The following is a 99,607-nucleotide window of genomic DNA, read 5'->3' on the forward strand; positions in this document are numbered from 1 at the left end:
AACTTCCAGTGAGTCGAAACCGGCCGAATCCAAAGACGCCACGAAATCCAGCGAACCTGCTTCCAGTGCCTCAACCACCTCGTCCGCCCCGTCTGCTCCCGCCTCGACTCCCAAGCCGTCCACTGACAGCTAAGCCATTTTCCAATCGCCCGCAGTGTCAGCTGGGTGCCCCATGTCTCAAGTTTGAGACATGGGATGGATGCTCACCCGCCTAACCCGCCCCGCTAAACTGAATGCATCCCGTGCCTCTGCTCGATCCCATCCCGTCCCCCGTCGAAAACGCCGACACCGCCGCCCTCGAATGGGAGCCGCTACTCGCGTTCCTCTCCGGATATGCCGCATCCCCTGTAGGCCGCCAAGCCATCCTCGCTCTCCAACCCTCCACGGACGAAGCCTGGATCATACGCCAGCACCAACTCACCGGCGAACTCCGCCTGCTTCTTAGTGAGCAAGTCTCCATCCCTCTCGGCGGCCTCTTCGACCCCACGCAACTCGCCGCCAAAGCGCAGATCTCTGGCGCTGCCCTCGAAGCCGCAGAATTCCAATCGATCGCCCGCATCGCCAACGATGTTGCTGCCTGGCAAGCCCTGCTGCGCGAGCCCCCCGCCCGCGTTGCCGGAAAACTGCCTCAACTCTCCGAGCTTTCCTCCGCCCTCGCCGGCTCGTCATTAAAGCCGCTAGCCGAATCCATTGAGCGCAAGATCCAACCCGACGGCACTCTCGCCGACGATGCATCGCCCGAGCTCAATCGCATCCGCCGCGAGCAGGAACGTCAACAGCGCGCCATTGAAGAGTCCCTCCGCGCCGCTTTGCGTCGTCTCTCGGGCGAAGGTTCCACGCAGGAAGATCTCATCACCATCCGCGGCGACCGCTTTGTCATTCCCGTGCGGAGTGAACTCAAGCGTCGCGTATCCGGCGTCGTTCACGGCACCAGCTCATCAGGTCAAACCGTTTACGTCGAGCCGCTCGAAACCATCGAGCAGAACAACGAGCTAGTCCGCCTCATTGAAGAGGAGCAAGCCGAAATCCATCGCATCTTCGTCGCGCTCACCCGTCAAGTCGGCGGCTACGCGCATGCATTAGTCGAAGGCGCCCGTGTTCTCGCTCTAGTCGACACGCTGCTCGCCCGCGCCCGCTTTGCCCGCGACTACGACTGTATCGCTCCCGTAATTACGCCCCACCTGCTGTCGCTCAGCAATGCACGCCACCCGCTCCTCGAGCGGCATCTCCGTGCAACCGGCGGTCATATTGTTCCACTCACTCTGGAGCTAACCACCGACGCCCGCCAGCTCATCATTAGCGGCCCCAACACCGGCGGCAAAACCGTCACCCTCAAAACCACCGCGTTGCTGGCCATGATGGCCCAGGCTGGACTTCCCATTCCCGCTGTTGCCGCCAGCTTCCCCATCTTCACCGCGTTCCTAGCCGACATAGGCGACGCCCAATCCATCGAGGCCGAGCTCTCCACTTTCTCTGCGCACATCGTTAATCTCAATCGTCTCTCGCGTCTCGCCGATGCAAGCTCTCTCGTCCTTCTCGACGAACTCGGTTCGGCCACCGACCCCGAAGAAGGTGCCGCGCTCGCGGTGGCAGTTGCTGCGCACTTCCTCGCATGCCGCGCGTGGACGCTCATCTCTACGCATCACACCTCGCTCAAGGTCTACGCCGCCAACACCCCGGGCGTGCTCAACGCTGCCGCCGGCGTCGATGAAGCTAATCTCATTCCCAACTACCAGCTCCGCCTCGGCGTCCCCGGTGCCTCCGCCGGCATTCAGACCGCTGAGCGCCTCGGACTCAACCGCACCATCGTTGCCTCCGCCCGTGAGCGCCTCGGCTCGCAACAAGTCGACATCGCCCGCTTCCTCGATAAGCTGCACGACGATCTCTCCGCTCTTGAAGCCGAAAAAAGAGCCGCGCGCGAACAGCAGTACGCCTTGAACCAGGAACGCGCCAAACTCGCCCGCGAAGGTGACGTAGAACTCCGCAACCGCACCCGCGAACTCGAAACCAAGCTCGCATCACTGATGAAGGAATTCGAATTCCAGATGCGCGAGAACGTCCGCGCCATTGAGGATCGCGCCGCACAACAAAAGCTGTCCAAGGAAGCCGAGCGCCGCATTAACCGCCTCCGCCGCGAATTTCAGGAGAGCTTCAACCAGACCGTCGTCGCCCACCGCACCGGCGCCGATGCCGGCGACGCCAACGCGCAGCCGCATCTTCTGCGTCATATCGCCCCCGGCGATCAGGTTCGCATCAAGTCCATGAACAAGATCGCCATCGTCCAGCGCGAAATCGAGAAGGACCTCTTCGAAGTAGCCCTCGGCCCCATCAAGATGCGCGTCAAACGCGACGACTGCTCCGCAGTTTCACTCTCTGGTGGAGATACCAGCCAGACAAAAGCCGACCCCCTGGCCGCAGCCCGCAAACAGAAAGGAGTCCACATCTCCGTAACCAGCGCCAACACCGACGATATGCGCATGGAGATCAATCTAATCGGCCGCACCGTCGACGAGGCCACCGAAGAGTTGGAGAAGTATCTCGACCGCGCCTTCCTCGCCGGCCTCCCGCGCGTCCGCATCATCCACGGCCACGGCGCCGGCATCCTGCGCCGCGGCGTCCGCGACTTCCTAAAGTCGCACCCCCACGTGGCCACCATCGCCGAAGCCCCCCAAAACGAAGGCGGCCAAGGCGCCACGTTAGTCGAACTCCGCCAATAGCCGCTATATCCGCAAGACGAAAGCACTGCATACGCAAGACAAAAGCTCTGTATCCGCGAGAAAGAAAGCTCTGTCATTCCGACCGAGCAGAGCGAGCGGAGGAACCGGCAGCTGCTTTCATGCGCCGTCATCACCACACATTGTCATTCCGACCGACCAAAGGGAGTGGAGGAACCTGCAGTTGCTTTCATGCGCCGTCATCACCACACGTTGTCATTCCAACCGACCAAAGGGAGTGGAGGAACCTGCGGTTGCTTTCGTGCGCTACCCGAATCCGCAAACTCACCCCAAGCCAGCTGAATGAAAAAAGTCCGCACCGGAAATATCGTACGAGAGCGCGGCCCTTAATCCGCCCCCGCTGCCTCAACTGCCGGTTCCTTTTCCAGCCAACTCTGCCCCTCGCCCAGCGCCGTCACGCGATCAGAAACCCAAGCGCATTCCGCCGCCCGCATCAACCGCGGCAACGGTTCCTCCATTGGCTCGCGCCCCAGCCGAAACGTCCCGTAATGCATCGGAATCATGACCTCGCTCTTGAGATCCAGAAAACCCTGCAGCGCCTCCTCCGGGCTCGTATGCACCGCGCGATAGCTGTCCGGAAAATACGCGCCAATCGGCAGCAGTGCAATCTCGGGCTGCAAGCGACGCCCGATCTCTGCAAACCCGCCGAAATACGCCGTGTCCCCCGAGTGATAGATCGTCGGCCCGCTCGCCGATTCGATCACGTACCCTCCGAATCCGCGATGCGTGTCCTTGAACATCCGTGCTCCCCAGTGCCGCGCAGGCGTCGCCGTGATAGTGATGCCATCCTGCCCCACCAGCTGCTTCGGGCTCTCGCCCAGTTCAATCGGAATCAGGCGCCCTCTCTCACCCTCCGCGCGCGGAGTATTTTCGAACTGCGTCGATTGCCACCACGTCAGCGATTCGACGCGCGCAAATCCGAGATCCGCCACCAGGTCTTCAACGCCCCCTGGCACGATCGCCACCGGAGCAGCCAGTCCGCGCCTCCGCATCTCCCGCGTAATCGCTCTCAGTGAAGGGCGATTCAGGTGATCCATGTGCGCATGCGTTAGCAGCACCGCATCGATCGGCGGCAGATCCGCAACCCGCAATCCAGCCCGCCGCTGGCGGCGCAAAACAATCAGCCGCGTTGCAAACACAGGATCGATCAGCAGGGCGCGGCCCGCTGTTTGAATAAGAAAAGAGGAGTGCCCGATAAACGTGATTGCCGTCTCGCCCGATCGAACCTCAGGTGGCTTCGCCGCTTCTCCGGCGAGGGGTTTTGCGTGGCTCTCACGCACCAGCCGCCAGAGTTGCCCAAGCTTCTTCATCCAGAACGGAATCTCCATCTTCATGCGCACCCGATAGATAGATGCCCGGCGAACGCTGAACGACCCGCGAATATTGTCAAGCGCGCCGCCTCTCAACCCCGTCATTCCATTCAGCGTGCTACGCATGCAAGAAAGACGCTCCAACCCAAAACGCTGAACTCCGACCACTGCGCCTGCTATCGTGCCAACATGCGCAGCTTCCTGCTCCTTCTCGTGATCGCTTTGCCCGCAATTGCCAAGAGCAGTTCAGGCCCATCCCTGCGCGCTCAAATGGATCGCGACCTGATGGAGGTCACGGTCGATCGCCTGCACCAGCTCTACCGCGAACACCGCTATACGGTCACGCAAGTTGTGCAGTGGCACCTCGATCGCATCGCCCGCTACAACGGCATCTATCGCGCCGTACAAACGGCGAACACAGCAGCAGCACTCACTGAAGCTGCACGCGAAGACGCCGAATCCAAGCAGCCGGGCTTCAAACCAGGCCTTCTATGGGGCGTACCCATCGTGACCAAAGCCAACACCAGCATCAAGGGCCTCGTTACAACCGACGGCTATCGCGGCTACATGATTCCCGGCCACGAACTAGTCGCCCCGCGCGATGCGACGATCGTCACAAAGCTGCAGGCAGCGGGCGCCATCATCATCGGCGTTACCAACATGCCCGACTTTGCCGCCAGCGATACCAACCGATCCACTGCGTTCGGCAGAACGGGCAACGCCTACGACGTGCGCTTCTCGCCCGGTGGTTCATCGGGAGGCACCGTCACTTCGGTCACGTCGAACTTCGCAGTGCTCGGCAACGGAACCGATACCGGCAACTCCATCCGCATGCCCGTCGCCACCAGCAATCTCGTCGGTATCTTTCCCACGCGCGGCCTGGTCAGCATAGCCGGCATTGCTCCGCTTGATTGGCAGCTCGACAACACCGGACCCATCGCGCGCGACGTAGCCGACGCGGCCATCGCACTTACCGTGATGGTCGGCGCAGACCCGCTCGATCCCGTGACCACCGACTCGCAAGCAAAAGCCCAACCCGGCCCCTACACGCAATACCTCAAGCCCGGCGCTCTCAACGGAAAACGCTTCGCAGTTCCGGCCTTCATTCTCGACGGCGATTCGCCGGCATTCCAGGGAGTCTGCCCAAACGCCACGCCCGATCAACTCGCTCAATCCCAAAAAGATTCTTTCCTGCCGCCGAAACCTGAAACCCGCGCCATGTTCATGAAGGCGGTCGAAGAATTGCGCGCCGCAGGCGCCACCGTACTCGTCGATCCCAACATCCTGCCTGACAGCTTCGCCGACGAGGCCACTCACATCTGCACGTTGCCCTACATCCGCGAAGGCACTAACAAATTTCTCACTCTCTTCGGACCCGCGCAATATCACTCTGCGGACGAGTACGAGAAGTCCACCGGTAAGCCGCTCCCCGCAACCATCATCGGCGGAGGCCAGACCGGCATGTCCAGTCTGCCAAACATCCAGCAGGCGACCCTTGAAAGCGATTCCGATGCTGAGGCTACGCTGCTGGGCCCACGACGCCGAGTGCTGGAGATGTACGAGAAAGAGCTCGACCGCCTGCATCTCGATGGCTTTGTCTATCCCGCCGCACAAATGCCGCCGCCCGATGAAACCATGCCGCAGGACGGCCAACTGAGTGGTGGCCCGCACTCCGCCACCGGCTGGGTCAACATGCTTGGCGTCCCCGCCATCAGCATCCCGGCCGGTTTCTACGACACCGGCCTCCCCTTCGGCATTGAGATCAGCACCCGAAAGTGGCACGACGGCGACCTGATCAGCTGGGCCTACGACTACGAACTCAAGACGCATCACCGTCGCCCACCCGTGCTCGTCGATCGTGGCCTGTTGCCGCACGCAGCACGGCCGCCAGAGCCATAGCGTTTTCCATTGACATTCTGTTGACAATCAACCGGGGCCGGCCCCTTATCATCGACTTCAGCCCCGGCTTTAAGGAGGATTTCCGTGCGCAAACCTATATTGGCTTTGATGGTGTTTCTGGCTACAACCGCAATGTTCGCAGCAACTGCAGGTAGCATCTACGACTTCACGATCAACTCAATCGATGGCAGGCCAGTCAGCCTCAACAGCTACAAGGGCAAAGTTGTTTTGCTCGTGAACGTGGCCAGCAAATGCGGATTCACGCCGCAATATGCAGGCCTCGAGGCGCTCTACGAAAAATACAAAGATCGCGGCCTGGTGATCGTGGGTGTGCCCGCGAACAACTTCGCCCAGCAGGAGCCCGGAACCAACGAGGAGATCAAGACCTTCTGCTCACGCAAGTACAACGTGACCTTCCCCATGATGGCCAAGGTCTCGGTGCTCGGTGACGATAAAGCTCCGCTTTACCGCTATCTCACCGACAAGTCCGCCGATCCGAAGTTCGGCGGCGACATTAAGTGGAATTTCACCAAGTTCCTCTTCGACCGCAACGGCAATCCAGTGGCCCGGTTTGAGCCTGCAGTCACTCCCGATTCCCAAGAAGTTCAGTCCGCCATCGAATCCGCTCTAGGCAAATAGCAAGACGACGAATTCGAATCTACAGAGATCGCCGCAAACAAATCGGGCTCTGCTTTCGCAGAGCCCGATCGCTTGTTCACTGACCACTTTTCACTGCCTTAGGCCATCGCCTCGCGCCCCATCGGCTCAAAGTGCAGCTCGTTCGATTTCCGATTCACGTCAATCCGCACGTGCGCCCCATGCAGAATTTCGCCATTCAGAATTTTGATGGCCAGCGGATCCTGCACCATCCGCTGAAGTGCGCGCTTCAACGGCCGTGCACCATAAGCGACATCGGATCCGGATGCGAGAACCAACTCACGTGCTGACGGCGTCAGCTCCAGCGAAATCTGCCGGTCTTCCAGCAACTTTCCAACTTCGGCCAACCGCAGTTCGAGAATGGCCTCAAGTTGCGCATGACCGAGCGGACGGAAGATCACCATGTCGTCCACGCGATTCAGAAACTCCGGCCTGAAATGCTCGCGTAGCACACGCATCACGCTCTCACGCGCCATGTCAAAGTCGTGTTCGGTCTTCAGTGCCTCCGTTGCGAGGAAGCCAGCGCCGAGGTTCGATGTCATGATCAATACCGTGTTCTTGAAGTTCACCGTGCGCCCCTTCGCGTCCGTCAATCGCCCATCATCCATGATCTGCAGTAACACGTTGAACACATCCGGATGCGCTTTCTCGATTTCGTCGAACAAGATGACAGCATATGGTCTGCGCCGTACTGCCTCAGTCAACTGGCCGCCCTCGTCGTAGCCCACATATCCTGGAGGAGCTCCGATCAACCGCGCCACCGCATGCTTCTCCATGTACTCGCTCATATCGATGCGGACCATCGACTGCTCATCGTCAAAGAGAAACTCCGCCAAAGCGCGCGCCGTCTCCGTCTTTCCCACACCTGTAGGCCCAAGGAAAATGAACGAACCGATCGGCCGCTTAGGATCGCTCAACCCTGCACGAGAACGCCGAATCGCGTTCGCCACTACGCTTAGCGCCAGATCCTGTCCGATGACGCGCTCGCGAAGCCGCTCTTCCATGTGGATGAGCTTGTTTACTTCGCCCTCAAGCATCTTCGAAACGGGGATCCCGGTCCACTTGCTCACAATCTTGGCGATGTCCTCTTCGTCGACTTCTTCCTTCAGCATCCGTGCAACGCTTGAGGTGCCATCCTGCAGCGCATTCAGCTGCTTCAATTCAGCTTCCAACTTGGGCAGCTCACCATACTGGATTTGCGCTGCCCGATCGAGCTGACCTTTGCGCGTCTGCTCCTCTGCTTCGAAGCGCAGCGCCTCAATCTTCTTCTTCAAATCACTGATCCGGCTGATGGCATCCCGCTCCATTGTCCAGCGAGCACGCAGAGCGGTCGTCTGCTCCTTCAGTGTTGCCAGTTCGCGCTCAACCTCTTCACGCCGGCCGCGGCTGTTCGCGTCGGTCTCACGCTTCAACGCAGCCTTCTCGATTTCAAGCGAAGTCGCCTGCCGCTCGAGCTGATCAATCTCCGTTGGCACCGAGCCGATCTGGATCGCCAGAGAAGCCGCGGCCTCGTCCACGAGATCGATGGCCTTGTCCGGCAGAAAGCGGTCGCTGATGTAGCGATGCGACAGCGTAGCTGCTGCCACAATTGCCGAGTCCTTGATGCGCACGTTATGGTGCGCCTCATACCGGTCCTTCAATCCGCGCAGAATCGCGATCGTGTCTTCGACGTTCGGCTCGCCGACATACACGATCTGAAAACGCCGCTCCAGCGCCGCATCCTTCTCGATGTATTTGCGGTACTCATTCAGCGTGGTTGCGCCAATAGCCCGCAGTTCGCCGCGCGCCAGCGCCGGCTTCAGCATATTGCTCGCATCAATTGCGCCTTCAGCTGCGCCAGCACCCACCAGTGTATGCAACTCGTCGATGAACAGCACAATCTGTCCGTTCGACTCTTCGATTTCCTTCAGCACTGCCTTCAGCCGGTCTTCAAATTCGCCGCGATACTTCGCGCCTGCCAGCATCGATCCCAGGTCGAGGGAAATAACGCGCTTGTCGCGCAAGCTCTCGGGAACATCGCCGGAGACAATGCGCCGCGCAAGCCCTTCGACGATGGCGGTTTTGCCCACGCCTGGCTCGCCGATCAGCACTGGATTATTCTTTGTGCGCCGGCTCAATACCTGGATCACCCGGCGGATTTCCTCGTCACGACCGATCACCGGATCGAGCTTGCCGCGCCTCGCCAGCTCCGTCAGGTCCTTGGCATATTTTTCAAGTGCCTGGAACTTGCCCTCGGGACTTTGATCAGTCACGCGCTGCGATCCGCGTACGGCCGTAAGTGCCTGCAAAATAGCCTCGTGCGTGGCGCCAACTGCGATCAGCGCATCGCGTGCGGCATCGCCCTTCTGATGCGCTACTCCCAGCAGCAGGTGTTCGGTCGAGATGTACTCGTCCTTGAAGTTCGCGGCTTCACGGAATGCCTGGTCAAGCACCTTGGTCAGCGCGGTGCCCGGTCCGGGCTGTGCGGAACTACCCTGCACCCGGGGAAGTTTCTCCTCAATCTGATGCAGACTGCTTTCCAGCCGCTCCGTAGGGACACCGATCTTCTCGAGCACCGCCGGGATCACACCCTCACGGTCCTCAATGAGCGCCAGCAGCAGATGTACCGGTTGGATCTCGGGGTTCCCGAACTCCGTCGCACGCCCCTGCGCCTGCTGCATCGCTTCTTGCGACTTTACGGTCAATTTTTCCCAACGAATAGCCATGATGTAGTCCTCAGTTTTCAGTTTGCCTTGCTATCAGCTCGATCCGTGTCCTGGTTTTGGAGATACAAAGAAAGTTGTCAGCCGCCGAGTCTCCAGTTCAACCAATGAATTGATCATCGGCCCGGAGACTGACAACTGACAACTGATCACCGATAACTGGCTTGTTCCTGCCGTGCGCCCACCAGTTCGCGCTCTTCCTTCTTGCTCTCGACCCTGCTCTGGCCGCCCACATTCACCTTGATCTGCTTCGGCTGGGCCTCGGGCTTCTTGCTCAGTTCCAGCTTCAGAACGCCAGAGTTGTAGCTGGCCTGCACGTTCGCTGTATCCACCGTAGAGGGAAGGGTAAAGGCGCGATAGAAGCTGCCGTAACGGCGCTCAATCCGATGAAAGTTCTCTTCCTTCTCGTCCTTTTCGAACTTGCGCTCGCCTTTCACGGTCAGCGTGTTGTTCTCCACACGGACGTCCAGGTCTTTCTCTTCCATCCCCGGAACTTCGAGTTTCAAAACAACCTTGCTGGCGTCTTCATAGATATCGACGGCTGGCACAAAGCTGGCAGTTGTTAAGGGGTCACCGCCTTCGTTCATTTCGCGGAAAAGCGAGTTCACGCGATTCTGCAGCGCAACAACTTCACGAAAGGGATCCCAACGGATGATTGCCATGATTGTGTATCCTCCAACTTTTTTTTGAGATTGAGGGTGGGCAATTGCGGGCCCAACCATCCACCTCAATCTGATGAAACTGTAGCACAAGAGATTCATAAAATATGAGTGTATTATGCTAATATATATCGAAAGCACTAAGCGTATGTAAATAAACAATATAGGATCGAAATCAGCCCCAACATCCGCCGGATTTGCTCCGGAAAGGCCACCAGAGTCCCCGTCTGACCGGGCCCGCCTGGTCGGCCTTCCAGTCCCAGGGATGAGAGGATCTCCGAAAGTGTCGTCTGGATATTTCGCATTTTTCCGATCCCAAACCCACTGGAAATCCACCCTCCCAGCTTGCGGAAATCAAGCCTAATCCTTTAGGCAAAACGGCCTTCTAAAATCGAACGTAGATGATTGTCATCTCCGCACTGCCCCCGTACATGGATTGGCATTGGCTTTGGCTCACCGTGGCGGCCTTTCTGGCCGGTGTGTTGAATGCCGTGGCCGGAGGGGGATCGTTTCTCTTATTTCCGGCGATGCTGAGCATGAAGATGCTGCCGGTTCAGGCCAACGCCACCAACACGGTTGCGCTCTGGCCCGGTCAGCTCACATCCGTTGCAGCCTACCGCGACGACATTCGCAAGAATTTCAGAGTCGCCATTCCCATGGCGATTGCCGGCCTGATCGGAGGAACTGTCGGTGCGATCGTTCTTCTCAATACTCCGCAGACGACCTTCCTCCACTTGGTGCCGTGGCTGCTGCTTATTGCGGCCGTAATCTTTGCCCTCAGCGGACCGGTCTCGCGCTGGCTCGAGCATCGCAAGTCCCGTCGCAGCCAGGCTCCGCAGAGCGAAGTGCACCAGCCCCATATGGTTGCTGTCTTCCTCGGCACGATTGCAGTCTGCTTCTACATCGGCTACTTCGGGGCAGGCGCCGGATTTCTGATCATCACGCTGCTTTCGCTCTTCGGCTATCAGGACCTGAATGTAATCAACGCACTCAAAGTTGTTTCGACCACGATGGCGAACGGCGTCGCCTTTGTGCTGTTCGTGATCGACGGCCAGGTCGTCTGGCGCTACTGCCTGCTTGCCATGGTCACCTGCGCAATAGGTGGATACACGTCGGCGAGTCTGGCGCGAAGGATTCCTCAACCCATCCTGCGCGGAACTGTCGTAATGATCGGGCTGGGCATGGCGGCGTACTTCTTCTGGAGGGGATGAGAGCCAAAGCCAGAGGTCGTCGTTGTAGAGTTGTCCCATGCCCAGGCGGCAAACATTTTGCCTTCTCTTTTTATCGATTTGCGCCGGAGCGGCGCTCTCTGCTCAAATTGAGCCGCCCGAAGCGGCGAAGCGCTACACCGCTGCCCATCAACCCGAACTGGTTCGTCAATACAGCGAGTTTCTTTCCATCCCCAACGTCGCCGTTGACCCCGCGAATCTCGAAAAGAACGCGAATTTTCTGCTCGACGCGCTCCGAAGCCGTGGAGTCGATGCCCGTCTGCTCAAAGTGCCCGGGTCTCCGCCGGTGGTCTTCGGCCAGATCATGACGCCGGGAGCTGAACACACCATCGTTTTCTACGCGCATTACGACGGCCAGCCCGTCACGCCTTCCGAGTGGACGATTCCGCCCTTTGAACCAGCCATCCGCACGATCGACGGCGAGCCCCGCATCTTTGCGCGTTCCGCGGGCGATGACAAAGCGGCGATCTTTGCACAACTCACCGCTCTCGACGCTTTGAAGGCTTCCGGTATCACCTTCCGAGCCAACATCCGTTTTGTCTGGGAGGGAGAAGAGGAGGCCGGATCGCCTCATCTCGAACAGATCCTCGAAGCCAATCGCGACCTCGTGCATGGAGATATCTGGCTAGTCTGCGACGGTCCGGTCGATCAGAGCGGGCAACAGACCGTAGTCTTCGGCGCACGCGGCGATGCGCATCTCGAGATCACGCTCTACGGCCCCCATCACGGCCTGCACAGCGGCCACTACGGCAACTGGGCTCCGAATCCGGCCATGATGCTGGCGCAGTTGCTCGCCGGGATGAAAGACGAAGGCGGCCGCGTCCTCATTCCGCATTTTTACGATGGCATCGCTCCGCTCTCCGCGACGGAGAAGGAAGCCCTCGCTCACGCTCCAGTCAACGACAAGATGCTCATGGACGCATTCTGGCTCGGGCATACCGATGGAAACGGGGCACATCTGCTCGAACTTATCAATCAGCCGTCGCTCAACATCAACGGACTCTCGGCAGCGCAAACCGGTCCGCACGCAGCCAACGTCATTCCGCCCACAGCCGTCGCGGATCTCGATCTTCGGCTCGTTGTCGGTAACGACTGGAAAGTTCAGCAGATGCGCGTCATCGACTACGTTCGTGCGCGTGGATACTTCGTGATCGACCACGATCCCTCGAAGCAGGAACTGACCTCGCACCCTCGCGTGGCAAAGATCGTCTGCGATCCTGCCAGCTACAACGCGGTGCGCACTCCCATGGAATTACCTATCGCCAGGGAAGTGACTGCGTCCGTATCCAGCGCCCGCGGAGAAGTCGTGCTTCTGCCCACGATGGGAGGCAGCGTTCCACTCGGCGCCATGGAGCGCGCTGCGCAAACCCGCACGGTCACTGTCCCGATTGCCAACTACGACGACAACCAGCACGCGGCCAACGAAAATCTGCGTCTCCAGAACCTGTGGAATGGCATTGAGACAATGGCGGCATTGATGGACATGCGCTAAGGCGCTTCGGGTCTGGCACCGAAGTCTTCATCTCACCAACCCAAGCGAATTCAGCCACTTCTCCTAGGCAGCCAACTGCGAACCAGAACCAAGAACTACGAACTTAGAACTACGAACTAGAATAGAACCATGAGTCACGAAGGCATTCGCTTCCTCAACAAGGAAGAGCAGGCGCGGGAGAATCTGTCAGATCGGCCCCTTTCCCGCGTGGCCGTTACCCCCGCGAAGGTGCGCGTAAAAATCACTGAGGGAACCGGTCTGGAGATCGACTGGCAGGATGGCCACAGGAGTTCGTGGAACTTTGCATGGCTGCGCGATGCCTGCCCTTGCGCCACGTGTGTTGACGAGCGGCATGCCCAGGGCCGGAAGGCCGGCCAGCCCAAACCCAAGCCGGGAGCCCTGCTGCCGATGTATACGCCGCCCGCCAAGCCTGCCGGTGCGCATGGCGTCGGCCACTATGCACTTCAATTCAATTGGTCTGACGGCCACTCCGGCGGCATTTATTCGTGGGACTATCTGCGTCGCCACTGCCAGTGCCCGGAGTGCAGGTTCGTGGCGACTGATACCGCCGGCACCCCCAACTAATCGCAGCTTGCGATACCGCAATCTGCAGATATTGCAGGAAGTTATAGATTACGGCGGGTATTGAAGATTCGCATCTTTTTCTCCAATTCTGAATAAACCGCGTGGTAGAGTTGCTTTCCAAGAACACCCGGAGGCGCACGTGAGTCTCAAGCAATTCCTTGCCAAGCAGTTCATCGACGTCATTCAGTGGAACGAGCCCGAAGATGGTATGCTCGCCTACCGCTATCCCATGCAGGACATGGAGATTCAAAATGGCGGCCAGCTTACTGTTCGCGAGTCTCAGCTGGCGCTCTTCGTCGATGAAGGCAAAGTTGCCGACGTCTTTGGACCGGGCCTGCATACGCTTACCACGCGAAACCTTCCAGTGCTCACCGATCTAATGAACTGGGACAAGGAGTTCGAGTCACCGTTCAAGTCGGATGTTTACTTCTTTTCTACCCGGCTGCAGCTCGATCAGAAATGGGGCACGGCCACACCCATCACTATTCGCGACAAGGAATTTGGCGCTGTGCGTCTGCGCGGCTATGGGATTTATTCCTATCGCATCTCTGACCCGCGTGTCTTTTTCACTCAAATCAGCGGTACTCGAGATACTTTTTATGCCAGCCAGCTTGATGGTCAACTGCACAACACCATCGTCGCTCGCATGACCGACATCTTTGCCAACAGCGACGTTGCATATCTTGATATGGCGGCCAAGCAGGCGACTCTGGGGGCCAAAATCGCGGAAGAGATGAAGCCGACCTTTGCGGCTCTTGGGCTCGAGTTAACTCAATTCGTCGTCGAAAGCATTTCGATGCCCGATGACCTGCAGGAAATCATTGATCAACGGATTGGAGTGGGTATGGCTGGAGACATCGGACGCTACACACAATTTGAGGCGGCTCAGGCATTGGAACTCGCCGCAGCCAATACGGGCGGAACCGCGGGTATGGGGGTGGGGATAGGTGCGGGTGCAGCAATGGCCCAGGCCGTGATGACTCCGATTAAGCCGATCGCGAGTGCTCCTGCTCCCGCATCGGCTGGCACTGTCCGATACTGTATGGATTGCGGAAAGGCCATACCCGAGGGTGCGAAATTCTGCCCGGGGTGCGGAAGGTCTCAATGAATTGTCCGTCCTGCGGCGCACCGATGCACCTCGCAGCGGGCAGCGATTACATGCAATGCGAGTTCTGCAAGAACATTCATATTGCAGATCCCGACGATGAAGGTGTTCGCCTCACCGAAGAACAATCGGCGCTTTCGTGCCCTATTTGTGGCGATCTGCTTTGGAACGCAACGCTTACCGGGGTCAGGCTGCAGACCTGCCGGAAGTGCAGAGGCATGCTCATCCCGATGGAAGTTTTCGTCGATCTGATTGAGCAGTTGCGAGCCAAGCAGGGCGATGCCGTAGCGACTCCGACCAGAGCGGCTCCCGAAGAATTGCGGCGGAAGATCAACTGTCCGAAGTGCCATCGGCCGATGGAGGCACACTTCTATCTCGGCGGTGGCAGCGTGGTTATCGACGGGTGCGACGCGTGTTGTCTCAACTGGCTGGACCATGGCGAGTTGATGCGCATCGTCCGAGCGCCGGACTAAACAAACGGCGTTGAATGCAGACGGCCCACCTGCTGTGCCCATCAAACCAAACACCGGAAGAACAACATCCCCGGCTAGTCCGAGGGGCGTTCTGGTTTCTCGATTTCCTCGATGAGCTGCAGCAGTTGCTCTCGCTTGCGATCGCTCACGTCAAGAAAGCGAATACCAATGTTGATCGGGTCATAGAGAGCTTGCGTGACCCCTCCAAGGCGAAATGGCAGGCTTTCAATACGAAATTCAATCTCCACACGGCGAAAAATGCCAACCGGAAACCGTCGATCCGTGCGAATGTGACATCCGCCAAGGCTGATGTCGACGATTCGGCCCTGAACATCGGCAGCCAGGTCTATTAAGTGAACGACAACACTGGTATCGACTCTGAGTCTTCGCTCAAAACGACGCGTATTGCTGGCAGCCGGCAGTGGCCGTTCAGACGGAATCACCCTTGGCAACAATGAGCGCTGGTGGTTATCGCTTTCTTGATGATCATCTGCCACGCCAGCAACTCTCCTCGCCCGCCCGCGAGGCAAGTTCTAATGGCCGTTTGCCAACTCCCACGGCCGCTTCGGCGCTGGAGCCTCATCTTCGCGGCCGCGCAAACGGTCGTACTCATACAGGTCACTCGTAGTGCCGAGCGACTGGTTGTAGAGGCTCTCCCCGCCGATCAACTTCGTCAGTTCCTCGCTGAACGTGTGGATGGCTTGCAACTGGCTGGCCGTCGCCGGCAATTCATATTGGTGAGTCTTAATGAACTTCTGGTAGCCCCGGTCAAGCAGTCGCGCCACTTCACCCCGCACTAGAATTCCCGGCCGCTCGAAGAAGCTGATCGGTCCCCCCTGCTCATCGCGCGACGGAACCAATATGGCCGCGGCTCCTGACTTGCTGACCAACTGACCACTCGGCGCCCCCTGGAAAGGGGAAACCGTGAAGCCATGCGTGCGAAGCGATTGTAGGGCCTGGTCAAAGGTGAGGCGGGCGGGCTTTTTCGACATAACTAATCTCGATCTGCTTATCAGCGCGGGTTCTACCCTTACTTTCAAGTCTCGCACCGGGGTAGGCTGTTCGGCAATCGAGCCGTCAGCGTCGTGCGATTCACTCATCGCGAAAAGCCCACAGACGGAGGTTCGCCGGGGAATTTCCCTATCGATTGCGAAGGCGTGAGGCAGACGGTATCCTGCTTCTCTAGCTGGTTCGAATTCTCCCAATGTTCCGGTGCAACATCTCCTTGGAGGAATCTCATGAAGCGTGCGTTCCTGAAGATGTATCAATCAGCGTTGGTGGCCCTTTTGTTCGCCATGCTCCCGGTGTTTCTCTTGGCTCAAGAGCACGATGAAAACAGCGCGCCGGTTCGCTACTCGACAGCCAGTCTTTGCGGAAACTACGGCGCTGTCGCTGTCTACGGCGCGAACGTAGCGCGAGCCCTTGGTTTCGAAGTGATGGACGGGCACGGGAAAATTACCGGCGCTGCCTTCGTCAATCAACCCGGGCCCAACAACACTAGAACAGTGGCCAACATCGGCATCTCTGGAACATACTCCATCGACGCTGAAGGCATGGGCACTATGAGCCTGACCATCGCGCTTCCCGGCGGGGGTACGGCAAACGTGACAGAGGATTTCGTGATCACAAAGTCAAAGGCAGTGGACGGAGTCGAAATTGCCACGGAGATCCAGGATGCGCAGGAGGTGCCAAGCGCCGTGATCGACGATTCCAGCCTGGTGATCCACACGTACACTTTGCGCGGAAACCCTCGGGGCTGCTCCGCTCACGGAGGAGACCATTGAGTCGGCGAGAGGATCGATAAAGGGCTCCCGCATCTTCTGCCGGACAGGAACTCCCCTCAGCCAACACGGTGCTTTACAAAGCTCTCATCGCCGGACTAGGATGCGCCCACGTCCCAGAGCACCCGCGTTCCGTCCCATTTCTTCCCCCGTCGCAAGTGATCTCTGAGCAAGTCGAGGAGGTTCACATGAAATTCACTCCAGTTCTACTGGGGCTGTCTCTTGCGGCTGTCGGTGCTTCGCTGGCCCCAGCGCAAGACGCAGCATCCACATCCGTTCCGAGAGTCCTTCAGATCACCCGCGAATACTCCAAGCCCTACAAAGGTGGCGCGGCCCACGACAAAACCGAAAGCGCATTCATCACCGCGATGAATCGAGCAAAATTCCCTGCTTACTACGTCGGCATGAATTCTATGTCCGGCAAAGCGCGCTCGTTGTACATGACGCGTTATACGTCTTTTGCGGAGTGGGAGAAGGACAACGATATTGAGGCCAAGGGCGCCCTTGCCGCAGACGTTGAGCGCGCAAGCCTCGCCGATGGCGAACTTCTCGAGGAAGTTGATTCGGGAGTCTACACCTACGAGGAAGAGCTCAGCTTCCACCCTCACAACGACATCCAAACCCACCACTTCTATCAGATCTTCGCCTTCCATGTTCGTCCCGGACACGAGAGGGAATGGCACGAGCTTGTGAAGATGGTCAAGGATGCGCACGAAAAGGCTGGCGACAGCGCTCATTGGGGCATGTATAGCCTCATGTTCGGAGGCGAAGCCGGCACCTACGTTGCTCTCACCGGCGATCCCACCATGTCGTCGATTGACGACGCATTCACGGGGAGAAAGAAGTACCTTGAAGCTCTCGGGGGCGAAGAAGGGATGGCCAAAGCCGACGCGCTCTTTGGTGCTGCGGTCGACACTTCCCACTCCGAACTGTTTGCAGTCAACCCAAAACAAAGCTACGTGAGCGCGGACTGGATCAAGCAGGACGCTACCTTCTGGAAGCCGAAGACCGAAGCAGCTCCCAAGGCCGCTACCGCTGCGGTGGCAAAGCCCGTACCTGCAGCGGCTGCAAAGCCTGCATCGCGCTGAAACTGCGTGGTCTACACTAGCTGATGCGGCTCCGGTTACGCCGGGGCCGCTTCTCCTTTGGTACCCTGTAAGGGGACGCGGCGCTCCTCCACCGCATGCGCAGCTTTGTCAGGCATTTCGAATCGAAACTGCGTTCCAAATCCTCAAACGACTGAGAACCGAAATACCATGGCTACCGCTACCGATCCGACCCTTCTTCCTGAGTTGACGACAGACGACCTCTCCCGCTATTCGCGCCACCTGATCCTTCCCGAGGTTGGCATGGAAGGCCAGCGCAAGTTGAAAGCCGCGCGCGTCCTCTGCGTGGGCACCGGCGGACTCGGTTCGCCCCTGGCGTTATATCTGGCCGCTGCTGGCATCGGTACGCTGGGGCTGGTTGACTTTGATGTGGTGGACGCGAGCAATCTCCAGCGGCAGATTATCCATTCCACGAAAGATATCGGTCGCAAGAAGCTCGACTCTGCGGCAGAGAAGCTCATTGCGCTCAATCCTGCGCTCAACGTAGTCAAGCACGACACAATGCTGTCGAGCGCCAACGCGTTGGATATCCTGAAGGATTACGACATCGTTGCGGACGGCACCGACAATTTCCCGACCCGCTACCTCGTTAACGATGCCTGCGTTCTGCTGGGCAAGCCGAACGCCTATGGATCGATCTTCCGCTTTGAAGGCCAAGCCAGCGTGTTTGCAACCAAGGATGGGCCTTGCTATCGCTGCCTCTATCCTGAGCCGCCACCCCCCGGATTGGTGCCGAGTTGTGCGGAAGGCGGAGTGCTCGGTATTTTGCCCGGACTGGTTGGCGTGATCCAAGCCACCGAAGTCATCAAACTGATTCTCGGCAAGGGCAGCCCGCTCATCGGTCGCTTGCTTCTGGTCGACGCGCTTAGCATGCGTTTCCGCGAACTCAAGCTACGTAAGAATCCCGAATGCCCGGTCTGCGGCGAAAACCCGACGGTCAAAGAGCTGATCGACTACGATCACTTCTGCGGCATCGTCCCAGAGTCGAAAGAAGAGAAGGCAGTGAAGAATGGCGTTCCGCAATTAAGCGTGAAGGAACTCAAGCATCGCATCGATGGCGGCGAAGACGTATTCCTCCTCGACGTGCGCGAACCCTACGAGTACCAGATCGCGCAGATCGGCGGAAAGCTCATTCCGCAGAACGACATTCCTCAACGGCTTTCCGAAATACCTCGCGATCGCGAAATTGTCGTGCAATGCCGGTCCGGTGCACGTTCACAAAAGATCGCGGAATTTCTCAAGCAGTCTGGCTACACCCAGGTCGTGAACTTGGCCGGCGGCATCCTCGCGTGGAGCGACGAAATTGACCCGAAGGTGCAGAAGTACTGATCACCTTCGACCTTGCAGCAATACGAGAGGACAATGATTAAAGTAAGTGTTCTCTACCCCAGCAAGCCGGGCAGCCGGTTCGACGTTGACTACTACCTGACTGTGCATATGCCGATGTCCGCGAGGCTGCTCGGCACGGCTGTCAAGGAAATCTCCATCGAGATCGGCATAGCCGGAAGCGCCCCGAACCAGCCTGCGCCGTATGCTGCCATTGTAGGATTTACTTGTGATTCGGTGGACGCATTCACGGCGGCGTTCACACCGGTTGCGGGCCAGCTCCAGGGAGACATCCCCAACTACACCGACATCGAGCCGGTGATCCAGATCAGCGAGATCCGCCAGATTTCATGAGCCGCAATGGGAAACGCCGGCACACGGCCGGCGCTTCGTCTTCAACAGCGGAGAATCTCTACCGAGCCAACTCCACCGGTCCAGCCTTGCTGGACTCGGCAGGCTTGCCGTTCTCGTCCATCTTGCCAAAGATCATTTTGCCGCTGGCAGTTTGCAGCACGCTGGTGACGGAGATCTCCACTGCACGGCCGATCATCTTGCGTGCGTGATCCACCACCACCATGGTGCCGTCGTCCAGGTAGCCAACCCCCTGGTTATATTCCTTGCCCTCTTTGAGGATCAGCACATTCATCTTCTCGCCCGGCAGGACAACCGGCTTGAGCGCGTTGGCTAGGTCATTGATGTTCAAAACCTCGACGCGATGCAGATGCGCCACTTTGTTCAAGTTGAAGTCGTTGGTCACGACCTTCGCTTCCCATTTCTTCGCGAGTTCCAGCAGTTTCAGATCGACTTCGCGGATTGACGGAAAGTCATCGGGAACAATCTGCACCTGGATGTTGGTGTTCGACTGCATCCGCTGCAGCATGTCGAGCCCGCGGCGGCCCCGCTGGCGCTTCGAACCATCGGTGGAGTCGGCCACAATCTGCAACTCGCGCAAAACAAACTCCGGCACCACCATCATCCCATCGATAAATCCGGCTTCAGCAATATCTGCGATGCGGCCGTCGATGATCACGCTGGTATCCAGTACCTTTGCGCTCTTCCGTGTTGGGCGATCGTGGGCAAACAGCGTGCCCAGCGCTGCCGGGTTCAGCAGATCCCCCTTGTTGGCTCCGACCAGCAGGCCCACGTAGGTCATCAGCAGCAGAACAAAGATCTGCAGCACCGCCGACGTCGACGAGTTCAGCGGAGCGGATCGCAGCACCAGGCAGAACAGCGCTGCGCCAAAGATACCCAGCACGCTCCCGGCCACCGCGCCGATAAGGCGCCGCAGGCTGAGCGCGCGCACTCTGAGTTCAAAAACGATGACGGCGACCGCCGCCAGCGCGCCGCCAGCCGCTCCCGGCCAACCTGTTACGCCGAAGGGATGAAGGAAATAACAGACGACGGAGAGTAAGGCAACAAAAAGAAAACGTACAAGAATGAGGTCCATATAAGCCTGCTTCTGCTGGTGGGGAAGAACATACACCAGTCTGGGCACCGTTGGCGAGTATGCCCATCGGCCCATTAAATCGTCAAGAGGCGGGGAAGCGCCGCAACCACACCAACGAGATTGCGCGGCGGTTACTATCCGGCAGAGGTAACCATGTCCAGGGCCCGCCCCTTGTTGATTTGCGGGTCAGGAGGCGACGGCCAGTTCAGCGCCGACCAGGCGCGAAACCCCTTTGCGCGGCCCCCGTTTGCGCGCGCTCATGATCTTCACCCGCTCCAGCAATTCCTGCGGAGAGCAGGTCTTCTTGGCCAGAAGGGCATCGGCCCCGTGAATCTGGCCGTTCATCTTCTGGGGATCGCCAAGAATCACCATCGGGACGTGGGAGGCGATCTGTTTCAGTTTCAGGACAAGCTGGTCTCCGCTCATCTGCGGCATGGCGTGGTCCGAGAGAACGAGGTCTACCTGGTTGTCAGCGAAGAGAGCGATCGCTTCCTGGCCGTTGGTGGCCGCGAGTACACGGTAGCCGTTTGTTACCAGCATGAACTTCAGGACGGAGAGGTCCTGTTCGTTATCGTCAACGCAAAGTATTACTTTCTTAGGGCGCATGTTCTGAATTCCTGTTCCTGTTCGTTAATTTTCTTTCGAGCCAATTCCGATTCCGAGGCGCACAACAGCGTCGCCCGTTCGTTGTTCGGGCAGGCTCGTTTGGGTCCGGGGCCGTCGGCCGCGGCTTGGGTTCCGGTTGGGAATGGGCACACACGACGCCGCCTGAGCGACGCACCGTCGATCAGACAGCGCGACCCCGTCAGACGACTTCGCGAGCAACCGATCCGTAAGGCGAGAACCTCACTGCGGTCAGATTGTCGTTTGAAGCCGTTATAGAAACCGGAAGACTTCCGGTTGAAACTGCGTTCAATGCTTGGGCAAGAGTACGGAGAGCGGCATCCCGTGAAAAGAGGGAATAGGAAGCGAAACTACGCATGTAAACCATCTTGTAACAAAGGAAAAACGGGCAGAATGAACATAGAAAGTAACTTGCCCTGATTAAATTCTGTTGAAAGCGTGTGTATTACGGCAGGAAAAGCTCCCCCTTTGCAACGCGAACTGTGCTGCCCCCGACGCGCACATTGCCGACCTTGCCGGAAACAGCGTCCGCAGCCAGAAATAAATCGCTTGCGCGGCCGATTTCAACTCCTTGCCGAACGTGAATTTCTCTGCCCGGCGCGACCATGCCATGACGCACAAGATAGCTGATCGCACATCCCGCGGCCGAGCCCGTTGCAGGATCTTCGCCGCCGCAGAACTGCATGCGCGCTCTCCACGCTGGCGTGTCGCCGCCCGTTGGCCCGAGAACGTAGAACCAGCGTCCACCGTGTTCGCGCAAATACTTCGTAGCTTCCTCCTGCTCGACCCTGAGACGGGCCAGTGATTCGTGCGAACGCAGAGCGACGATGGCGAAGGCTGTTCCCGTCGAAACGACTTGAGGCGCAGCGGACACGTGAAGCTCATCGATCGTCAGCCCGATAAGGCGCGCGACCGTTGCGGGCTCGAGCTCAGCGCCAAACTCCGGGTCGCGTTGGGTCATCTCTCCGAAAAGGCCGTCGGCCTTGAAGCGCACGGGAACAGGGCCGACGTTGAGAGCCAGCTTGATCGTGTCAGCTGACAAAGTCTCCGGGGCAGAAAGCTTCAGCACGCTTGCTGTTCCCAGCGTGGGATGGCCGGCAAACGGAAGCTCTTCCTGCGTTGTGAAGATGCGCACCCGCACACCCTCACGTGCTTCCGTCTCAGGATCGCGACGCTGAATAAATGTGGTCTCCGACAGATTGAATTCCCGCGCGATGGACTGCATCCGCTCAGTGCTCAACCCAACGGTGTCGAACACCACGGCAAGCCCATTACCTTCGAGGGCGGTCTCGGTGAATACATCCACGATCTGGTAGTCGAGTGTTTGTCTGGGAGTGCTGACTGTAACCATGCTCCATTATGAATCTACCTGGAGATGCGTTGTTCACAGGGCAGCTTCAAAGCGACATCATCGGTGGCGGGACGCGCGTTCCGGAGTTCTCGATGAAGCTGCGCATGCGCCGGGCTTCCGAGCGCTGAACCGCTATCAATCGCATATGGCGCCGGATGTGATCGCCGTTACGCAGAACTGCGAGCTGGGCTTCGTCGCTATCTGCATCCTTCTCCAAACGTTCGATGCGTTCCTCAATCAGGCGCCGGAACCGGGAGCTGATTTCGAATCCTTCGCGACCTTCTAACTCACCATCTTCGACAGCCATTGCGAACTCCATTGCGCGATCGCTTGAAATTACTTGCCAAACCAGTTCAAGCTTTCTCTGCCACCGCCGATGCTATCGATGAGGGCGCCCTCTCGCCAGATTACGAAGTCGCGAAACTTGCGTAATCTCATTGCCCCAAAATACGACGAGACCGGAGAGTTACCTCCGGCCTCGTCAGTGCGCGTCTTGTCGTGGTTGCGATTAACGGCTCATCCCGCCGCCCGCGCCTTGGGGAGCCGCTGCGATCGCTACTACCATCTGCGTGCCACCGTCCAGGTGGATGTCGCGCCGCGCCCCCAGCAGCATGCCCGAGGCATTCGTGAAGGGCAAGCCGTTGATGTCATTTGCAAGCAGAACTCCTGGGACAGCCGTTGTGCGAATGGCAACGTTCCCGCTCCGGGCCACAATACTTCCCGGTGCCGGCATGCCAGTATTCGTTGTTTGGTCGGTGGCGCCGGGCTGAGCCGTCGTGTTGGATGCAATTCCAGGGCGATTATTGGCCGTGTTCGAGCTCGCTGTGTTCGAACTCATTGAGCTGCTTGATCCGCTCATGCCGGGGGAGGAAGATGTGGCGCCAGGAGCCCCCTGCGGACTCGGACTCCCGCTGTATGATCCCGGAACTGAATTGTCCATTGCACCACCCGCCCCTGCAGCCGGTGAAACCGACTGGATGACGGACTCGATCGCCAGGTTCTGCCCGCCTTTTAGTTCCGCGTGGTCAAACTGGATGGCGATTTGCGAGTTCTCTTTGCCATCGGAACGAGCCTGCACATTCGTGATATGGCCGACCAGTTTCGATCCCTTGGGAATATCGGCTCCTCCCTCGAACTTCAAGTCTTCCTTGGTCTTCACCACAACGCTGTCGCCTTGTTTGGCAGACTTGGAGTCGAGTTTGTCCACCAGTTCGCCCGTGACTGGCTTCAACTGGGCCGATCCGGCGCTCGGTTGGCTAGCAGGCGCGTTTTGTTGACCAGGGGCGGTTGCCGACTGGGATTGCTGCGGTTGCTGCTCTGGTTGTTGCTGCGCAGGAGAAGGAAAGCTTGAAAAAGCGGCAAGGGCCACCGCAATGACAGTGGCTGCTTTCATATAGAGATCATCCATGATTTCACCATCCGGAGTCGGCCGTGGATTACGCAGCGCGAAAATTGCTTCCGCACAGCTTCATGGCACGATGGATGCCAAAGGTTAGCCCTCATCACTAATTCAACATCGCGTGAGATCGATCTCAATCAAAACAGGACGCTTGAAGAATCGAGCTTTTTCTTGGGAGAGGTTAGGCAAACACGAACAACCGGCAGTTAATGCGCGGCAGTGTAATTTTTCGCATGTATATATTTCTGCGGGGGAGCTCTACCGAGCTTCCGGCAAAGGTGCGTAATAACCCTTGCGCACCTGCACCTTCATGTCGTCGCCCTTGCACTGCACTGCGATCCGCCGGAAGCTGCCGTCCTGCTTGGCGTTGGTCGGTACATAGCTCGCGAGATACTCGGTGCGGAGTTCTTCCTCGATCTGCTGGAACGCGGCATCAAGTTTTTTGCCGTTGCTGCCAACGTTGATGAGGCGCCCTCCGGTCTCTTCAGAAATCTTCTTCGCGGCCGAGTACCCGGAGTAGCCAAAACCCCCATAGAAGCCTGGATCGGCGATCAGAATGATGTAAACAATCGTATTCGACTTCTGCGCAGCGGCAATCGCTTCCTGGATCTTGTGGTCGCTGCCCTGGTCATCTCCATCGGTCAGGATGATCATCGCCTTGCGGCCGTTCTGTTCCACCATCTTGTCATTTGAGCCAAGATAAATGGCGTCATAGAGCAGCGTGCCCTTCGGCGTTCCGTGGATCGGGATCGTGCCTCCGCCGAGCCCCGGAATACCAGAGCCGCCGTTTCCTCCCGCCGTGTTGATTTGCGCCTTGTCCATCGCATGGCTAAGCATCCGCGCGCTGTTCGTGAAGTCCTGCAACAGGTCCACATTGACGTCGAACGAAAGCAGGAACGCCTGGTCCTTTGATTTCAGGACTCGCTCAAGAAACTGGCTGCCTGCTTGCTGTTCCAGCGGTAGCACGTCAATCTGGCTGCCAGACGTGTCGAGCAGGATTCCCAGCGTCAGCGGCAGATGTGTTTCCGCGCTAAAGTTCTTGAGGGTTTGTGGAGTTTTATCTTCCGCAACCGAACAATCATCCTTCGTGAGGTGGGGAACCAGTTCCCCGGATTTGTTCTTGACCGTGAAGAAGAGGTCCACCAGATTCACGTTAAGTTTGAGTGTGCCCATTGAATCTTCTTCCGGCGGCGGAGGCGGCGCAGTACTCACCGGCGGAGCGTCGGGAGAAGGAACAAGCTGTCCCCAGGCCGCTGCGCTTAGGAGGGGCAGGGCGAAGAACAAAACGAAAAGGATTCGGGGGACACGCATGCTGTTGAGTTTGACGCGAAAACAGCGCCGAAAGAGAGCATAGCTTAACTCTTTCAGCTTGATTGGGGCAAACCTGCAAGGCTGCCGCGCGTCTGATACTCTGACGGGTGCAGCCTCTCCATTGCGAATTCCTGTGGGAGGGTGCATCTGCGGGCCAAGAAACCGGCTGGCGCAGCGTCGCATCGGGAGGAAAGAATACCTGTGGACCTTGGTCTTAAAACACTGGCGCTTACCGCACTGCTGAGTTCGTCATTGAGCCTCAGTCCGGCGGCATTTGCCCAGGCTCAACCGCCGCAGACTCCGGCCGATCAGCAGGCTGTACCGGATGCCCCGGCCCCCCAGGCTCCATCCTCTCTGCAGGGGTTTGGCCCCTTGAAACCCGGCATTGGCGCTCCATCTTCTACTTCCACTTCAAGCACTTCCACTGACGTCCCCCAGCAGGCCCCTGCCACCCAGCCCCCGCCAACCCAGACCAACGAGTTGCAGAAGACAGCGCCGGACAGCATGACTCCGGAAGACATCGGCCAAAAGATCATCACCTATACAACCTACGTCGAAGTTCCCGTTACGGTGAAGGACCCCAAAGGCAAGCCGATTGCGGGGCTTACGTGGCGCGACTTCCGCGTCTATGAGAACAACACCTGGGAACCTCTCAAGATCTTCACCGTTGATCCCGCTGCGCTTTCGATTGCATTTGTGATTGACCAGAGCCTGACTTCGGACGTAATGGCCAAGGTGAACGACTCTCTGAGCGCATTTCAGGGTTCATTGTCGCCCTACGACGAGGTCGCGATCTTCACCTACAATAACGGCCCGCATGAGTGGACCGGCTTCACAGGTGCGCAGGGCAATCGCGTGCCGGCGGTGCTTGCACTTGCCAAGTCAATCGGACGTGATGATCTGGTTCCCATCGGTTCGGGAGCGTTTGGTCCCTGCGCGATTACGAAGAACGGCGGCTGCATTGACCCCAACGTCACGCAAGGTGGCTCGACGGGCAACGCCTCCTTCATCACGATTCCCAAAGAAATCCACACCCTCAACGATGCCATTCTGGCAGCCGCCAAAGAACTCTCAACGCGGCCCCCCGGGCGCCGCCGCATGATCTACGTTGTTTCCGACGGCAAAGAGTACGGCAGCAAAGCCACCTACAAAGACGTCCTCCACTATCTTCAGGCCAACAAGATTGCGGTCTTTGGTACGCTGGTTGGCGATTCCGCTCGCTGGGGTGAGGGCCGCATTAGCCGGCTGCACCTGCCCTTCCAGATGTACGACAATCGCCTCGCTGGCTATGTGCTCGCCACTGGCGGTGACCTCGCATCGGAAGGCAACCTGAACGGCATCGAAAAGAGTTATGCCCAACTCGCCGAGGAGAGCCGCAACCAGTACACGCTGGTTTACGCCAGCCACGAACCTCTGATTGACAGCAAATACCGCAAGATCGAGGTCCGCGTAGATCGGCCAGGCGTCGAAGTGATCGCCAAAAAAGGTTATTACCCCTCCGGTCAGGATAACCAGCACTAATCATGGCTTCTCCGGGAGCAACGGCAGGCCTTAGCCTGCTTGCGGCCGCCACGTGGGGCGGTTCCGACTTTGCAGGTGGATGGGGTGCGCGCCGCGCCTCCACTCTGCTTGTCACCGCATCGGGCCAGATCGTGTCGCTGGCCGCGCTCCTGCTCATATGCTTCTTCCTCCGGCTCACTCTGCCGGGAACGAGCTATCTGGTCTATGCAGCCATCGGCGGATTTGAAGGCGCGATCGCGCTGGCCGTCTTTTATCGATCGCTGTCGATGGGAGCGATGGGCCTGACCGCGGCACTCACTGGTCTCATGACTGCGCTCATCCCGGTGCTCTTCGAGTTGATCCACTCCGGCTGGCCCAGCACGGTCACCGTCGTCGGCCTGACTATCGGCCTGGCGGCGATCTGGCTGATCTCCCATGCCCCGGCAACCGAAGGCGCGGGCACCTCTCGCCGCGCGCTGCTGCTGGGTGCGAGCGCGGGCATCGGATTCGGCGCCCAGTTGATTCTGTTCAAAGCCGCCGCAGCCGGTGGAGTGCTATGGGCGCTGACAGCGGGCAGAATTGCCGGGGTCGCCGCAATCCTTCTCGTCATTGTCATTGCGCCCCCGAAAGGGCCTTGGCGGGGTTTTTGGGTAGCAGGGGTCGTCTCTGGATCGCTGGATGCGATCGGCAACCTGTTCTACATGATGGCTTCGCAACTGGGAAGGCTCGACGTTGCGGCCGTAATCTGCTCCCTGTATCCGGCGGGAACGATCCTGCTGGCCGGGATCCTGCTGCGTGAGCGGCCAACCAGGCGACAGGTGGCGGGAATGGGATTGGCGCTGGCCGCTGTTGCACTCCTGAGTATTTAGGGCCGCTATCCGATACAAACACAAAGGCCCATGCCATCGGCACAGGCCCTTCTACTTCCTCAAAAGTCTGAACACCCCGTCACAGAAGCCCTAACCGGCTTCGGGCGCTGATCTACCCCTGCTTGGGGGGGTCGGTGCTTGCGGGGGGAGGGGGAGGGGGGGTCTGCGTGCTCTGCTGGGTTGTTGGAGGCGCTGGGTCGGTTACGCCCTTGATGCCTTCCCTAAACCCTTTCAGTCCTTCGCCTAATCCCTTGCCCAGCTCCGGCAGCCGCTTGGCGCCAAAGAGCAGAAACGCCACAATTGCGATCAAAATCAGATGCCATGGCTGTAGTAAATCGCCCATCGTGTATCCTTCCGCGCGCCCGGCATGGACACGCTTCCCACCCTGTATTGTCGCACAAAGCCAACTGCACGGTGTGACCAATGCCACACTTGCGTCTTCCCCGGTTGGCGGTTCCCTCGGTGTACGTTCAATTCACCTGCGCCGGATTGCCCAGTCGCTCCGTCACGAGCGCGTAAAAGCTGTGCAGATCTTCCTCTTCCCCGAGGGTGAGTCGCCGATAGACCTTCATTAGCGGAAACAGCCGTGATCCCCGCACATCCACGGCAGGCGCCGCATGCTCGGCCCCCGGATATTGCGTCATTTCCCAGGAGCCGGCGTAGCGCTGGCGAAGCACCTCCCCCAGGTAACTGCCCCAAAGGCGCGATTCATAGTCGAGGTCAATCTCGGGGCTTTCGCTCAGCAAAACCAGAATCTCGTCCAGCGCATTGATCGAATCCGCCGTGAAATCAAGATTCTGATGAAACTCGCTCCGTGCCGCCTCGACGGCCGCCTGCGCATAGCCTTCCATCATGGCTCCCAAATCCGGGAACGCTTCTGATTCGAGCTTCTGCCGCAGTTTTTTCATACCCATAAAGATAAAGACTAATCCTCCCCCCGGAAGGTAGCGCGCGGATTTCTAGCCGTATGGCCGGCGATTGCATACCTATGGCAAACTTGTTTTAGTCACTGGAGGATTCCCCATCCATGAAACCGACGAAGATTCTGAGCCTGATCGCCGTTCTGGCGATGACGGTCTTGCCCGCGATGTCCGCCAGTCGCGAAATCTACCCCGATCCCGCGCAGGCCAAGGCCGACGTTGCCGCCGCGCTCAAGGCGGCTGCCGCAACCCACAAGCGCGTGATCATCGATTTCGGAGGAAACTGGTGCGGCGACTGCCGGGTGCTCGACATCTACTTCCACAATCCTGAGAATCGCCCCATTCTCGAATCGAATTACGTTCTCGTGCATGTCAACATCGGCCACATGGATGAGAACGTCGATATCGCTGAGCACTATGGCGTTCCCCTCAACCGCGGTGTTCCAGCGCTGGCTGTGTTGAGCGATAAGGGCAAAGTGCTCTATAGCCAGAAGAGCGGCGAATTCGAAAAGATGCGCAGCATGCAGGCCAATTCCGTCACCAGTTTCCTGGTCCAGTGGAAGCCAACCAAGCCCGGCTGCAGCGTAACCATGGTGACCTGCTGAGCGCCTGATCGGGAATAAGGCTCCCGTGTGCGAGATTCTTTTCATAAGTTTCGAGTGGGGCTGCGATCCAACCGCAGTTCGCTCTTCTCGGTTCGGCTGGTTTTGGACTCTTGTAGATTTCTGTGCTTTTGTGTGCAGTTTTGAACAGCGCGGGAAAAAGCAAATGGCCTACAGTTCAGGAATACACACAGAGATCTCAGAACGAGGTGCCAAAACACCATGAACGACTTAGGCGTTGCACCCAAAAATCAGACGCAGATTGATTGTCGCGCGAACCTGTTCTTCCTTCTCCAAACTCTATCCAGAGAGATGCATGCTGCAGGACGTGAGGCGCTTTCTAAGTCGCCCATTCTGAACCCGCAGATTGAGACGCACATCAGTCAAAACGGTCCTGTGTTGTAGCGAGATCTCTTGACGGGCTTGCCTGAAGGCAAGCCCAAGCATTCCCCCGGCCCCAGCCCCTTACCGCAGAGAGCTAAAGAGGACAGACTGAGGCGTTGTTTCTTGAAACGATTGTGAAACACGAGTTTGTGTGAAGCGGGAGCAAATGCTCCCGATCCTGAACTCCGGAGAGCAAGGTTTGCCGGCCAGAGGTGAACCGTGGAAAACAAACAGGCCAGGTCCGTTCTCCTGATCGAACATCAAACCGAACAAACTAGCCAGATTCGTGTACTGCTGGACCATGCGGCTTCCGGCGTCTTTCAGCTGGCTCATGTTGAATCTATCTGTGATGCCGAGAAGCATCTGGTCATGAACCCGGTGGAAGTTGTTCTACTGGATCTGGAAATGCCGGAATCGAACCTATTAGAGGCTGTCAGGCGGGTCCAAAAAACAGCACCTCATGCCGCAATCGTGTTGCTATGCGATTCTGACGACGAGCCAATCGCTGTTCATGCGATTCAACAAGGCGCACAAGACTATCTCGTTAAAGGACAGATCGAGCCTCGCGCATTGAAGCGAGCTCTCTTCAATGCGGTCGAACGTAAAACCCTCGAAGACATCCAGCTTGTTGAGAAGGAACGCGCACAGGTCACGCTCGACTGTATTGGCGATGCGGTGATTAGCACTGACGCTCGTGGCAACATCACCTTCATGAATCCTGTTGCGGAGAGAATGACCGGGTGGCAACTCAAGGATGCCGCCGGACGGATGATGGCCGATTGCGTCCGGATTGTGGATGCAGGTACTCGAAGAGCAATCCTGGATCCGATGGCAAAAGCAGCCAATCAGAACCGGACGGGCACCCTTCCGCTGAACTCCACTCTTATTGGACGCGATGGACGCGAGGTCAATATCGAAGATTCGGTGGCTCCCATCCACGATCATGAGGGGCAAGTGACCGGAGCGGTCATTGTGTTTCGCGACGTGAGCGCGACTCGGGCATTGGAGAAGGAGTTGACTAACTCCGCCCATCATGACTTCCTGACTGGGTTGCCCAATCGAATGCTGCTGAACGACCGCATTGGCCAGGCGATTGCCCTTGCGCATCGGCAAGGAGTCCATGCCGCCGTACTTTTTCTGGATTTAGACGGGTTCAAACAGGTCAACGATTCCCTCGGACATCCCATCGGCGACAAGCTGCTGCAATCCGTCGCAAACCGAATGCTCGAGTGCGTGCGCTCTCCCGACACAGTAGTTCGCCAGGGAGGCGATGAATTTATTGTGCTGCTACAGGAATTGAAACATCCGCAGGATGCGGTCTTTACGGTGGCCCGATTGTTGAAGACGGTAGCGTCGATGCATTCCGTCGACTCGCACGAGATATGCATTACGGCAAGCATCGGTGTGAGCATCTATCCCAGCGACGGACAGGATGGTGAGACGTTGATCCGCAATGCAGATATTGCGATGTATTACGCAAAGAAGAATGGAAGTCAGAGTTACAGATTTTTCAGGCCCGAAATGGTTCGCGAAGGGGTTGCGGGTCGGCCCGACGGGCAAGACATTTGGTACGGTTTGGACTCTGGTACGAGTTCAAGTCCGCACCGCCGGAATCGAAACTCCTTGACGCCAAGAACACAGTAAATTGATTCAAGGAGTCTTGTGAAAAGGTTCCAACCACAATAGCGCCAACGCCATCTCGCCCCGCAATTTCGAATGGTCTGTGCTCACGTGTATAGAACAGACCAGACTGCGGTCCATGCAAATGAGAAAGTTGGAGTGGAACAGTGTGTGCAGACGATGGGATAGGATCTCCTTCATCTCAATGCGCACCCCATCCAGGATCGTGAGCGATTTCGTCGTTGTGTCGCTGTCTGGCTCAAGAAAGCCATCGAGCTGTTGAAATATTCCGGACACCAAGACCCAGGAGGGTTTTCACCCATGAAAAAGATTGCACTGGCAGTATTGTTCGCTCTCGCAATGTTGCCTGCGGCTTCGTTCGCGCAGGTTGTGGTTCGCATCGGCCCGCCGGCTCCGGTTCACGAGCGCAGAGGTGCGCCCCCGGGGCAGGGTTATGTGTGGATCTCCGGGTACCACCGCTATGAAGGCGACCACTACGTTTGGACCTCTGGCCGCTGGGACCGTCCACCCCGTGAACACTCGGTTTGGGTTGCGCACAGGTGGGTCCACCATCGCGACCATTGGGAGCTGCGAGAAGGGCATTGGCGTTAACCGGAAGGTTGGCAATACCCAGCCAGTAGCCACGAAGAGAACTCAACAGGACAGCAGAATCGCAGGCTTGAATTCGTAGTCTCCGGCGACATCATCGGCGCCTCATTCAACGAAACAACAGGCAGCCTCCGCTAAGTCCAAATAGTCGTAAACAATGATGCGCGGGCTCATGGATTGAGTCCGCGCATCATTGCTTCGGATGCGAAGGGAACCGCAGATACCTCCGCACATCGCCGCGGTGACTCGGTCGGGATGGCGATGGCTTACGCGGTTTTGGGCTTCTACTGGCTCAGGGGCGCCAGATGCTTGGTGTTCTGGTAGGTGTACTGGATCCGGTGAATCACTGTAATGGTCGAGAGCACCGCCAATACCCACAGCACCGGCGCCATCACTCCGAATTGCTCGAACAACGCGCCCAGCAGGATGAGCACAATGCGCTCCGGACGCTCCATGAAGCCCACCTTGCATGAGCCAATCAGAGCCTCGGCACGCGCTCGCGTGTAGCTCACCATCAGCGACGTCACCATGACAAACGCAACCAGCACTACGTAGCGGAAACGGTTGATGCGTCCGTAATACACCAGCAATCCGAAAAAAAGCACCACGTCGGAGTAACGGTCGATCACCGAATCAAAGAAGGATCCAAAGACCGTAACCTGGTTGTTCTTGCGTGCGACGCGCCCGTCGACCATGTCGAAGAGTCCCGCGCCGAAAATAACCATGCCGGCGTAGAAGAACATGCGACCCGCATTCGTAGCGTTCGCATGTCCAAAGAGAAACGCCGCCACGATGTTGATCACCAGTCCGATAAAGGTGAGCGCGTTAGGCGAGATGCGGGTCAGTGCAAGGCCATGCACGATTCGATCAAGAAGCCAGCCGCAGGCGCGGCCAAATGCACTGGTCCAGGTCATTCTTACTTCCTTACTTCTCTGTGCCGGTACCGGCCTCTTCTTCGTCTTCGCCCACTTCATCGTGGACGGTGGTCAACTTCAGAATTTCGAGTTCGCGTTTGCCGTTCGGCGTGACGATTGTGGCAACGTCACCAACCTTTTTGCCTACGATCCCGCGGCCGATGGGTGAGGTAGTCGATATAAGACCCTTGGCCACGTCTGATTCCTCGCTGGTGACCAGGCGATAGACGATCTCTTCTTCTTTGGTGGAGTCGTAGACCACAACGGTGGAGCCAAACCCCGCCTTATCGTGCGGGATATTCGCCAGGTTCACGAGCGAAAGCTCGGCCATCCGCCGCTTCAACTGACCCAGCCGCGCATTCACGAATTCCTGGCGCTGCTTCGCCATGTGGTACTCGGCGTTTTCCGACAGATCTCCCATGGCGACGGCCTTCTTGATCTCCGCCGGCAACTCGTGGGCAAGCTCATGCTCCATTGCTGCGATTTCTTTGAGCAACTGCTTTTTGATGTGATCGGGCATCCGTATTCCGTTGCGGCGAGCGGGGCTGCTCAACCGCGAGAAATGAAACGTCTAGACCTTTCATTATACGCGGCTGATCCGGTCAAAGACGCGCAGCCGGTTCCGTTCGCCCTCGATAAACGCACTTGTGCGAAAGGAGATACGAGCCCGCGCCTGGCCACTCGGCTTGCGCAAACGATCTTTGAGTCAGAATTTCTTTCATATTGGTTGGAATAAACCGGCCTCCGCTCAGTTCTCTGCATTGACAGAGCAAATGTGCTCGAGGAGAAGACATGAGCGGATCAATCGAGAAGCAGATTCAAAACGAAGCAACACAAACCGAAGCTGTGGGCTCCGACGGCATCGACCGCCGCGGATTTCTGAAGTGCATGGCCTGGGCCGGCACCGGGCTCGTCTGGACCTTTGCCGGCGGTGTGCCGACCTCGCGCGTATTCGGCGAGCCGGTGAAGCCCTCCGCGCAGTCCGACTTCACTTTCGTGCAGATCAGCGATAGCCATATCGGCTTCAACAAGCCTGCGAACACCGACGTCACGGCCACGCTGCAGGCTGCCCTCAGGCGGATCGATGCCGCTCCTGGGACTCCGGATTTCCTTATCCACACCGGCGACCTTACGCATTCTTCCAAGCCCGCGGAGTTCGACACGCTCGATCAGATACTTGCGCCGCGTCGGCAGGTTTTTTATGTACCCGGCGAACACGATACCTCGGTTGACGACGGAAAGATGTATCTCGATCGATATGGAAAGGGCGCGAAGGGAAACGGCTGGTACAGCTTCGATCACAAGGGCGTGCACTTCATCGGACTCGTGAACGTGGTGCAGTTAGAAGGCATGGGCAAGCTCGGTCAGACCCAGCTCGACTGGCTGAAGCAGGATTTGCATGGCGTGAAGAGTAGTGTGCCCATTGTTCTCTTCGCGCATATTCCGCTGTGGGCGGTTTATCCCGAGTGGGGATGGGGCACATCGGACAGCGAACAGGCATTCGCAATGCTGAAACGCTTCGGCTCCGTTACCGTGCTGAACGGCCACATCCACCAGGTGATGCAAAAGGTGGAGGGCAACGTGATGTTTCACACGGCGATGTCCACGGCGTTTCCCCAGCCCGCGCCCGGATCGGCGCCATCGCCAGGGCCCATGAAAGTCCCGGCCGATCGTCTGCAGAGCGTGCTCGGCATTACGGATGTGAGCTTCGTCGCTCAGCGGCGCGAACTGGCTATCGTAGACGCGACGTTATCAGGAATGACCGGCGAACATCGTGAGTCCGGCCTGTGATGCTCTTGAGACCAATTGGCTTCGGAGCCCTGTTTCTCGCCCTGACCAGCGTGGCGCTTTCGTTTGTGCATCCGTGGGGCGACGTTCGTAGAGGTGCAACTCCCGGACAGATGCTTGAAGGAAGTGCCGTGCCGCAGGATGTTCGCGGAATCGTCGAAAGGAAATGCGCCGATTGCCACTCGAACCAGACCCATTGGCCCGTCTACAGCAGACTGGCGCCAGTTTCGTGGCTCATGGAACACGACGTCTACGCCGGACGCTCAGCAATGAACCTCTCGCTTTGGGCGGGGATGGATGTGGAAGACCGAATCGCGCTATTGGCTCGAATTTCAGCCGAGGTAAGAAGTGGAGACATGCCGCCGAAGCCCTACGCGATGATGCATGCGGCGGCCCTCTCTGATACAGAAAAGCAGGAAATCGCTGCGTGGGCGCGCGCCGAGAGAAAGCGTATCCGGACCGAAACCTCCGGACAAAAGGAGAAGAAGTGAAGAAAAGAAACGAAAGTAAAATTCTGATCATTGTCGCAATGATGTGGTCCGCCGTCGCAATCTCTTCTTTTCCGCACGTGAGTAGTGCCGCAGTTACGAGCAACGGAAATGCTGAAACCGGAAAACAGCTCTTCGAAAAAAGATGCACGGGTTGCCACTCGCTCGACAACAACAAGGAGGGCCCGCGCTTGCGCAGCGTCTATGGCAGACATGCGGGGAGTGTTTCCGACTTCAGCTACTCGAACGAACTGAAAGCCGCCCACATCGTTTGGGATGAGCAGTCACTCGATCAGTGGCTGACCAATCCGGATGCGGTCGTTCCCGACAACGACATGGCATTCCATGTTCCAAACCCCCAGGAGCGAGCGGACATAATCCAGTTTCTTCGACTATCCTCGGGCAAATAGAATTGGGGGCTGGGATCGGACGCAGGAGACAGGATGGATCGGGCGTTCTTCGAACAGCTTGCTATGCCGCTGTTCGACCAACTTTATAACCATGCCCGCTGGATCACCGGCGATCGTATCGACGCCGAAGACCTGGTACAGGAAACCTATGCCAAGGCCCTGAAAGGATTCGCAGCTTTCGCAGAGGGTACGAATATTCGCGCATGGATGTTTCGCATCCTTCGCAATACGTTCCTGACCTCGCGAAGCGGCCTGGCTGCCCAGAGAACGGAATATCTTGAAGACGAGGTCGGAAACGCAGAGGAAGCGGTGGCACATGCGGTGACGCCCGAATTGATCTTGATGCGCAGCCAGAATGAACAGGCGCTCTTTGCCGCGTTGGAATCGCTTCCGGTGAATTACCGGCAGATCATCCTGTTGTGCGAGGTTGAGGAGATGTCATACCGCGAGATCGCGCAAGTGCTCGACGTGCCTTTGGGAACAGTGATGTCGCGGCTCTCGCGGGCCCGGGCTGGCCTGCGAGAGGCACTCGGTGCAGATGTTCCTGAGGAGGTGCGATGATGCCTTGCGGCCAGGATCACGAAATTCTCGCGGCCTATCTCGACGGCGAAGTGCAAGCCGAGCAGGGAAACGCGCTTGAGCAGCACCTTCGCACCTGCACCGAGTGTGCTGCTGAAGTCGCAAGCGCGCTGAGCGTGCGCCGCGCCATGAGGGCGGCGAAGACCCGTTTCACGCCCAGTGCTCAATTCCGGCAGAAGATTCAATCCCAAATTGCACCAAAGCGTCGTAGTTTTCGATCTTTCGGCTTTTTGCCGATAGCAATGGCAGCCGTGGCCATCCTGGTGGTCGCGCTTGTCTTGACACGTCAGAACACCCTGCAAGGCGATGCATTCCGAGAGGTCGCCGATTTGCATACAGGAGATCTGGCGAGCGCGAATCCGTACGATGTGGTCTCCTCAGACCGGCACACGGTTAAGCCCTGGTTCCAGGGCCATATTCCGTTCGCATTCAACCTTCCCGAGTTTGCCGGGACCGAATTCACATTGCTTGGCGGCCGCCTGGTGTATCTGCACCAGCAACCAACCGCGCAGGTGGTCGTCGGAATGCGCCAGCACAAAATCTCTATACTGATCGCTCAGGACTCCCCCGCATTGGCAACAGCGTTTCCGCTCTCGACCGGCGTCGATGTGCGAGATTCCTTCAACGTTGAGACATGGAGCAACCACGGTCTTCGCTTTTTCGTAATCGGAGACGCAGACGAGACTGGAATTCAACACCTTGCCCAGGCACTCCAAAGTGCCAATCCGTGATCCCGCCCGTTCCCGGGTATCTGCGACGCGCGATTAGCTTTGCTCGCTGGGTTGATCAGCCAGTCCATCAAGGAACGATTGCAGGATCAGCGTTGCTGCAACCTGGTCAACCACCCGCTGGTGATCCTGCCGGGCATGGCCAGCCTCGTAAAGCATCTGGTGCGCCTCATGCGTGGTCAGCCGTTCGTCCCAAAGATGGATCGGCAGCCCAGTCAGTTCGCCTAACCCCGCAGCAAACACCTGTACTTTTTCAGCCTGTGAGCTCATTGCACCGTCGAGTTTTACTGGGTTGCCGACCACGATGCCCGCGACCGCATAGCGGCGGCATAGGCGCGCAATCGATCGGAGGTCTTCGCGGGTATTCCGGCGCCGTTCGAGGGTCAAAACGGGCTGGGCCGTGAGCCCAAGCTCGTCTGAAACAGCGATACCGATGCGCTTCGAACCCACATCCAGCGCCAGATACCGCGAAATTGTCTTGTCGGACACCCTTTGACCCTCCGAAATCCCCGGAACTCCTGGAACCCAGCTTATCGTGCTTCGGATCTGTCGGCGCCATCCATCCACATGACGACCGGTACAATCAAATAAGAAGCAGAATCCGCGGTAGGCTAAACCGCGTCCTATCTTAGGGAAGGGTGTTTTAGCGTACATGGCGTCACGCCGCACTCGGGGGAATCGGAAGAAAAGAGGGCTCGGCGCGGCGGGATTCCTTCTGGCGCTGTTCCTGCTTGCACTTCTGGCCGCGGCTGCGGTCGGATGGATGATTTTCATACCGTTCGGACCGTCGACCGAGACCTTTGTAGAAATTGAACCGGGTTCCTCGACGACACGTATCGCCCAACAGCTTGAGTCCGCCGGAGTGGTTCGCAGTCAATTCGCGTTTGACCTGTGGCGCTGGGTGCGCAAGGGCAAATTGAAGGCAGGGGAGTACCGTTTTGACCATCCCGCGCCGCTCACTGAGACGTACGACCGTATCGCACGCGGTGACGTCTACACGGTTGCCGTAACGGTACCGGAGGGAGCGACCATTTTTGACGTTGCCGCGCGTCTCGAACAGGCGGGGATCGGAACGCGCGAAGAGTTTCTGGCTAGGCAGGCGAGGTTGACCGATCTGGTGGCCGACATCGACCCGAAGGCGAAGACTTTGGAAGGCTATCTGTTTCCGGATACATACCGGTTCCCGCGCCGGGCAACAGCGGGACAGGTTGCCGCTGCCATGGTCCGGCAATTCAGGTTGGAGGCGGCTCAGATTGGTCTCAAGGAGAATGTGCACGAGGTGGTAACGCTGGCTTCACTTGTCGAACGGGAAACGGCCCTGGATTCCGAGAGACCGCTGGTCGCCAGCGTCTTCCAGAACCGTCTAGCAAAGCACATGCCGCTGATGACCGATCCCTCGGTGATCTACGGGCTCGAAGTCGAGAAAGAGTGGCGCGGCGCAATTCATGCCAGCGATCTCAAACGCGATACACCGTACAACACCTACCTCCACGCAGGGTTACCGCCCGGACCAGTCGCGAATCCAGGGCTCCATTCGCTCCGAGCGGCAGTCAACCCGGCACATTCAAATTACCTCTATTTCGTTGCAGCAGGCGCAAATCCGCAGGGAAAATCATTGTTCGAAGCTACGCTTGACGAGCATGCCCGCGATGTCTCGGGTTATCGCCGGGCGATGAAGAAGGCGGGTCAACGATGACCCTCCGGAGGAATTTCAGTATCGCGGCGCTTGCGCTGCCCCTTTGTTTAGCCGGATGTTCACTCTTCCCCAATAAACGTCATTTGCCCGTGCCCATAGCGCCGGCAAATGTACAGATGGCCACTCCTGAAGAACTGGTTGATCAAGTGAATCGCCGCTGGGATGACTTCCAGAACCTGACCGCGACGGTGGAGATTCAGGCAACGTTGGTGAAACAGCAGCAGGGATCGGCGACGGACTACCCGAAATGCCGCGGGTTTATCGTGATGGAGAAGCCCAATCACCTGCGCGTTGTAGGCCTGTATCTGGGCGTGCGCGTCTTCAACATGGCGAGCGACGGAAAGACTTTCACCCTGTTGATTCCGCCCAAGAATAAGGCGATTGAGGGCGCCAATTCAGTTACCAAGAAATCGGATAATCAGTTTGAAAACCTGCGGCCGGGATTCTTCTTTGACGCAATGATTGTGCGCGGCGTGGATCCGGAAGATTACTTTACGGAGACTTCAGATACGGAAACCATTGAGGATGTGGCTAAGAAGCACCTCTTTACGATGCCGGAGTACATTCTGAACATTACTCGCCATGCGCCCAATGGCAGCCGGAGAGACAAGCCTGTCCGCGTGATTACCTTCCATCGCGACGACCTCTTGCCGTCCAACCAGGATTTGTATGATGACAAGGGAAATCTGGAGAGTCAGGTCACGTATTCCAATTACGTTAGCCTCGGAGATAGCAAATACCCAACAAGGGTCGTGATCAAACGGCCGCTCGAGGGAATCCAGATCGTGCTGACCGTTGAGAAGGTGGTCAACAATCAGAAGGTTTTGCCTGCTGACGAGTTCACGTTGTCGATACCGCCCGGTACGCAGATTCAGCACCTTCAATAAAACGCTCGAGAGCCAAACACGACCGCTCGGAAAAGTTCAAATCAAACCGATCCTCCACGCGCGCGACCAGTCTGGCCGAGTTCCTTGTAGAAGCCCAGGTCCCGGCCTTCCTGCATCTTCGTGATGTAGACGATCTGCCCGTAATGCAGACCGAAATGCTCCACTGCCTGGTAAACCGCTGCCAACCCACTGACTGTGTAGCCCTGGATCTGCCAGATCGCTAGCAATTCTTCTGGTGTCAACCGGGCCAGCACCTTCGCCGCTTCGTCAAGCGTTTGGTTGAGGCGGGCCAGCAAGTCGGCAGCCGAGAGGTCCCCGGTTGCATTGAATTCGGCAGGACGATCGCGTTGGTCTTCCAGCCTGTTGAACGATGCCACCAGCCACTGCCAGACGTTCCCGTTCAAATGCAGGATAAGGTTGCCAATGCTGTTGCTGGCTTCGTTGGGGCGCCACCAAATTTGCTCGTCGCTAAGTGACACAACTGCTTTGCGCAGACGCGGCCAATATTGCTCAAGCAGCTTGCGGCGGGAAAACTCAAGAAAAAGTTCGCATGCGGGATCGGCAGGCATGACAGAGATCGTCCTCCTTTTGACAGTCTCAGATTCTATCGAACCGGCCTCAACGCACCGCCGCCGAAGTCGTCTCTGCACAAACAGTGACGGACTTCGGCGGGATGCTGCCTGGGATTTTGTAATCTATGAAGCCCTAATATATGAAGCCCTGAGGAAGTGTGGTCCGGATGCGAGCTTTGCTGTTTCGCATCCGGATCGGTTTGCTTTCTGATTGTTTTCTGTTTGGTCGGCTTGGTGCTAGGACGCGAGCGCTTGGATGCTATCGACGTGAATCATCTTCGATTGCGAATCGAGACGACCGGTCACCTTGACGGTCTTTCCTTCGAAAGCCTGCGCTCGCGAAGAGTCGTCCAGTTTGTAAACGCTGCCCGATGAATCACGGAGCACATATTGTTCCCCGTCCTTCACGACCGTGCCGGTAAAGGTTGTGGTCTTTGACGCATCCGGGTTTGGCATCTGGTCAGGCGAAGTCTGGGCAGGCGGATTTTGAGGCTCCTGGATCACCGGCATCGGAGTAGCGGATTTCGGATTGGTCGCTCCCCATGCCTGCGCGCTTGCCAGCATTAAAGCGCAAGAGGAGATGCCGAGAAGAGTCTGGATTTTGGTAGGTTTCATATGTAACCTCCGGGGGTTGAAACGCTCCTACCTGGACACCGTCTTGCACATCCTGATTGGGCGAAGAGAAGGTAGGAGTTTCCTCTTCGTACGTCCCTTTAGTTAGCAAGCCTTGGGCCACTATCCTTGCGCTTTCTTTGGAAGAGCTTGCGACACAGGTGTCCGTTCCGATGCCGGGTAAGAAGTACAGGGTTGGAAAAAAGTGCTGCATTTCTTCAGTTGTTTGGTCAAATACCGGCATGGGATGACATCTATTGCTGCCTCATGTGTGCTAGCATCCCCGCAAGTATCTGCCCCCCATTTTTGAAGGAATCCAGGCATGGAAACGACGCTGCGCCCGCTCACCCTTGGCGAAATTCTTGACCGCACGGCCGAACTCTACCGCTCACATTTTCTGTTATTTGCGGGCATCTCGTCGATCTACGCCGGCATCCTTCTTGTGCTGAGCCTGGTGCAGATCGGGGCGCAGCAGGGCGCGCTGTCTCTGCACATGAATACCGGCCTGATCGTGGTGTCGGTCATTGGCATCGTCGTACTCGGGTTGGCCATCTTCGTAGCGGGCGGCCTGGCTGTAGCAGCCAACACCCGGGCCGTGGGGTGGGTGCATCTGGGAGAACCCGCCAGCATCGGCGCGGCTTATCGCACCATTCTGCCTCGAACCGGGCGCTACCTGTGGCTCATGACGATTACGTACTTTCTTGCGTGGTTCCCTTGCGTCCTCATCTATGGCGCTTATGCCACCCTGCTCTTTGTTTATGTGCTTCGCAAGGGATTGTTTGCCCCCCACGCTGCTCCTCCAGACCCGCATTTGATGGTCGTTTTCCTGGCCTCGAGCGTTGCATTTCTGTTCCTGATCCTCTTGGCGCTGGTGTATGGCATCATCATGAGCCTGCGCTACTCGCTCGCCATCCCTGCCTGCACGGTTGAGAATCTGACGGCTCGCGCCGCAATTCGCCGCAGCATTCAACTCAGTAAAGGCTCGCGCGGCCGCATCTTCATGTTGGCACTGCTTGCTCTCATTATCCAATTGGGTCTCACCGGCATCACCCAGACGTTTTTTATCGTTGTCGGCCTGAAACATCAGGGAGTCCTGCCCGTCTGGATGAGTGTGACGCAGCAGTTCCTTGCATTCCTCACCAATACGTTTGTCGGGCCGATCTACGCAACCGGATTCACTCTCTTCTACTATGACCAGCGCGTGCGCAAAGAGGGCTACGACATTGAGCGCATGATGCACCACGCCGGAATGACGCCCTCCTTGCCGCTCGTCGAATCTACTTCCATGCTAGAAGACGCAATTCCAATCGACCGGGGGAGCGGGCATGAATGAGCCGCTCCATCCGCTGACCCTGTCGGAGATCCTTGACCGCACGGCGCAGCTTTACCGCGCGCGGTTCCTCGTCTTCCTGGGCATCGGAACCATTCCCGCCGGGACCGTCTTCGTTTTTGCCGCCGGAGTCTTTGCCTTCTTCCTGTGGATGGGCGTGCACCAAAAAAATGGCGGTACCGTAGCGGACTCGTTCGTGTGGACATTCCTTATCCTCCTCGTTGCGCTGGCAATTCCAGCCAGCCTGGCAGCAAGCGCCGTTGGAGAAGCCGCGATGAGCGATGCCGCGGCGCGCCTGTTTCTCGGCGAGATGATCACCATCCGCAGCGCCTACAAGGCAACCTGGAGACGTGGCTGGCGCTATGTCGGCCTCTATCTCCTGCAGGAACTGGTAATCGTCGGCGCGCCCAGTGTTATCTTTTTCGCCGCTCTGTTCGCGATGATTGCCGGCAAGGTCAGAGGCGTTGCGACAAATGACAACAGTCCTCTCTTCGCGGGCCTCCTCTTTTCGCTCCTGTTTATTCTGGCGGTATTTGCTGTCTGGATGCTTCTGCGTCTCTGCCTTGCGTTTCCAGCCAGCGTCGTCGAACAGGCTTCCGCGTGGAGTGCGCTGAAGCGCGGCGTCATGCTCAGTAACGGATCGCGCGCACGCATCTTTCTGCTCTATGTTCTCGGAGCCTTCCTGAGCCAGATCCTTGTCTGGTGCGTCACGTTTCCGATCCTTGTTGCAGTCGCCTTGATCCCCGGGCTGCAGGGGCAGGCGCATGCTCAAACCGTCGGCGTGGTTGTCTCCTTCATGACATATTCTTCGTACTTCGCGGTCAAAGCCCTCACCAAGCCGATCTATGGAATTGCGCTCACCGTCTTCTATTTCGATCAGCGCATCCGCAAAGAAGGCTTCGATATCGAGTGGATGATGCAGCAGGCAGGGATGCTGCCTTCTCCGCCGGTTCCACAGCCCGCACCTGAATCCGCATCCCCGTCTCCGGCGCAGGAAACGCCGGTAGTTTCTGAGCCGTTCGCGACCCCAAACCTGGTCGCTCAAAGCCCTGACACCATCTCCACGAATCCGGCTGTCCTTGAACCGAAAAACAAAGAAGGCAACGTATGAGCGAGGCGCCATCCTATCCGGTCTACATTCCGAAGACCTTCGGTCAAATCCTCGATCGAGTCTTTCGATTGATGCGGGCAAACTTCAAACTCTTTGTGGGGATGGCGGCGTTGCCTCCCGCAGGGTTCTACGCCCTCTTTGCTCTCATATCCGTTGCGATCCTCTGGCCGGTTCTGCAAGCACTGCCGAAGACTCCCTCGCCCGATGAGGTAATCCACCTCTTGGTGGTCGGCGTTCCTCTGATGGTCGTATTGACTGTTGCATATTTGCTCGTCTTTGCCGTATATCTGGGGGCCGCTTCATTTGCAGGCGTGCAGGCTGACTGTGGCGCGAAGATCACCATTCGACAGTCCTACGCTGTCGCACGGAGCCATGCAGGCCGTTATGCTCTCCTGCTCTTTCTTATTTATGTCTTCTGCTTCTTTCCGGCACTTATTATCCAACTGGCAATGTTTGCCGGGATTGGATTGACAACCTTGCATAAGGCTCAACCGAACCCGGCTATGGTTGTGTTGTTTCCTCTCCTGTCTGTCCTGCAGATGGCGGCCCTGATAGTCGGACTGATCATAGGTCTGCGGTTTGCGCTCGCATTCCCAGCCTCAGTCTCAGAAAATCTGACCGCCTGGCAGGCGATCAAGCGCAGCGGTGTTCTTTGCCGCGGCGCCAAGGGAAGAATCCTCCTGGTCCTCCTGGTGATCTACGCGGCAACCTACCTGGCCATGTTGGTTCTCATGGGTGGCGCGGCAATGATGGGCGCGCTCGGTTTTCTCGTATTCTCAGGGATGCACCTCCAACCCTCGACACCCACGATCTGGGGGCTGGGCATTCTCGGCGGCGTGGGCTTTCTCGCTGTCATGGTGCTCTTCATGGCCGCAAGCTGGGCGGGATACGTAACCGCGTTCGCAGTGATCTACAACGACCAGCGGCTGCGTATCGATGGAGCGTCCGCAAACGCACCAGGCTTGGGAACATCGGCATGATGGTAACTGATGGTTCCCTGGAGCGGGGGCGAAACCATCCCCCTTTTCAACTATCATCAGCGCATGCGTCATGAGGGAACCAACATCGCGTGAATGACGGATGCCGCCGGTATCAACTCGATTCATCCTGGACGGATCCAGGAACTCCCGCTTGCGTCTATCCCTCCAGAGGAAACGCAGAGATGAGATCCGTGTGTAAAGCCTCTGCAGCTACTGTCATCCTGGCCTCATTGCTCGCTTGCATTGCGGCCGGCGCGCAGACAATCAAGGTGCCATCCTCCCCGACCGCGCGCGCACGCGACGTATCGATGGACGATTACCGCCAGCACCTTGCCGCACTCTCGGTACTCGTCGATGCATGCGCAAAAAATCGCAACACTAAGAGCTGCGATCCCGCCCTGATCGGTCCCGACGATCGCGTGCCCATTGTGAACGGCTCTCGAACCGAGCAGCGCCTGGTGCGGTTCGGCTGGCTGCGCGTGCTGTTCTCAAAAGCCCAGGACCCCGATCTGCCGGTCGCGAAAACCACTCCGAAGAAGTTGGGCGATGCCCGCGCCGAAAACACAATTCAGGATCAACCACCCACCTCGCAACTGCTGAAGGAAGCAAAGCTGCGCCTCGATGCCGACCTCGCGCAATCGCATGCGCCGGTTGCGCCTCACCCACAGGAGCGAGACGTGTTGCAGCACGTCCTCTCCGAAAGAGAATTTCGCGGTCTACAGCAGACATCCGTTCGCCAGTCGGTGCTTGAAAAGTTTGGAAATTGGCTCAACCGGCTTTTCGAGAGTGCCGCGAATCTCAAAGCACGCTCCGCCTGGGTCGGCCGTGCTCTGGTGTGGGGATTCATCCTCGCGGTTTGCGTGGCTCTTGTCTACTCCCTGCTTCGCCTTGAGCGCCGCTGGCGCGTCCAACTCACGCAGGAACACGACCGGCCAGCACCCGGCGCTCCGTCGGCACGCGACTGGCAACTGTGGCTCGAAGATGCTCGCAAAGCAGCGGCGTCTGGTCTATGGCGTGAAGCAATCCACTTTGTGTATTGGGCCGCGATTTCACGCCTCGAAGCGCGCCGGCTTTGGCCAGCCGATCGTGCACGCACTCCGCGCGAGTACCTTGCGCTGGTCGCTCACGAAGATCCGCGTAAGCCAGGTCTCTCGCAATTGACCGGCACCTTCGAGCGGTTCTGGTATGGCGGTCGCCCGGCTGGCGAAAGCGACTATAAAAACGCCGAGATCCTCGCGTCCGCACTAATCGCGGGAAGCGCACCCGCCGGCCCCCGCGAATTCTCGGCCGCGCCGGAAGGCGGTGCACGATGAAGTTCATGTCGTCGCTCGATCCCAAAGATCGCCGCCTGCTGCTGTGGAGCATTTCGATCGCAATCTCGCTCGCCGTCATCATCGGCCTCGTGTTGCCGAATGAGAACAACAACGACAACCCCATGCCGTCGACCTATCTTTCAGGGCAGCACGGTGCCCGCGCAGCGTACGAATCGCTTGTGCGTTCGGGCTACAACATTGAACGCTGGGAACGGCCGCTGAACGAACTTGCGGCAAACGCAGGCCCCGGCACGGTCGTCATTTTTGCGGAACCCTTCACCCGCGAGGCCGAAGACTTCAAAGCTGTTGAGCGGATTGTCGCGCACGGCGGTCGCGTGTTGGCCACAGGCTTCTGGGGCGGATACCTGGTACCGGACGGAGAGCCGGGTACGCCGTCGGATTTCACCTACGCTGCCTGCCAGCTTGAACCCGAGGGTCTTGACCCTCTCGCCAGCAGCGGCGAGGTGTGGATGGTACCCAATGCCACGTGGGAACTCGGCAATCCAAAGCAGCGCGTCCAGTATGGTTGCGCCGGGCAACCGGCCGTCGTGGAATACGACTACGGCAGCGGCCACGTCGTGTGGTGGGCCAACTCCACACCGCTTGAAAATGGATCGCTGGCGCGCGCCGCCAATTTCGATCTCTTGCTCAATTCGCTGGGACCACGCGAGGGCCGCCACTTTTATTGGGACGAATCGCTGCACGGCGATGTGCGTTCGAGTTTGAGCTACGTTCCGGGACCGACGGTGGCGCTCATGTTTACGGGCCTGATTCTGATATCGATCCTGATCGTCTTCAGCTTCAGCCGGCGCAGCGGGCCAATTCGCGAAATGCCTCCTCCTGCGCGGGCCACGCCCATCGAATTCCTTGAAGCTTTGGGGTCGCTCTATCGCAGCGCTGGGGCTTCATCAACCGCCGTCACGGTCGCGTGGGAGCGCTTCCGCCGCCACGCGCTGCGCCTCTGTGGATTGCGCCAGGCGCCCGTCAGCGCCGAGGAACTGGCAGCCGCAATCCGGCGGCGTTACCCCAACGCCGATCCCAGCCTCGAAGCAGATCTGTTGGCCTGCGAAGAAGCGAGACTGAATGAAAGAATTGAACCGCGCGCTGCGCTGAAGGTCATTCAGGTGCTCTTCCATCACCGCCAGATGCTCGCCGCGGCCTCAAAGCTCGGCGACGTCTCCAATCCACCTGCAAGCATTCAATCCACCAGAAACGAAAGGCCCTCATGAGCGAGGAACTGAGAGAAAACATCAATATCGGGCAACAGCCTGGACTTCAGGCAACGGGTAAGCTCATCGATCACGCGCGCACTGAATTGGGCCGCGTGATCTCCGGACAGGCGCAGGCCATCGAAGAGGTGCTGATCGCGGTCCTGTGCCAGGGCCACGCATTGCTTGAGGGAGTTCCAGGCATCGCCAAAACGCTGATGGTGAAAACCCTCGGCCGATTGCTTGGGCTCGGCTTTCAGCGCGTGCAGGCCACTCCTGACCTGATGCCCGCCGACATCCTCGGCACCACGATTCTCCGGCCCGGTACTGACACGTTTACTTTCCACGCCGGACCCGTTTTCACTGACTTGCTTCTCGTCGACGAAATCAACCGCATGCCTCCGCGCACCCAGGCCGCGCTGCTCGAGTGCATGGAAGAGCGCCAGGTCACCAGTGACGGCACACGGCGCCCGCTGCCCAGTTGGTTCACCGTGTTTGCCACGCAGAACCCCGTCGACTTCGAAGGTACCTATCCGTTGCCCGAGGCACAGCTCGATCGCTTCCTGATGAAGATTCGCGTAGCGTATCCCACCGAAGCCGAGGAACTGCAAATCCTTGAACGGCACCATGCCGGGACAGGCGCAAATCTGCTTGAGGATGCAGCCATCGCGCCCATCGCAGCGGGAATGTTGGAGGCCGCTCGCGCTGAGGTTCGCGCCATTCGCATCGAGCCGGAACTCTACGGCTACATTCTGACATTGGCGAGGCGCACACGCGAGTGGCCGACACTTCTACTTGGCGCCAGTCCCCGCGCAGCCCTCAGCATCATGCGCGTGGCGCAGGCTGCGGCAGCATTCGATGGCCGCGACTATCTTGTTCCCGATGACGTAAAGCGCGCGATTCCGCCGGTGCTGCGCCATCGCGTAATGCTCAAGCCCGAGGCTGAACTCGAAGGGTTCGATGCCGATCGCGTCCTTACCGACGTCATCGCCGCTGTCCCGGTTCCGCGTCAATGATTGCTCCCTCTTTTCATCCCGCGACGATCCGCGCGACATGCGAACCGCGAAGCCGCGCGAGCTTCGGGCTCACGACGCGCTCGATTGCGCTGCTAATCGTCGGCTTTGCCTTCCTTGTTCCCGGCTTCTGGGATCCGCGTCTGGGTTACGCAATGCTGGCGTGGGATATCCTCGTACTTCTCGCCGCCCTGCTTGACGGAATGCGCCTGCCTCGAGCTGCCGAGTTAACGGCCTCGCGAACCTGGTCGAATGCGCCCTCGCTCGACAGCCAGACTGAAATTGAACTCACCCTCCAAAACCAGGGATCAGTCATCATCGAATGCCGCATGATCGACGACCTGCCGGCTGCGCTCGGTGATCCCTCGGCGCGACAGGATCCGATTCGCGTTACCGCCTTCCCGCGCGTTCCCGCGTCAATCCGATATCGCGTAGAGCCGCAGGAACGCGGAGATTGCACAGCGGGCCAACTGTACATTCGCTACCGTTCGCCGCTGCGTCTCGCGGAACGCTGGGCGAAAGCTCCGCTGGAGCAGACCGTCCGCGTTTATCCCGCCCTGCGCACTGGCGAAGAACAGCAAATATTTCTCGCGCGCAGCCGCCAGATCGACCTCCAATTACGGCAGACACGGCAGCGCGGCCTGGGTCGCGACTTCGAAAGCCTGCGCGATTACCGCGAAGGCGACGACATGCGCGACATCTGCTGGACCGCAAGCGCGCGCCGCGGAAACCTGATCACGCGCCAATACCAGACCGAGCGCAGCCAGCCCGTGTGGATCGTGCTCGACTGCGGCCGCCTGATGCGTTCGCGCGTGGTCGCAGCGCCTGGAACCAGGGCGGCAATGCCCCTTGCGGCAGGCAGTTTGCGCGAACACTCCAAACTCGACCACGCCTGCACCACCGCGGTAGCGTTGGCACAACTCGCGCTCTTCTCCGGCGATCGCGTCGGCCTGCTCGCCTACGGCCAGACGATCCAGCAACGCCTGCTTCCCGGCAGGGGCGCCGCACACTTGCGCCAGATGATCGAACTGCTCGCCCAGCTTCGCGCCGAATCGAGCGAGGCCGATCACCTGCGCGCCACCACGCTGCTTGGACGCCTTCAGCCCCGCCGAGCACTCATTCTCTGGATTACCGATCTCGCCGAGACCGCCATGCGCCCCGAGGTGATCGACGGCGCAATGCACTTGCTGCGGCGTCACGTGCTGCTCTTCGTCGCTATGGCACAACCAGAGGTCGATGTCATCGCGCAGCAGCGCCCCAAAAACGTGGACCAAATGTTCCGCGCCGCCGCCGCGCAAGAGATGGCCGGCCGTCGCGAGCTGCTGCTGGCGCGCCTCCACGAGCAAGGCGCACTTACCCTCGATCTCAATCCCGAAGCAGTAACCTCATCCGTGCTGAACCAGTACCTGATGGTGAAAGAGCGCGCAATGGTGTAGCTCAGCAAGTGTCATTCTGAACGAGCTGAGCCCCCAAACGTTGTTCAGTTTTGCTTATTGACGATGTCATTCTGAGAGAAAGGGGCCCCAAACGCATTTCAGTTTGGGGGTGGTGAGCGAGGAATCTGCTTTTGCTTTAGTCGCCGTTCAAGGACTTCAGACCCGCCACACTACGTAGCAACCGCCACCGGCAGCACCCGCTTCGCCAGCGCCCACTTCAACTCATCGATTCCCTGTCCCGTGACCGCCGAAACGGCGTGAAACTCCAGCTTGCGCCGCTTCGCATAGGCCGTCAGCTTCTTCAGCTTCTCGGGATTCGCCGCATCAATCTTCGTCGCCACAAGGATCATCGGCTTGTCGGCGAGCGGATGCGCCTGCCCGGATTCGTCGCCGGCCTTGGGTGTAAAACTCGCCAGCTCTTTGTTGATTACGTTGAAGTCCTCCACCACATCGGGCCGCCCTGAGGCATCGGAGACATCCACCAGGTGCGCCAGCACCCGCGTGCGCTCGATGTGGCGCAGAAACTGCGTGCCGAGACCCGATCCAAGATGGGCGCCTTCGATCAGACCCGGCATATCCGCGACCACAAAGGACTGCTGGTTCGGTTCCTCGCCCACCGTCACCACGCCCAGGTTCGGCTCGAGCGTAGTGAATGGATAATCCGCAATCTTCGGCTTCGCAGCCGAGATGCGCGAAATCAGCGTCGACTTTCCGGCATTCGGATATCCAACCAGCCCCACATCGGCCAGCAGTTTCAATTCCAGCCGATACAGCCGTTCCTCGCCGGCCCGTCCCAGTTCATGCTCGCGCGGAGCCTGGTGGGTGCTGGTGGCGAAATGCTGATTCCCACGCCCGCCACGGCCGCCTTTAGCAACAACCAGTCGCTCATCCGGCTCTGAAAAGTCGTGCACCAGCTCGCCGGTCTCCTGATCGTAAAGTGCTGTTCCCACAGGGACTTGCAGAATGGTTGACTTCCCGTCGAGCCCGGTGCAGTTCGACCCCATACCGTGCTCTCCGCGCTGTGCCTTGTGCTCCGGGTTATAGCGGAAGTGGATCAGCGTATTGTGTCGCTGCGACGACTCCATGATCACGTCGCCCCCGCGTCCGCCGTCCCCGCCGGACGGTCCTCCGCGGGGAACGAATTTCTCCCGACGAAAGGCCATGCAGCCATTTCCGCCGTCGCCGGCCTTGACCCGGATTTTCGCTTCATCAATGAACATTAATACCTTAAAATCCGCAACTTAGGTCGGCGGAAAACTACCGCCTGTCAGTACGTCAAGAACCGGATACCCGTTCCCTTAGTCTACCGAATCAGGCCTCTATCTCCCAGAGACATGCGCACTTGTCTCTCATTTCCGGACCACGAACTGTGCGCGGAGTCACCTTGAGTTTTCCCCAATCTTCCGTAAAATCGCAGGCGAATTCACTGCAAGGAAAAAATGATCTGTCCATTGCACAGGATTCCCGGCGAGGGATCGGGAATATCTCATTCCGCTTCTGGGAGAAACGACAGGCAGTGAACGCAAAGAGACTTGACCGCAAGCTGGTCATCGGATGCTAGCGCAAAACTGGACGAAGCCGCTCGTGTATTTAGCGCTGCTGATGATTGCCGGCGCGGTCGCAGTCCGCTGCGCGTGTGCCCAGCAGGGGCTTTCTAACGGCGCCCTCGCCGGCACACTTACCGACATCCGCTCGGCTCCTCTCGAAAACATGACCGTCACCCTCCGCAATGCGGTCACCGGCGCCGCGGTGCAAACCACAACAACACGAGCGGGGCGGTATCGTTTCACCGGATTGATCCAGGGAGAATACGTTCTGACCGCATCCGGCCCGAGCGGCACCGGCAAAGTCGACGGGATCTTTATCGCCGCCGGCCATGAAGCACACGTACAGACCGCGATTGCTCTTGCGCCGTCTGCAGCCCGCTTCATGGACGGCAACATGGCCGCGTCCTCACATCTGAAGATCCAAAAACAAGATAGCGTCCAAGTCTCGAGCAAGTTGATCACCTCTGTTGATGAAGCGGGGTCCAGCCTCAGACCACCAATCTCGAAAAGCGCAACCTCGGTTCCCGCTCCAGCTACTCCGAAGCCTTCGCCCGCTGCGTTTCCGCACCCCGTATCCCATCCTTTGCCAACCTCGGCTTCTTCCATCTCCGAGTCTCCCGCCCCGAAGCCGCCATTTCACGCCAGCGTTGCCATCGCGGCGAAGCCGATCCCCGCCGAGGCGCTTTCAGCAGGCACACTCGCCCGCGCGGTCCAGGCGGTTAGACTCGGCGCAACCCATGCCTGCTTACTCCAGGCTCGAACCGGCCCCGCCGCACAGGTGGCTGCACTTCAAACCGCGTCCGTCCCACAAACCTCACAGACATTGGATTCAGCGCAACTGCAGGCGCTCCCGTTGTCCGGTCGCGACTGGCAAAGCTTTGTTCTCGACGTTCCCGCCCAGGTCGAAGCCGGCGAGCGTCGCGGGCCCTCCGCTGCCTCTGCGATCGCACCACAGCTCACAGTTGACGGCGTTCGCCTGCAGTCGGCGTTCGGAAGCACAAGTGCCGGCCGAACCCGCGATAGCGCAGCAAGCCTTCTTGGTCCCGGCTCCTCCGAGTCCGCACTGCGCGACGTGCAGTCCGGCGATCTTGCAGGAAAAGCCTCGGCATACGCGGGTCCCAGCCACACCATCGTCGAGACGCAACGCGGGAGTGATCATCTCCACGGACAGGCCTTTGTCTTCGATCGTCAGAATGTCTGGAACGCCCGCAATCCCTTCACCGAGTGGGTTCACGAAACGGCGCCGGCAACAAACACGACGGTTCCTGTGTTTACCGCCGAGTCCTACAGTCCAGGCGATCACGAGGCGCTATGGGGTGCAGGCATCGGCGGGGTCGTTCACAAACTGCATCTGTTCTGGTTTGCGGCGCTGGACGGATATGAGCGCAACGATCCCGGCGTGGCGACCGTAAAGCATCCTGACAATTTCTTCGCCCAGCCCTCAAACGATCGGATGCAACTTCTGAGCGCCCAACTTGGTCTCAACAGCGCAGACCCGGTTTCGGCGGGGCTGGGCGCGTATTCCAAACTCCTTGAAACGCTCAATGGCCTTCTCGGACCAGCACCACGAAATTCATCTCAATGGATCGGTTTCGGTCGCATCGATGGCAGCGTCGCCGAGCGTCATCACTTCACTTTCGAGGCGACTGGTGCACAACTCAACTCTCCCGGAGGCGGCTTCACCCGCGCTTCAGAGACATCCGGAACGCACAGTTTCGGCAATGTACAAGCGACCAAGCAGTGGGTACTTGGCCGATGGGAAGCCTTTCTCACGCCGAACCTTCTCGCCGTAACGCAAGGTTCCTACGGACTTGATGTACAAACTGCTCAACCGGAAACCCCCTCTGCCTTTGAACAATCCCTAAACATCAATGCATGGGGTCAGCTTCCCCAAGTCGTGGTGGATTCGCGCTACGGTTTCACGATCGGCAATCCGGCGCGATTCGGACCAGGAAGCTACCCCGACGAGCACCTCACCATGGCTCAGGAGCAACTCAACTGGGTTCGTGGCAATCTGCTTGTGAAAGCTGGCATCGAAATCAATCACAATCGAGATGCAACGAGCCGGTTGCGCAATCAGACAGGTACCTACTACTACTCCAGCGTTGAAGATTTTGCCTCCGATGCACTCGCCTTTTCTGCCTACGGCCTGAAGGGCCAGCTCGACCCGATGAACCAGCACAATTGCGATCAGACCGGAAAAGCCTGGCGCGACGGATCCGGTGTGCTCCACGGTCTCGGCTATCTGCCGTGCTACTCCTTTTACTCGCAGACTATGGGCCCTTCAGACTGGTGGCTCAGTACCAACGACTGGGCCGGATACGCAACCTCCCAATGGCAGCCGTCCCGGCAAACGGTCCTCACGCTCGCCATGCGATGGGAACTCGAACAGCTCCCGCCCGCAATCTCGAATCTCGAAAACCCTGACCTTCCGCTCACCGCACGTATGCCGAATCTCGGGAGCCAATGGGGTCCACGCGCCGGGTTTGCGTGGGGCACCGGCGAAGGCGGCTCGCCGGTCATTCGCCTTGGCTACGGAGTCTATTTCAGTCGAACACGCAATTCCGTGGTCGAAAACGCGCTCACGCAAACCGGCTCGCTCAAAGGCGATCTCAATTTCTTCATGCGGCCGACTGACAATCTCAACGCCGGCGGCGCTCCGCCGTTTCCTTACGTCTTCGCAGGTGAGCCGGCCAGCATCGTCAAGCCCGCAGCCGTGGAGTTTGCCCCCAACTTCCGCAATGGCGAAATTCAACAGGCCGAGGCCGCAGTCGAAGAGATGCTCCCCGGGCGAATCCATCTGGAAGCGAGCGCCGTTGCAAGTCTCGGCCGCCGCCTTCCCATCACCGTCGATGCGAATGTCGATCCAGCCCAGGATGCAAAGACCATCACCTATGCCGTGATCGATGGCAACGCTTCAGGCCCCATCAAGTCACCGTTGATTACCGTTCCGTTCTTCGCCGCCTGGCCCTCCATCACTTCGCCAACTGGATTCGCAGGCCGCCTCAATCCGAAATACCAGCAGGTAAGCGAAATGTTCAGCCGGGCAAACTCCACCTACGAAGCAGCCATGCTGCGCGTCTCTCGGAATGCACGTGGGCTCACCCTGCGCGCCCGCTACACCTACGCGCACGCGATGGACTGGAATCCCGACGAAACATCACAGGTCGGCGGGCCCAGCGTTCTCGATCCCATCGACTTTCGTCAGGAATACGGAACCAGCGCGCTCGACGTGCGCCATTCCGCAACCGCCGCCCTCATCGTGCAGTCACCGTGGAAGCTTAAAAATCTCGCCGGACATATCGCCAACGGATGGTCATTGAGCGGAACAGCCTACTTCCGCAGCGGCCTGCCTTACACGATGCACACCGCTGGATCGATGGCAAAGGAATTCAACTCGACAGGCGCAGCCATCGTCGCCCTCAGCACCGGCATGAATGGCTATGGCGGTGACAACCGCGTATACGGCGTTGGCCGCAACACCTATCGCTACCCGACCACATGGAAAGCAGATCTACGCCTGGGCAAGCGATTCAACCTTGGACAGATGCGTCAGTTAGAGTTGATGGCCGAAAGCTTCAACCTTTTCAATCACCAGAACGTGACCGAGCTTGAAACAACCGGCTATTCGATCGAGTCGGGAACCGTAACCGGGGGCCTGCCCCGCCTGAACTTCCTTACCGGCCTCAAGACCGGCCAGACAGAATTCGGAAAACCGCTAAACATCAACGCCACCAATTTCTATCGCGAGCGACAGGTTCAGTTTGGAGCGAGATTGCGGTTCTGATCGGAGTTCGACCACAGAGCCGGTGTGCGCTATCTTTCCTGCATGCCACAGAGCGCACTCGCTCTCACACTTTTCCCGTCGAGTTCAAAACAGGTTGCACCGTTGATATCCGTCGAAAAAGTGCGAACATGCGACGCCTGCAACTCCGCAAGAACTTCTTCCCGCGGATGTCCGTAGCGATTGCGCAGTCCGCACGAAATCACAGCCCACTGCGGCGCGACGCGTGCCAGAAACGCAGGCTGGGTTGAAGTAACGCTGCCATGGTGGCCCACCTTCAGCAGGGTGCTCTCAAGCCCCTCTTCCGCAAGCATCGCTTGCTCGATCGGAGACTCCGCATCGCCCTCGAGCAATACCGAGGCGCCGCGATACGAAACATGAAGGACAAGCGAGTCGTTATTGTTCGGCTCCGCGCCCGGCTCGTAATTCGCGAGCGGGGCAAGCACGCGGATCTGAGTGCTGCCTAGCGCCGCGCTGTCGCCCGCGCGCATAGTATGCACTTTTGCGCGGAGCACGGCCGCTTCATCCAGCAGTGCCTTATACGTATCAATCGGCGGATTGTTGCCGACCCACAATTCGTCGGGTCTGAAATTGCGCAGCAGGCTCGGCAGACCGCCCATGTGGTCGGAGTGCGCATGACTTAGCGCAACAACGTCGAGGTGCCGGATCCCGCGTGACCACAGCACAGGCGAAACTACCTCTTCCCCAATGTCGAAGTCTTGAGGAACTTGTCGTGGGCCGCCGCCGAATCCGCCGCCATCCACCAGCATGGTCTTGCCATCCGGCGTGACAAGCAGAAGCGAATCTCCCTGGCCCACGTCGATGGCCTCGACGAGCAATGCATCGTGGGGGTGCTCGATAGGGCGAGGCATCACCACGATGACCGCCGCGCCCAGAATCGCCACCCATGCGAACCGACGTTGCCAGAACGCGCCTGCCTGATTCCCTCGCCGCGCAAGCAAAACGGCCAGCCCAATCAGAACGCAAAACATTCCAACCTGCAACGGAAGCGGAGCGGGAACACGAAAATCACCCGCAGCCACCGATCCAAATGTATGCACCAGTCTCACGCCCAGGTGCAACAGAAATGCTGCCGTGGCCGCGGGAATCGTCGCGACAGTCGTTGACACAAACGACGCGATCATCGTGAGCAGCGCAGCCGGCAGCAGTACCACCAGCAGCGGAAGAATCAGTATGTTCACCGGCAATGCGAATACGGTAATGCGATGGAAATAGACCGCCATCGGCAGCGCCATTGCCAGTTCCACAATGCACGACACCACCAGCGCTTCCACGGATCGCAACAAAAACCGAATCGTCCACGGGAACAAGCCCCACCCGACCCATCTCTGCGATGCCCGCGCCAGTGCCGACGCAAACATCCGCAGCATCACGCGGAATTGCGCATGCCGCGGCGGAAGCTTCACATCGAGCGCAATCAGCGAAAGTCCGCGCGTGGCCGACAAGTAAGGATGCACGGTTTTCGCCAGCAGCGGCGCCGCAACTCCCCCAATGGAGACGACCGCGAGCAGCGTCATCTGCAGGCTTGAGTCAAACAGACTCCGCGGGCTGGCCGCGAGCAAGCATAGCGACGCAAATCCAATCGTGTTCAGTACGTTTCGCTCGCGATAGACGAGCCGGCCCAGAAGATACAGCGTCACCATCCAGAGCGAGCGCTGCACCGGCATCGCAAATCCCGTGAACAGCGCATAGGCAAACGACGCCGCAATTGTCATCAGCGTCGCAGGCAGTTGCGGCACGCGCAGTCTCCGTGCGATCCACAAAATCAGCGCAGCCACGATTGCCAGATGCAAACCCGAAACCACAAGCATGTGGAACGAACCGGTCCGCTCGAATCCCACGCGCAGCGAGTGCGTCAGGTAAGTGCGATCGCCCGTAACCATCGCCGCCAGCATGATCGCATCGTCTTCGCTGAGCCGCAATGAAGGCGGCAGCCCGCTCATCGCCGCAGGCAACGCCAGAATCCTCGCGCTCGCCGCTTGTTGCCATCCCGCAACGCGACAGCCGAAACTGCGCTCCTTCGCAGGCTCGATCACTGCTAGCCGATCCGAGTTCACGGTGGCTGTTGCCGTAATCCCCTGGTCGAGCAAATAATCCCTGCGATTCCACGCACCCGGATCGCGATAGACCTCCGGCTCCATCAATCGCGCATCGGCGCGAAGTCTGTCGCCACAGTGAAACCCTGTTGCTGCTGCTTCGACTTCCGGCCAGCGCACCGTGAGCCGCACCCCACCCGGCATCGCTCTCTGCGTGTCTTCTTCGTCCGTTACGACCTCAACGCTCGAGATAGCGAGGTCCAGGCGCTGCATTTGTGCCGTGTCGTTTCCTTCGTTCACGTCCTCCTCAAGCTCTCCATGTATCGGTCCGGCGCTTACGATCGTGCCCTCGACCGTACGCATCAGTCCATCAGACAGAACAGCAAGCGCCGGCGATGGCGCCGGCTGCGGCTGCATTTCTGCGCACCATGCGCCAAGTAAGCACCACAGAAACGCGAGAGGCAGCCATGCCGCGCGTTGGGCCCGCACCCCCGCAATCGCGCATAAGAACGCGACCGGAGCTAGGGCAATCAAAAGATATGCGGGGCGGAGCCAGACGAAATGACAGAGCACGATTCCGAGCGCAAACAACCACGCCGCATGAAATAGCGGTACGCCCACACCGGCCCGCACAGGACCAGGCGCAGAACCGGAGTTACTCGGTGCAGCTTCCATTGAGCCCTAATCTAGAAATTATCTATAGCCGCAAGGTTATCAGGATCGACGCAGTTCGACCACTGACTCAAGATGAAACGTCTGCGGAAACAGATCGGCGAGCGTCACGGAGCTTATTTCATATCCGGAACTGAGAAGCGCGCGCAGGTCCCGCGCCAGTGTCGCCGGATCGCAGGAAACATACACGATCGCAGGCGCTCCGACCTCGGCGAGAAGGGAGGTCGTCTCCGCGCCAAGCCCCGCGCGTGGCGGGTCTACGACAACGAGATCGGGCCTAGACATCTTGTCCTGCGCTCGCAGAAATGCCGCCGTCTCCGCGATCACACAATGGGCCGAGCCGCCTTCCAGGTTGTGCTTCAAAGCTTCGCTGGCCATTGGTGCCGATTCGACAGCGACGACGCGTTCAAAATTCTCCGCCAGCTTTTTCGCAAAGAGGCCGACGCCTGCGAAAAGGTCCCACGCCAGCCCTCCCCTCCGATCCGCCGCAACCTGGCCACAGAGACCGTCAATCAGCCACCGATTCACCTGGAAAAATGCGCCGTGATCCACACGAAAATCAAATCCACTTGCACGGTAGGTCAGCGAAAACTCGCCCAATTGCGCGAGAATTTGCGGAGCCTTGTCCGTGCCAGCATCCTCAATCAACTCCGCGCCGACAAGTGCCGGGATGTGTTTCTTCCATTCATCGAATACGCGGTCAAATCCGCGAGTGCCCGATTCGGGCACCATCATGCTCGCCAGCATTTCCGTTTCGTCCGCATTTGAAAAGAGCGAAATCTCCCTCGCGCGAAATCCCGGCTTCGCCACTTTCAGAATCTCCTCGGCGTGCAAAGCGGCTTTCACCAGCAGTGGCGCAGCAATCGGACACTCGGCAATTGGAACCAGATCGTGGGAGCGTCGCGCGCGGTATCCAACGCGGCCTGCCGCGTCCATCGCAAGACGAATGCGATTCCGATACTGCCACGGATTGCCGGCCAGCACCTCGATCGTCTCTGGCGCGCGAACGCCGCCACGCTCCAGAGTCTCGCGCAAAATCGCCTGCTTGAATTTGAGTTGCGCTTCGTAGTTCGCGTGCTGATAATGGCATCCTCCGCACGCGCCAAAGTGGCGGCAGTGCGGCACAACGCGTTCCGGCGCAACCCTCACAATCTCTTCCGGCTCCGCAGTGGCGAAACTTCTCTTCTCTTCCACGATGCGCACACGAGCCTCTTCGCCCGGCATCGTCAGCGGCACAAACGTCGCCTTGCCCTCCATGCGCGCCAGAAATGCCCCACCGTAAATCGGCTTCTCGATCTCGACGAGAGCGCTCCGCGCGGGCTTCGCATTGCTTGGTTTCGGAGGTCTGCGCTTCATTGTTGGCTCATGTAGAACAAGCTCAGGCGCGGCAGGCTGTAGTGCACGAGCAGTTGCTTCTGTTCGAATTGACGCTTTACCTGGCGCAATTGGTCTACGCTCATACGGCCGCGATAAGGTGCCAGTTCGCGCTCGGCATGTTCTCGCAGGCCAACGATGAGATCCTCCGGCGCTGCGGCCTGAAGTGCTGTGAAGAGCCGCTCCTCGAGCACCGTGAGAACCCGTTCGAAAGCCTCCATCTCGTGCGCCACCGTGGTTGCGTTCTGAGCGGCCCGAGCTTCCGCCGCAAGTTCCCGCAGACGCTTCGCCGTTGCGGCGCAGGCATCGCGCGCGATCGTTGAAGCTTCAAGAGCCGTCGCGGCGCCCTCAAGGTGCATCGCCACCCGCTCATGTTCAAATCCGGTTTCTTCCGTTGCTGTCGATGTTGTCGCCGTTCCCGCGCTCGCCTCGCGCAACTCCTCGGCTGCTTCCATTACCGCCTGCGAACACCACGCCAACCCATTCACGCGCCGCATCCGTCCGCGTTTCTGCCGCGACTCGTACTTGTCAAACGCCGCATCAATCCCGCGCAGCACGGCCTCGAGCGGAATCCCCGCGTCGCGCCACGTCTCGATCAACGCCCAGTCAAGTGTGGATAGCAACAAGATCGCCCCGCGCCGCTGCTGGAAGCGCTCCTCGATCTCCGTAAAATAATTAAAGTAGTTTTGCACGCGAATCAGTGAACAGTGGACAGTGATCAGCTCGAACGGCGTGCCATCGTTGAATCCGCCGAGATAAGGATCTCGGCGAAGGAGCCTGTCTCAGAAGGGCAATTCTGCCTACCATCGTCTGTCCACTGTTCACTGATCCCTGTCCACTTTCTCAGTGTGCTCTGCCCCGCGGCCGCACATTGCGATTTCGCTCAAACAGAATGCGCAGCCCGTCCAGCGTCAGCAGGTCGTCGATCTCCGAGATGTAGTGCGAGTCCGCCGCAACCATGTGCGCCAGCCCTCCGGTAGCAATCACGCGCGGCTTCTGTCCAAGCTCTGCAAAGATCCGTTCCAGAATCCCATCCACAAGCCCGATGTAGCCGTAGTACAACCCGCTCTGCAGATGCCCCACCGTGTTGGTGCCGATCACCTTTGCGGGCCGCTTGATCTCCACGGGGCTCAGACGCGCCGCACGCGAAAACAGTGCCTCCGCGCTCAATCCGAGTCCTGGTGCGATCGCCCCACCCAGGTACTCGCCCTTATCTGAGATAACTTCAAACTTCGTTGCCGTTCCGAAATCCACCACGATGCACGGTCCACCATATCGTTCGATCGCCGCAATGCAATCGGCCAGCCGATCCGCGCCAAGCTCCGTTGGATTGTCCACAAGCACCGGCATTCCTGTCTTGATGCCAGGCTCCACGAACAGTGGCTCTAGATGGAAATACGTCTCGCAAACTTGCCGCAGCGTCGAGTCCAGCGGCGGCACCACCGACGAGATAATGATGTGAGTCACCTGGCTCGGCGACAGGCCATGCATCTCAAACAACTTCACAAAAAACACGCCGTACTCGTCCACCGTCTGCGTGCGATGGGTAGTGAGGCGCCAGTGCGCGGTCAGGTCAAATCTGTCCTTCGCGGCAACGGCTGTGCCCTTCGGCGGAAGTCCAGCCTCCGCGTCGAGCCTGTAGAGCCCCAGCACCGTATTCGTGTTTCCCACATCGACCGCAAGCAGCATCGTCGTTCTTATTCCGTCTCCGCGGCGCGAATGCCGCCTGTCTGCACCGTCACAATTCCACGATTGGTTCTTACCAGCAAAAAACCGTTCGCGTCTAAGCCTGCAGTGATGCCGACGCACGATTGTGGTCCGTGAACCTCAACACGTCGGTTCCAGATCCACGTAGACATCTGCGCAACACGCGCGGGAATCGCCGCTATCACTGCGGCATCGTACAGCCCCCAGGTTTCTCGCTGCAGCGATTCTAGCAGGGCAATCAGCAGTACCTGACGGCTGATCCGACGGCCGGACTCGATGTCCAGCGAGGTTGCAGGCGTGGACAAGCCGGCATCGAATCTTCGCTGGTGGACGTTGATTCCGACGCCGATTACGACGAGTGCGCCGGCGCTCGCATCGGTCTTCGACTCCACCAGAATGCCACCCGTTTTGCGATCACCAATGAGCAGATCATTGGGCCAGCGAATGTCGACATTCAGTCCGGCTACCGAGATTGCCCACGCTGCGGCCAGACCCGTGACCAACGGAATCATCGGCAGATAAGCCGGCAGAATATCCGGACGCAAAAGGACACTCACGTACAGGCCTTCTCCAGCATTCGAGCGCCAGGAGTGATCACCGCGCCCGCGTCCCGCCGTCTGCTCATCGGTAAAAAAGACGGACCCATGAGGCGCCCCATCGCGTGCAGCCGCCAGCGCGTCGGTGTTTGTCGATCCGGTTACGGCAGAAAAATGCAGCTTGCCCGCGAAGATCGTTCCCGCGAGATCCGCATCTATGGTCGCAAGGTTATACACCTCTAGGCAGGCTCCGCAACAATGCTCATCGAGATATCGGCAGCCTTGGCGGAGTGCGTAAGCGCGCCCACGCTGATGAAGTCCGCACCCGCTTCGGCGTAGGCGCGAATGTTCTCGAGCACAATGCCGCCCGACGCCTCGATCGGAATCCAGCGGTCTTCCTTGCGAATGCGTTCTACCGACGTCTGCACCTGCGCGGGAGTCATATTGTCCAGCAGGATGGCTTCTCCGCCGTACTCGAGCGCTTCTTCCAGTTCCTTCGCCGTGCGCACTTCCACCTCGATGCGATTGCCCGGCTTGCGCTTTTCCAGAGCGTTGGTGAGCGCCGTACGCAATCCGCCCCCAAGTGAAATGTGATTGTTCTTGATCAGAATTCCCGACGACAGATCGAGTCGATGATTTGTGCCGCCGCCGCAAAGCACCGCGTATTTCTCCAGCGCGCGCATTCCCGGCACGGTCTTGCGTGTATCGAGCACGCGGGCTTTCGTTCCCTGGATCGCATCCACGTACTGGCGCGTCAGTGTCGCGATCCCGCTCAGGTGCTGCATCAGGTTCAGGATCACGCGTTCGCAACTCAGCAGCACCCGCGCATTGTGGCGAATCACCGCAATCACCTGGCCCTTGCGCACCCGCACGCCATCAAAGATCTCCGGGTGGCTCACCACGTCGAATCGCGTGTGCGCCGCCGGTCGCGGATCGAGCCGAGCGAAGATCTCGAGGAACCGCGGCACCGCACCCAACCCGGCCACCACCAGTTCCTGCTTCGCGATGATCGAGGCGGAAGCGCGCAGGTTAGCGTCGATGGTCACGTTGGTCGTGGCATCGCTCACAGCCTTGTCTTCCAGCAGGGCCTGCTCCAGCAATGCATCTACGCGGTGGCTCTTCCAGTCCATTCGTTCTTCTTTCGATGTTCAAGACTGCCAATTCGATTTCATTTGTCGTAGAAAGTTATAAACAACTTTCTTGACGCTGTCATCCGGACGGTTAGTGAGCGTGTGAAACCGGCTTAGATCCAGTCGATCAATTTGGAGCGAACACGTCTGCTGCTTCCCCGCAATCGTATCCGCAATTCTTTGCCACGCGCCCTGCTTCTCGCCTTTGCGATCGACGAGCCTGATGCTTCCCAGGTCTGAATACCAGACCACCGAGAGCAGTCCCTTGGAGTCGCGGACGTACAAGCGGTGCCCCGTCAAGAGGATAAATTGCGAATTGCTCGGTGTTCCGGGTGACAATTCGATAAATGCCACCGGAGGGTCCGAGGCCTCAACACGCGCCCCCGCAATGACCGCGCGAATCCGCTCAGGAAAGTTTGGCGCTACAAAACAACCGGGCTCGTCTCCGAAAACAATCTTGGGCGTTGGAATTTTGCGGATCGGAGAAACAAAATCCGCCTCAGGCAGCTCTCTCGTCGGATTCTCGAAGTGTACGCAAAGCGCCTGGTAGGCCGCATGAATGCGCTTGAACCGCTCTTCCGCCTCAGAGCGCTTCTTCAGGTTGCCTTCAAATTTATCCGGATGCCAGAGCTTGGCCGCAGTCCGATACGCCCTGTGAATCGCCGCCTTCGACTTCGGCGGCTGCACAATTCCAAGGATTCTGGAATGCTGAAGGCAATCTCTGCATACACACGCCATTCGCTAGGATTCACTCACGCGGGCGGTAGGGAATCGAGATCCCTCCGCAGCTTGTCGAGCAGTTGTTGTGCGTCGTCGCGTTGCTTCTTCAAGCCCTCAACAATGTGCGCCGGAGCCTTCGCCGTGAAGCCGGGATTATTGAGTTGGCGGTCGGAGTTGGCAATGATCTTTTCCTGCCTTGCGATTTCCTTGTTCAGCTTCTCGCGCTCCGCGTCGGTGTCAATTTCCTTTTCATATTCGACAAAAACATCGAAGCTAACAAACGCTTGCCAAGCCAAGTCGGTATGTTTTTTCTTGGCGTTACGGTCTTGGACGGAAACGAACTCCAGATCCTTCACCCTTGCCAATCTCTGAATGATGTCTGCGTTCGTGTGAAAGATCGAACGAATCTGCTCCTCAGCAGCGACCTTTATTGATACGAGTGCCTTTTCCTCGATCCTGATCTCTTTCCTCCGCGCACGAATCGCGTTAATCACCAGCTGGAGCTCGTCCATTTCATTCTTGCCCGCTCCTGCAATCGCAGATTGGGGGTCACGGTTGCCGAAGGGGGCAAACCAATCGGTCGACGGATATTTCGATAGCGCAATCGACTTATGGGGCGGCTTCCCGTCATAGAGGGCATGCCATATTTCCTCGGTGATGAAGGGCATTATGGGTGACAGCAAGCGAAGCGACGATTCAAAGACATACAAGAGCACCGTTAACGCTTCTTCGGCGGACGCGTTCATATTGAAGTCGAGACGAAGCTTAACGATTTCCAGATACCAATCGCAGAATTGGCCCCAAAAGAACTTGTATATGGCGTTCGCAGCATCATCGAATCGATATTCTTTGAGCGCTAGATCGACTCGATGCGCCGTCAGGTTGAATTGGAAAATGATCCAACGAGATTCGACCGATGAATCGCTCGTCAGATTTGGCGCCGAAGCGAAAGATATCGGTTCAATTGTTATTCCTGCTTCTTTGGCCCGATCCACGTTCATAAAAATGAACCGCGCCGCATTCCAAATCTTGTTAGCAAACGCCCGGTACCCCTCCGTCCGCGCCACGTTAAACGCAATATCCGTTCCCGGCGAAGCCATCGAAGCCAGCGTGAACCGGACCGCATCGGTCCCGTACTGCTTCACAATCTCGATCGGGTCGACAACGTTCCCCTTGGTCTTCGACATCTTCTCGCGATTCGCATCCCGCACCAGCGCGTGAATGTACACCTCGCGGAAGGGAACTGAATCCTTCAACGTCCGCGCCGATCCGTCCGGCATCTTCACGTCATCCGAGAACCAGCAGCCCAGCATGATCATCCGGGCCACCCAGAAGAAAAGAATGTCAAAACCTGTAACCAGCAAACTCGTCGGATAAAACGCGTCAAAATCTGCGCGATTCACTTCCGTAATATTCGGCCATCCAAACACCGATACCGGCAGCAGCCCCGAAGAAAACCACGTATCCAGCACATCCGTCGATTGCGTGATCTGGTCTGACCCGCAATGCGCGCACTTCGTCGGATCATCGCGCCCCACCGTGATCTTGTGGCACACCGCGCAGTGCCACGCCGGTATCCGATGTCCCCACCAAAGCTGCCGCGAGATGCACCAGTCGTGGATGTTCTCCATCCAGTTCAGGTACGTCTTCCCATACATCTCCGGCGTGAACTTGATGTGTCCTTCCTTCACCGCTGCAATCGCCTTGTCCGCGAGCGGCTGAATTTTGACAAACCACTGCAGCGAAAGTCGTGGTTCCACCATCGTCTTGCATCGGTCGCAGTGGCCCACATTGTTGACGTGGTCCTTCACGCCCGCCAGCAGGCTCATCTCTTCGAGATCCGCCACAATCTTCTTGCGCGCGACAAACCGGTCCAGCCCCGCGTACACGCCGCCCTCGGCATTGATGTGCGCCGTATCGTCCATGACGTTGATCGAAGGCAGATCGTGCCGCTGCCCCAGCGCAAAGTCATTGGGATCGTGCGCCGGCGTCACCTTCACCGCGCCCGTGCCAAATTCCGGACTCACCCACTCGTCCGTGATCACCGGAATCTCGCGTCCCACCAGCGGCAGGCGCAGCTTCTTCCCATGCAGATGCTTGTAGCGCTCGTCCGCGGGATGAACGGCAACCGCCACATCGCCCAGCATCGTTTCCGGACGAGTCGTAGCAACGGTTAGAAACTCGCCCGTATCCTTGCCGTCGTCCCCGATGACCGGATACCGAATCTCCCACAGATGTCCCTTGTGCTCGTCGTACACCACTTCCAGATCGCTGATCGCCGTCTGGCAGCGCGGACACCAGTTCACGATGTAGGCGCCGCGATAAATCAGCCCCTGCTCGTAGAGCCGGACAAACGCCTCGCGCACAGCCACTGAAAGCCGCTCGTCCATCGTGAAATATTCGCGGTCCCAATCGACGGAGGTGCCCAGTCGCTTCATCTGGCCGAGAATCGCGCCGCCATAGTGCCGCCGCCATTCCCACACGCGCTCGACAAACTTATCGCGGCCCATCTGTTGCCGCGTCGTACCCTCGGCTGTGATCTGGCGTTCCACCAGCATCTGCGTTGCAATCCCCGCATGGTCCGTCCCGGGAATCCACAGCACGCGATTGCCGCACATGCGGTGCCAGCGAATGAGGATGTCGCTCTCGGTGTGCTCGAACATATGCCCCATGTGCAGATTGCCGGTCACATTGGGCGGCGGCAGCAGGATCGTGAACGAGGATTTGTCCCCGAGATCCTCTGGACCAGGCGTCGGCTGAGCGAAGAGCTTCTCGCGAACCCAGTATTCGGCCCAGTGGTCTTCAATGGCTGTGGGATCGTACGCTTTGGATAAATCGTGCGGCATGGGAATGGTCTGCGAGTCCCGGGGGTTTTGCCCCGAAACCCAGCTTTCACAAGGATTTCAGACAAGGGGGACTACTCTTAACTCTAGCAGATTCAGAAACCCGTCCTAAGTCGCACCGGTATCCGTACTGACTCCAAAAACAAAGGCCGCACCCTCTTCGGATGCGGCCCTTCGTCTCATTCTCTTGTTCCCTGTTCTCTTGTTCTCTGTCTCTAGAACGGGTTCAGCTTGCCCAGACCCTTCTTCTTTTTCTTCTTGCTTGAAGACTCTTCATTCAGGTCAGCTTTCGATTTCTTCCTCGCCGCATCGGCCTGCGTCTGCGTCTGCGCTGTACCCGACTTGATGTCATTCACCTGGTCAGGCGCTTCCGCCGGTTTATCCACCGGCGGCAGAACCGTGTTGTTTGGGCCAACGGGCTTCACCAGGGCATTGTTGGGATCCCCCGGCGTTCCTGCCGGAACGGGGTCATTCCCTGTCGGCGTGCTTCCGGCATTACCGTTCGGCGCATTCACAATCGATACACCCACGCCCGTTCCTCCGCCATCTGGCGGAGCAAGCGGAACATTGGAAGGCTGATCGCTGCGAGGCGGCTCGTTCGGACCGGTCGGGCTCACGGCGGCTGGTGCTGCGGGTTTACCCTCGTTCATGGCCGAAACAAAGAGTGCCTGGTTCTGCTTGGTTACATCGGGCGCCAGCGTACGTTTCGGATCCTCCAGCGAAGGCTCGCCGACGTGCGCGGCTTCTACCACTGTTGGTCCGCGCTTGATGATCCCAATGAAATTGTCGGTGAACCGGATCGGCCGCATGCTCTTCTGTTCCGCGTCGTTTTCGGCCACCGCCGCATCAGACGGTTCCGGTACTGCGCGATTCATCGCCACCAGCCTGTCGCGTGCATCTTCAACGTGCGGCGCCATCGGGTACCTCGTGACCACCCTCGCATAGGCCGTTGCCGCTTTTTCTTCGAACAGGCTGTGCAGGCGCTCGCGCACAGCGCCTTTGATATTCGGTGCAATCAGCACTGCGTGTGCCTGGCCCGCGTAGGCATCTCCGATTGCCAGCAACGCCTGGTCGCTCTTCGAATACAACGGGTAGGTATCCACCACGGTCTCGAGCCGGGCGATTGCGGCAGTGAAGTTCTCGCGGCTCTCATAGTAGAGGCCGATCTGCGTTTCGCGCTCCGCTAGAACCTCCTGCACGTCGCGCAACTTCTGCTTGGCCCGCGGAATCAGCGGCGAGTCCGGGAACATGTTGATCATGGTCCGGTATTCCTTCTCCGCATCCTGCGCGTTGTTGTAGTCGCGGTCGGGCTTCTCCATCTGCTGGTAATAGATGTCGCCTACCTTCATCTGCGCCTCGGCTGCTTCCGGCGCGTTGGGGAAGAAGGTAATGAAGTCCTTGTATTCGCTCTCGGCTTGCGTCAGCGCCGCGGTTCCGCCTTCTTTGAACCAGCTGTCGCCCACAGCCAGCTTGGCGCGCATCCGGTATTCCGAGTCCGGATAGGTATTGAGCATGGTCTGCAGGTCGAGCCGCGCCACATCGAAGCGTCCCTTTTTCAACGCGATCATGGCCTTGTCGAACAGCTCCTTATCGGGCTGCTTCGAGTTCACGTTCGCCAGAGGATTTGCACTCAAATCCTGCGATTTCTTGTGCTTGGGCTTCTTTTCCTTGGCTTGGGCCGTAACCCCGGACAGCACCAGCGACGCCAGCGCCAACGCAGCTAAACTTCTCGACAACCGGTTCATACCACCTCAATTTGCGGCAGGGGGAAACTGCCACCCTTTACACGTTTACAAGATCAGACTCACTGGCGGCTGCGCGAGCCGCTGCCAGCAATGCACGGGCATCCCGTTCGGCCTGCCCCGCGCCAAACACTGCATTACCAGCCACCAATAGCTCCGCTCCTGCTTGGACGACCCGGGCGACCGTGTCGTGAGCCACTCCGCCGTCAACTTCGATTTTAAATGCCAGCCCCAGTTCCTTGCGCAATTGCGCCAGCCGCCGAATCTTGTCCAGCGAGAACGGAATGAAGCTCTGCCCGCCAAAACCCGGGTTCACACTCATGATCAACACATGGTGCACCATCGGCAAAATGTCGCGGATAAGGTCTACCCGTGTCGCCGGATTCAGCACTACACCCGGCTGCATACCATGGTCCCTGATGTGCATCAGCGACCGGTGCAGGTGACGGCAAGTCTCGTAATGCACACTCACCCAGTTGGCCCCGGCCTCGGCAAACGCGGGAATGAACTCATCCGGATTCTCGATCATCAGGTGGCAATCGAGCGGCAACTTCGTTGCCTTGCGCAGGCTGGCAACCACCGGCGGCCCGATCGTGATATTGGGCACGAAATGCCCGTCCATGATGTCCACATGGATCACCGTGCCGCCGCCCCGTTCCGCCGCGGCAACCTCGTCCCCGAGGTGCGCAAAATCCGCCGATAAAATGGATGGAAGTAGCTCGACCATCAACTCTGAAACCTTGCTCTCAGCGGTCAGTGTATCAGTCCGTCAATGGACTTCGCTCTTGTGGTTTCGATCATGCGAAGGAGCTCTCCACGGCTAATTCCCTTTGTTTGCGTGAGCGTCCAATCGCCCTTTCGTTCGAAGGCCGCAAACCAGCGATTCACTTGCGAACTATTCCCGGTGTAAACCATAAGGCTTCCCCGGCCATTTTTCAGCGAATTCCCGCTATACCAGATGAAGAGCGCATTCACTGCGAAAGCCTCAATTCGCCGATTGAGATTTGCCGAAGAATGAGCTTTCGTCGTGCCATGTGGCAAATCCGGCAACGGTATCTCAACATAATTGTCGCCAGATTTTATGTAGGACCACTGGCCGAGAACCCTATTCGGAGAGAAGGGAGGGAATGAGGTCTTCTCGTTGAAAAATTCGCTCTTTACACTATCGAGCCTGTTCGCTATGAAGTCAGAAGATTTACTCCCAGCAAACATCCAGTTCGCGATGATGCCGTTTCCCGAGTAACCAAGCCACTTGTGATCGAACCAGTTATCGATCTCGATGATCCAGACTTGTGCAGGATGGAGGTCTGAGAGCAGGCTAGCAACGACGGTATGCACCAGTGCTACGAAGTCATTGTCGTCAGTCAGTCCTGAATGGATTGGAACGGTCATGGACTCATTATCTGCTGGCATAGTGCTCGCAGCGACTGCGGTGCCGGGTAATCAGTCGAACATATGAATCGAAATGCGGTTCTGCCGCTTGCCCTGGTCGCGCTCGAGAGCCTTCAGTAGGATCCGGCTCCGCGCCCGCATCGCCGGCGTCCCCGACCGCCCCGCCACCCGCAGCAGATCTATAACATCCGGCAATGACTCTGGATCCTGCCGCGTCAGATCCGCCATCCCATGCAGAGCTGCCGTCTTCACAATCGAGCTGGAGTCCCCGAGGTAGGAACGGAGCACGGCATTGACGCGGCGGCATTCCGCGGCGGTCAGCCTGAGACGCGGAATGGTCAGCGCGAGATTCCAGCGCACCTTTTTCTCGGTGGTTTCAGCCATCAGCCCGAGAAGAGGCTCGACCCAGCGCTGGGCTTTTTCGGGACGCTGGCGGCTCACGCGCTCCAGCGCATCGGCGGCACGGCTGGCAACGGCGGGATCATCGTCCCAGAGGCACTCGACAACCTGCGCGAGCTTGGCGGGACGGCCCTCCACCAGTTCAACGACCTCCCAGACACGTCCAGGATCGAGGCGCGCGCCAGGCTTGAGCATTTGCCGGATTGTTTGCTGGATGGGCATGGCGACGCGGTCATTCTCTCATTGCGGCTTTGCCAGCGTCAGGCCCTTTGCCGCGACCCGGCCAACGCTGCGCAAAAGTGACCGGATCGGCCACCGCCCGTCCGAATCCGGAAAACAAGCCTCGCCCTCGCGCTTCACCTCCGGCCGGTAGTACCACCGCTTCAGCAGCGCCAGATGTCCCTGCCGAACCGTCGCCGACACCGGTCCCGCATCCTTCTCAAGCTCCGCCAGCACCGCCTCCATCCGCCCCTCCAGCATCGTCCGCGGAACTCTGGCATGCGCCGAATCTCCAGGCTCTACTGAACCGGGACTGATCACTGTCCACTGTCCACTGTCCACTATCTCCGGCACCGGCTCCAGCGCCATCGGCTGCGCAAACAGCGAACTCGATCCCGACTGTTCATTCTGAATGCGCATCCCAATCGTCGAGAACCCCACCGGTCCGTGCAGACTGCCGCGCTCAAACAGAAACACCGACACTTCGTCCGCCTTCGCCGACGATTGCAAAACCATTGCCCGCAGTTTACTCAACGGCTGCACAAGCTCCGGCGCCAGTGCGCGCACGCCTTCGACCTTTTGCACCTTTGTATGCAACGCTGCCGCATCCTCAAATGCCAGCCTCGCCGAAGCCGAATCCCGCTCATTGCGCAGCACCACCAGCTTGCTTTCGCCTCGTGTGGCCAGAAAATCCCGCACCCCCGCTGCTTCCTCGGCGTACCGTTCATCCGTGCAGCCCTTGTAGCAGGGCGCAAGGCACATCTTCATCTCCGAGTACACGCAGCCCGGGTGGTTCGGGTCAGGATTCAGATCGTCGGTGCACCGCCGCAGCAGAAACAGTTTCAGCGCCTCTTCCGCAAAGCGCTCCGCCGCCGCACGCGATGCAAACGGCCCGTACGCCCAATCGGCCTCTCGCTGACTTGGCTTGTTGGTCACCACGATGCGCGGGTATGGATTGCCGCCAAGGTACCGCACAAATGCTGGCGCCCGCAGATGCATCCGCTCCAGCGCCTTCGCTTCGTAAACCGCTTCAAGCAGAGAAAACTGCGCGAGCAGCGACTCAAAATCCGACCCCGTCCGCCTAAATGCGATCCGCCGAACCCGCCCCGCCAGTTGCAACCGTCGCGGATGCTTCGCCGAAGGCTGCAGCAGACGTTCCAGCCGCCCGCGTAAATTCGGCGTGCGCCCGATGTAAGGCTCGTCCTTTGCCTCCGCCCCATACAGCGCAAACACCGCCGGTGCCTGCGGTAACTGAGCCAAAGCCAACTTCGGCTCCGTCGGATCGAAGGCAATCTGCTCCATCGCACTTTTGTTTGGTTCGCTCAATGCGTGCACCGGCTCAGAACCCTCTAACCTGCTAACACGCGCAACGCGCGGCTAACTCCGCTCTCACGCCCCCGCTATCGTCATCCCGTCAATCCGCAGCGTAGGCGACGCCACTGATCCGCGAAACACCAGATCGTTCCCTATCGCCGCCACATTCATCAGCATCTCCGCCAGATGCCCGGCAATCGTGATCTCTTCGACCGCATGCGTCAGTTGCCCATTCTCAATCCACAATCCCGCGGCCCCGCGCGAGTAATCGCCTGTCACAATATTTGTCCCAAATCCCATCAAGCTCGTCACGTACAGCCCCGCCTTCACGCCACCAATGATCTCTTCCGGTGTCTGTGTTCCCGGCTCGAGATACAGATTCCCGCACCCGATCCCCGGCGCCCCCGCAAGCCCGCGCGAAGCATTATGCGTCGACTTCATTCCCAGCTTCCGCGCCGCATAGGTGTTCAGCATGTAGTTCCGCAGAACCCCGCCCTCAACCAGAATCGTCCTCCGCGACGGCAGACCCTCGCCGTCAAATGGAGTGCTTCCAAATCCACCCACACCGGTCGGCAGCAGCATCGTGCTGTCATCCACGATCGTGATCGTCGACGCGCCAATTGTCTCGCCCAGTTTCCCCGCCAGGTACGAAGCATGCCGCCAGATCGAATCACCCGATGCGGCATCGAACACAGACCCGATGAGCGACCGTGCCACCTCCGGCGAAAACACAATCGGCACCCGCTGCGTCGGAACCCGCCGCGCTCCCAGCCTCCGCACCGTCCGTCGAGCCGCTTCTTTGCCCACCGCTTCCGGAGAGTCGAGGTTCGCCATCCGCCGTGCGCTCGACCACCATCCATCGCGCTGCATCTGCCCGTTCGTATCCACCGCCAGCGGAGCCGCTGAAACTCCTGCATAACTCGAGCGATAGCTCCCCACAAATCCGCGCGAGTTCGCCAGCACCTTCCCGCCCGTCGCCGCATCGAAGCTTCCACCATCTGAATTCGTGATGCGCGGGTCCGCAGCCATTGCTGCAGCCTCACACCGCCGTGCCCATTCAATTCGCTCCGGCCCCGGCAGAGAGTACACGTCGTCGTAATACAGGTGCAGGTCGTCCGCAATCGCTCCAAACTCCTCCGTTTCCGGCAGCCCGATGAACGGATCTTCCTCCGTCACTTTGGCCAGCGCCATCGCACCCTCAACCAACTGCCGAATCCCGTCCGGCGTCAGATCGCTGGTCGAGGCCGAGGCCGACTGCTTCCCGCGAAACACCCGCAACCCGATCGCGCGGGAGCCGGACTCCTTCAGCGTCTCCACCTGCCCCATGCGCACATTTACGCTGAACTCGTCTCCCTCTCGGACGACAGCCTCGGCATCACTGGCACCTGCCTTTACGGCCAGCTTTACCACATCGGTTGCAAGGGATTGAAGATCGACAGCGGATACATCGGGGAGTTGAACGACTTCGGGCATGGGTCAACCTTAACAAACCGCCATCGCCCGGCGCATCCCGCCGCACTTCGCATGCCGGCCAGCGACGATCACAACTTGATTCTTCATAATTTGCTATGGTGTGGAGTTCCCCTGAAAGGCATTCATGATGCTGCGCCGCGCCCTTTTGCTTTCGATCTACCTCACTGTTTTTCCATGTCTTCCGCTTCTCGCCCAAAAGGCAGCCCTCGATCCAGGTCTGCTCAAAAAAGCCGAAGCCGGAGAAGCGCAGGCGCAGCTTACAGCGGGTGAGACTTATCTGTCAGGCATCTCCGTCCCGTTGGATTACACCAAGGCCTTCTCCTGGTTAGAAAAGGCATCCAATCAGGGCCTCCCGCGAGCGCAATTCGACCTCGCCTCGCTCTACGAATCAGGCAACGGCGTTACGCAGGACAGCGCCAAGGCCGCCACTCTTTACCGGAGAGCCGCCGAGCAGGGCTTTGCCCCCGCCGAACTCCACCTCGGCCTGCTCTACGATCGTGGCGACGGAGTTCCCCCGGATGATGCCGAAGCCGCCGGCTGGTATCGCAAAGCTGCTTTGCAGCATCTTCCTGAGGCTGAATACAACCTGGGCACTCTCTACGAGCGCGGCATCGGTGTCCCGCAGGACTATACCCAGGCCGCCGACCTCTACCGTCGCGCCGCCGAACAGGGAAATGTCTCTGCCCAGTTCAACCTCGGCCTGCTCTACGACAATGGCACGGGTCTCACGCGCGACTACGCACAAGCCGCAGCCTGGTACGCCAAAGCCGCCGAGCAGGGACTTCCCCGTGCCCAGTTCAACCTCGGCTCCATGTACGCCAATGGCCAGGGCGTCCCTGTAAATCTCGTTGAGTCGTACCTCTGGCTCGACCTTGCCGCTAGAAGGTGGTCCGGTTCACGCCAGCAGGATGCCGCCAAGGCCCGCGACCTCGTCGCCCAGCACCTTACCCCATCCGACCTCACCGCCGCCCAGGACCGCGTCGCCAAATGGCTCGCCGCCCACCAGAAGTAGCTCTACTTGCGCTGTAGTTTCTCGTGGTAGCGACGTGCGCGTTCATCGCCGCATTCATCGCGAGGAATCACATAGCGCTGAGCGCCATCGCGCCCCCAGCAGTAGGTGTCATTCCACGCACACTCAAGCTCATGAGGAAGAAAAAGATCCTCATAGTCCGGGCAGGTTTTGATCGCGAAATTTTGTTTCCGGCGGACGCCGCGGTGGGCCAGCTGCTTGTCCTCTTTGGCGCTGGCAATACCATTGATCGCCGCAAAGGGACGGCGATAGGAACGGCTCATAACGTACTCCAGGTCGCAGTTGCGTACCTACGTCATGGCACTTTCCTCCCAGTTCGATTCTAACGTCATTTTGAATAAACCCGGCAAAGCGAAATTGGTCGCGAAAGAATCTTCAGAACAGTACGCCCCGCGCTCTACCGTCCCGTCCCGCCCACCGTCATCTTGTCCAGCTTGATCGTTGGCATCCCGACCCCCACCGGCACGCTTTGCCCATCTTTCCCGCAGGTCCCGATCCCCTCATCCAGCTTCAGATCGTTCCCCACCATCGAGACGTACTTCAGCGCCTCCGGCCCATTCCCGATCAACGTCGCATCCCTCACCGGCGCTGTAATCTTGCCGTCCTCGATCAGATAAGCTTCGGAGGCCGAAAACACAAACTTCCCGTTCGTGATGTCCACCTGCCCGCCGCCAAAGTTCACCGCGTACAAGCCCCGCTTCACCGAGCGCAGAATGTCTTCGGGGTCGTCCTCACCTGCCAGCATGTAAGTATTCGTCATTCGGGGCATCGGTATGCAGTGGTAGCTTTCCCGCCGTCCCGACCCCGTGTTCGCCGCTCCCGTCAGTCGTGCCGAAAGCTTGTCGGTCAGATACCCCTTCAGAATGCCGTTTTCAATCAGCACCGTCTCCTGCGTCGGCGATCCCTCGTCGTCTACATTCAGCGATCCGCGCCGCCCGGCCATCGTTCCGTTATCCACTACCGTCACTTTGCTGCTGGCCACCGACCGTCCAATCAACCCCGTAAACGCCGACGTCCCTTTGCGATTGAAGTCTGCCTCAAGCCCATGCCCCACTGCTTCGTGCAGCAGAATTCCCGGCCAACCCGGCCCCAGCACCACCTGCATCTCGCCCGCCGGCGCCGGCACTGCGCCAAGCTGCAAAATCGCTCCCCGCGCGGCTTCCTGCGCCAGATGTTCGGGGCTCTTCGAACCCACAAATTGCTCCAGCCCACCTCTTCCGCCCCCACCCGCCGACCCTTTGGTCGTCGTTGCGACATCCTTGCCAATGACGAACACATTCAACCGGCACAGTGGCTGCGTATCGCTGGCAAACGCCCCATCCGAAGCCGCAATAAGGATGCGCCGCAACTCCTCGCTGTATCCCGCCCGCACCTGCACAATCCGCGGATCATACGCCCGCGCCGCCCGGTCAGCCCTCAGAATCAGCTCCAGACGCGCCGCGAGGTCCAGATCAAACCCACCCAGTGGAACAGGATAGAGATCCGCCCCGGCCGTCTCCGTAAATCCCTGCACGGGCTGCTTGGCCGGCCCCGACGCAATCAGCGCCGCTGTCCGTGCCGCATGCAACAGTCTCTCTGTGCTCAGGTTGTCTGTGTAGGCGTAGCCGGTCCGCTCGCCCGAAAGCACGCGAATGCCGCACCCCGCACTCGTTCCCGTGCTCGCCGATTTCACGATCTGTTCATCGACCCCCAGCGAAGTCGACGTCACCGACTCAAAATAGAGATCGGCGTAGTCGCCGCCCGCAGAGAGGGCTTCGCCCAAATAGCGCTCAAGCAGCCGCTCGGTGATTCCAAATTTTTCAAAAAAGTAACGTCTGTGACTGGGCTGAGGGGAAGTGACAGGTAGGCTCATCGTAGCTTTCAGTTTACGCCGTCTCGAACTTCACCGCATTCCGGCACCAGGCATTTCCACACTTGATTCATGACTCCTCCCCTGGTATTTCCACAATCTCCCTCGTGCTACATTTACCCCCATGAAGAAGATTCTTGCTGCTGTGCTCTTGGTCCTCGTGTTCGCCGCTCCGGCGTTCGCAGCGACTACGCATCACCACCATCACCGTCATCACCACCATCGCAAAGCCTAGAACCGGTTGCACGAATAGGCTTTGAAAGGGCGCGACTTTAGTCGTGCCGGCGGGTGGCCCTGGTCCCATGGTCTTTCTAGACCACGACAAGGGTGCCCCCGGTCCCTCGCATTTGGGGACCGGGAATATCAATACGACGCAAGCACAGTTGGTAGCCAGAAGGCGAGACTTTGCAGCTGTGGCTATGTGACCGCCAATCCACAGATTTTGGGTGATTCCACAGCGTCGGCGCTGAAGGGCATGAGCCGACCGCTTGCGAGCCTGTTTCGCCGATTCCGGGCGAATCACTGCCTAACCGTTAGCAACCCCGGAGTACACACCTGCTTGAAGTATTGCCACCGGTACTTTCCGTCGTCTCCGGTGACTTCCGGTACTATCGCCCGTCCCGTTCTCGTGCTACATTCCTGCCATGAGGAAAATTGCGGTTACCGCGCTATTGCTGGTGTTGTGTGCCGCTCCGGCCTTCGCCATCTGGCCTTTTCATAAAAAGCCCCCCAAGGACCCACGTGTCATGGAGCATCCCAAGGCCTATCACCCGCAGAATGAGAACCTCAAGCACCTGCCGAAACACAAAGTGCAGAAGCACCCCACACCCGCCAAATAGATTCGCCTCGCGCCGTAACGCCCTGCAGCCGCGTCCGCGAGCCCTCCAGGTTTTTAGAGCAATGACAGAATTGGAAGACCTCCGCTATCCGATTGGCCGCTTTAGGCCTCCCTCTTCGTCTGAACCGGCAGCTCGCGCCGAGCAGATTTCCAACCTCCGCCTGCTTTCTCCCGCGCTGCAGAAAGCCGTCTACGGACTGACCCACCTGCAACTCGACACTCCTTATCGCGAAGGCGGGTGGTCCGTGCGCCAGCTCGTACATCACATCGCCGACAGCCATGCCAACGCGTATTGCCGCACCAAGCTCGCCCTCACTGAAGACTGGCCCACCATCAAACCCTACGACGAGGCCGCCTGGGCACGCCTGGCCGACAGTCGACTGCCTGTCGACGGCTCCCTCGCGATGATCGCGGCGATGCACGAACGCTGGGTGACCCTCCTCGAGTCGCTCCCTGACGCCGACTTCGAGCGCGGCTACGTCCATCCTGAGAACGGCCGACAGAATCTCGCCACCGTGCTTGCCATCTACGGCTGGCATTCGCGCCATCACACGGCGCACATCACGAATCTTCGCGCGCGGCAGAACTGGTAGGCTTCGTGTGTCTCTTGCTGTCGACGCGCTTTCTGCTTCCAAACTCGCCGAAATCCTCGAAGAATACCTGGCCGCCCATCCCGCCGCAGCGCTGCTTGAAGATGGCCGCGTCCTCTTCGACATGCGCCTCACGCGCTACTCCGTCATCGAGTCCCACGGGCGCTGTCTCCTCCAGCTTTGGAGTGAAGAGCGAAATATTGTCCGCACCGTCTTAGAAATTCAGCCGCGCGCCCAATGCCTGCGTGTCATGACCCGCCGCATGGGCGCCGCGAAGCCGCAGGCTCTCGAACTTGTCTCGAACAGCGACCGCCGCACCCCTACCGCCCGCGACTCCGCGCGCCGCAGCTTTCAGCGACTCCTCGAACGTGTCCTCATCCGCGCTTTTCCGGGCGCGAAGATCGATGGCCTTCGTTCCGCGATGGATCTCGAGCACAGCTTTGGCCCTGCGTACATTCGTGGCCGCCTTCTGCGCGGCACCGCCGCCGAAGCCATCATTGGCGTCAGCGAGACAGAATCCGCCGCCACCATCGACGGCATCCTCACCCTGGGCATTCTCTGGCTCGACTACTGCCGCGAGAAAAGCGCTGCCCGCCGCCACTTCGGCTCGCTCAAGGTGATCGTGCCTCGAGGATCGGAGCACACCACGGCTGAGCGCATGGCCTGGCTTAACCACGCTGCCGCCGATTTTCAGCTCTTCACGCTCGATGAGCGCAGCGAAGAACTCGCGCCGGTCGACTTCCGCGACAGCGGCAACAAGGTAGTGCGTCTCGTCCACGCCTTTTCCCCGGCTGCAGCCCTCACGCGTTGCCAGTCCGGCATCGACACCATATTGAATCTGCTTCCGGCCGACGCAAAGCCGCGCATCGAAATCCGTCCGCGTTCGGCTGCCGAAGTCGGCTTGATCCTCCACGGCCTTGAATTCGCTCGCGTACGTCACGGCGCCGATGCGCATTCCTTCGCCCGCGAGCAGCAGATCACCTTCGGCGCCGGCGCCAATGAAACCCAGCTGACCGATGAGACTGCAGACCTTTGCCGCGAGCTGTGCGCGCGCCTCTTTGCTAGCCGCCATCGCGACGGCGTCCACAAAGATCCGCTCTTCCGCATCCAGCCCGAGCGCTGGCTCGAATCTGAATTCCGCGCTGGACTCAGCAACCTGCTGCCCTCGCTTCAAGGTGATCAACTCTACTCCCAGGTCCCCGCGTTCTCATCCGGCGATCGCGGCATGCTCGATCTGCTCACCCTCGATCGAGATGGCCGCCTGGTTGTCATCGAACTCAAAGCCGACGAAGACATGCATCTCCCCCTACAGGCCCTCGATTACTGGATTCGCGTGCGCGCTCTCAATGCCGATCGGCAACGCACCGCCGGCAGCGACCGACTCGTATCGGCGTTCGAACGCGAGGGTTACTTCCCTGGAGTAGAAGTCTCGCCAAAGCCCCCGCGTCTCCTCCTGGCCGCACCCGCGCTACGCATCCACCCCGCCAATCTCCCCGTCTTGCGTTATCTCTCTCCCCAGGTTGACTGGGAACTCATCGCCCTCAGCGAACACTGGCGCCACGAACTCCAGATCGTCTTCCGCAAGCACCCCGCCTGATTCTCCGCGTTCCAAGCTGACACTTCCGATAATCAGCGACGCCATTTTGAGGGAACATGATTTGGTGCCGTCATTCTGAACGAACGGGGCTCCGAACGTACCAGGGGCCCTTAAAGAGCGATCGAGCTCTTTGGGGTAGGTTCGGGGGTGGTGAGCGAAGAATCTGCTTTTGTCTGTGGGCGTCTTCCTAACCTACAGATCTCCGTCTGGGGCGTTCACCGTTCCCACTCTCCGCCCGGAAATTGAAGACCAAAATTGTGTGCCGAGTTTTCCTGCAAATAATTTCACCCTCCGCGTGGGGAGGTGATATAAATCACATATTTCCTGAAGAGACAGCGGGAGAATCGCTTTATTACACAAGAGCTGCCCGCTCTAGTCCTGAAGGGGTATCTGCTTCCTCCGGCAAGAACCCCCCAGGTGGGAGATCTTCTTCGTGCCGAACCAAACCGTCTATGAGTTCCGGTCTGCCGCAGTACGCGAGCCCGCCGCTTCCGCTCCGTTTTTCGCGCCGGACAATGTCGTCTCGATCTGCGATTCCCCCTTCTTTTCGAGAAGCACCCTGAACGAACGGCCAGAACCAAATCCAGACGGCCTCGGTTGCGCTCGCGGTCTCCGCTCCGCCTTCCTTTTTGAAGCCGGCATGATTCTATTGGCCTACGGAATCTGGCACCTCTGCCACCTGGTCCGCTAAAGCGATTCTCGCTTCGTTCCTGATCATCCGCCGTGAACTTTCAGACACCGGCACGAACGAGGGTGCCCCATCCAAGCTCCGCTTGGGTGGGAAAGTACGATCTAACCAGCAGTGATTTCATTCTTTCCGGGGTGTCGCGCAGCGATATCCCTGACCGCTTTGTTTTCGGCGTCCTCGCCGAAATCGAGCCACCTACTTCTTCAGCGGCTTCCGCGCGAAGTAGTAAAGCGCATACGCCAGCATCGCAAATCCCAGCACCGAAACCCACATATGATCCAGAATCGTCCCCTGCGGGAAATTCAGGATGTCGCGGTTCTCCATGTAGGTCGCTTCAACGGCCTTCAGCGCCACGCCGATCAGCCCCGCAATTCCGCCCGCCGCAATCAACCCTGAAGCAAACAGCGAGCCCGACGAAATCTCGCTCTCCGCATCGGCATTTCCGGCCCGCGCCGCTGCCCGGTCCACGATCCAACGCACCACTCCGCCCACAAAAATCGGCAGCGTCGTCCCGATCGGTAGATACGCTCCTACAGCAAACGTCAGCGAGCGAATCCCCAGCAACTCCACCGCAATCACCAGCGACACGCCCAGCAGCACCAGTCCCCACGGCAGTTTTCTGCTCAGGATGCCATTGATCACTGTCGCCATCAGCCGTGCCTGCGGTGCCGGCGCAGCAGCGCTCCCGATGCCCTGGATCCAGTGCACTTCAATCTTTCCCGTCGTCGGAGAATACAAATACTTCCCGTCCTGCAACTCTGTCGACCCAATCGCATTCAGCACAACGTACTCCGACGCCTGGTGCGAAGTGGTCGTCTTGTCATCCGCCACTACACGAATTTGCGGCGGCAGATGCTTGATGTTCGCCTGAACCGAAACGCCTGCATGCGCAGCGTTGATATCCCATGCCTGCGCGGCTGCGTGGAACTCCTGCAGCCCCGTGTTCATCAGGTTCAGCGTGACGCCAATCACCAGTGTCGAAACCACCACCCCGATCATCAGTGCGATCTGTTGCGCTCGCGGAGTAGCGCCAATGATGTACCCCGTCTTCAAATCCTGCGAAGTATCCCCCGAGTTCGAAGCCGCAATGCACACCACGCCGCCAATCGTGATCGCCAGTGCGCCAAATGCCGGCGCCGTCCATCCCTGTACCAGGAAGACCGCCGTGGTCGCCATCAGCGTCGCGATCGTCATGCCCGACACCGGACTAGCCGACGACCCCACCAGCCCTACAATTCTCGAACTCACCGTCACAAACAAAAATCCAAACACCACCACCAGCAGCGATGCCGAAAGGTTCGCCGCCCATCCCACAAACGCTCCCGGCACCGGCTTGAACTCGAGAAACAGGAACATGCACGCCACAATCAGCAGCGATCCGATAATCACCACGGTCATGGGAAGATCGTTCTCGGTGCGAATCGGCTTCGCTTCGACTTTCTCAGCTCCGGGCTTCATATTCTTCAGGCCCACCGCGAGCGCGCTCCAGATCGTGGGCATGGTCTTCAGCAGCGTAATCAATCCCGCTGCCGCTACCGCTCCTGCACCCATCGGCTTGATGTAGCTGGCCCATAGATCGCTCGGCCCCATCTGCGCAATGGGAATCTGTCCCGGATAAACCGGATGCGGCAGTTCCTTTCCGAAGAAGTAGATCAACGGCATCACTACCAGCCACGAGAAAACGCCGCCCGCAAAGATCACACCGGCTACCTTCGATCCGATGATGTAACCCACACCGAGATACTCCGATGTCGCATCGGCATTGATCGACGCGCCCTTCAGCACATGCTGCGGTCCAAAGTCAGGCCGAAACTCAGGCGAACTCGGCCACGCTCGAAAGAGATTTGCATTCTGAAAAAACGTGTAGACCCCGCCAAGCCCGAGTCCGAGAAAAACCCGACTCGCCAGCGATCCGCCTCTCTCGCCCGCAATCAGCACATCCGCGCAGGCCGTTCCCTCGGGGTAGGGAAGCACTCCATGTTCCTTCACAATCAACTGCCGCCGCAGCGGAATCATGAACAACACGCCCAGCCATCCGCCGATCAACGCCAGCATGAAAATCCGCGAATACTCCAGGTCAAATCCCAGAAACACCAGCGCCGGCAGCGTGAAGATGACGCCCGAGGCAATCGACTGCCCCGCGTTCCCCGTGGTCTGCACAATGTTGTTTTCAAGAATCGACGCACGACCAAACGCGCGCAGAATGCTGATCGACAGCACCGAGATCGGAATCGAGGCAGCCACAGTGAGCCCGGCTCGCAGGCCAACATACACAGTCACGGCCCCAAAGATGATGCCAAAAACTGAGCCCAGCAGCAGCGCTCGAACGGTAAACTCCGGCGGGTGCTGATCCGGCGGAACAAAAGGTTGAAACTCGGCCACGGATTGCCTCCAACAGAATGCTGACGAAAACCTTGATTTCCCTGAAGGGAAGAGTTTACGTCATCCCAACCATTTTCATTGTCTTGCCCGTAATCCCATCACCCCGCACTGTCATTCCGACCGACCGCAGGGAGCGGAGGAACCCGCAGTTGCTTTTTCCCCCAATCACCACACATGTCATTCCGACCGACCGCAGGGAGCGGAGGAACCTGCAGTTGCCTCTAGCGGCGTCTAGCAACCAGAAGCACAATGAGTGAAGTGTTAGTGACCGCCTGGCTGATCAACCAGATCAACAAGCGGGAGGCAGGACACTCCGTGCCACCCCGGACAATCCGACCCGCGCCTCTTCCCGGTAACTGTGACCCAAGTGCATCCCCGTCGCTGCCTAGGTAACTACCCCACCGGAACCGTCTCCAGAATTCTCTAGACACCGAATCCAGACTTGCCTGAGAATGCATCAACGCCGGGGAACCCGCTTCGGTGTTGCCCGATTCCAAAGCCCCCCACCCCCAAGGAGAATTTGTGATTCCAAGAACAGGGAAACTCCTGACTTTCTGCGCAGCGCTGACGCTTTCCGCCACCTGCCTGGCCCAATCTGTCATGACGCATCACGTCCGCGACGTGGTGAAAGGTGGCCATGCGCAGGCCAATGGCCGTCTCCCCGGCAACCAGGTATTGGATCTTGATCTGGTTCTGCCCGTCCGCAATCCCGCTGGCCTCAAGGCATTCCTCGCCGATGTCTACAACCCCGCCAGTCCAAACTATCGTCAGTTCCTTACCCCAACAGAATTCACCGCCCGCTTCGGACCCACCGCCGACGACTACGATACCGTCGTCCGCTTCGCCAAAACCTACGGCTTTGACGTGGTCGGCGGCTCCCGCGACGGCATGCTCGTCCAGGTCAAGGGCACCGTCTCCAACATTGAAGCTGCGTTCCACGTGAACATGCGCACCTATAAGCACCCCACCGAGGATCGCAACTTCTTTTCAACCGATAGTGAGCCTGCTCTGGATCTGCCTTTCAAGCTGTGGCACATCTCCGGCCTCGACAACTACTCCATTCCCAGGCCGCTTGTTGTCAACAAGAAGGACTACGCCGCGGCGCACGGAATCCAGCCCGAGCAGGTCGTCTCCCTCGCCACCACCGGGTCTGGTCCCTCGGCCTCGTTCCTGGGCAGCGACATGCGCGCCGCCTACGCCACCGGCACGGCTCTTACCGGCGCCGGTCAGAACCTCGGCCTGTTTGAATTTGAAGGCACGAATCTCGCCGACCTGACCACATACTTCAAAAACGTGGGCCAGACCAACAATGTGCCCGTCACCCTCGTGTCCACCGATGGCACCAGCACCGGCTGCTCCGCTCCGCGTTGCGACGACACTGAGCAGACACTGGACATGACCCAGGCCCTCGGCATGGCCCCCGGTCTCGCTAGCCTGGTGGTCTACATCGGCTCCACTGACACCTCCATCATCAGTGCCATGACCACGCACAACCCGCTGCCTACCACCATCGGCTGCTCGTGGGGATGGACGCCAGCCGATCCTTCCACTCTCGATCCCTTCTTCCAGAAGATGGCCTCGCAAGGGCAGAACTTTTTCGCCGCTTCCGGCGACAGTTCCACCTGGTCCAAACGCAACGAGGCATGGCCTGCAGACGATGCCAACGTCGTCTCAGTCGGAGGCACCGATCTTGTTACCGCCAGCGCTGGAGGCGCCTGGGCGTCTGAAACCGCATGGGTCGACAGCGGTGGCGGCATCAGCCCCGACGGCATCGCGATCCCCTCGTGGCAGACTGCTGCAATCAATTCCAGCAATAAGGGATCGACCACGCTTCGCAATGGACCGGACGTCTCGGCCAATGCTAACTTCACTTTCTACGTTTGCGCTGACCAGACTACCTGCACTGCCAATGAGTACGGTGGCACCAGCTTTGCCGCTCCCATGTGGGCTGGCTTCATCGCTCTCGTTAACCAGAATCTGGCCAACAACAGTAAGAGCCCCATCGGCTTTATCAACCCCACCATCTATTCCCAGAACGCCAATAGCTCGACCTATTCCGCCGACTTCCACGACATCAAGAGCGGAACCTCCGGCAGCTTCTCCGCAGTCACTGGATTCGATCTTGTCACTGGATGGGGCAGCCCCACGGCGGCTCTTATCACAGCGCTGAGCGGGACCATCGCTCCGGGCTTCGGCGTCTCTGCTTCGCCCTCTACGGTCTCAGTGGCTCAAACCGGTGCGCAGGGAACCACCGTCACGATCACGCCGAATAACGGATTCACAGGATCGGTGGCCCTCACAACCTCAACCCTGCCGACCGGCGTCACCATTGGTTGGAGTACAAACCCCGTGCCAATCACCAGCAGCAGCGCGGTCGGATCCACTTTGACCTTCACCACGTCCGGTGCTGCACCGGGATCCTATCCCATTACAGTCACTGCAACGTCAGGCGGCATTGTTGAAACCACAATCGTCACTCTCACCGTGACCGGAGCAACTCCCACCTTCACCCTCACCCCATCGGCCACAAAGATTTCCGTCTCGCCCTCAGGCACCGGAAAAATCACCCTCACAACAGCCATAAGCGGAGGCTTCAGCTCTGCGGTCAGCCTGTCGGGTACCGTCACCGGCTCCAGGGTCACGCTTAGCTTCAGCCCGTTATCCATCGCGGCACCCGGCGCTGGAACGTCGACCATGACCATCACCGTCAACCGCCGAGCCGCGGCAGGCACCCGCACCATAACGATCACCGGCACCGGTGGAGGCGTCACCCAGCACGCCACCGTAACGCTAACCATCCCGTAGCCCGGTTCAACTGCAAACCCACAACGAAGAGCCCGGACCGATAAGGTCCGGGCTCTTCGTTTGCAAATCTCATCTGGCCGTCGCCATTCGGCTTTTTTGGAGACGGTTTATTTGCAGTCGTTCCGCAATACCGGTGCGCCGGCGATGTCAGTGTCGATGCAGGGAATGGCGCTTAGATACTCGTAGATGGCGCGGATGTCGTGGTCCGTCATGTTTTGATGAACGGGCCAGGGCATCACTTGCAGCACATCCCCGTTGAACGGAGGCAAGAGACAGTTGCCATCGGGAGATCCTGTGCAGTTCGGATGAATTTGATCGAAGTCCTTTCCTGTACGCAGGATGGTGAGGAACTCCTCAAACGTGTGGCCTCCTTCGGGCCGCCCCGTCTTGTCGGGAGTCAAGTTGCGGGAGTAAAGGTGCGTCAGCTCTGATGCGACCCCGAACGGACCGAAGTCTCGGCCGCCGCCCAGGTAGGTGGCTGGATTGACATGCTGCATCCCGGTGAATGGACCATGGGGAGGAGACAGAAGGTAGGGGTTTCCCGGGCCAAGGTACTCGGTCGCCGGACCCTGGCTATGACACCCGTTGCAGTCGGATTGTGCGTTGACGATATAACTGCCCAATCCAACCAATTTTCGATCCTTTTTTTCGAAGTTGAGGGGAACCGGTGCGATTTCCAAACCTATCCGGACCTTGCTCTCATCCTGGTCGCGATCGGATTCCGGCCCCGCGCTAACGCGGGGAGTTTTGAATGACGCCAGCAAAACGGTGATCGCGACAAGTACCGCGGAAGCACCCAACAGTTTGAGAATTGGTCTCGACTGAGCTGGCGCTGCAAGCAATCTCACTAGCTTGTTCATACGAATCTCCTGCAGGCCGAAGGCCTGATCCAGTTAGGCGTGAGTTGTAACGAGTTGTTGCCCGATTTGGCTCCGACAGCCACCTGAGTATTGGGCCCACTCGCAAGGGGAAAGTCCTGAAACGAATGGTGCGCCGGATGGTAGGACTCGTTGGACGAAGATGTCAACAGGATTGTTCAGGCACCTCGCGCACAGCCGGCATGATTTCACCGGCGAACCGGACAGAACTCAAAAATGGGTTTATGTCCGAGCTGCCCACCACGCAGCCGGAACCGACGAAATCGTACTACTCGGCTCAATGAGTAATTTGGGCTCGTCCGTTACCTGAATTGCCTGGCACAGCAGTGCGGGAGATGGAGATGACGCTGATATCGTCCTCCTGTCCGAACATCTGGGCGGCGCTGGCAACCTCGGTGGCAGACTGTGCAGTGCGTAGCAGCTGATGAACCCGCTCAAATCCAAATAGTTGACCGTCGTCATCCATCGCTTCTGCTACGCCGTCCGACATGAGCATCAGCCTGTCGCCATCCTTCATTCGAAAATGCATTACGGAAGACTCCGCGCCTTCGATCATGCCCAGCGGCAGCGCGCCCTCCATGGGCAACGGTTCACCGTTCAAATAGGGTGCAATATGGCCGGCGTTGGCCAGCGTGACTGCACCATCATTCGAAATGTGCAGCGCCAGGCAGGTGGCCTGGGCATCGCTGCGACCCACAAGAAGCAGATTCAGAGTGCCGAGTACGGCAGTTGGATCGGAAACATATTGAGCCGCAGTGCGGATCGCTCCCACCATCAACGCCACCAGCATCCCTGCCTTCAGCCCTTTCCCGGCTACATCGCCAGCCACGATCAGCAAGCTCCCATCGGTTCTGTGTGGGATCATCTGGAAAAAGTCCCCGCCCACCTCCCGCGCGGGCCGGTACTCGCTCTCCACCACCAGCCCCGGGAGCGCCAGACGCGATTCCGGGAGGATGAGTTGCTGCACCTCCTGCGCTTGCGCCAATTCGTTGTGCATGCGGAACGACTCCCTACCCAGGCTTCGGAGGTAACTGATGGAGAAAATGTAAGAGAGGATGAGCACAGACAGGATTCCGATTGCTGCGAAATCGATTCCTCTCTCCGACGGAACCGGCTGCAGATTGAAGGTGCCAATCATCCAGTTTGCGATGCCGGTGTCGATGGAGCCGAGAAAGCACTGGAGCACAATCAACAGCAAGACAAACGCCTTCGGAAGTCGAGCCAGCACGAAGACCCATAGCATCGCGTTTAGACCGCTGATAGTCGCGATCGCCAGCACCGCAGCGTACTGCATCTGTCCTTTTGCATAGACCAGGTCGACGACGAAGCCAACCACAGAGAATAAAAAGAAGACGGCGATCAACTGCAACCACAGGCGTTTGAAAGGGACACCTTGTAGGTGCTCCGAATGGATTAGATATTTCAGGCGCCAAAGTTTCCCTTTCGCAGTCATCGACACGAACCTCCTTCGGCATCTATCAGTCTGCGTCCCCGACAATTTGCGTCCTGGCTAGGAGCGAATATACCGAACGCTGCATGCTCAGTGCGAGGTTGCTGTGCAAAGTCATCAGTAGGGTGAGTTGAGTCCAGGCTCCGGACGATTCACCGCGCAATCTGAAGTTCTTTGCCGCACCGTATCGACCTGCACCTCCCCATTCAGCTACTTGGCACACCCCCCCCCCAGCGCGTAGCGTAAGGTGCAAGCAATTTTCTTCGGGGTAGAAATGCAGCCAAGTCTCACTGAAAAGCAGACCAGCGTTACCAATCCGGCTCTGGCGCCCAATCCCGTCAAGCGCATCCTTGCGCTCGATGTGGTCCGCGGCATCACCATCGCCTTCATGATCATGGTCAACAACAATGGCGGCCCCGGTTCATGGCATTTTATGAATCACGCCAACTGGAACGGCCTCACCCCCACCGACCTGGTCTTTCCCACCTTCGTCTTCATCGTGGGCGTCTCGGTTGTCTTCGCCTTCGACGCACGCCTTGCCAAAGGCGTGCCTCGCGCGCAACTCGCAAGGCACACTATCATCCGCGCCCTCGTCCTCATCCTCTTCGGCATCATCGTCAACAGCTTCCCGTTCTTCCATCTCGACCACATGCGCTTCTACGGCGTGCTCCAGCGGATCGCCGTCTGCTACCTCGTCGTCGGCCTTTTCTATCTGTGGGACCAGCGAGCCTCCACCAAATGGATCGCTCTTGCTGCATGCCTCGTCGGTTACTGGGTTCTCCTTCGCTGGGTTCCCATTCCCGGAGTCGGCACGCCGGGCCGTGACGTCCCCTTCATGGACATGACCCAGAACCTCGTCTCCTGGATCGATCGCAGTCTTTTCCCGCATCACCTTTATCTCTACTCACCTGACCACAACGTGCGCGACCCCGAAGGCCTGCTCAGTGATCTCCCCGCCATCGGCACCGCGCTCATGGGCATGCTCGCCGGCCTGTTCCTGCGATCCCGCCGGTCCGTCTCCGCCAAGACCGCCGGCCTCGCTGCTGCTTCACTCTGCAGTCTCGCCGCCGGCTATCTCTGGTCGCTCGAGTTTCCCCTGAATAAAAACATGTGGACGAGTTCCTTTGTCCTCGTCGCCGGCGGCTACTCGCTCGCCCTCCTCACCTTCGCCTGGTTCACCATCGAGCAGATGGATTGGCGCAAAGGCTGGACGTGGCCCTGGCTCATCTTCGGCTCCAACGCCATCGCCGCATACATGTTCAGCGAACTCGTGCCCGGCATCCTCGATACCGTCACGATCCAGTCTGGCCCAACGGGGCACCTCAACCTCAATGCCTGGATCTTCATCCACGTCTTCGCGCACGTACCCAATCCCCATTGGGCCGCCTTCGCTTACTCCGTCTCCTTCACAGCGTTCTGCTTCATCCCCGTTTGGATCCTCTACCGCAAGAAAATCTTCCTCAAGGTCTAGCCGCGAAGGCAACTGTCGGTCTTGAATGGCGCGGATCGGGGAACCCACGCAGTGGGTCGCGTGCTACAACTCAGCAGCATAAGAACGGCTTTAGCCGCTGAGGGATGCCTTGTCAACGTGCGACTTCAACTACGGCCGTACAGCCCAAGGTGACTTCCGGTGACCAGCGTGTCCTCCACAAAAGTGTTATCCCCAGCCCCATCTGATAACCCCGGGCGTATGCTAACCGTCTATCTGCTCAAACAGGTGCTCAAAAAGCCTGGGCAAGTAGATTCACCATCTGGCTGCGTTGATGTACTGCAGATGTACTGCAGCCGGTTTGTCGAAGTCCCTGCACCACCCTTCGGCATGGAGGTCGCGCATGAGTATACCCGCGGAATCCCCAACGAGCTGCGCCTGCGCCGCGGCTCCATCACCCGGGCGGCGCATCGCATGGGAACTCGCCGAACTCGCAGTCGGGTACTGCCTCATCCTTGCTGTCATCTGGACACCACACCCCCTCCAGCATTGGCTCTACTTCATCGCTCTTGGATGGTTCATCGTCTCCATCACCCTTTCCTTCGAGGGCTGGAAGGCCATGGGTTGCAGCGTCGCGGGATTCTGGCGTTCCTCATGGATCATAGGCGTCGCCCTCACCCTGGCCGCCATCGCTACCTTCTTCGCCAGCAGCCTGCATACGCTGCACCATCCCGCCGGTGCTGCGGAGTGGCTCAAATCCTTTGGCGGCTACACCGTCTGGTCGCTCATGCAGCAGTTGCTGCTCCAGGGATACTTCCTCGCGCGTCTTCTGCGCATCATCCCAAAGGCAAACATCGCAGCGTTCCTCGCCGCCTTGGTCTTTGCCCTGGCCCATCTGCCTAACCCGATTCTCACGCCGCTCACGCTGGTCTGGGGACTCGCCGCCTGCCTCGTCTTCATCCGCTCGCGCAACGTCTATCCCCTGGCCATCGCGCACGCCATCTTCGGCATCTGTGTCGCCGTCACCATTCCCGCGAATGTTCTGCACAACATGCGCGTCGGGCTTGGCTATATCAGATTTCGTCCGCAACCCCTTCACCTCAGCCAGAGCGACCATGTCGTATCCACCGAAGCGTGGTTAATCGCCGAAGCCCCCACGCGCCGCTGAGCCCGCCAAACAAGTGCAAAGGAAATTAGTTCCGCCCGCCCGCCTTCGCACTGTCATTCCGACCGACCAACGGGAGTGGAGGAACCTGCAGTTGCTTCTAGCGCTTTCCCTTGTTCTCTTGTTCCCGGCCTTTTAAACAGCCACGTCATCAACAGCGTAAACAACAGCGCCCCGACCGAGAACTTCAGCCACACCGGCGCATGCGAAGGCGAGAAAAATCCCTCCAGGCATCCGGCCACCACCAGCATCGGAATCACTCCCGCCACCAGCTGTGTAGCCTCAATGCCGCCCTTCGCCACCGATTCTTTCCAGCGATATCCTCCGGGAAACAGCATCGCATGTCCCACTCGAAACCCTGCGCCGCCCGCGATGATGATCGCCGGCAACTCCAGCGACCCGTGCGGTGCAATAAAGCTCCACAGTGGGATCGACATGCTGTATTGATGGCACGCCGCCGCAATCACCCCCAGCATCATCCCGTTGTTGAATAAGAGAAAAAATGTGCCGACCCCAAACGTGATTCCTGCGGCAAATGCAAGAAAGCTTACCGAAAGATTGTTCGTCATGATGTGGCTGGTTTCTTTCGGCGCCACGCTCACAATGGAGTCGGTCCACATCTTGTGCTGCTCCATCGTCGCGATCATCGCCGGCCCCACAAAGTGACGCATAAACTCCGGCCGCGCACTCGTCAGCGCCGCGCCCAGCATCGCCCACGCAATCATCACCAGCAGCGAAGCCGTAACGTACGGCAGTTGCCGCTGAAAGATTGCCGGATACTCATCCTTGAGAAAGCGAAACAGCGTCAGCCACGTCGTCTTCTGGCGCGAATAGATGATGTGGTGCGCGCGTGCCAGCAGTTGATTCACATGGTCGCTGTAGGTTCGCGCCGTCTCGTCGCGCCGCAGCACCGAGAGATCCGCCGCGACCTGCCGGTAGAGGAGTGCCATCTCCTGCAACTCGGCGCGCGACAGGCTGTTTAGCCCGTTCTTGTCCGTTCGCGACAGCAAGACCGCCAGCCGGTCCCAATACGGCCGGCGCTTCGCGATCCACTGGTTCGATAGAATGGGCGCCATGACTCAGTTTGACCAGAGTTCAGATCAGCTTAGCATTGAAACACCCGAGCTTGTCGCCATCCAGATGCCCCTCGCCGGCATCGGCAGCCGCTTCATCGCCCTCCTGGTCGACTACATCATCTGGTTCATCGGCATCGTCTTTGTCGTCTGGATCTTCGCTTTCTTAATGCCCGGTCTCAATGCTTTCAACCGCCTCTCCGCGCAATGGGCGACCGCCATCTACCTCTTTCTGCTTTTCTTGTTCAACTGGGGCTATTTCACCTTGTTTGAGGCCTTCTGGAACGGCCGCACCCCCGGCAAGCGCATCGCCCGCATCCGCGTCATCCAGCGCTCCGGGCGCGCTATCGGCCTCTTTGAATCCATGGCCCGTAACTTCATCCGCTACATCGACCAGATCCCGTTCTTCTACGCCGTCGGCGCCATTACCATCTTCGTTACACGCGATCACCAGCGCCTCGGCGATCTCGCCGCCGGCACCCTCGTCGTCCGCGACCGTATCGAAGAAGCCCCCATCAGCACGGAGGCTACCCGTACATTCACCGCCAACATCTTCGCCCCCGCCGCGCCCACCCCCGAACCCTCCGCAGGCTTCTCCCTCCCCGATCACGGAGTGGCCAAACTCGCCGCCTCCGACCTTCAGGTCCTCGAAAGCTTCTTCGCCCGCCGCCTCGACATGCCTCTCGCCACCCGCGCCGCCCTCGCACAGCGCATCTCCGCCGCCATCCAGTCCAAGTCCGGCCTCGAACCCCCTCCCGGCGTCAGCGTGGAAACGTTCCTAGAAATCATCGCCCGCCAACTCCGCGACGTAGCCCGCATGCACTCCTAGTTTTGAAGTGTCATTCCGACCGACCAACGGGAGCGGAGGAACCTGCAGTTGCTCTGTCTCCACATCGCCAACAACGTCCTTGCGTAGCCATCCGCAACCTGTCATTCCGACCGACCCGCCTTCGCACTGTCATTCCGACCGACCCCTGAGCGCAGCGGAGGAACCTGCAGTTGTTTTTCTGCATGCCATCAACGCCATCTCGGCGGCATGTTGCCGGGTTAGCCGAAGCCACAGAGGTCGAAACACCGGCCGCAACCGTCACAAACCCTTGTCCTTCCAGCCCAAACCGCAACAAACCAATTGGCTCTTCTGGACTTTTGGTGGCAAGCTAAGAGAGTACGGAGTCGATTCATCATGCAGACCAAAACCAAGTGGCACATTGACCAGCTCACATCCCCCGCGGGACACCCTGTATTCGTCCTGCGCTTCGACGGCGACATCGCCGCCACATCCAAAGCGGAATTCCAGGGCTGTTATCAAAGCCTTCCCAAAGAATCCTCCAAGCTGATTCTTCTCGATTTCTCCAAGGTGAGTTACATCAATTCCAGCGGGATCACTCTGGTCATCCAGCTCCTGATGGAGGCCTATCATCACGCGCAGAAGATCTACGCCTTCGGCCTGTCGCCTCACTTCACAAAAATCTTCACCGTAGCCGGCATCACTGAGTACGCTAAACTCTTCCGCACCCAGGCCGACGCCGTCGAGGCATTCTAGCGCCTGACCACCCGCGCCACCCGTCGTCCTGCGCGACCCTGCACGAGCTGAAGGGAAGTCGAATCCGGGCAGGCCGGAGTATCCTTGCTCCACACTTCCCCGTTGCCAGTTCCTCACCCATCTCTAAAAACGACGGGGCTGATCGTCACCAGAATGCGAAAGAGGGAGAAACCATGAAGTACATGATCAGTTGGAACGAACGTCCACAGGGATCGCCAGGCGATTACGAAAATGCACAGAAGCGAATTCTGGAGGTTTTTAGCCCGTGGAAGCCGCCGGCCAATTTCAAAATCGAGTCGTTCGTCATCCGCGTCGGTGATTGGGGTGGATACATGCTGATGGAATGTGACGACCCGCTCGAAGTGCATAAGTTCTGTTCGATGTTGCCTGCCTTCACGTTCGAAGCTCGCCCCGTCGTCCCAGTCGCCGACGCCATTCGCGTGGAACTCGAAGCGATGGCCTATCGCGATGGACTAAAAGGCAAGTGACATTCAATTGGATTACGTATGAATCGCACCGCCGATCCGGACACTAGCCCTTCCTGGGTTCTGTCCGGATTGACGTTGTTTTCGTTCGCTACGGATTCCGTCGTGCCATCCGGCTACGGCGCCTTCAATTGCGGCACCGAAGGAGCCGTCTTCGGAACAGGTGGGGCCGCCACAAGATACCCCTCAATCGCCAGGAACGCTATCGGAGGGCCTAACAGAAACCACAATCCGCGCCATCGGAAAGTGAAGAGGCAGTGAACAAAGATCAAAAGCCATAAGACTGCCGGGACGTATCCGAATATTCCCCAGTGCGCAGCCGCTTCTACAAGCAAGGCGATGGCGGCCACTGCAAGAGACAGAGTCATCTCGACAAAAAACAGCGTCTTGTTCACGTTCGCTGCTCGCGGCAAAACTGAAGATGGATGGCCAGGCCTCGTACGGCAATCTCGAATGCAATGCGTTCCGTAGTGTCATCAGCCGTAAGATTGGGGGTCACGAACGCGATTCTATTCGAGAAACCCGTTGAAATGGCGCTTTCTTACGCTCCCAGGGGGAGTCGCGGCCAATCCGGGAGGAAAAGAAAACAGCCCAGGATGAAATCCGGCAAACCAGGCTGACTTCACCCAGCCCGGTGCGCGCCGGCCCGACCCACGTAAATTTGTCGCATCCAGTTCCACGAGCGACAATGAACGTGGCCGTCAAATCAAGCGGGAAGGGAACTCGTGAAACGGATCGTGCAATCCGAATTGGCATTGGCCGTTTGGCTCGCCGCGGCTTCCGCATTCGCACAAACCCCTTCGCAGCCCACCGATCTCCGCCAATCCGCCCTCGCTCTCGAGCAGCAAGGCAAATTCGCCGAGTCCGAACAAGCCTGGCGCGCGTTCCTCAAGGCCCGCCCCTCCGATGCCGAACCCTACGCGCACCTCGGCCTACTCGAAGCCCATCAGGACCACTACAAGGAAGCGGTCCCTCTCTATCGCAAAGCCCTCGCCCTCAAGCCCGGCATGCCCGGCCTGCGCCTTAACCTCGGGCTGGCCCTCTTCAAAGTCGGCGAACTGAAAGCCGCGATCCCCGAATTCACCACGCTCCTCAAGAGCGCGCCGCCCCACTCGCCCGAAGCGCTCCGCTATACGATTCTCCTCGGCATGTCCCACTACGGGCTCAGCCAATTTGCTCAGGCCGCACCTTACTTGAAGACCGCCGCAGACGCCGATCCGCAGAATCTGTCCATCCGCCTCACTCTCGCCCACAGCTATCTCTGGTCGAAACAATACAACCGCGTCCTCGACGTCTATCGCGAAATCCTCAATCTCGATCCCGACTCCGCCGAAGCCGACATGCTCGCTGGCGAAGCCCTCGACGAAATGAACGATAGTTCGGGCGCCATCGACATGTTCCGCAAAGCCGTCCAAGCCAAGCCCGGCGAGCCCGACGTACACTTCGGCCTGGGCTATCTGCTTTTGACCCAGAAGCAATATCCCGAAGCCATCAAGGAATTCCAGGCCGAACTGACCAACAATCCCAATCATGCCCAGGCGATGCTTTACGCCGCCGATGCTGACATCCAGATGAATCAGTACAGCGATGCCGCGCCCTTGCTGGAAAAGGCGATCAAGCTTGACCCCTCCGTCGGCCTCGCCCACCTCGACCTCGGCATCCTTGCTGCCAATGACGGCCGCAACGACGATGCGCTTCGCGAATTCCTCGCCGCCGAAAAGCTCACGCCCAACGATGTCAATGTGCATTGGCGTCTCGGCCGCCTCTACCACGCCATGGGCCGAAAAGAGGAAGCTAAAGCCGAACTCGCCAAGGCCAGCACCATCACCCGTTCGGCAGATCAGGAACTCTACAAGAAGATCTCAGGCGGTCAAGCCAAACCTGCGAATACTCTGACGCCGGCTGCTCCCATCAACAAATAGCATTTCAGCTTGGAATCGGTTGCATAAAGCGCCTTAACGGGGCACGGCTTAATTTTGCTGAGAAGCTCACTTCCACGCAGGGTTGTATCAGGGCACGCGTCATGCAGCGAACGCATAAGACCAGACGTCGGGCTTTAGCCCCTGAGCACCGCGCGACTTTCCTTGTCGTCACCCGTGCAACCAGTTCTAGCTGCGGCGCTCTTGAGCCACGATCGATGCCTCTTTGGTGAGAAGCTGCGCAAGCGCCCGCTCCGGACACATGTGATGCAACTCGACCTGCTCCAGATCGACTTCCGACTCGACCGCAGTGGCCACCGTCATCATGCATTCGAGGCACCGCGTATTGTATGTCCCGTTCTCGTTTTGTGTTCGACTGTACATAAGTGGCGTCCGCCCGCTCACGAGGAGCAAGGTTTCTAGATAGTACGCATCCATCAAATCAGAAAACGTGACTTTCATCACCGACGCATGTGCGCAACGAACATGATCTACTGCTGCTGAGGCAGGACAAGGCCGAAACCGAATTCCATGCTTGGCGACGAAATTTCGCGGATGAGGTGCACTCAGTTGCCTTGTGTCAGGGCTCGACTTTAGTCGTGCCGAAAACATCGCCCAAAAGCGTGGGCTTTAGCCCCTGCAGTCTTTTCTGTCTCTCTATCAAATCATTCGCGATCATCCCGGAATTGGCCCACCCGATCGCAGGCCCTTACCTAAATCTTTGTGTTCTGGTTTTGATTGCGCCGCACTTGCCAGCAGGGACTCCTGCCGTCCTGGGAAAAGATGGCGACAGCGCAGGGAACATCGCTCGATCCCATGTAGTCGTATTCCGACTTGTTGCCCTTCAGCGGAACCACCAGCGTCCGGCTCACGGTTACGCTTCCCTGTGGCGATCCGCGCATTTTGTACACCGCCCAGTCTCCGCCATAGAGCGCAACGAACGTAACCACCAACGTCAGAACGATTCGCCGCACCCAAGCCCAGATCAAACTCGTCCTCCCCGAAGTGCGCCATTGCGCCGTCTCAAAAGAATCCTACGCGATCACTCCAGGATCCGCTCCTCCGTTTCCTGGTCTCTTTATCTCCGAGTTAGAATCACCCTGTTCGTAATCCCCGCAGAAATGAGCTGATGAACTCAATGTGCCGATTTGTTCTTCGTTTCGCCGCACACTCTTTCACCATTGCAATCCTCCTCTTCCTTGTCAGTGCATCGGCGCAGCCCGGCCCGCCCGTTGACACTGACAAGTCCCTCGTTGTCCGCACTACGACCGGAGAACTCAGCGGAGTCGCGCGTGCGGGGCGGGGCGCGGAATTTCTCGGCATACCCTATGCGCAAGCGCCCGTCGGCGATCTTCGTTGGCGCGAACCTGTCGCCGCGAAGCCCTGGGTCGGAACCCTGAATGCAACGAAATTCGGCTCCCCTTGTTCCCAGCCCGATCTTGGCGGCTGGAACCGCCACGACGCCGAAACCGGCAAGGAGGACTGCCTCTTTCTCAACGTGATCGTTCCCGAGTGGCCCGTAAGCAAGCCTCTCCCCGTCATGTTCTGGATACACGGTGGTGCCAATGAAGGCGGCACCGCCTCCAGTGCTCTCTACAAAGACGGCACACTCGTCAATCACGGTGTCATCCTCGTTACCGTCAACTATCGCCTCGGCATCTTCGGATTTCTCGCCCACCCCGAGCTCACGGCCGAATCGGCCCATCACGCTTCCGGCAACTACGGCCTCATGGACCAGCTACTCGCGCTCCATTGGGTCCGCGACAACATTGCCTTGTTCGGTGGCGACGTCAACAACATCACCGTCTTCGGCCAGTCGGCCGGCGCCATGGACACCAGCATGCTGATGACCTCGCCACTCGCAAAGGGCCTCTTCCAGAAAGCTCTCGCCGAAAGTGGTGCAGCCTTCACTGCGCCGCTCCTTCCGCTAGCCCAGGCTGAGCAGTCCGGCACGGCATTGGCGAAGGCCTTCAACGCTCCCTCCGCTGACGGCCAGATCAAATACCTGCGGACCCTTTCCGCATCGGAGATGCTCGCCGCCCAAGCCAAGCTTTCTCCGGCAAATCGCCTCCGTGTCGGTCCGGATATCGACGGATTCGTACTTCCCCAACAGCCCGTCGCAGTTTTCGAGTCCGGTCAGGAAGAGCACATCCCCTTCGTCTACGGCACTACGACGCGCGAATTCGGCAGCAACCAATCCGCCGACCAACTGCGCATGGCCATCAGCTTCGTCGCCGGTGCCTTCGCCGGCAAAGCCATCGCGGCTTACGGCCTCGCCAACGGAGGACAGGGCAACCCCGATCCGAAATACGGCACCGCCGCCGATCAGTGGTCCGCCGACATGATCTTCCGCTGCCCCTCCGTCACCCAGGCCGCATATCATGTAGCCGCGCACGACCCCACGTGGGAATACGAATTCAACCACGCCATTCCCGGCCAGGAAGCGCAAGGCGCCGTCCACTCCGCCGATCTGCCCTACGTCTTCGGCTTCTTCCCCAAAACCGGAAACATCGCCGGCAACTTCACCGACATAGACAAAAAGCTCGCCGATCTCATGGAAACCTATTGGACCAACTTCGCCAAGAACGGCAACCCGAACTCCTCAGGTCTTCCCAACTGGCCCCAACAAGTCAACACCGGCACCTACATTCAATTCCAGCAGGACGGGAAAGTTGAACCCGCCGACGCCCTCCGCGCCGCTCAATGCACTATCTATCGCGAGTGGCTAACCGCCCAATCCCACCCAGCACACTAGTCCGACTCTCGCGTGTAATGAGGGTGCCACCGGTCCCTCGCAGTTGGGGACCGGTGATGACAGCAGTGCGCAAAAAAGGAAGGGCCAGCGATGGCCGGCCCTTCTTCATCCCCTTTGGAAAACAACTATGCGTGATGCGCCACCGAAGCCGCCCGCGGCGAAACCCCGCTCAACTCCGCAGCCCGCGCCTCCGCATACCCCGCCGCACCCAACAGCGCCGCACGGCTATCCAGAATCACCCGCACCGGCATATGGATCAGCAACTGGCTCAGCCGCCCCTTGTCCTGGAACGCCTTGATGAATGTTCCATCCTTCAGCTTCTCCAGGATCCTCGGCGCAATCCCGCCACCCACATACAATCCACCCACCGACAATACTTTCAGCGCCAGGTTACCCGCTTCAGCCCCGTAGATCGAAACCATCATGTCCAGCGCCTTCGCGCAGATTTCGCTCTTCGCTGACAGCGCCATCTCCGTGATCACGCTGTTCGGGTCGGGCACTTCCGCAATCTTCTCGGCCAGCCACTTCGGCTCTTCCATCCCCTGGTTGTCGCGCAGAAACTCGTAGATATTCGTCAGGCCCATGCCGCTTACGCAGCGCTCGTAGCTGATGCGCCCGTTGTACTTCCGCTGCAGAAACCGCAGCAGCTCAATCTCCGTCTCGTTGCGCGGACCAAAATCCGTATGCCCGCCTTCTGAGGGATACGGCACGTGAATCCGCCCGTTCCATGCCAGGATTCCTTCGCCCAGTCCCGTTCCTGCAGCGATCAGTCCGCGGTTGCCAATCTGGCTCGCATCGCCTTCGCTCAACGTATAAAGCTGGTCCGGCCCCAGTTCGGCCACGCCATATCCATTCGCTTCCAGATCGTTGATCAGGAACACATGATCGATCTGCAGATTTCTCGCGAGTTCCCGACTGTCCAGCGTCCAGGGCAGGTTGGTCAACCTCAGCCGTCCATCGCGCACCGGCCCCGGCACACCAAAGCATGCCGCGCTTACCTTGTCTGTTCCCAGAAACTCCTTGACGATCTCTTCGAGTCCCGAATACTCCTTCGCCGGAAACTGCTTATCCCGTGTGTGACTGAGTTTTCCCTCGGCAAAATCGAATACAGCCAGGTGGACCTTCGTGCCGCCCACATCCCCTGCCAGAATCATCGCTCCATCTCCAAAACTCCACGTCCCTGCCCGTTCGTTGCGGGCAACAGCGCAGCAGCATCCTTATCCAGGATCAGAGTGAGTATACCGCCTGCAGGCCAGATCAGTTGGCTCGGCAGCCGCTCCGGATCGCGCGGCCCAGTGAAGACTTCCTTCACCAGTTCAGCCTTGTTTTTGCCGCCAATCAGGAAGAAAACCGAGCTCCCCTGGTTGATCACCGGCCACGTCAGCGTGATCCGCCACGTGTCCTTCTGCGGAACCTGGTTCGCTGTCACCAGCCGCCCCAGCGTGTGGATCGCCTCGGTGTGCGGAAACAGCGACGCCGTATGCCCATCGTCGCCCATTCCCAGTGAAATCAGGTCAAAGCGTGGAGTTTCCGCACCCTCCAGCCTGAAGTTATTTCGCAGCAGCGATTCATATCGCGCCGCCGCCACCTCCGGTTCCAGTTCGCCCTCCATCCGGTGCACCTGCTCCGGCTTCAGCGGAACGTGATCCAGCATCGCCTCCCGCGTCATGCGGTAGTTGCTTTCCGCGTCATCCGGCGGCACCGTCCGCTCATCCACCCAATAGAGTTCCAGCTTGTCCCACGGCATCCGCTTCAGCCACGGCTGCCCCGGATCGGCCAGCAACTGGAACGCCGCTTTCGGCGAAGAGCCTCCACTGATCGCGATCCGTGCGACACCTCGCTTAGCTGCCGCCTGTTCCGTCACCTCGACAAAGTGCTGCGCCGTTCGCCGTGCCAGCGCCGCCCCATCCGGCTCAACAATGTATTCAATTCGCAATTTCGCCGCCATCTCGGGGACCTCCGATTCCAAGATTAAATGCCAGGTCCATGCACATTCATCAATGCCAGCCATCAAAACAAAGCAACAAAGGCGCCCCAAGGGATCTGGATCTGGCTCAAGCGCCAACAATCAAGCGCAAGCAAGTTCTATAGTCTGGGTGCCGTCCTGCAAAACTTGGCAGAATTTTCAGAATCCGATCACCGATTCCTCACGTCTGATGAAGCGGAAATTCCTGAGTCCACAAAGGCCCCCGAGAATCTCAGGTTTGTAAACCTATCCACACCCTTGACCGAGTTTCCCACCTGAACCCATAAAGGAGAATCCTATGGACATGATCACCGTCAAAGACGGCACACAGATTTATTACAAAGACTGGGGCAACGGGCAGCCCATTGTGTTCAGTCATGGCTGGCCGCTCTCGGCCGATGACTGGGACACCCAGATGCTGTTCTTCCTCAATCACGGCTATCGCGTCATAGCCCATGATCGCCGAGGACACGGACGGTCCAGCCAGGTAAGCGATGGGCACGACATGGATCATTATGCCGACGATCTTGCGGCGCTGACGGAGCATCTCGATCTGAAGAACGCCATCCACGTGGGCCATTCGACCGGGGGTGGCGAGGTCGTGCATTATCTCGGACGGCATGGAGAGAGCCGCGTGGCGAAAGCTGCAATCCTCAGCGCTGTGCCGCCGCTGATGTTGAAGACGACGGCCAACCCGGGTGGCCTTCCCAAGGAAGTCTTCGACAACCTGCAGGCTCAGCTCCTGGCCAACCGCTCGCAGTTCTATCGCGACCTTCCGTCGGGTCCCTTTTATGGATTCAATCGACCAGGCGTGAAATCCTCTGAGGCGGTCATCCACAACTGGTGGCGACAGGGCATGATGGGCGGCGCAAAGGCGCATTACGACGGCATCGTGGCCTTTTCCCAGACCGATTTCACCGAAGACCTCAAGAAGATCACCGTGCCTGTTTTGGTGATGCATGGCGAAGACGATCAGATTGTCCCATTCGCCGATTCCGGTCCTCTTTCAGCGAAGTTACTCAAGAACGCTGAAACGAAGTTCTATCCAGGCTTCCCGCACGGCATGCCGACAACCCATGCCGGGCAGATCAATGCTGACCTGCTGGCTTTCATCAAGAAGTAGAGGACGCCGCAAGAGCTTTTCCGGGACGAAGGTGGTTCTTCATCGATTCAACTCGCCCTGGTGACTGCCTATAACGGGCTGGCTCTGGTGTATATGCAGAGGGAGGAATACGAACGAGCGCTTTCAAACGCTTAACGAGGCGCAACAGATCGCGCCCGGCAATTTCGAGACCAACAACGTGCAGGGGCTGGTTCTACTTCGCGCTGGCCGATGGCACGAGGCAGAGCCGCTTCTCGAGAAAGCGCTCACGGCGGAGCCTCGCAACGAGAACGTTCTATCTGAACTGGGCCTCCTGGAGTGGCAGCAGGTGCACGATCTGACGAAGGCGGCAGAGTTTTTCCATCGGGCTCTTGCGATCCACACCCAGGAGGAC

At 58.9% G+C, this 99,607-nt stretch carries 92 protein-coding genes (1 of these 92 running past the window's edge); 48 read left to right on the forward strand and 44 right to left on the reverse strand.

The genetic code is table 11. The annotated features are described in order from the left end of the window. Both VK574_RS20460 and VK574_RS20465 read left to right on the forward strand, forming a co-directional pair. Positions 1-133, forward strand: partial view of an FmdB family zinc ribbon protein gene (locus tag VK574_RS20460; protein WP_472801727.1) — the final stretch only. It extends 203 nt beyond the left edge of the window; 133 of the gene's 336 nt are visible here — the last part of the coding sequence; its start codon lies off the left edge, out of view; its stop codon occupies positions 131-133. Positions 134-233: 100 nt separating this feature from the next. Next, a complete protein-coding gene (locus VK574_RS20465; RefSeq protein WP_472801728.1) occupies positions 234-2,717 on the forward strand; it encodes an endonuclease MutS2 in 2,484 nt (827 codons plus the stop codon). A 344-nt stretch (positions 2,718-3,061) separates the two neighbouring features. On the opposite strand, the gene VK574_RS20470 is transcribed toward VK574_RS20465, so the two are convergent. Next, positions 3,062-4,171, reverse strand: coding sequence for an MBL fold metallo-hydrolase (locus tag VK574_RS20470; RefSeq protein WP_472801729.1), 1,110 nt, complete (start codon positions 4,169-4,171; stop codon positions 3,062-3,064). Positions 4,172-4,234: 63 nt separating this feature from the next. On the opposite strand from VK574_RS20470, the gene VK574_RS20475 reads away from it, so the two are divergent. After that, positions 4,235-5,944 (forward strand): amidase, encoded by a 1,710-nt coding sequence (locus tag VK574_RS20475; RefSeq protein ID WP_472801730.1) that lies wholly within the window; start codon positions 4,235-4,237, stop codon positions 5,942-5,944. A gap of 84 nt (positions 5,945-6,028) precedes the next feature. Continuing rightward, the gene (locus VK574_RS20480; RefSeq protein WP_472801731.1) at positions 6,029-6,583 is read left to right on the forward strand and encodes a glutathione peroxidase; all 555 of its coding nucleotides are present in this window, start codon (positions 6,029-6,031) and stop codon (positions 6,581-6,583) included. A 98-nt stretch (positions 6,584-6,681) separates the two neighbouring features. Here VK574_RS20480 and clpB read toward each other — a convergent pair whose 3' ends face one another. Both clpB and VK574_RS20490 read right to left on the reverse strand, forming a co-directional pair. Next, positions 6,682-9,306: an ATP-dependent chaperone ClpB gene (clpB, locus tag VK574_RS20485; protein ID WP_472801732.1), complete on the reverse strand. Its 2,625-nt coding sequence runs from the start codon at positions 9,304-9,306 to the stop codon at positions 6,682-6,684. Between the two features lie 146 nt (positions 9,307-9,452). Further along, positions 9,453-9,965, reverse strand: a complete 513-nt coding sequence (locus VK574_RS20490; protein WP_472801733.1) for an Hsp20/alpha crystallin family protein — start codon at positions 9,963-9,965, stop codon at positions 9,453-9,455. A gap of 398 nt (positions 9,966-10,363) precedes the next feature. On the opposite strand from VK574_RS20490, the gene VK574_RS20495 reads away from it, so the two are divergent. The 5 genes from VK574_RS20495 (at position 10,364) to VK574_RS20515 (ending at position 14,846) form a co-directional block, all read left to right on the forward strand. Next, complete coding sequence (locus VK574_RS20495; RefSeq protein ID WP_472801734.1) at positions 10,364-11,173, forward strand: sulfite exporter TauE/SafE family protein; 810 nt, start codon at positions 10,364-10,366, stop codon at positions 11,171-11,173. Positions 11,174-11,210: 37 nt separating this feature from the next. Further along, positions 11,211-12,683 (forward strand): M20/M25/M40 family metallo-hydrolase, encoded by a 1,473-nt coding sequence (locus VK574_RS20500; protein ID WP_472801735.1) that lies wholly within the window; start codon positions 11,211-11,213, stop codon positions 12,681-12,683. A gap of 129 nt (positions 12,684-12,812) precedes the next feature. Further along, on the forward strand, positions 12,813-13,268 hold the full coding sequence (locus tag VK574_RS20505; RefSeq protein WP_472801736.1) for a gamma-butyrobetaine hydroxylase-like domain-containing protein: 456 nt from the start codon (positions 12,813-12,815) through the stop codon (positions 13,266-13,268). 139 nt (positions 13,269-13,407) lie between these two features. Further along, the gene (locus tag VK574_RS20510; RefSeq protein ID WP_472801737.1) at positions 13,408-14,376 is read left to right on the forward strand and encodes an SPFH domain-containing protein; all 969 of its coding nucleotides are present in this window, start codon (positions 13,408-13,410) and stop codon (positions 14,374-14,376) included. Beyond that, the gene (locus VK574_RS20515) at positions 14,373-14,846 is read left to right on the forward strand and encodes a zf-TFIIB domain-containing protein (RefSeq protein WP_472801738.1); all 474 of its coding nucleotides are present in this window, start codon (positions 14,373-14,375) and stop codon (positions 14,844-14,846) included. The genes VK574_RS20510 and VK574_RS20515 overlap by 4 nt, the downstream gene beginning before the upstream one ends. A gap of 74 nt (positions 14,847-14,920) precedes the next feature. On the opposite strand, the gene VK574_RS20520 is transcribed toward VK574_RS20515, so the two are convergent. Then, on the reverse strand, positions 14,921-15,343 hold the full coding sequence (locus VK574_RS20520) for a PilZ domain-containing protein (protein WP_472801739.1): 423 nt from the start codon (positions 15,341-15,343) through the stop codon (positions 14,921-14,923). 36 nt (positions 15,344-15,379) lie between these two features. Further along, positions 15,380-15,838, reverse strand: coding sequence for a hypothetical protein (locus VK574_RS20525; protein ID WP_472801740.1), 459 nt, complete (start codon positions 15,836-15,838; stop codon positions 15,380-15,382). Between the two features lie 246 nt (positions 15,839-16,084). On the opposite strand from VK574_RS20525, the gene VK574_RS20530 reads away from it, so the two are divergent. The 4 genes from VK574_RS20530 to VK574_RS20545 all read left to right on the forward strand — a co-directional run bounded on the left by VK574_RS20530 (position 16,085) and on the right by VK574_RS20545 (position 19,413). Next, on the forward strand, positions 16,085-16,630 hold the full coding sequence (locus tag VK574_RS20530; protein WP_472801741.1) for a hypothetical protein: 546 nt from the start codon (positions 16,085-16,087) through the stop codon (positions 16,628-16,630). A 185-nt stretch (positions 16,631-16,815) separates the two neighbouring features. Further along, entirely contained in the window at positions 16,816-17,715 is a 900-nt protein-coding gene (locus VK574_RS20535; protein WP_472801742.1) for a hypothetical protein, read from the forward strand. 168 nt (positions 17,716-17,883) lie between these two features. Continuing rightward, positions 17,884-19,062, forward strand: a complete 1,179-nt coding sequence (gene moeB, locus VK574_RS20540) for a molybdopterin-synthase adenylyltransferase MoeB (protein ID WP_472801743.1) — start codon at positions 17,884-17,886, stop codon at positions 19,060-19,062. Between the two features lie 33 nt (positions 19,063-19,095). Beyond that, positions 19,096-19,413, forward strand: coding sequence for an EthD family reductase (locus VK574_RS20545; protein WP_472801744.1), 318 nt, complete (start codon positions 19,096-19,098; stop codon positions 19,411-19,413). A 58-nt stretch (positions 19,414-19,471) separates the two neighbouring features. Here VK574_RS20545 and VK574_RS20550 read toward each other — a convergent pair whose 3' ends face one another. From VK574_RS20550 to VK574_RS20575, 6 genes are all read right to left on the reverse strand, one after another. Next, entirely contained in the window at positions 19,472-20,581 is a 1,110-nt protein-coding gene (locus VK574_RS20550) for a PIN/TRAM domain-containing protein (RefSeq protein WP_472801745.1), read from the reverse strand. A 111-nt stretch (positions 20,582-20,692) separates the two neighbouring features. Continuing rightward, positions 20,693-21,112, reverse strand: coding sequence for a response regulator (locus VK574_RS20555; protein ID WP_472801746.1), 420 nt, complete (start codon positions 21,110-21,112; stop codon positions 20,693-20,695). 463 nt (positions 21,113-21,575) lie between these two features. After that, entirely contained in the window at positions 21,576-22,481 is a 906-nt protein-coding gene (locus tag VK574_RS20560) for a PhzF family phenazine biosynthesis protein (protein WP_472801747.1), read from the reverse strand. 46 nt (positions 22,482-22,527) lie between these two features. Continuing rightward, positions 22,528-22,788: a hypothetical protein gene (locus VK574_RS20565; RefSeq protein WP_472801748.1), complete on the reverse strand. Its 261-nt coding sequence runs from the start codon at positions 22,786-22,788 to the stop codon at positions 22,528-22,530. Positions 22,789-22,989: 201 nt separating this feature from the next. Further along, positions 22,990-23,874 carry a hypothetical protein gene (locus VK574_RS20570; protein WP_472801749.1) on the reverse strand — a complete coding sequence of 295 codons (885 nt, stop codon included), beginning with the start codon at positions 23,872-23,874 and terminating at the stop codon, positions 22,990-22,992. Positions 23,875-24,138: 264 nt separating this feature from the next. Continuing rightward, entirely contained in the window at positions 24,139-25,053 is a 915-nt protein-coding gene (locus VK574_RS20575; protein WP_472801750.1) for a VWA domain-containing protein, read from the reverse strand. Between the two features lie 339 nt (positions 25,054-25,392). Here VK574_RS20575 and VK574_RS20580 point away from each other — a divergent pair, with 339 nt between their 5' ends. Together VK574_RS20580 and VK574_RS20585 are read left to right on the forward strand one after the other, a co-directional pair. Further along, positions 25,393-26,712: a VWA domain-containing protein gene (locus tag VK574_RS20580; protein ID WP_472801751.1), complete on the forward strand. Its 1,320-nt coding sequence runs from the start codon at positions 25,393-25,395 to the stop codon at positions 26,710-26,712. 2 nt (positions 26,713-26,714) lie between these two features. Next, entirely contained in the window at positions 26,715-27,560 is an 846-nt protein-coding gene (locus VK574_RS20585; RefSeq protein WP_472801752.1) for an EamA family transporter, read from the forward strand. A 112-nt stretch (positions 27,561-27,672) separates the two neighbouring features. Here VK574_RS20585 and tatA read toward each other — a convergent pair whose 3' ends face one another. Both tatA and VK574_RS20595 read right to left on the reverse strand, forming a co-directional pair. Then, positions 27,673-27,903, reverse strand: coding sequence for a twin-arginine translocase TatA/TatE family subunit (tatA, locus tag VK574_RS20590; protein WP_472801753.1), 231 nt, complete (start codon positions 27,901-27,903; stop codon positions 27,673-27,675). A 127-nt stretch (positions 27,904-28,030) separates the two neighbouring features. Then, entirely contained in the window at positions 28,031-28,474 is a 444-nt protein-coding gene (locus VK574_RS20595) for a hypothetical protein (RefSeq protein WP_472801754.1), read from the reverse strand. Positions 28,475-28,587: 113 nt separating this feature from the next. Between VK574_RS20595 and VK574_RS20600 the strand changes: the two genes are divergently transcribed. The 3 genes from VK574_RS20600 to VK574_RS20610 all read left to right on the forward strand — a co-directional run bounded on the left by VK574_RS20600 (position 28,588) and on the right by VK574_RS20610 (position 31,698). Next, positions 28,588-29,085, forward strand: coding sequence for a thioredoxin family protein (locus VK574_RS20600; RefSeq protein ID WP_472801755.1), 498 nt, complete (start codon positions 28,588-28,590; stop codon positions 29,083-29,085). 600 nt (positions 29,086-29,685) lie between these two features. Continuing rightward, positions 29,686-31,110 (forward strand): diguanylate cyclase domain-containing protein, encoded by a 1,425-nt coding sequence (locus VK574_RS20605; protein ID WP_472801756.1) that lies wholly within the window; start codon positions 29,686-29,688, stop codon positions 31,108-31,110. A 297-nt stretch (positions 31,111-31,407) separates the two neighbouring features. Next, positions 31,408-31,698: a YXWGXW repeat-containing protein gene (locus tag VK574_RS20610; protein WP_472801757.1), complete on the forward strand. Its 291-nt coding sequence runs from the start codon at positions 31,408-31,410 to the stop codon at positions 31,696-31,698. Positions 31,699-31,979: 281 nt separating this feature from the next. Here VK574_RS20610 and VK574_RS20615 read toward each other — a convergent pair whose 3' ends face one another. Both VK574_RS20615 and VK574_RS20620 read right to left on the reverse strand, forming a co-directional pair. Beyond that, on the reverse strand, positions 31,980-32,609 hold the full coding sequence (locus VK574_RS20615) for a CDP-alcohol phosphatidyltransferase family protein (RefSeq protein WP_472801758.1): 630 nt from the start codon (positions 32,607-32,609) through the stop codon (positions 31,980-31,982). A 10-nt stretch (positions 32,610-32,619) separates the two neighbouring features. Beyond that, positions 32,620-33,129 (reverse strand): GreA/GreB family elongation factor, encoded by a 510-nt coding sequence (locus VK574_RS20620; protein ID WP_472801759.1) that lies wholly within the window; start codon positions 33,127-33,129, stop codon positions 32,620-32,622. Between the two features lie 272 nt (positions 33,130-33,401). Between VK574_RS20620 and VK574_RS20625 the strand changes: the two genes are divergently transcribed. From VK574_RS20625 to VK574_RS20645, 5 genes are read left to right on the forward strand one after another with little or no spacing between them, the layout of a single operon-like run. After that, complete coding sequence (locus VK574_RS20625) at positions 33,402-34,400, forward strand: metallophosphoesterase family protein (protein ID WP_472801760.1); 999 nt, start codon at positions 33,402-33,404, stop codon at positions 34,398-34,400. Beyond that, entirely contained in the window at positions 34,400-34,888 is a 489-nt protein-coding gene (locus VK574_RS20630) for a heme-binding domain-containing protein (RefSeq protein ID WP_472801761.1), read from the forward strand. The genes VK574_RS20625 and VK574_RS20630 overlap by 1 nt, the downstream gene beginning before the upstream one ends. Beyond that, positions 34,885-35,295 carry a c-type cytochrome gene (locus VK574_RS20635; protein ID WP_472801762.1) on the forward strand — a complete coding sequence of 137 codons (411 nt, stop codon included), beginning with the start codon at positions 34,885-34,887 and terminating at the stop codon, positions 35,293-35,295. Before VK574_RS20630 ends, VK574_RS20635 begins: the two co-directional genes overlap by 4 nt. Positions 35,296-35,328: 33 nt before the next feature. Continuing rightward, positions 35,329-35,856, forward strand: a complete 528-nt coding sequence (locus tag VK574_RS20640) for a sigma-70 family RNA polymerase sigma factor (protein ID WP_472801763.1) — start codon at positions 35,329-35,331, stop codon at positions 35,854-35,856. Then, complete coding sequence (locus VK574_RS20645; protein ID WP_472801764.1) at positions 35,853-36,605, forward strand: anti-sigma factor family protein; 753 nt, start codon at positions 35,853-35,855, stop codon at positions 36,603-36,605. The genes VK574_RS20640 and VK574_RS20645 overlap by 4 nt, the downstream gene beginning before the upstream one ends. 33 nt (positions 36,606-36,638) lie before the next feature. Here the strand turns inward: VK574_RS20645 and ruvX are convergent, their stop codons facing one another. Beyond that, the gene (ruvX, locus tag VK574_RS20650) at positions 36,639-37,091 is read right to left on the reverse strand and encodes a Holliday junction resolvase RuvX (protein WP_472801765.1); all 453 of its coding nucleotides are present in this window, start codon (positions 37,089-37,091) and stop codon (positions 36,639-36,641) included. A gap of 163 nt (positions 37,092-37,254) precedes the next feature. Here ruvX and mltG point away from each other — a divergent pair, with 163 nt between their 5' ends. Further along, positions 37,255-38,298, forward strand: a complete 1,044-nt coding sequence (mltG, locus tag VK574_RS20655; protein WP_472801766.1) for an endolytic transglycosylase MltG — start codon at positions 37,255-37,257, stop codon at positions 38,296-38,298. A gap of 116 nt (positions 38,299-38,414) precedes the next feature. After that, a complete protein-coding gene (locus VK574_RS20660; RefSeq protein WP_472801767.1) occupies positions 38,415-39,185 on the forward strand; it encodes a LolA-like protein in 771 nt (256 codons plus the stop codon). A gap of 41 nt (positions 39,186-39,226) precedes the next feature. Here the strand turns inward: VK574_RS20660 and VK574_RS20665 are convergent, their stop codons facing one another. Together VK574_RS20665 and VK574_RS20670 are read right to left on the reverse strand one after the other, a co-directional pair. Beyond that, complete coding sequence (locus VK574_RS20665; RefSeq protein WP_472801768.1) at positions 39,227-39,754, reverse strand: DinB family protein; 528 nt, start codon at positions 39,752-39,754, stop codon at positions 39,227-39,229. Positions 39,755-39,994: 240 nt separating this feature from the next. Continuing rightward, the gene (locus VK574_RS20670) at positions 39,995-40,372 is read right to left on the reverse strand and encodes a DUF5818 domain-containing protein (protein WP_472801769.1); all 378 of its coding nucleotides are present in this window, start codon (positions 40,370-40,372) and stop codon (positions 39,995-39,997) included. 319 nt (positions 40,373-40,691) lie between these two features. Here VK574_RS20670 and VK574_RS20675 point away from each other — a divergent pair, with 319 nt between their 5' ends. The 7 genes from VK574_RS20675 (at position 40,692) to VK574_RS20705 (ending at position 48,760) form a co-directional block, all read left to right on the forward strand. Beyond that, positions 40,692-41,702, forward strand: coding sequence for a hypothetical protein (locus tag VK574_RS20675; RefSeq protein WP_472801770.1), 1,011 nt, complete (start codon positions 40,692-40,694; stop codon positions 41,700-41,702). Then, on the forward strand, positions 41,695-42,810 hold the full coding sequence (locus tag VK574_RS20680) for a hypothetical protein (protein ID WP_472801771.1): 1,116 nt from the start codon (positions 41,695-41,697) through the stop codon (positions 42,808-42,810). The genes VK574_RS20675 and VK574_RS20680 overlap by 8 nt, the downstream gene beginning before the upstream one ends. Next, on the forward strand, positions 42,807-43,790 hold the full coding sequence (locus VK574_RS20685; protein ID WP_472801772.1) for a hypothetical protein: 984 nt from the start codon (positions 42,807-42,809) through the stop codon (positions 43,788-43,790). Before VK574_RS20680 ends, VK574_RS20685 begins: the two co-directional genes overlap by 4 nt. Positions 43,791-43,972: 182 nt before the next feature. Further along, a complete protein-coding gene (locus VK574_RS20690) occupies positions 43,973-45,103 on the forward strand; it encodes a DUF4129 domain-containing protein (protein ID WP_472801773.1) in 1,131 nt (376 codons plus the stop codon). Then, complete coding sequence (locus VK574_RS20695) at positions 45,100-46,332, forward strand: DUF4350 domain-containing protein (RefSeq protein WP_472801774.1); 1,233 nt, start codon at positions 45,100-45,102, stop codon at positions 46,330-46,332. The genes VK574_RS20690 and VK574_RS20695 overlap by 4 nt, the downstream gene beginning before the upstream one ends. Next, positions 46,329-47,327 carry an AAA family ATPase gene (locus VK574_RS20700; protein WP_472801775.1) on the forward strand — a complete coding sequence of 333 codons (999 nt, stop codon included), beginning with the start codon at positions 46,329-46,331 and terminating at the stop codon, positions 47,325-47,327. Before VK574_RS20695 ends, VK574_RS20700 begins: the two co-directional genes overlap by 4 nt. Further along, positions 47,324-48,760: a DUF58 domain-containing protein gene (locus tag VK574_RS20705; RefSeq protein WP_472801776.1), complete on the forward strand. Its 1,437-nt coding sequence runs from the start codon at positions 47,324-47,326 to the stop codon at positions 48,758-48,760. Before VK574_RS20700 ends, VK574_RS20705 begins: the two co-directional genes overlap by 4 nt. A gap of 170 nt (positions 48,761-48,930) precedes the next feature. On the opposite strand, the gene obgE is transcribed toward VK574_RS20705, so the two are convergent. Next, positions 48,931-49,980, reverse strand: a complete 1,050-nt coding sequence (gene obgE / locus VK574_RS20710) for a GTPase ObgE (RefSeq protein WP_472801777.1) — start codon at positions 49,978-49,980, stop codon at positions 48,931-48,933. A gap of 334 nt (positions 49,981-50,314) precedes the next feature. Here obgE and VK574_RS20715 point away from each other — a divergent pair, with 334 nt between their 5' ends. After that, entirely contained in the window at positions 50,315-54,094 is a 3,780-nt protein-coding gene (locus tag VK574_RS20715; protein ID WP_472801778.1) for a carboxypeptidase-like regulatory domain-containing protein, read from the forward strand. A 29-nt stretch (positions 54,095-54,123) separates the two neighbouring features. On the opposite strand, the gene VK574_RS20720 is transcribed toward VK574_RS20715, so the two are convergent. From VK574_RS20720 to VK574_RS20785, 14 genes are all read right to left on the reverse strand, one after another. Continuing rightward, entirely contained in the window at positions 54,124-56,823 is a 2,700-nt protein-coding gene (locus tag VK574_RS20720; protein WP_472801779.1) for a ComEC/Rec2 family competence protein, read from the reverse strand. Between the two features lie 39 nt (positions 56,824-56,862). Then, a complete protein-coding gene (gene rlmD, locus VK574_RS20725; RefSeq protein ID WP_472801780.1) occupies positions 56,863-58,176 on the reverse strand; it encodes a 23S rRNA (uracil(1939)-C(5))-methyltransferase RlmD in 1,314 nt (437 codons plus the stop codon). Beyond that, positions 58,173-58,886: a hypothetical protein gene (locus tag VK574_RS20730; RefSeq protein ID WP_472801781.1), complete on the reverse strand. Its 714-nt coding sequence runs from the start codon at positions 58,884-58,886 to the stop codon at positions 58,173-58,175. The genes rlmD and VK574_RS20730 overlap by 4 nt, the downstream gene beginning before the upstream one ends. Before the next feature lie 151 nt (positions 58,887-59,037). Continuing rightward, the gene (locus VK574_RS20735) at positions 59,038-59,883 is read right to left on the reverse strand and encodes a type III pantothenate kinase (protein WP_472801782.1); all 846 of its coding nucleotides are present in this window, start codon (positions 59,881-59,883) and stop codon (positions 59,038-59,040) included. 8 nt (positions 59,884-59,891) lie between these two features. Further along, positions 59,892-60,674 (reverse strand): biotin--[acetyl-CoA-carboxylase] ligase, encoded by a 783-nt coding sequence (locus VK574_RS20740; protein WP_472801783.1) that lies wholly within the window; start codon positions 60,672-60,674, stop codon positions 59,892-59,894. 2 nt (positions 60,675-60,676) lie between these two features. After that, positions 60,677-61,567, reverse strand: coding sequence for a carboxylating nicotinate-nucleotide diphosphorylase (gene nadC / locus VK574_RS20745; RefSeq protein ID WP_472801784.1), 891 nt, complete (start codon positions 61,565-61,567; stop codon positions 60,677-60,679). A gap of 18 nt (positions 61,568-61,585) precedes the next feature. Continuing rightward, positions 61,586-62,254 (reverse strand): J domain-containing protein, encoded by a 669-nt coding sequence (locus tag VK574_RS20750; RefSeq protein ID WP_472801785.1) that lies wholly within the window; start codon positions 62,252-62,254, stop codon positions 61,586-61,588. 65 nt (positions 62,255-62,319) lie between these two features. Further along, positions 62,320-65,133 (reverse strand): valine--tRNA ligase, encoded by a 2,814-nt coding sequence (locus tag VK574_RS20755; RefSeq protein ID WP_472801786.1) that lies wholly within the window; start codon positions 65,131-65,133, stop codon positions 62,320-62,322. 212 nt (positions 65,134-65,345) lie between these two features. Beyond that, entirely contained in the window at positions 65,346-66,875 is a 1,530-nt protein-coding gene (gene bamD, locus VK574_RS20760) for an outer membrane protein assembly factor BamD (protein ID WP_472801787.1), read from the reverse strand. A gap of 37 nt (positions 66,876-66,912) precedes the next feature. Continuing rightward, complete coding sequence (rpe, locus tag VK574_RS20765; protein WP_472801788.1) at positions 66,913-67,599, reverse strand: ribulose-phosphate 3-epimerase; 687 nt, start codon at positions 67,597-67,599, stop codon at positions 66,913-66,915. 26 nt (positions 67,600-67,625) lie between these two features. After that, positions 67,626-68,264: a hypothetical protein gene (locus tag VK574_RS20770; protein ID WP_472801789.1), complete on the reverse strand. Its 639-nt coding sequence runs from the start codon at positions 68,262-68,264 to the stop codon at positions 67,626-67,628. A 51-nt stretch (positions 68,265-68,315) separates the two neighbouring features. Further along, positions 68,316-68,885, reverse strand: coding sequence for a HEAT repeat domain-containing protein (locus VK574_RS20775; RefSeq protein ID WP_472801790.1), 570 nt, complete (start codon positions 68,883-68,885; stop codon positions 68,316-68,318). 18 nt (positions 68,886-68,903) lie between these two features. After that, positions 68,904-70,208 (reverse strand): excinuclease ABC subunit C, encoded by a 1,305-nt coding sequence (locus VK574_RS20780; RefSeq protein ID WP_472801791.1) that lies wholly within the window; start codon positions 70,206-70,208, stop codon positions 68,904-68,906. A 63-nt stretch (positions 70,209-70,271) separates the two neighbouring features. Continuing rightward, on the reverse strand, positions 70,272-71,669 hold the full coding sequence (locus VK574_RS20785) for a TldD/PmbA family protein (protein WP_472801792.1): 1,398 nt from the start codon (positions 71,667-71,669) through the stop codon (positions 70,272-70,274). A gap of 124 nt (positions 71,670-71,793) precedes the next feature. On the opposite strand from VK574_RS20785, the gene VK574_RS20790 reads away from it, so the two are divergent. After that, positions 71,794-72,681, forward strand: coding sequence for a tetratricopeptide repeat protein (locus tag VK574_RS20790; RefSeq protein ID WP_472801793.1), 888 nt, complete (start codon positions 71,794-71,796; stop codon positions 72,679-72,681). Positions 72,682-72,683: 2 nt separating this feature from the next. On the opposite strand, the gene VK574_RS20795 is transcribed toward VK574_RS20790, so the two are convergent. Both VK574_RS20795 and tldD read right to left on the reverse strand, forming a co-directional pair. Next, positions 72,684-72,962, reverse strand: a complete 279-nt coding sequence (locus VK574_RS20795) for a hypothetical protein (protein ID WP_472801794.1) — start codon at positions 72,960-72,962, stop codon at positions 72,684-72,686. A gap of 134 nt (positions 72,963-73,096) precedes the next feature. Continuing rightward, positions 73,097-74,551 (reverse strand): metalloprotease TldD, encoded by a 1,455-nt coding sequence (gene tldD, locus VK574_RS20800; protein ID WP_472801795.1) that lies wholly within the window; start codon positions 74,549-74,551, stop codon positions 73,097-73,099. 641 nt (positions 74,552-75,192) lie between these two features. Between tldD and VK574_RS20805 the strand changes: the two genes are divergently transcribed. From VK574_RS20805 to VK574_RS20820, 4 genes are all read left to right on the forward strand, one after another. After that, positions 75,193-75,387: a hypothetical protein gene (locus VK574_RS20805; RefSeq protein ID WP_472801796.1), complete on the forward strand. Its 195-nt coding sequence runs from the start codon at positions 75,193-75,195 to the stop codon at positions 75,385-75,387. 61 nt (positions 75,388-75,448) lie between these two features. Beyond that, on the forward strand, positions 75,449-75,979 hold the full coding sequence (locus tag VK574_RS20810; protein ID WP_472801797.1) for a YfiT family bacillithiol transferase: 531 nt from the start codon (positions 75,449-75,451) through the stop codon (positions 75,977-75,979). Positions 75,980-75,986: 7 nt separating this feature from the next. Then, complete coding sequence (locus VK574_RS20815; RefSeq protein WP_472801798.1) at positions 75,987-77,573, forward strand: hypothetical protein; 1,587 nt, start codon at positions 75,987-75,989, stop codon at positions 77,571-77,573. 433 nt (positions 77,574-78,006) lie between these two features. Next, entirely contained in the window at positions 78,007-78,264 is a 258-nt protein-coding gene (locus VK574_RS20820) for a hypothetical protein (protein WP_472801799.1), read from the forward strand. Between the two features lie 192 nt (positions 78,265-78,456). Here VK574_RS20820 and VK574_RS20825 read toward each other — a convergent pair whose 3' ends face one another. Further along, positions 78,457-80,643, reverse strand: coding sequence for an OPT family oligopeptide transporter (locus VK574_RS20825; protein ID WP_472801800.1), 2,187 nt, complete (start codon positions 80,641-80,643; stop codon positions 78,457-78,459). 522 nt (positions 80,644-81,165) lie between these two features. On the opposite strand from VK574_RS20825, the gene VK574_RS20830 reads away from it, so the two are divergent. Further along, positions 81,166-83,448, forward strand: coding sequence for a protease pro-enzyme activation domain-containing protein (locus tag VK574_RS20830; RefSeq protein WP_472801801.1), 2,283 nt, complete (start codon positions 81,166-81,168; stop codon positions 83,446-83,448). Positions 83,449-83,555: 107 nt separating this feature from the next. Here VK574_RS20830 and VK574_RS20835 read toward each other — a convergent pair whose 3' ends face one another. Both VK574_RS20835 and VK574_RS20840 read right to left on the reverse strand, forming a co-directional pair. After that, complete coding sequence (locus tag VK574_RS20835) at positions 83,556-84,308, reverse strand: hypothetical protein (RefSeq protein WP_472801802.1); 753 nt, start codon at positions 84,306-84,308, stop codon at positions 83,556-83,558. Between the two features lie 295 nt (positions 84,309-84,603). After that, entirely contained in the window at positions 84,604-85,779 is a 1,176-nt protein-coding gene (locus VK574_RS20840; RefSeq protein WP_472801803.1) for a PP2C family protein-serine/threonine phosphatase, read from the reverse strand. 271 nt (positions 85,780-86,050) lie between these two features. Here VK574_RS20840 and VK574_RS20845 point away from each other — a divergent pair, with 271 nt between their 5' ends. Both VK574_RS20845 and VK574_RS20850 read left to right on the forward strand, forming a co-directional pair. After that, on the forward strand, positions 86,051-87,247 hold the full coding sequence (locus VK574_RS20845) for an acyltransferase family protein (protein ID WP_472801804.1): 1,197 nt from the start codon (positions 86,051-86,053) through the stop codon (positions 87,245-87,247). A 361-nt stretch (positions 87,248-87,608) separates the two neighbouring features. After that, positions 87,609-88,373, forward strand: coding sequence for a CPBP family glutamic-type intramembrane protease (locus VK574_RS20850; RefSeq protein WP_472801805.1), 765 nt, complete (start codon positions 87,609-87,611; stop codon positions 88,371-88,373). Between the two features lie 53 nt (positions 88,374-88,426). Here the strand turns inward: VK574_RS20850 and VK574_RS20855 are convergent, their stop codons facing one another. Continuing rightward, entirely contained in the window at positions 88,427-89,446 is a 1,020-nt protein-coding gene (locus VK574_RS20855; protein WP_472801806.1) for a stage II sporulation protein M, read from the reverse strand. Between VK574_RS20855 and VK574_RS20860 the strand changes: the two genes are divergently transcribed. The 3 genes from VK574_RS20860 to VK574_RS20870 all read left to right on the forward strand — a co-directional run bounded on the left by VK574_RS20860 (position 89,445) and on the right by VK574_RS20870 (position 91,474). After that, a complete protein-coding gene (locus VK574_RS20860) occupies positions 89,445-90,272 on the forward strand; it encodes an RDD family protein (RefSeq protein ID WP_472801807.1) in 828 nt (275 codons plus the stop codon). The genes VK574_RS20855 and VK574_RS20860 overlap by 2 nt on opposite strands. A 354-nt stretch (positions 90,273-90,626) precedes the next feature. Then, positions 90,627-90,986: an STAS domain-containing protein gene (locus tag VK574_RS20865; protein WP_472801808.1), complete on the forward strand. Its 360-nt coding sequence runs from the start codon at positions 90,627-90,629 to the stop codon at positions 90,984-90,986. A 173-nt stretch (positions 90,987-91,159) separates the two neighbouring features. Then, positions 91,160-91,474 (forward strand): DUF3303 domain-containing protein, encoded by a 315-nt coding sequence (locus VK574_RS20870; protein ID WP_472801809.1) that lies wholly within the window; start codon positions 91,160-91,162, stop codon positions 91,472-91,474. 113 nt (positions 91,475-91,587) lie between these two features. Here VK574_RS20870 and VK574_RS20875 read toward each other — a convergent pair whose 3' ends face one another. After that, the gene (locus VK574_RS20875) at positions 91,588-91,866 is read right to left on the reverse strand and encodes a hypothetical protein (RefSeq protein ID WP_472801810.1); all 279 of its coding nucleotides are present in this window, start codon (positions 91,864-91,866) and stop codon (positions 91,588-91,590) included. A 330-nt stretch (positions 91,867-92,196) separates the two neighbouring features. Here VK574_RS20875 and VK574_RS20880 point away from each other — a divergent pair, with 330 nt between their 5' ends. Beyond that, positions 92,197-93,393: a tetratricopeptide repeat protein gene (locus VK574_RS20880; RefSeq protein ID WP_472801811.1), complete on the forward strand. Its 1,197-nt coding sequence runs from the start codon at positions 92,197-92,199 to the stop codon at positions 93,391-93,393. Positions 93,394-93,579: 186 nt separating this feature from the next. Here VK574_RS20880 and VK574_RS20885 read toward each other — a convergent pair whose 3' ends face one another. Together VK574_RS20885 and VK574_RS20890 are read right to left on the reverse strand one after the other, a co-directional pair. Continuing rightward, the gene (locus VK574_RS20885; RefSeq protein ID WP_472801812.1) at positions 93,580-93,717 is read right to left on the reverse strand and encodes a hypothetical protein; all 138 of its coding nucleotides are present in this window, start codon (positions 93,715-93,717) and stop codon (positions 93,580-93,582) included. A gap of 386 nt (positions 93,718-94,103) precedes the next feature. Then, positions 94,104-94,379 (reverse strand): hypothetical protein, encoded by a 276-nt coding sequence (locus tag VK574_RS20890; RefSeq protein WP_472801813.1) that lies wholly within the window; start codon positions 94,377-94,379, stop codon positions 94,104-94,106. 149 nt (positions 94,380-94,528) lie between these two features. On the opposite strand from VK574_RS20890, the gene VK574_RS20895 reads away from it, so the two are divergent. Further along, positions 94,529-96,145 (forward strand): carboxylesterase/lipase family protein, encoded by a 1,617-nt coding sequence (locus VK574_RS20895; RefSeq protein ID WP_472801814.1) that lies wholly within the window; start codon positions 94,529-94,531, stop codon positions 96,143-96,145. Between the two features lie 125 nt (positions 96,146-96,270). Here VK574_RS20895 and glk read toward each other — a convergent pair whose 3' ends face one another. Together glk and pgl are read right to left on the reverse strand one after the other, a co-directional pair. Next, positions 96,271-97,299: a glucokinase gene (gene glk / locus VK574_RS20900; RefSeq protein ID WP_472801815.1), complete on the reverse strand. Its 1,029-nt coding sequence runs from the start codon at positions 97,297-97,299 to the stop codon at positions 96,271-96,273. After that, positions 97,296-98,093, reverse strand: coding sequence for a 6-phosphogluconolactonase (gene pgl, locus VK574_RS20905; RefSeq protein WP_472801816.1), 798 nt, complete (start codon positions 98,091-98,093; stop codon positions 97,296-97,298). Before pgl ends, glk begins: the two co-directional genes overlap by 4 nt. A 316-nt stretch (positions 98,094-98,409) precedes the next feature. Here pgl and VK574_RS20910 point away from each other — a divergent pair, with 316 nt between their 5' ends. Beyond that, a complete protein-coding gene (locus tag VK574_RS20910; RefSeq protein ID WP_472801817.1) occupies positions 98,410-99,234 on the forward strand; it encodes an alpha/beta fold hydrolase in 825 nt (274 codons plus the stop codon). A gap of 178 nt (positions 99,235-99,412) precedes the next feature. After that, on the forward strand, positions 99,413-99,607 hold a 195-nt coding region (locus VK574_RS20915), incomplete at its 3' end, for a tetratricopeptide repeat protein (protein ID WP_472801818.1).

The sequence above is a fragment of the Occallatibacter sp. genome, from assembly GCF_035317045.1.
GTDB lineage: Bacteria > Acidobacteriota > Terriglobia > Terriglobales > Acidobacteriaceae > Telmatobacter.

Bases quoted from the DNA above. Each gene is read 5' to 3' on its own strand.
- VK574_RS20595 (WP_472801754.1), bottom strand. From the start codon at position 28,474: ATGGGTATGAAAAAACTGCGGCAGAAGCTCGAATCAGAAGCGTTCCCG.
- bamD (WP_472801787.1), bottom strand. From the start codon at position 66,875: ATGAACCGGTTGTCGAGAAGTTTAGCTGCGTTGGCGCTGGCGTCGCTG.
- VK574_RS20515 (WP_472801738.1), top strand. From the start codon at position 14,373: ATGAATTGTCCGTCCTGCGGCGCACCGATGCACCTCGCAGCGGGCAGC.
- VK574_RS20660 (WP_472801767.1), top strand. From the start codon at position 38,415: ATGGCCACTCCTGAAGAACTGGTTGATCAAGTGAATCGCCGCTGGGAT.
- pgl (WP_472801816.1), bottom strand. From the start codon at position 98,093: ATGGCGGCGAAATTGCGAATTGAATACATTGTTGAGCCGGATGGGGCG.
- VK574_RS20700 (WP_472801775.1), top strand. From the start codon at position 46,329: ATGAGCGAGGAACTGAGAGAAAACATCAATATCGGGCAACAGCCTGGA.
- VK574_RS20475 (WP_472801730.1), top strand. From the start codon at position 4,235: ATGCGCAGCTTCCTGCTCCTTCTCGTGATCGCTTTGCCCGCAATTGCC.
- VK574_RS20620 (WP_472801759.1), bottom strand. From the start codon at position 33,129: ATGCCCGATCACATCAAAAAGCAGTTGCTCAAAGAAATCGCAGCAATG.
- VK574_RS20770 (WP_472801789.1), bottom strand. From the start codon at position 68,264: ATGACCGTTCCAATCCATTCAGGACTGACTGACGACAATGACTTCGTA.
- VK574_RS20465 (WP_472801728.1), top strand. From the start codon at position 234: ATGCATCCCGTGCCTCTGCTCGATCCCATCCCGTCCCCCGTCGAAAAC.
- glk (WP_472801815.1), bottom strand. From the start codon at position 97,299: ATGATTCTGGCAGGGGATGTGGGCGGCACGAAGGTCCACCTGGCTGTA.
- VK574_RS20850 (WP_472801805.1), top strand. From the start codon at position 87,609: ATGAGTATACCCGCGGAATCCCCAACGAGCTGCGCCTGCGCCGCGGCT.
- VK574_RS20555 (WP_472801746.1), bottom strand. From the start codon at position 21,112: ATGCGCCCTAAGAAAGTAATACTTTGCGTTGACGATAACGAACAGGAC.
- VK574_RS20600 (WP_472801755.1), top strand. From the start codon at position 28,588: ATGAAACCGACGAAGATTCTGAGCCTGATCGCCGTTCTGGCGATGACG.
- VK574_RS20775 (WP_472801790.1), bottom strand. From the start codon at position 68,885: ATGCCCATCCAGCAAACAATCCGGCAAATGCTCAAGCCTGGCGCGCGC.
- VK574_RS20685 (WP_472801772.1), top strand. From the start codon at position 42,807: ATGAGCGAGGCGCCATCCTATCCGGTCTACATTCCGAAGACCTTCGGT.
- VK574_RS20735 (WP_472801782.1), bottom strand. From the start codon at position 59,883: ATGCTGCTTGCGGTCGATGTGGGAAACACGAATACGGTGCTGGGGCTC.
- VK574_RS20675 (WP_472801770.1), top strand. From the start codon at position 40,692: ATGGAAACGACGCTGCGCCCGCTCACCCTTGGCGAAATTCTTGACCGC.
- VK574_RS20835 (WP_472801802.1), bottom strand. From the start codon at position 84,308: ATGAACAAGCTAGTGAGATTGCTTGCAGCGCCAGCTCAGTCGAGACCA.
- rpe (WP_472801788.1), bottom strand. From the start codon at position 67,599: ATGGTCGAGCTACTTCCATCCATTTTATCGGCGGATTTTGCGCACCTC.
- nadC (WP_472801784.1), bottom strand. From the start codon at position 61,567: ATGGACTGGAAGAGCCACCGCGTAGATGCATTGCTGGAGCAGGCCCTG.
- VK574_RS20790 (WP_472801793.1), top strand. From the start codon at position 71,794: ATGATGCTGCGCCGCGCCCTTTTGCTTTCGATCTACCTCACTGTTTTT.
- rlmD (WP_472801780.1), bottom strand. From the start codon at position 58,176: ATGAAGCGCAGACCTCCGAAACCAAGCAATGCGAAGCCCGCGCGGAGC.
- VK574_RS20615 (WP_472801758.1), bottom strand. From the start codon at position 32,609: ATGACCTGGACCAGTGCATTTGGCCGCGCCTGCGGCTGGCTTCTTGAT.
- VK574_RS20575 (WP_472801750.1), bottom strand. From the start codon at position 25,053: ATGGGCACACTCAAACTTAACGTGAATCTGGTGGACCTCTTCTTCACG.
- VK574_RS20865 (WP_472801808.1), top strand. From the start codon at position 90,627: ATGCAGACCAAAACCAAGTGGCACATTGACCAGCTCACATCCCCCGCG.
- VK574_RS20505 (WP_472801736.1), top strand. From the start codon at position 12,813: ATGAGTCACGAAGGCATTCGCTTCCTCAACAAGGAAGAGCAGGCGCGG.
- VK574_RS20840 (WP_472801803.1), bottom strand. From the start codon at position 85,779: ATGACTGCGAAAGGGAAACTTTGGCGCCTGAAATATCTAATCCATTCG.
- VK574_RS20665 (WP_472801768.1), bottom strand. From the start codon at position 39,754: ATGCCTGCCGATCCCGCATGCGAACTTTTTCTTGAGTTTTCCCGCCGC.
- VK574_RS20690 (WP_472801773.1), top strand. From the start codon at position 43,973: ATGAGATCCGTGTGTAAAGCCTCTGCAGCTACTGTCATCCTGGCCTCA.
- VK574_RS20805 (WP_472801796.1), top strand. From the start codon at position 75,193: ATGAGGAAAATTGCGGTTACCGCGCTATTGCTGGTGTTGTGTGCCGCT.
- VK574_RS20565 (WP_472801748.1), bottom strand. From the start codon at position 22,788: ATGGCTGTCGAAGATGGTGAGTTAGAAGGTCGCGAAGGATTCGAAATC.
- clpB (WP_472801732.1), bottom strand. From the start codon at position 9,306: ATGGCTATTCGTTGGGAAAAATTGACCGTAAAGTCGCAAGAAGCGATG.
- obgE (WP_472801777.1), bottom strand. From the start codon at position 49,980: ATGTTCATTGATGAAGCGAAAATCCGGGTCAAGGCCGGCGACGGCGGA.
- VK574_RS20585 (WP_472801752.1), top strand. From the start codon at position 26,715: ATGGCTTCTCCGGGAGCAACGGCAGGCCTTAGCCTGCTTGCGGCCGCC.
- VK574_RS20795 (WP_472801794.1), bottom strand. From the start codon at position 72,962: ATGAGCCGTTCCTATCGCCGTCCCTTTGCGGCGATCAATGGTATTGCC.
- VK574_RS20670 (WP_472801769.1), bottom strand. From the start codon at position 40,372: ATGAAACCTACCAAAATCCAGACTCTTCTCGGCATCTCCTCTTGCGCT.
- VK574_RS20535 (WP_472801742.1), top strand. From the start codon at position 16,816: ATGAAATTCACTCCAGTTCTACTGGGGCTGTCTCTTGCGGCTGTCGGT.
- VK574_RS20470 (WP_472801729.1), bottom strand. From the start codon at position 4,171: ATGCGTAGCACGCTGAATGGAATGACGGGGTTGAGAGGCGGCGCGCTT.
- VK574_RS20895 (WP_472801814.1), top strand. From the start codon at position 94,529: ATGTGCCGATTTGTTCTTCGTTTCGCCGCACACTCTTTCACCATTGCA.
- VK574_RS20715 (WP_472801778.1), top strand. From the start codon at position 50,315: ATGCTAGCGCAAAACTGGACGAAGCCGCTCGTGTATTTAGCGCTGCTG.
- VK574_RS20695 (WP_472801774.1), top strand. From the start codon at position 45,100: ATGAAGTTCATGTCGTCGCTCGATCCCAAAGATCGCCGCCTGCTGCTG.
- VK574_RS20645 (WP_472801764.1), top strand. From the start codon at position 35,853: ATGATGCCTTGCGGCCAGGATCACGAAATTCTCGCGGCCTATCTCGAC.
- VK574_RS20910 (WP_472801817.1), top strand. From the start codon at position 98,410: ATGGACATGATCACCGTCAAAGACGGCACACAGATTTATTACAAAGAC.
- mltG (WP_472801766.1), top strand. From the start codon at position 37,255: ATGGCGTCACGCCGCACTCGGGGGAATCGGAAGAAAAGAGGGCTCGGC.
- VK574_RS20550 (WP_472801745.1), bottom strand. From the start codon at position 20,581: ATGGGCCGATGGGCATACTCGCCAACGGTGCCCAGACTGGTGTATGTT.
- VK574_RS20885 (WP_472801812.1), bottom strand. From the start codon at position 93,717: ATGATGACGGTGGCCACTGCGGTCGAGTCGGAAGTCGATCTGGAGCAG.
- VK574_RS20870 (WP_472801809.1), top strand. From the start codon at position 91,160: ATGAAGTACATGATCAGTTGGAACGAACGTCCACAGGGATCGCCAGGC.
- VK574_RS20680 (WP_472801771.1), top strand. From the start codon at position 41,695: ATGAATGAGCCGCTCCATCCGCTGACCCTGTCGGAGATCCTTGACCGC.
- VK574_RS20495 (WP_472801734.1), top strand. From the start codon at position 10,364: ATGATTGTCATCTCCGCACTGCCCCCGTACATGGATTGGCATTGGCTT.
- VK574_RS20500 (WP_472801735.1), top strand. From the start codon at position 11,211: ATGCCCAGGCGGCAAACATTTTGCCTTCTCTTTTTATCGATTTGCGCC.
- VK574_RS20630 (WP_472801761.1), top strand. From the start codon at position 34,400: ATGCTCTTGAGACCAATTGGCTTCGGAGCCCTGTTTCTCGCCCTGACC.
- VK574_RS20570 (WP_472801749.1), bottom strand. From the start codon at position 23,874: ATGAAAGCAGCCACTGTCATTGCGGTGGCCCTTGCCGCTTTTTCAAGC.
- VK574_RS20785 (WP_472801792.1), bottom strand. From the start codon at position 71,669: ATGCCCGAAGTCGTTCAACTCCCCGATGTATCCGCTGTCGATCTTCAA.
- VK574_RS20755 (WP_472801786.1), bottom strand. From the start codon at position 65,133: ATGCCGCACGATTTATCCAAAGCGTACGATCCCACAGCCATTGAAGAC.
- VK574_RS20530 (WP_472801741.1), top strand. From the start codon at position 16,085: ATGAAGCGTGCGTTCCTGAAGATGTATCAATCAGCGTTGGTGGCCCTT.
- moeB (WP_472801743.1), top strand. From the start codon at position 17,884: ATGGCTACCGCTACCGATCCGACCCTTCTTCCTGAGTTGACGACAGAC.
- VK574_RS20545 (WP_472801744.1), top strand. From the start codon at position 19,096: ATGATTAAAGTAAGTGTTCTCTACCCCAGCAAGCCGGGCAGCCGGTTC.
- VK574_RS20640 (WP_472801763.1), top strand. From the start codon at position 35,329: ATGGATCGGGCGTTCTTCGAACAGCTTGCTATGCCGCTGTTCGACCAA.
- VK574_RS20610 (WP_472801757.1), top strand. From the start codon at position 31,408: ATGAAAAAGATTGCACTGGCAGTATTGTTCGCTCTCGCAATGTTGCCT.
- VK574_RS20845 (WP_472801804.1), top strand. From the start codon at position 86,051: ATGCAGCCAAGTCTCACTGAAAAGCAGACCAGCGTTACCAATCCGGCT.
- VK574_RS20860 (WP_472801807.1), top strand. From the start codon at position 89,445: ATGACTCAGTTTGACCAGAGTTCAGATCAGCTTAGCATTGAAACACCC.
- VK574_RS20720 (WP_472801779.1), bottom strand. From the start codon at position 56,823: ATGGAAGCTGCACCGAGTAACTCCGGTTCTGCGCCTGGTCCTGTGCGG.
- VK574_RS20525 (WP_472801740.1), bottom strand. From the start codon at position 15,838: ATGTCGAAAAAGCCCGCCCGCCTCACCTTTGACCAGGCCCTACAATCG.
- VK574_RS20705 (WP_472801776.1), top strand. From the start codon at position 47,324: ATGATTGCTCCCTCTTTTCATCCCGCGACGATCCGCGCGACATGCGAA.
- tatA (WP_472801753.1), bottom strand. From the start codon at position 27,903: ATGGGCGATTTACTACAGCCATGGCATCTGATTTTGATCGCAATTGTG.
- VK574_RS20560 (WP_472801747.1), bottom strand. From the start codon at position 22,481: ATGGTTACAGTCAGCACTCCCAGACAAACACTCGACTACCAGATCGTG.
- VK574_RS20490 (WP_472801733.1), bottom strand. From the start codon at position 9,965: ATGGCAATCATCCGTTGGGATCCCTTTCGTGAAGTTGTTGCGCTGCAG.
- VK574_RS20625 (WP_472801760.1), top strand. From the start codon at position 33,402: ATGAGCGGATCAATCGAGAAGCAGATTCAAAACGAAGCAACACAAACC.
- tldD (WP_472801795.1), bottom strand. From the start codon at position 74,551: ATGAGCCTACCTGTCACTTCCCCTCAGCCCAGTCACAGACGTTACTTT.
- VK574_RS20855 (WP_472801806.1), bottom strand. From the start codon at position 89,446: ATGGCGCCCATTCTATCGAACCAGTGGATCGCGAAGCGCCGGCCGTAT.
- VK574_RS20810 (WP_472801797.1), top strand. From the start codon at position 75,449: ATGACAGAATTGGAAGACCTCCGCTATCCGATTGGCCGCTTTAGGCCT.